Raw genomic sequence first — 85,998 nt, 5'->3', positions numbered from 1 at the left:
TTCATTCTACCAGAGTTCTGCAAACCATGTCTCTTTTTATCCTCTATTCAATTTGCGCAACTTATCTTACCTTATCTGGGTGCTTGGCACCCATATCGGTGGTTTATTCTATTTAGTCCGTTTAGATTTCTTGCCTTTCTTACCCTCCAGAGCTTGGTCCTGTACCTCCCTTTTCGCTTTCTGCGCTTTCAGCTCCGCCAGCTCGGCTTTCATCTCCATGATGAGCACCTTCAGTTTCTCCTCGCACTCCTCGCGGGTGTGGGCGTAGACATTACGGGAGAGCTTTTTGCCGTTGATCCACATGGGCGAGTAGCGCCCCTCGTAGAGGTGGTCGTTGATCTGGCTGATGCATCCGGTGCCGGATTTGCGCTTGCGACCCATGTAGGGCTTGAAATCGGTTATTTTCGGCTTTTCCGACTGGGCCGGGGCAGGTTCCTGCCCTGGCTCCGAACCATCTTCTGACGGCACTGCCTTGCCGATTCCGCGGTCGATATTGGCGGCGGCTGTGCGCTGCATATCGTCGGTGATGTGCGTGTAGATGTCCAGTGTGGTCGCCGCCGACACATGGCCCAACATAGCGGAGAGGGTCTTCACATCCATGCCGTTCTCCAGTGCCAGCGTGGCGAATGTATGCCGCAAATCGTGGAACCGCACATGCTTGCACCCGGCGTGTTCCAGTATCAGTTGGAGCCGCTTGCGAACCACGCCGGGACCCAGGGGCATGTCCTCCTTCACCGGGGATGGAAACATCCAGCGGGAGTGTACCATTTCCTTATACTCCCGCAGCACCTCTACGACTGCGGGAGGCAGGACAATTTTGCGGATGGACGCTTTGGTTTTCGGTTTGCTCACCAGCAGTTCGCCCTTCACATCATAGACCTGCTTGTTGACAGTCAAGACGCCGGTCTTGAAGTCCAAATCGTCCCATTGGAGCGCCATCAGCTCACCGCGGCGCAAGCCTGTTGCCAGTTCCAGCAGGAACAGCTCATAGTAGCCCTCCGCCTGAGCCTGAATAAGAAACCGCTGCAGCTCGTCCCGTGTCAGCACCTGCATCTCCCGCGCCTTTTTTGGCGGCAGCTTACAGCCGATGGCCGGGTTCACACGGATTAGCCCGTCCTGCACCGCCTTCTCCAGCGCGGATCGGCAGGTGGCATGGCACATACGCACCATCCGGTCGGACAGTCCCTCGCCGTATAGCTCGGTGTGGCTTTTCCGGCCGTTCTTTTTTACCCGCCCGTAGAACTGCTGGAGGTCGTTCTGCGTCAGCTTGTTCAGTGGGATGTGGCCGATTTCCGGGATGATGTGCAGGCGGATGCGGCTTTCATAGGTTGCCTGAGTGGTAGGGCGGATCTTGGGTTTGCAGTGGTTCTCGTACCAAAACTGCAGCCAATCTCCGAAAGCCATGTCGGGCCGCACCTTTTCCGGTTTCAGCCCGCCGTATTCTTCCTTGAGCTTTTGGAGCTTTTCTACGCATTCTTTCTTCGTCTTCGCAAGGACATTCTTTGTCTTGGGATAACCATTGTCATCATAGCCGATGACGACCCGACCCTCCCAGCGTCCATCCTTGCGCTGCCTTACGGTTCCCTCGCCGGGCTTTCGTTTTCTTGCCACGGTTTCAACTCCTTTCCGAAGAGGTCCTCCATGAAGCCGCCCACGATGCCCGAAGCCTGCTTCTGCATATCCGAGGTGACGTGCGTATAGGTATCCAGCGTGAAGGACGCATTGGTGTGGCCCAGGATGCCGGACAGCGTCTTGGCGTCCACGCCGCTGGTGAGGGCGTGGGTGGCGAATGTATGCCTGAGATCGTGGAAGCGGATGCTGGGCAGACCCGCACGCTTCAGCAGTGTCTTCATGTGGTGATAGGCGGAGCTGGGATCTACGGGGTCTTCCGGTTTGACCGGGTTCGGGAAGATCCATTGGCTGATGGATCCCGCCTTGCGCCGGCGCAGAACGTCCGCAGTGCTCTTTGGCAGAATGATGGTGCGCATCCCCTGTCCGGTTTTCGTTTCGCCGACGGTGTACTCGCCCTTCTTCCTGCTGTGGAGCGTACGGCTCACTTTCAGCGTGCCGCACGCCTCGTCGAAGTCTTCCCACATGAGACCGCAGATCTCGCCCCGGCGCAGTCCGGTGGTCAGCTCGGTGTAGAAGAAGTCCCGCCAGACGTCATCCTTCTGAATGGCTTCCATGAAAGCATCCAGTTCCTTGTTGGTCAGAATTTGCTTGGGCTTATAGTTTGCCTTGGGAGCGGTAGCACCCTCCGTTGGATTCTTCGGGATGATGTGCGCCTGCACCGCGTCCTTCATCGCCTCATGGAGCAAGGAGTGTATGTGGTGAACCATAGAGTCGGAGAGCTGGTGACCGTACTCCGGATGGTCATTGATGCGCCCTTCCTTTTTCAGGCGGCGGTACATTCTCTGGATGTCCTGCGTGGTGATAAGGGATATCTGCTTGTGTCCGAGCTGCGGCTTGATGTAGGAATCGATGTACCGGCGGTAGCCGCTGAGCGTACTCGCCCGTATCGTTCCGGCTTTGTACTCCTCCAGCCAGCGGTCCAGCCATTCGCCCAGGGTCATGCGGCTGTCCTCGGTCAGCTCCACATCACGGTAGCTCTCGATACTCTGGTGGAGCTTGTCCAGCAGGTCCTTTTGCGTCTTCGCGTAGACATGACGGAACAGTGGCTCGCCGTTTTCTTTGTGACCGACAACGATGCGGCCCTCCCAGCGGCCATCGTCCCGCTTGCGTACCATGCCGTCTCCGGACGGCCTTCGTTTTGCCATTTGGGTCACCTCCTTGGTGGAATCCGTTTTTGGCAACACATACAACTACCACACTTTGCGTGAAATAGCTATCTGTATTTTGAAATAAGTTCATCTTTTTTACATTATCATGTCAGGCCACTGTTCTTCGTGATCGTCTGCCTTGTGTCCCATGGCGATGCGCTTTTCCTGGAGTTTTTTCAGTCTTTTGCGGTCGATCTGGATACCGCCGGGGCGGGACTTTGGCACGGAGTTGTCCCGGAATATCCGGCTCATGTGGTGGAGCAGCCGTGTCACCGCCAGCATCGCGGAGGGCGGACGGTTTTCCTCCTGGTGATCCAGGAGGAACTGTGCGTACTCGTTGCCCTGTTCCGCGGACTGCGTCAGCCAGTAGACCGCCTTCTCCTCATCATGGGCCACTTCCTTTCCTGTGAGATACATCTTTCCTAACATGTACTGGGCGTATGGATTTCCGCGCTCCGCTGATTTTGTGAACCACTCCACCGCTTGCACCGGATCTCTGTCGATGAACTCGCCCTTGAGATATTCTTTGGCCAGACGGTACATAGCGTAGCGGTTGCCGCCCTCAGCGGCGATGTTCAGCCACTCCATTCCCAGCTTGGTGTTGCACACTTCGAGGTCATCCGAGAGGTACAGCTTGGCGAGAGAATACTGCGCCACCAGATGGCCCTGCCGTGCCGCCTGCTCAAACCAGTACCGGGCGTTCACCGAATCAGGGATCAGCAGAGGACCATCCCGCCAGAGTTTTCCCATCAGGTGCTGCGCATACATATCTCCACTCTCTGCCATTTGATTCATCTCTTTGACGGCGTCCATACGGTCTTCCATTGGAATGTCATCATCCCGGATGATATCCCGCAGAGTCCAGTAGTTATAGGAGACATTTTGAAACTCTTCCGGCTCATCGTGCTGACTGAAGTCTTTCTCCTCAAAGGTGACCTCACCCAGCCGCAGTCCTTCCGCTTCCCGGATGACCGCGTTCTTAATCTGTCGGAACTCTTTCTGCTGTGACAATGGAATACGCTCCCGCTGCTCATCGTGATAGTAGCTGTCCACCTTGCCCTGAAGCACCAACCACTGTTCATAGCAATCGCGCACAGCGGGGAGCCGCTCCATTTCATCCACGATCTCATCCACCAATGACTTCAGCGGTTTTGGAAGATAGCCGTATGATTTCTTGCCCCTGACCGTATCCAGCCGTGCCGCCAGTTCCATTATGAGCTGCTCGGCGTCCGGATGGTCGCATACTCCTTCCTGCATAGAGCGCACCAGCTTCAGCATCGCCAGCCGCGCTTCCCGCACCAGTTCATCCCGCGACTCGGACTTCTGCTCATAGAGGTGGAGCATCTCGTTACGGAAGATATCGTTGGTGAGCTTGGACTTGATCTGGCGGATGCCTTCCTTGGAGAGATATCCGTATTTCGGGTCAGCGGACCAGGCCATCATGTGAATGTGCGGGTGCTCACCCTCATCGTGGAAGGCGGCGTACCACCGGAAGTCATTTGGCGGTATCTTCATCGCCGCCGCGATGTCGTTACGGTGCGCACGGATGAGGTTGCGCCACGCTGCGGCGTTGTCGTATCCTAACCGGGCAGCATCCTCGCGCCTGAGCGAGATGATGTGTGTCCAGATGTTGCCGGTGTAGTTTTGTAATTCGTCCACGGCCGCATCCAGATCCACACTATCTTCATCACCGAACAGACCGTGGGAACGGGGGCGCTCCGCCATGTACTCCATGTAGCCGGGAGGCAGCAGTTCCACACCTTCGCGGCTACCGATGTATTTCAGATATCCGCCAGCGCTGCCGCCTTTGATGTACGGGCTCTTGACAATCAGTCTTGCCATTCTTCATCCCACTCCTGTTCCTGACGGGAGCGTGCGCGCTTTTCCAGAGAGATGAGCCCGTTAGTGGCTTTCACATTGCGGACGCTCTCTGCGCGTCTGCGCTTCAGGTCATCCAGATCGATCTCGAACGCGTCCGCGATGATACCGATGACCAGATCCAGTTCCACATCTCTGGTGAATTCCCGACGGGCGATGTGATCTTCCAGCACACCCAGTCTTCCTTCAATGACAGACTGGATCGCTTCGGGCAGTAATGAGTTATCTCTGGCGGCCAAGTAGTCCGCATAGAAATTCACTGCCCTCTCCACGAACTCATTTTGGCTTTTGCAGTTGTCCGCCTGGTACCACTGCTCGATTTTTTGCTTGGTTTCCGGCTGCATTCTCAGTGCCAGCCGATCTCTTGTTTCAGTGCTCATAATTCCTCCATTTCTTTGTAAGACATCTTTGAAAATCCTGTAATACGGGGCTTTTCGGGGGTAGCTGACGCCAGAGGCCGATTTTTCTCCCATCAAAGACGCCAGCTTCCGCACCCCCGAAACTGCCCGCACTGCGGGCAGATGTGACAGACCCGGCGGCGTGAGCGACGCCAGGTCTTTATCCTGCTTTGCGTCGTCGCAAGCTCCATATCCCTCATTTCCGCCCCATAGGGCGAAAATCGCTCATTACGCTACTCCTCCTTCTCCCACCGAACCCGCTTCGCTGGGCTTCGGCGGGAACCTTGTTGCCCTCGATCATGCACTCATTCCTTCTTTCTCTAAATTGATAGACTTCTGTTTGTTGAGCCGTGCCAGCCGTTTCTCCATGCGCCGTCTGGATGCTTCCTCATCAGCACGCATGAGCTGCCGCTCGTGGTAGTAGTCCAGCGCTTCCTGAATCGGACAAATGGTGTAGCGTAGGCTACCGTTCATTCCACGGCCATCCTTTGCGGTGATCATAGTCTGTTCCGTGCGGATGAGATGACGTTCCTCCAGACTGCACACATATTTGCGCACTGTATTCTCACACAGCTTGGTGGCCTTGCCAATCGTTTTGTAGCTGGGCCAGCACTGGTGCGTCTCGCGATTCTCACACCGGAGCAGGTAGGCGTAGATCGAGATCTCACTGGAGTTCAGGTCGAGAGCGAACAGCTCATTGGGGAGCGGAAAATAATTTTTGATGGGATCGCGTTTGGGCCAGTGCCGGTACATCAATTTTCACCTCCGGTCTGCTGCTCCACCCACTGGCGGAACTTTTCCTTGGGTACCACGAAGCGGCTGCCGATGCGCAGAGACGGAAAGCCGTCCTCGTGCATGAGCTCGTATGCGCTGGAGATTGAGACACCCAGCGTCCTGGCCACTTGTGTGGCATTCAGGAACAGCGGGAGTTGGTCGTAGCTGGTGAACTGAGATTCTTTCATTGAACAATTTCCTCCTTTGATTTTTGATGGTTGATGGGCGGATGGTGTTGTTGCTTTCGGACATCACTCCTTGTTGTGGATTTGAAATCAGGCAAAAAATAAGGACAGAGACCACGCGGCCACCGTGGCTCTTGTCCTTTCACTTGATTATTCTGTGAGTTTTGGTATAATGAGATTGTCGCAAGACAGCTCTGGAATAGATATAGGACAGGAGGGCAGAAAAATGCCGATAGGGAATCAGCAGAACAATAATTTTCTGAGGCTCACCCTTGATGTCTGGCAGGACAAGGTGTTCCACAACGAGAAGGAATATCCCGCAGGCTATTTCGCGGCCGCCATCCTCAATACGCCAATGGACGAGATTGGGGAAATGCTCCGCGCCGGAGATGTTATCCTGGGCAGGCTTCTTGAGGTTTCCATAGCCGATAAGAAAAAGCTGGGTGCCATGCTGCCGTTACTGAAAGAGCAGGTGCAGACATTGGCGGAGCTGCTGTTGAAGTATCCGCCCTTCTGCTTTCATGATAAGGAACAGGAGCGACATCTGATAGAGGTAATGTTCTCGCCGGAGACTCTGAACGATCTTGCCAGGCAGGGGTCTGCGACCAGAAACTTTTTCCTGCGCTACCTGAAATCTATCGTCCGGATCCCTCCGGCGATCTATCACTTTTATGCGGCCGGCAGATTCTTTGAGCTGGACTATCTGCGGCGGCTGAAGAAGCATGACGAGACCTTTTTTGCCATCGCCGCCCATGACTGTTTCACCAGCGAACTGTTTTGGGAGGAGATGCATTCCCTTCAGGCACAGGAGATGGAACCGTTCACCATCACGCCCGAGTTGAACTCCTCCTATGTGTTTGCCCGTCATCCGAAGGATGAAAAGAAAATGGTCTTCGTCAACCGTTACTTCTTTGAGCATTTCATCAGCTTCTATATCTTTGATCTGATGAACGGACTCCACCACGGCCACGCTCCCAGCCAGTGCCGGGGCTGCGGGAAATACTTCCTGACCACCAATGGTCACATGCCGAAATACTGTGACGGCATCGCGCCACAGGATCCTCGATTGACCTGCCGGCAGTACGGTGCCAAGATGCGGCAGAAGGAGCAGAACAAGCAGCATCCAGTCTACCGTCTGCACACCACACGCACCGGTACCATCCGCAAGCATTACGAGAGAGGAAAGATCCCCTATGAGCTGCGGCAAGAGGCAATCTATGTAGCTGATATGTATAGAGAACGAGCGCTGATGGATAAGGACTATGCCGCGAGTGGTTATGAACGGGATATGGAGTTGGAGCATATCTACGCGGAAGCTCAGAAACGATTGAAGTGAGAAAGGGGGGCTGTCCCATGGCTATAAACATGTATACCGTTGCCGGGGACTGCCCCAGCAACGAAGAGCTCGCCCTGCGGATACAGGCCGGAGACCGTCAGGCTGCGGAACTGCTCATCTCGCAGAACGAGGGATATATCACCGACTTGGCACTGGACTATGCGGATCACTGTGAGCTGGAGGATCTGAAACAGGAGGGCGCAATGGCCCTCCTGGAAGCGGCGAAAAGGTTTGATTCCGCGTATAGGACGAAGCTGCTGACTTATGCGACCCCAGCTATGGAATCAGCAATGGCGAACTACGGCGCTCAGGCTTCTCTTTCTCTGTCGATTCCATCCAGCCGGTACGATCAGCTCCGCAAGGTGGCTCACATCTGCATCGAAGCAGAGGACGAATCCGAGGATACGCTCATCAATGCAGTGTGCGAGAAGCTGGATGTGTCATCGAAGGTAGCGACGGAGCTGCTGCGGGAATACCGGACACTGTTCCAGACCAGGCAGTTGGGCGACGATGTGTTTTCCATCAGCCATGGCGGAGATCCCGCCAGAGCCTATGACCGCTATATGCGCAGGACACTTCTACTCCGGCTGATGGAGGAGGTTCTCAAACCCAGAGATTTGAATCTGGTGCGTTATTATCTGGGTATCGGTCAGCCGGACGGAGAAGGGGTGACTTTTCAAGAGCTGGCGATACGGCTCAACTACAACGGCCCCAGTGGTGCGGAGAAAGCATACAAGAGTGCGCTGCGAAAATTGAAAAAGAGCCTCTATTCCGGCGCCTACGGACAGTGGCTTTCCATTCAGAAAGCCATCCGCGAGGCGAGAGCGGAAGCGGAGGCCGACTCCGGTGGCTACATACCGCCGCAGACCACATGGGTTGATGAGAAAAAGCTGTCAGAACGGTTCATCTGTGAGGTGTCCTCGCTGATCCGTGCCCATGAGATATTCTGTGAGGCACTGGATGCTGAAAAAGATGAAAGAAGGAACTGAGACAATCATGCTCAGCTCCTTCTTCTTTGTTTATCGCGGCACACCTCCTGAGCTGCCGTGGAAATAAAAAAGACCGCCCTGGCTTTTGGGTGTCAGCCAGGACGGTCATCCATATTGATATATTTGGTTATTTGACGGCTATGGCAGAGGGTAGCGATAATTATCTTGTACTGAAGCGAATTTAGGAATTTCACAGACCTTCTTGCAATTGCGGTATTAATTCATGAATTATAAATTTCTGTGCATTGGCATCATATAAATTCGTAACATAATAATTCCCCGCAGAGTTTACCTTGTGTACAGAGCAAATCCCTAAGGATTTTCCGAGTTCTGTTGAGATCTTATATTCTCGACCATCTTCAGGAATGACCTTTTGCAGGTAATGCAGTTGTGTGAGCTTTTCTGTGAGCTGTTTGGCGTATAACTTGCGCATATCTGGATGGGATACCGTGCTATTAATAATAAACACGAATTTGCTTATTGGCTGAGGTTCATCAGATATTGGAATCGTGTCCATTTCTTCTGTTGTAAGCGAGAATGGAGTTTTATAGGGTCCCTTAGCTATGTCACAAATCAGGTCGGCCAATATATCCGAGGTGTCCGTAAAAGCTCTTTTCAAAATAACTGAATTGAGAACACTATCATTTGGAAACTCCAGACCACTGGTGGGGTCTCTACCCTCAGACAACTGTTTCATAATATTAAATAATACAGCAATCTTATCAGAATTGTATTTTCCCATATGTTAGTACTCCCATTCTATATCGTCCAACTCAGCGAGTAGCTTTTTCCCCAGTTCTGGCTCGACCATATGGATAAAATAAGCCTTTCCATACAAATGCTCACGGTAAAAAGCATAGTTTTCACCGGTTTTCTCTTGGTGGTCATATACACCATATTTTTTGCAGTAGTAAATTTCCTGCCGAAATTTTCGTTTGTACTCTTTGGGTATCTTCAAGGTTCCATCATTTATGATCAATCCAGTTACTTCCTGCCTCTGGTGTTTTAGTGCAGAACGAGTCTTTTTTGCATTTACAGAAAAGCCTTCTTCTTGAATGATTTTTTTTGCGACGGGTAATAGGGATAAGATTCCCTTTTTCCCAGAAAAGGTTATATCATCCGCATATCTTGTATATACAGCCCCATACTTTTTTGCTAACCCACCCAAACGCTTATCCATTTTCAAACAGAGGATATTTGTGATATATGGACTGGCGGGGGAACCCTGCGGTAAAAAACCATTGTGGGTACACAGCTTTGCTAAAATATATGAGAGCTCTTTTGTGTATCCGTAATATTTGAAAATGTAAAACACCTGTTCATAGGAGATGCTGGGGAAAAAATCTTTGATATCAAGATTTATCACACAGTCTGCACCAATATGGGCTACCGCATTAGTAACAATCGACCGGTCTGGAACAAATCCATTTGCATATTCGGAAACATGGACTTTTGACAATATATTGTCCAGTATCCATCGCTGGATATATTTTAAATCAACGGACGGCACAGAGAGCTTTCGCATCCCACCGGATTTTTTAGGAATCTCCATCTCATGATAGCCGAAATCATCAATAGAATAAAACAACTCTCCAAATTCAAACGGGTCTATCCCCAGCAACAACGCCAGGTGCCTAACATCAAATATGACTGGCAGTTCTTCACTTAACAAGGTTGAAGCATAGGAAAGACATACTGAGATATAGCGCTCGCTTTTTCCTGTGTCACGGAGCGCCATTTGTAATTTACTCAGATATCTTTCCTTATCCATAAGCCTTGCTCCTTTATTGATAAAGCCAAATGCACCCACTACCCATCCTGTTTCTGAAAAGCAGGGCGACAGGACACATCCTGTCGCCCTAATAAATTACTTCATTCCAAGTAATTTATCAGGACAACAATTCTGGGCGAATTGTTGTCCTGATAAAGAAAGCAACTTTGCTTCTTTGAGAGGCGACTCGCCACCCGCATTCTAATGGGTGCATTTGGCTATTATCCGTACTAAGGTTCTAATATTTAAAATTTAGAGGGACATAGATTTGGTCGATAGGAATAGCTGTATCGGGATCTATTTTACGGTACCGAAATCGGGGGTTTTCAGAAAAACTAATATTATCTGCTTTTTGGTTGAGTATCTTAAGACGCCCTTTTGCTGATAAAGACAATAAGTGCGATTCATCATATACAAGCATTTCTTCCCGGATCAAACAGTCGATTGTATCATCAATCCTCGAAATTGGTATTCCAAGCGATTCAGCTAACCTCATAAAAGAGTACTCGTTTTTGTGGTTTTTAAAATATGCTAAAATAATACCACTTAAGAAATCATCCATACAAGGACTCCCCTATCGATGCATTATAGTTTTGAATATTCCGCTGCTTCTTTTCCCCCCTCATAGATGAGGGTGACGGGCGCTTAACAGTCCCAGAATCGTCTCTTGACCGTGGAAAAAGTGAAAAATACTTTTCTGTATCATAGCAAAATATGCCTATTGTATTATTGGGTGTATCACCATAAAACGAAACGAGAGACTCAGTTTTAAATACTCCAAGGCGCCGATCCTTTGGAATTCCAACTGATTGAGAAAAGGATTTAATCAACTTTCGAGCCTCATCAGGGGTATCCGTGATTGTTACATCGTCGAAAGCCTTTGCTGCATGGTTGATATATAAAATATTTAATGTGATGTTGTATTCAGCTGCAGCGGTATGAAGGGTCGTAATCGCTTCATCCATAGCATATGTAACAAGATAATAAACGGTTTTTCCTCTCAGATATTCGCTATTTACTTCCAAAAAATATTTTAAAGAGCCACCGGAACCGCAAAAATCATCGATTACAACCACATTTTCAAATTCTTCTGTGTTCATTTTTTTAAGATCAATAGCTACTTTATATTTAGTAACGCCATGTATATTTTTGTAATCATATAGGTAGTCAATGGAACTGTTTTCAATCCCTTTTCGGGAAGGAATATGAGTATAGACGGCCGTGTCACCGTTAAATGTTTCGCAAGAATCCAACTTCCTTCCAAGTTCGTACAGAGAGCGATTCACACTTTTCTGTGAATAGTACTCGAATTTTTCCAATAGGCGCAAAACAATATCGTAGATATTGTCGGGTATCTGCAAAATCCATTCATCAAAGTGTTCTGAAAAATAAACAGTACGACTATCTTCAGCATCCCACCGTTTTATACAGGCAGATACTATCTCCTTGTTGTCAGCTTTCGGCATGGTACAGCAACTTCCTATCATATTGTGGATTACAATTTTTAAATGACAGTAAATAGATTATACCGCATTTCGACAATGATTTCAATGTAATAATCAAACAGATTGCCTATAAGGGTTTCGACATAAACTTTATTCTTTGCACCTGCAAGCACATCGTCAGCTATGAGTTGGGAAGTTCCGAGTACGGAGATGAAGCGATAGTGATGAGTAAAAGATTACTTTTTAGGAATAGTCGTCGTGAACTTGCGAAATCCACAGCGACTTAGATCTGCTGGGTAGATTTGAACTCATATAGCCTTAAAATTTGAATGGATATTCTGATCGTACGGGATGGATTTGAACTCTAACCCATGATGCCTATCTTATTGCCGTTTTCGTATATACTTTCGTCATGAATGACCTCGCCGGGACCCTGGCATTCCAGCCAGCCGAAGCCGGGGACATAGACCATATCGCCTGGCTTCGGGTCAGTGACCGTTTGCGATGAGGCGGGCATCGGGGCAAGTGTCGGAGCGGATACTGGCGCCGGAGTCGGCTGCACTTCGGTGGTCGCAGGTATTTCCTCTGGTACAGGCCCTGGTTCATGGATGACTTCACGAATAGGGTCAGCCTGTGGTTGTGGGATCTCAATTCTTTCTTCCTCTGGCAGTGGCGTGGTTTCTGCGTCTGCTGCGATGTCCTCAACAGCCGGCTCCGGGGCGCTCGCGGCAGTTACTTGGAGCGGGGCATGCGTTGTTTCCCTGGTTGCTTCGGTTTGTGGCCACACAGCGGCACACAGGGTCAGACAGGCGATGAATACAGTCCCTATGATGAGCTTTTTCATATTTCGTTTTCCTCCTCGCATATAAAATGAGCGACCAATTCCTTGCCTGCTCGACAAGAGACTGGGCGCTCATTTTCGTAGTGATTCAATTCTGTGAAGAGCTTCCACGCCAGCCGGAATCCAGAGATAAAGCTGTCGATGGAAGTATCTGCGATGATGTGGTCCTTGGCGTCAATAATCCGAAGAACCAGCCGACGCTCCGGTTTCTCCAGCGCTTTGATAAGCGCCTGGTGGCACTCTTCCACCTCCTGGTGCTCAGTTGAAAGCGCCGGTGGAGTGTAGAAGCAGTCGTACAAATCATTCAGCAGTTTGTTTTGCATATCCTCGCCTCCTTGCAGCACAAACATATACCACAAGTCCGAGGGAAAAGCTACTAAAACTTTTTTCTACACATATATCATTGGCACAGTAAGCTTGTTATCCTGGTTATACCCTTGACTCGCATGAATAACGGGGGTATAATTGGGTATAACAAATGGCGGAGGTGTTATTTTGGAGCAGTTTGAAATCATAGAGCGTATCCATGAACTGGAACGCGAAATTGCATTGTTACCTCCTGGCAGTATTGCCGCAAAAAAAGTCAAAGGAAAAGAATATTACTACCACCGGATCACGCAAAATCAGAAGCGTACCGAAACCTATGTGGATTTTGATCAGGTAGATGAGCTGCGTGTCCAGATCGAGAAAAGAAAAGAATTAGAGACAGAGTTGAAAAAGCTCAAAAGACTTGCCCCCTCATCGGAACCTGCGAAAGAGGGAAGGGACACGCATCAATTTTCCACATATGTGCGGATCGGTTCTCAGCTGAAAAACTTGGCGGCTCCTGTGAAAAAATACAAGCGACGTGAGTGCTACTCTGTCCTGCATGATTTCGTGTTTGGCGAGCAGCAGGATAAAGTTTTCATCCTCTACGGTCTGCGGCGGACGGGCAAAACCACACTGATCCGTCAGGCGATATTGGATATGACGCCCGAGCAGCTGAATACTGCGGCGTTTATTCAAATCAAGGCAAAGGACACTCTGTCGGGAATCAATACGGACCTGAAGTATCTGGAAGATCAGGGTTACAAGTATGTGTTCATCGATGAAGTCACTCTCATGGAGGACTTTATCGAAGGCGCCGCGCTGTTTTCCGATATCTATGCCAGCAGCGGCATGAAAATCGTGCTGTCTGGCACGGATTCGCTTGGCTTTATCTTTACCGAACATGAGCAGCTTTACGACCGCTGTATTTTGCTGCACACCACTATCATCCCATACCGGGAATTTGAAACCGTTCTGGGTATTGAGGGCATCGATGAATACATTCGATACGGTGGTACCATGAGCATGGGCGGCGTCAATTACAATGAAAAGTCTTCTTTTGCGACCAGCAAGAGCACCGGCGACTATATCGACAGCGCCATTGCAAGAAACATCCAACACTCACTCAAGTATTACCAGGAGGGCGGTCATTTTCGTCATCTATACGAACTGTACGAAAAGGGTGAGCTGACAAGTGCCATCAACCGTGTTGTTGAGGATATCAACCACCGCTTCACCCAAGAGGTCCTCACAAGGACTTTTGTGTCTCACGATTTGTCCGTTTCCGCCCGCAACCTTCTCCACGACCGTGAAGACCCTGTGGATATCACCCAAAACATCGATGAAGTTGCCGTGACCGAGCTTGTCAAAACGATGCTGGATATCCTCGACAAGGAAGAGCAAACGGTCGAGGTGGATGATACACACGCATATCAAATCAAGGAATATCTGACCCTTCTTGACTTGATCATGGAATTGGATCTGCTGCATTTCCCGGACGTCAACAATAGGGAGAAGATCACCGTGATCAGTCAACCGGGCCTGCGCTATGCGCAAGCAGACGCACTGATCAGCAGCCTATTGCTTGACGAAAAATTCAATGCCCTTTCGGCCATGCAGCGCAATCGCATCCTTGAACGCATTTTAAGCGAGATCAAAGGCAGAATGATGGAAGATATCGTTCTGCTGGAAACGAAGCTTGCCAACCCCAAAAAGCAGGTCTTCAAGCTGCAATTTGCGGTCGGAGAATTTGATATGGTCGTGCACGACCCCACTACACTTACTTGCGAAATTTATGAGATCAAGCACAGCAAGGAAGTTGTGGCCAATCAGTACAGGCATCTTATCAATGCCGAAAAGTGTGCCGAGACCGAACACCGCTTTGGAGAGATTACCGGCCGGTATGTCATCTATCGCGGCGAAAACACCGAGATCGACGGCGTTCAGTATTTGAATGTTGAGCAGTATCTGAAATCCCTGGTCTAATAAGGCACGGCAAATTCCGTTGAAAAGTAAAACTTTTTCTACACATCAAGATAAGGTACAATAAGTTGCGCAAATTGAAAAAGGGATAAAGAGAGACATGGTTTGCAGATCTCTGGTAGAATGAAGTTGCGACACACCATTCTGAAAGGAGACAGCAAACCATGTCCGAAAAAATTGTACAGCTAAACGAGGAAGTAATCAAGGGGCAGATTAAAGAATTAGTCCGGGGCAGCGTGGAGGAAACTCTGAACGAGCTGCTGGAAACTGAGGCGGAGAAATTGACCCAAGCTGCACGTTATGAGCGCAGCGAGGCCCGTCAGGGCTACCGCAGCGGCCACTATGACCGGAACCTCACTACCACCTCCGGTGACGTCACGCTGCACGTACCGCGCCTCAAGGGGGTATCCTTTGAGACCGCCATTATTGAGCGCTACCGCCGCCGGGAAAGCAGTGTGGAAGAAGCACTCATCGAGATGTATCTGGCCGGCGTGTCCGTCCGCCGTGTAGAGGACATTACAGAGGCTCTTTGGGGCAGCAAGGTATCTCCTGCCACGATCAGCGAATTGAACAAGAAAGCCTACGTTCACATCGAAGATTGGCGGAACCGCCCCTTGCAAGGCGGCAAGTATCCGTATGTCTATGTGGATGGCATCTACCTGCGGCGGAATTGGGGCGGAGAGTACGAAAATGTTGCGATCCTGGTTGCAATTGCAGTCAATGAGGACGGATACCGTGAGGTTTTGGGTGCTGCCGAGGGTATGAAAGAGGACAGGGCCAGTTGGGTCAGTTTCTTTCAGTGGCTCCGTGGTCGTGGGTTGGACGGTGTAAAGCTGGTTGTTGGAGATAAGTGTTTGGGTATGTTGGAGGCTGTGGGAGAAGTGTTTCCGGACGCCAAATACCAGCGCTGTACTGTTCATTTTTACCGCAACGTATTCTCTGTTGTTCCCCATTCCAGGGTGAAACTGGTGGCCAAGATGCTCAAGGCGATCCACGCCCAGGAGAGCAAGAGAGCCTCCCGCGAAAAGGCCAAGGCCGTGATTGCCGAGCTGAAGGCAATGAAGTTGAAGGAGGCTGCCAAGAAGGTAGAGGACAGTGTTGAGGAGACGCTGACTTACTGTGATTTCCCTTCCGAGCACTGGACACGAATTCGAACCAACAATGTGATTGAGCGGCTCAACCGCGAGATCCGCCGCCGCACACGTGTAGTGGGAACCTTCCCGGATGGCAATTCCGCCCTCATGCTGGTATGTGCACGGCTGCGCCACGTGGCTGGTACCCAGTGGGGCAACAAGAAGTACATGAACATGAAGCACTTAGAGGCTGTCTGCCAGGAAGCCTCTGTTGCCGGCTGACCTTGTTCAGCCAGAGTCTGCAAATGAATTTGCGCATAACTCTTGACAGTACCCACATCAAACGGTTTGATTAAACTATTATGTGGGTTCGAATTAGTTTTAAATCAAAAAGGGCGGCCGGAACACATCGTTTCAGCCGCCCTTTTAGGTTATAACCATTAGTGGAGTAGTCCGTTAGAATTGAAAATCTCCGAAATCTATTCCCTCAAAAAATCATTTATCTACTGCTTCGTCGAGAAGAATCTCGACATCTTCCATATCATTAATCTGCCGAATTGATTTTATATCCAACTTCATTGTCGAAATATCTTTTTCAGTTAAAGTGCTTCTATCCCAGTAATACAGGAAAATCCGTTCTGTTAGCTTCTGATTATTAACAATCATTGTGCCTTTATCATTGTTCCACAATATATTGCGCCAAAGCACATTATCAATAGATAGGAGCTCTTTTGGAAAACAATCGAAGATTTCCTTAAAGCTCTTTTGCTGCTGAATAGAAACTTTAACTGCAGCCTTGACAAAAGGCAGCAAGGCAACTGGACGGAATAGTAGATTGCCTCCTGATCTATTACGATATGGCTGGGTATTAGGGGATTCAGTCACATAATTATATACATCACTGAAGCTGTCAATCAAAGCATCCCAAAAAGAAACACATAGTTCTTCAAATTCGCCAATCATTTTATCATCAGGACGCCTGCGGACAAATTCTTTGACCTTGGCTTTCCCTCGGGCCTTTGTCCCTTCAGGATTTAAAACCTCCATATCTTTAAGCAATATCCATAATACTTCCAGATTGCACTCGTAGAATGTAATGATTGTAGTAAATGCTTTATCATTGCTTTCAGGGATAGCCTTCGTCTTTGAATCCAAAAGGCGTTCTTTACCGAACAATGGATGAGTATCGATCAACTCTCTTGAAGCTATTGCCACAATGTCGTCTTCGTCGAGTGCAATAATATCACGCATCGATACCGGTTTAGCATATCGGTTAAGCGTACTGAAAAGCCTTCTTGAACGCTGCATGCCTGCATCATCTGTCTTGTGTCCAATAAAAATGACCGGGATTTGCTCATTATCATATTTTGGGGATTCCCTGACAACTTTCTTGATTCCCTCGACTCTATGCTGCCCATCTACAGGGAAAATCTTTTCATTGCCACTTAATTCAAGAACGCCTAAATTATAAAACTCTGATCCGTCATCATATTCAAGACGCACTTCATGCCATGTAGGAACACCATCGTAAACCGCAAGAACGAGCGCATTGAAAAAGCGCTCCTCTTGAGTTTCTATATAATGCGCTATATTTTTGTAATTATTGGTTATGGTTCTTTGCAGCATCTGTTTTAGCAAATCAGATTTGTGGAGCTCATTATCCACTCTTTTTACATATTCGGAAACATCTTTAAAGCGCATGGTTGCGATATAATAAACCCAATTGCCTATATAGGCTCGTATGGCTGGTATTTTCATTGCTACCTCCCCAATATTAGAACGCGGCGCTCATCGCCTGGTTATATACCTCAGGATATTGATCATTGAATGGCGGCAATACTGTTTTGATTAGTTCTTTTTCAAGTTCATCAATACAATCATTATCTTTTCCTGGTAATGCCAAATACCGCACATAAAGGTATGGGCTCCATAGACGCTTCATATTTGCGATTTTAAGCCGTCCTTCTTCAGTGGCATATTCACGTACACGTTTCCTAAGGTTTTGATAGGTGGTTTTTCTTGCCCTACCTATGTATGCTAAATATAGGTGTGCATCTGGGATGATGTTAGGTTTTATCAGAAACGCATATATGCCACCGCAATTATTCGGGACGCTTGAAATTGCCGGGTTTACTTGACCGGTATCATCAAGAAAATACTTGAATTCTGTCCAAGGTTGTTCCACCAATGTTTTTAGGGGAGCTGGAAAGCTTTCCCACTCCCCAGAGGGATTTAGAACAAATGATACTTGATGCAACTTTACTGCATCGCACATATCTAATCTTTCCATAATCACTTCTCTTCCTTCGTTTTCTGGAAATGATTTCAAAAGTTGTAATCCACCAAAACAACTTGTTACCAAAAATCCTTCAATTTCTTAGACCTGCTTGGGTGACCCAATTTGCGAAATGCTTTTGCTTCGATTTGGCGTATGCGCTCTCGGGTAACCCCATATATTGCTCCCACTTCTTCCAAAGTAAGCGGGTGTCCGTCATCGAAACCCGTACGAAGTCGTACAACATCAGCTTCTTTAGTTTTCAGTGAAGTGAGCGCATCAGAAAGGGCTGTTCTTGCCATCGAAGCAGTCACACATTCAAATAGTGTGTCGTCTGCTTGGAGTAACTCTTCTGGTATTCCGGGCAACCTTCCATCATTGATTTCATCAAGATAGATATGTCGCTCAGCCTGCTGAATTGCCGCACTAAGATATTCTTCGGCTTGCGCTGCAGTAATATCCATCTGTTCCGAGATCTCTGATATCAATCTGTCGCATATGCGATTCGGCTCGCAATTTTCGCACGAGTGGGAAAGATATCGTTCATAGATAGGGAGCATTTTTTCTTTGTAGTGAGCTGGGAAATAATACTCCAGCCAAACGGGATTGCACTCCCTGTTAATATTTTGCTGAATCCACAACGACGCATAGGATTGAAACGCAGAAAAACCATCTGGATCAAATCGATCTACTGCAAAAATCAGCCCTATGAACCCAGCAGAAACAGCATCGACAATATTGTACTGATGTGTTTTAGCCATTGAAAGCGCAATCTTCAGTACAACACGCAAATGTATAAGAATCAACCGCTCTCGGGCGTAAGCATTTCCTTCTGCAATCTGCGCTGTAAGCGCAGAGATCTCTCCATATTGTGGGGGAGGTAATTTCTTAATCAGTTCAACGATATATTCCAACTCATCTGATAATGAAACAACTTCTTTAAAAACTGCATCGTAATCTATTCGGCTATAGTCTTCGAAGCGGTCAAGGTCTTTTTCTAAAGGGGCAGTTTCATAGATAATAATTCCGCGTAACTGTAGTGCTTCGCTGAGCTGATCAACATCAGATACTGATAATGAATAGGTGTCCGATATGTCCATAATGTCGTCGAATGTCAGGAACCCTTTTTTCGCAGCTTCATCAAAAAGTAGTTGCTGGCATTCTGCGACTTTAGACACACCGGACACCTTCTTTCTACACAAATCACATCTTATTCGGCGTTAGCGCGGCACAGATCCAGGATGTCTTTGCTGGTAATGCCGTCATTGAATCTTTCGTTGAATTCCTCAATAAAATCATACATACGGTTTATGTACTCAACAGGTTCAGTTGGGCCTTCAACGAGCTTTTCGTATAAAACTTCAACACCACCAAGCACATAAGCATCAAAAAGTTGTAGATCTGCCTCATCTGCACCAAAACGACGAAAGGCTTTGTCTAACCGTGCTTCCTCATTTGGTTCATACTGGGTATCCAAAATAAGTATAAGGCGGAAGATATACTTTAGCTGCTCAGAATTGTTAATAAGCTGCTCGGGGAAAATATTCTGATCTGCTATGCCTCCGTCTGTGTTTTTGATGCCCTTCCGTTTAAAGAGGAATCCAACCAACGGGGCATTCATGTAGACATCCAAATTGCGGTCAAAAAGCTTAGCCTTTGAGGTACCATCAAACACTGAGGTTAATGCACTTACTTTTTCGGCATGGCTTCCTGAAAAACGATACTGTTTATCAAACATGATTACACCTCCTATACCAAACGAGTATGGAACTCGTCAACTTTTTCAAAATAATGACGAGTCTTTACTTTTGTGCCAAGGTGCTCTTCGGCCAGTTCACCGTCCGTATCCTTAATGAAAATAATGACCTGTTCTGCCGTTTCTGGAATAGCGGAACAAATTGCTTTGATTCTGCGCTTATCAAAAGCGGACAGCGGAGCATCCATAACAAGCGGGTAAGGTTCGGAATATGCCTCATCGTCACTCTCAACTTGGTTCTCACGAGCCATCTTGATTATAGCAGAGATAAATGCAAAGATGACAGAAATGCTCTGGGCGGTAGAGGTCTCAACACCGCCTTCAAAATCGGTTACATAGACAGAGATATTGTAGTGCTCATCTATGGTGAGAGATAATCCTCCAGCATAAATTGATTTAAAGATTTCATTAATTGATGTCTCGAGCTGGCTTCTGATCTGGGCTTCTTTCTGCTTATACTCAGCATTCATTTCATCATAAATTCTCTGGGTATAAGCCTTGTACAGCTCAACCATTTGATTATTTTTGTCAAGGAGCGAGAGTTCAGAACGACTGTTCTCCTTTTGCTTCTTTTCCTCTTCACGGGCACCTTGCTTGCATAACAATTGCTTTTGCTCCGCTTTGCGGGCGGAAATCGTTTTTGCACATGCCTGGATTTGAGCGTTCAGCTTTTTTACTTGCTCTCGGACATCATCACCATCGAGCCTTTCTGTAATAACAGCCAATTGTTCTTCCAGATCAGCGATAGATTCTTCCTGCTGGCTGATCAAGCTTACTTGATCTGCGATGTCTTGGTACAAAGATACCTCTTTGCCATATTTCATCTGAGAGTCTTTTATAAATTGGCCGACGGTAACACCAATGGACTGGGGCGGTAAATAGTCCATCAATTCCCTGACCTTTGCATACGGAATTGTACCCGGGTCAAGATGAGTCCCACAAATACATGTACCACGCTTTAGCAGGAATTCAATGGTTTTGGAGTGCATTTCAGGGATATCTTTTCCACTAAAATCACTATGGGATAACACTTCCAACGCTCTTTGGACAAGAGAAAGCGAGAAGAACGATGTCATTCCGTCGTTAAACTTCCTGCAGCTATCTTTTATAAACTGAGCCTTATATTGATTAAGTTTTTGTAGCTGACCATTCAAACGGTCGCGTTCGTTTTGCAGCTTTTCGCCGTCTGCATACTGCTTAATGTCCTGCTCGAACTTAGCTTTTGCTGAAGTGGCAGCATCGATTTCATCATCAATCTCTACCAATCTCTTTGTTATTCTTTCGAGCTCACCCTGTAATTCATCAATGCGCTTGGAAAGCTGCTGGATTTGTCCGCTACTATCTCCCGCATAGTCTTCAGTAAACTTACCCATAACTGAAGTAGTTCTTGTAGGTGCCAAATGTCCCAGTGCGGCCAAAATCGCCTTCAAACCAGTCAAGCCTACCACGGCATTGGAAAACTCGCTGCTCTTTCTTCCGCTGGCAACTTCTTTGCTCATTTTCTCAATGCGCTCGCCATCAAAGAAGAAGTAGTTTGATAGTTCTTTGGGAAGGATCTTCTTGATTTCAGATTCACACTCGAGCTGCTTTAAATAGCGAGTATTACCATCAGCGGATTTTACAGCGATGTTCAACACCGTATTGGCACCGGTAACTTTGTTGCTATAGGATTTCTTATACTCCTGCGTCCGAATGATTTCATAAGCTGCACTTCCGTGAGTGAGTCTGAGCACAACCTTAACCGTTATTTTTTGATCAGGCGTCATCTGCTCAGCAAGGACTCTGTTGAGCATAACCTTGTCCGTGAAATCTGTCTCACCATACAAGCACCAGAAAAACGCCTGCGCAAAAGTGGTTTTACCGGTTCCGTTCTCGCCAATGATGAGAGTAACATTTCTCTCTGGATCAGTGGAGAAGTCTATCTTTTCATTGATAAACTGGCGAAAGTTCTGTAATTCTATTGATTGGAGCAGCATTGAACTTCCTCCTCTATCCATTTCTTTATATCCCGGATCATCTGCGCATCAGTTTTATTTTTTGTTCGCAAATTCGTGTTTTCGGCAATGACAATCTTTCGTTTCAAACGATCAATTGCCTTTTGGTCAAGGTCAAATTTCGATGTCTCCATATGGATCCTCCTTTTCATCATCGTTCAAATCGTAGGGTAATCTATAACAGTCGCAGATTTCCCAGATTAACTGAGAGGCTTCCATAGAGTTCATAGATAACCGACCGAACTCTAACACTCTCGCCAACTCGTTTTTTACAAGAGACAAATCTCTTTTCATTTGTTCTTCCGTTAAGCCAGGTACTTCGTCCAGCGGCCGGGGTAAAGTTACAAAGTCATAAATCTCTGCAAACTCCTTACCTGTTTCAGGGGATTTTCTCAAAACACGACCACGCCGCTGGATATACTCTTTAGGATTCGTTGTACTTGCCAAAATGAACGCCGTTCTAATGCCGGGGATATTCACGCCCTCGTCCAAGCATTTTATCGCCACGATTGCCTGTAGATCATCGCCGTCTTTGAAATGTTGCTTTATGGCGTTGCGCTCATCAATGTTTTCCTCAGCCGTAAATTTAGATACTTTCATATCAAATTCATTGCCGAGGATTCGGGTTACTGCTTCGATTTGTTTCATGTCCCCTTCGTCAACATCTGACTTATCAGCAGTGGGAGGCAGCACATTTGTGGCACCGCAGTATACCAGCAAAAAGTGATCATCCTTGTAGGGGCCTATCACTTCTTTCAGCCTAACCAGTTTTAGCGCAGCTGCGGCAACAATCCTCGACCGTTTGATTGCAAGTATCTCCCCATAACTATCCAGCTTTATCTTGTCGCCTCGGCCCTTGATTATATGCTTGGACATTTCATAGGACAGTTGCTCATAGGTTTCAAGTTCCTCATCATTTAGGTAGACAAGAACAGGATAGTATTTGTATGGAGTAAGTTTTTCTTCTGCGATAGCTCTCTCCAAGGTGTATTCGATACACTTTTTCCCGAAGAAGCTATACAGAGCGGCAGTACCTTCTTCGTCACGATGTCGCTCCAAGGTGGCTGATAGTGCAAGCCGATATGTAAAGCGGGCATCCAAAAGCTTTGCATAACTCTTAGCACCGAAATTATGGGCCTCATCTACGACCAAAAGAACAGGACTTTTTATTTTCCCAATTTGCTCCTGGACAAAACTATTTGTGAATGTAGCGTTGGTACAAACAAAACAGAAGAAACTCTTTTCTCTTCTGAGTTTTTGGTCGCGGACAGCCTTTGACAGGCGCTTTTTCCAATCTTTTTGCGAGGAACTACTGTAGCCAATTATTGGTTGAATATTAAACTTTACAATATCATCAACCCACTGCTCAACCAGATGTTGATAAGGGCAAACAATAATCACGGCGAGCTCATCGTTCAAATCTTCAGATATTTTCGAGATAGCGCCTAATCCTGTAAAGGTCTTTCCTGTGCCGGTTGCCATGTCGAAAATACCTCGATAGTTTTCGCCCACCCACACAGAGATGGCCTCTTTTTGATAATCATGCAACGATATGTTTTGCGGTATTCTGGCGCCAATCACACCGGGGACTGCAGGCGATGTTGTTCCACCCCTTGCGCTTTCTTTACGGGGTGGAAATTGCTCATAATCAATGCGGAAATTCGGAGCTTTCTTCCTATATTTTTCAATTAGTGCTTGAGAAATTTCAGGGAACTCCAAAACGCGAATGCTGGGCTCACAATCGCTCCAAATGGAATGAAATGCATTTTCTTTTAGTTTAACGCGTTCTGCCTCGTCCACGTTATACCAACTACGAAACACATCAATTGTTTCGTAGTTAAGCGACATGGCGGTGGATGATTCATTCATGGAGCCAGAGAATGCGACCTTGTTTCCGTCTGCATCCTCAATAATACCCATCTTCTCATGGTACATCCCGATTCCTTTTGAATCTTCGGTATAGGCAATTCTTATATCTAAAACGCCATTTGCGATTAGATTTGCCAGAAGATTGAGCCGTTCCATCGAATAGTAATCGGTATGCTCGTCCGACAGCTGCCCTAACAATGCAGCCTTAATTATCTCATCTCGATCAGCATATCCTTTTTGAATTGCCTCGATATCATCGTCTGAGAGATACGGAGATGCCACGATCTGAATTTTTCCTCCCTGGCTGGCCAACTCAGCAATTCCTTTAGAAATTTCAATCAGGGAGGATGATGAGAAGAATCCTACAGCACGCTTATACGACACGGCCTCTTTGAGCAAAGGAATATAGAACTTCTGCACCACATTATCGATCAGAGAGCGATATTCGGTTTTTATGGTGTGCTCTTGAAAACTCATATGTCCCTCTCCTCATAAGTTTTCTTCGATGTAATCGAGGGCTTCTCTTAGCTGCTCAAAATCATCTTCTGAAGTAAAGTATCCCACACTAAACCGAACCGTTCCAGCTGGATGTGTTCCCGCGAATTGATGAGCAAATGGTGCACACTGTAATCCTGTTCTAACAGCAATACCACACCGATCAAAGATTTCCCCCGCGCTATCGCTACTAATTCCCTCGATTAAGCATGAAACAATCCCAACATAGTTACAGTCCGGATAGTTGCCAACTACTCTAATAAACCAATACTCTTGCAGAAGTGAAAGCAATTTCCTTCGGTGTTCCTGTTCTTTCTGCCAAAATGCTTCAACACCCTGGGCTAACTTCCATTTAAGAGCAGCGTTTAAACCAGCTATGCCGGAAATGTTCATTGTCCCCATTTCGTATCGCTCAGGCAGATTTGTAGGCATATTCTGGTTGGCTGACTCAAACCCTGTTCCACCAAAAATCACAGGAGGCAAATCAATCAATGGGTTCATAACGAATCCAGAAATTCCTGTAGGTCCATATAAGGTCTTATGGCCGGCAAAAACAGCAAAATCGAATACATTAAGGCCAAGATCACAATCAACGAGCCCTGCAGTTTGTGCCATGTCAATCAAAGTAACTGCATCAAACTTCTTGGCCAAAGCACAAATCTCAGCTACAGGTGCAATTAATCCAAATACATTACTTGCATGACTGATAATGACGAAATCCGGGCGATTTGCCTCAAATTGATATCTTATCCGATCAAGGTCGTATTTCATATCTTTTGAAACGGATAACTGGTGAACAAAAATAGATCCTGATGCTTCAAAATGATGTAGCGTCCGGGTCACTGCGTTATGCTCAAATGGGCTAATATAAACGGTCTTTACTCCTTTTTGAATCATTCCTTGAATGATAATATTCAGAGAAATTGTAGCAGAGGGAGTAAAGATAACTTGCTTTGTCGGGCAGTGCAATAGTTCTTGTACTAACGCCCGGGTTTCGCCAATCAGGGCGTTAGCACTCTGCGCAAGGTTATAGCGGCCCCTTCCTGCGTTAGCACCATTCAGCCTATAGAACTGGTCCATACTGGTGTAGACCGTTTCCGGTTTGGGATATGTTGTTGCTGCATTGTCGAAGTAGGCCACGAAACTCCCTCCTAACACAATTCTTTTAGAATATCCATTATAATTTGTCTCTTTTCCTGTTCGGAAATAGACTGCCCCATGGAAGACAGCGCATCTGAAACTTGATTGTATAAGAGCTGTCCTCGCTTGCTATAGTCAATGCGAGAGAATCTCTTTGTTACCGAAACACCTTGCGTGTCAACAAAGGTAACTTGATAGGCGCTTGCTGGTGTCTCCTCTGCCGATGATTCAACACTGTGATATTCTTCAGCAGAGGCTTTGCATTTTTGAAGGTTAGTAACAAAACGATCATATGTGCTGTTGTCCCAGTCTTCAAGACGAAGATCCGTAACAGTTTTGGCGAGTCGCGCAATTAGAGTTTCCTCATCGTTTGTCGCTGTTTTAAATAATCCCAGGCACTTTTCTGTGCCATCAGCAAACAACTGCTCGAACACTCTTTCATCAAGACTTTCGCACCAATCTTTAATGACTGACGTTAGTGAGACAGACTTGAGATTAGATGTGTTTGGCGAAATGCTAAAGAGCTCTTTTACTGTTTGAATAAGGTCTTTCTTCAATTGCGCTATGCAGTTGTCGTAGTATTTTTTCGCAGCTGCAATATTTTCGGCCAAGCCAACGCTAAACTGACCCGTGTATTCAAACGCGGATGGAAGCTTTTCAAACAGCAATTCATGCCCGCCAGCACTTTGCTTTAGCAAACGGATCATCGCGGAGTGGCGTTTATCAACTTTCTGGCCTTTTACAGTCCATTTTAGTTCTTTGGTGTACTTTGGTAGTGCCATATACCAGCGTTTCATAGCAGAAACCACATAGTCATATGAGTTAGCCATTCTTTCGGCTTCGATGACATAATCAGAAAAAATTTCTGCCAGCTGCTGAATGAATTCTGCTTTTTCTGGATTCCAGTCCAGGTAAGCTAAAGAGAAACTATTAGGGTTAGCGTTTATCTGGAGCAATACATCGGCGGTTAATGGAACTTGTCCAAATCTGTCTTCCAGAATCAGTTCCTGCTTAAACTCATGAAACACCGCTGCTAAATAGATGGGGATAAGCCCCTTTCGGAGACCTATGTTGTTCTCCGGGGATATCAGACGACGATAGAGCTCGGCAAAGGAAAGCCTGCCCTGGGTTTTTGTGTCCTGAATGAAACCTATAATCGTGGCCAGCATGTTTTTAATCAATTCATCTTCAGGATACAGATTAATTCTGGTCAACGAGTTTTCTGTTACAAGGATCCCAGTGCGGAGAAGCGTGCTTCTCATAATGGAAACTTCCTGGCCAGATCCTGCTAATCCCAAATTATATTCCAGCTCATTTCTTAGTAAGCCGGCAATAATTCTGTTCCTGCTGTTATTCGCAATAGATGTGATCTCATTACGGTTGATTGCCTCGTTATTAATAACTGGTGTGCGAGAATATACCCTATCACAAATGTCCGACACCAGTCCGGTAAGAGCAGCTTTTCGTGTAATTATTCGTTCTTCACCCATATAGATATAAGCGGATTTATAACTTTCTGGGCGGGTATAGGTGCTTATGTAGTCAGAAATGACTTCCCGAAGATCCTCGTATACTACTTCATACTCATCGAACAATACTTTGTCCCCAGCTGCTTGCTCTCTCAATAACGCAAGGGCATTAAACTCTTGAATAAGATCAGCAATCTTCGTGTATTTTTTTGGAAGAATGAAAATGCAACGATGATGACCAGCACTGGATTGCATGATCGCATCGTACAGTCGGCTGATGGACTCGTCGCTTTCTGGAATGATTCCATACACTACGCCATCAGCGTCATATGCCTCACTCTTGATTGACCAATCAGTATCAAGCTGAACCTCGTTCTCCTCAATGAACTCGAAAGAGAAATAACGGGTCATCTCTTTTTGATCATTATATCTTGAGGGATAGATGTAGTTGTCAAAGTTCGATGCATTCAGCGTAGCCTTTGTGGAAACCTTGCCAGAGAGGGCGGCAACAGTGTCACGAATCTTTTGCCCAATATCGACGCCCGAGGTTTGCTTTAGGCGCAAGTAGTCATTGCTGCGCTTCAAGTAGACTACATATTCTTTTTCAATTAGAGTGGTAATTGCTGTTTCAATTTCGTCGACGGAATAGTTGACAGAGAAAATACCAACGATCTCATCTTTTGAAGGCTTGAGCTTTTCAAATTGTTCCAGAATATAGATAAGTGCCAGTGTCTTTACAATTCTACTTTCCAACGAATCTGGCTGCAATTTGGGCAATATAGCCGCAGTCAACAAGTAGGTTTGATGGATCTCTCCGGAATAAACCTCTTTTCTGAACAGAGGCTCAAAATAATCGTAAATATTGTCAGGCGTGATTACATCGAAGCTTTGATCATCATAATGTGCAAGGAACTCCGGCAATGTAGAAGTTCCATCTGCAGACAGGAAAGTAAAAAGTGTTCTTTCATTCTGAGCAACGCGCTCAGAGAGCCTGGGAAGCATAAAAGTTGAAATGGGATGGAGGGGATAGCAATTATAAATGACATGTTCTAAATCTTTTTTTGCGTCGTCTGCAAAAATTGCATGGTTAATGTAGCGATGCTTTACGCTATCGAATTCATCCTTATGCTGCTGGCTAAATGCTGTCCACATGGAAGCATCTTTCTGAATAACAGACGCAATGATTTCATAGGTCTGAGCAAAGTTGTTATTAAGATGAATGTGCTTAAAACGCTCGGATACCCCTCTCCAGCCGTCAACCTTTTGCTTCGGGAGCGTGTCAATGTAGTTAGCAATTTCTTTGTGCGAAATAAGCATTAGATGCATCTGATATTCGCCACTACGATTACACTTTTCTGCGAAGTCCTGAAGCATTTTTGTGTCACTCACAGATGCTTCAGAAATGTTTGCTTCTAAGAATTTGCTAAACTCATCATAGACAACATAAATGCCTGTATATCCTCTTGAACGCAATCCTCGGACAGCACTCTCGTATAGATCAACAACATTGAAACCCAGGAAGGGGCTGAACACACTACCGGCAGTTAATGTGGGATATATACGCTCAAACTTCTCATAAGCCGTAATGCTGTAATCTTCAAGATCCTCAACAAATTTTCCAATGGGTTCATCAATTGCCTTTTGCAGTTGCATATAAGTATCCGGGAATTCAGTTTTCCATCTCTGAATTACTGCAACTGCGGCTTTGTAGTTTGTCTCCGGCATGATATCCATCAGGTCGTTTTCAGCCAGTGTCCTTTGAAGTGCCAGGAGAAACGCTTGCGGAAGACTGGTATTGCTGCCATTAATAATCACTGGGAGAATCTTCTGGTCACTCTCATAATAATTTTGTACGCATTGACGAAGATGCTCGTTCTCGACAAGCTTAGGCAAGAGCTTCTCAAATAAAGACAGATCTCTCTTCATGAGCATGGAAAGGTTCATCAAAATGATGTGAGACTTTCCTTTTCCGTAGGCACCAATTAAGACCCGAGCTCTTTCTGTAGACGTGACTCGGGTACTCAGAAGAATGTCCTCCAGGAGATTGAGCGCAGACTGGGTCGGTATGAAGTTTTTCAGTTTATCATCGTTGTTCAGGTCATAACCAATATTGACTGAATATTGAAAACCGGAAGCAACAGAAATCATATTACTCATTTCTGATTTCTCCTAAAATTACTCTTCAATACTTTCATAATACTTGTCCACGCACTCTTGGAAGGTTCTCTGATTGTTTAGGTGGACAATATCCAGGCCAGCGGTTCGAATTATTTTTATTTCACCTATTTTTTCTACACGATGAAGAATATCAAGCATTGTGATAGCATCGAGATTAAAAATGCGACCAATGTTGCAAGGTGCTGTTAGCAGCTCGTTTAGTGCGATTTCTCCTCGGCCTTCTACCTGATCAAAAATTACAGCGAGGATCACCCAAGGATTAAAGCTCTTTGCTGCAGGGATCGACTTTTTATAGGTATGCTTTTCCTTGCTCAAAATATCGATGAAACCCAACTCTCCAAAAGGACAATCAATATTATTTTCGGGAGATACTTTACCGGGATTGGATTTATATCTCGGCAAATAGGTGTTTACAATGCATGCGAAATCATCATTGAGAGAACGAATGGCAACAGAGATGTTTTCCTCGCTCATTAACACGTAATTTTGTAAAGCTGAAACAAAGTCCTCTCTTGTGAATTCGGTCATCTTGAACTCATTAAAGAAATAATACCACGCTGTTGCGTCCTCTCTATTTGAGGCCAACTTGTAATGCAAAAGATGTAGGGTCCCGAGCTCTTCGATGAAGCGGTCGTGTTCATAAATCCGGATTCCCAGATCAGTAAAAGCTTGAACTCGCCTTCCGGTTGCTGGCTCCTGGGTTATGCCAACAGCTTGCAACCAATAACGCAGAGCCTTTACCATATTTGTACCGATACCGAGCACATCAGTTGGATTTTCGTCCCGATCAACAAAGACGTCTGGCTTGTTGTGGACATGCTTCATGCCCTTGCTCAGCCAACCCTTTCTTATAAAAAATGTATCATGGGCACGAAATTTCATAGCCATCGGTACATACCTCCAAATGCCTTACTTTGTTCTCAGGTATTTATCCATCATGCAGCCACCATCCAAATACTTGGCGGTAACACACATCTTGCAACGAACACATTTATCAGGATTAATGTAATAACTATCTCCAACAATAGAAATTGCCCCCGCTCTGCACAGTGATTCGCATTTCAAACATTTACGGCAAGCATTGAACTTGCGAATTTGATATCCTATCATCCTCTGCAACGATTCGTGATCAGCCACATTCATAGTTCTGACTTTAACCGCGTGCTTGAATCCATCCTGACCAAACGGCTGAATTGAAATTATGGGGACATTAGTTTTAATGTCCAGAACTAAAACCTCATGTAGCAGTTTCTGACCCAGCTCAGGGGCAACTCTGCCAAACGGAGTAAACATGCCAATCAGATCATCATCCAGAGGGCGAACTAAACTATAGATCTTAGCGTGATCTTCAGTTGTACAATTTGTGAAGCGGATTTTTACATCACCAGCTGCAGGCAAGCCGTTTCCTCCTTGGCGAGCTTTCCATTTTCCTGAATCTACATATACTTCTGCATCTGGTTTTCCAATTTTTTTTGCAAAGCTTATTAGAAAGTCTCTCCACTTTTTGGACTGCTCTGGCATATAGATTCTGGATAAAAACTGTGCGCGTTGATTGTTGTTGGGACAACACCAACAACCGACACGGTCATATCCCAATCTGTATGCATCGTTAAAGTCCACTTTTTCCGAAAGGAGATAAAGCCAAATATCAAAGTCTTTCCAGAAGAAAATAGGCGACGCAACAGTTTGCTGCTGAATTTTGACAGACTCTGCATCATCTTCAATTCGGTTATATTTACTACGACTTACAGATTCTGATTTCCTTATTCCATAAAAGGTTAGGATCTGTTCATTGCGATACAAGCTATTAATGACTCTGGTAATCGGTCCAGTCTTAAACATAGAACAGCACCAGCGCATCATTCTTGCAGGGGGGCCAATATCGTCACAGACATTATAAAAATCCTGTTCCTTGTTTTTTGCTGTCTGGAATATTGCGCGAGGATGTTTTTTTCGATATCTCGTTGCATACTCAATCGTAGATGGGAATTCCAATGTGGTATCGCCAAAAATATGTACTAAGCTTGGATTGCTGAGTGCTTTGATAACGAGATCTGCAGTCACTGTTGAGTCTTTGCCCCCGGAAAAAGATAGTACAATGTGTTCTTCATCAAATTTTTCTGCTGCCGTATTTATGAAGGCATAGGCTTCGTCCTTTAAGTAGTGCAAATGCAATTGATTAGCTTTGATGAATTGAGCAATATGCTCTTCAAAATAGGTATATGTATTCTGAGATTTGTATTTATCCAACTTCTGAGCTAATGTTTCAGCATCAGCTTCTTGAAATGTTTTGCTCGAGATTGAGATGGGTTTTCCGTTAATATAATACCTGCTATTTGCGGCCCAGACAGATTTCCCTACAAAGGCGCATGGTTCTTCTCCCAAAAGAAGCTCCAACAATAGTCGTTCCTCTGGGAATACCGGTCTCAAATCTGCGGACAAATACTTCATTTTCTTAGCACAGAGAGGGCAGTATCCTTTATCTGCCTGTGTAACTACTTGAATGACCGGGACCTCACAATGGGCACACCAATACACTTCAGTAGGCAAATCTTCAATTGTCGCGGAGCCACACACAGGGCAAAATGGCTCATTTGTTTCAATATTGCAGTTCTTACACCACATTTTTAGATTCTCCTACATATAATCATTGGAAACGGGTGTGTTATCTCCACATTAAGTCATAGGATAACATATCTGATGTCCATTAAACAGGACATCAAGGACTAATTCCCTTTGAGCACTTGTGCACACTTTTTCCGCGCATCCGCAGGCTTTTCAGCATCTTTAGGAATCGCCCAAGATTTCCCGAACTTTGTCAGCCCTGGTATCCTATTTTGTGAGCAAAGAGTCTGAACACGACGCCGAGTGATTCCCCATTTTTCTGCAGCTTCTGCAATCGAAATGTAATCCATAATTCACACTCCATCAAAAACAAAATAGACCTACCACAAGGTATGGCCATACTTTTGGGTACAGTTAATGCTACTACAAAAGGAACGAGGATCTGAGATCCGCGTCTATCCCATGGCAAGATTTCTTGATGTATCGAATATACCAAGTATATTATATACCATTTGGCGAATGATTGCAATCTGTCGAAGCATATATGAGGATATATTTTCTTGTAGATTTTGGCCTACTACGGACAGTGAACAGGGAGCCCCTATTTCTTTGTTTATTGCCCCTCAAACTTTGAGCTACGCTTCTCGCAGAAATCACTTGCATAACCCCTCGCTCAGAGTTACAATACGACCGACATAAAATGCGAAACGCTTCCTGCTTGGTACCGGTGAATGTTCACCGAAAACCGGGCGGGAAGCGTTTTTGACCACATAGATTACTACAGAGCGGGCCGGAACACCCGGAAACAGTCTGCTCGGAGATGCTTAAAAAGTAACTGAGACCGATAGAAAATGGCTAAAAACCACCAAAAACAAGCGGAAAAAGTTCTCTCACTAAGTTTGGGAGCAAGATGCCGGGAGTTCGAGTCTCCCCACTCGGACCAAAAACGACAAACTTCTTATCGAAGTTTGTCGTTTTTTGTATTTCTTCTTTGTCCTCTTGACGGAGTCGGTTCGACCTTCTGAGACCCCTTCTCCGTCCACACCAGGGCAGAAGTGTCGAACTGGTTTTCCGCCAGATAGGCCCCGCTGTTCTTCACTCGCTCCGCGTCCAAAAATCCGGACTCCTCCGCTTTCAACGGCCGATGGAAGAAAATAGTTGCGCGGAGGGATGCGGAATAGTATACTGATCCCAGCGCGAATCAATACTATGGAGGGATGGAACATGTACACAAGCGACGGCATCTACCTGGGACTGTCGGAGGACGGGGCGCGGATCCATTTACCACTGAATATGGCCAACCGCCATGGCCTGATTGCCGGGGCCAGCGGCACCGGCAAGACCATCACCATGAAGGTGATGGCGGAGTCCTTCTCCGACGCCGGGGTCCCGGTATTCCTGTGTGACGTGAAGGGGGATGTGTCCGGCATCTGCCAGGAGGGCGTGAAGAGCGACGGCATGGAGAAGCGGATCGACAAATTCGGCCTCCGGGATTCCTTCGCCTACAGGGGGTATCCCACTGTATTCTGGGACATCTACCAGGAGGCCGGCCACCCGGTCCGGGCCACCGTTTCCGACATGGGCCCCGACCTTCTGGCACGCATTTTGAATCTGACCGACGCCCAGCAGGGAGTGCTGAACATCGTCTTCCGCATCGCTGACGACAAGGGTCTGCTGCTGCTGGACTTAAAGGACCTGCGCGCCCTGCTGGGCTATGTGGGGGAACACCGGGAGGAGTACAGCACCACCTACGGCGCCATTGCCAGCCAGTCCCTGGGGGGCATCCTCCGCTCGCTGCTGCCTCTGGAGAGCCAGGGCGGCGGTCTGTTCTTCGGGGAGCCGGACCTGGACATTGCCGACTGGATGCGCCTCGCCCCGGACGGCCGGGGAATGGTGAACGTGCTCAATTGCGTGAAGCTGGTCCAGAACCCCACCCTGTACGCCAGCTTCATGCTGTGGATGATCTCGGAGCTGTTCGAACGCCTGCCCGAGGCAGGCGACCTGGACAAGCCCAAGCTAGTGTTTTTCTTCGACGAGGCCCACATGCTGTTTTCCGATGCGCCGAAGGCGCTGGTGCAGAAGATCGAGCAGGTGGTGAAGCTGATCCGCTCCAAGGGGGTGGGCATCTACTTCGTCACCCAGAGCCCCAGCGACATTCCCGACTCTGTCCTGGCTCAGCTCTCCCACCGGGTGCAGCACGCCCTCCGGGCCTACACCCCCGCCGAGCAGAAGGCCGTCAAGGCCGCGGCCCAGGCGTTCCGGGCCAATCCCTCATTTAAGACGGAGGACGTCATCATGGAGCTTGGGGTGGGCCACGCCCTGGTGTCGGTGCTGGACGCGGAGGGCGTGCCGGGAATGGTGCAGAACACCTCCATCGTCTGCCCCCAGAGCCTGATGGCCCCCGCCGGAGAGGCGAACAGGCAGGCCGTCCTTGCCGCTGACGGGATGGGCAAGTACGACCAGGCGGTGGACAGCGAGTCCGCCTACGAGATGCTTGCCGAGCAGAAGGAGGCGGAAGAGGAGGCCAAGAAGCTGGCCGCGGAGCGGGAGGCCTTCGAGAAGGAGAAGGCCGCCTACGAGGCCCAGAAGAAGAAAGAAGAGGAGGCCGCCCGAAAGAAGGCCGAGAAGGAGGCCGAGGCTGCCCGGAAAAAGGCGGAAAAAGAGGAGGAGGCCGCTCGGAAGCGGTACGAGAAGCAGCTGGAGCGGGAGGAGGCCGCCCGCCAGAAGGCGGCGGAGCGCCGTCGTGCCAAGATCGAAAGCCAGCTCATCAGCGCCAGCGGGCAGATTTTGAAGCGGGGCCTGATGGGCACGCTCTTCGGAGGCAAGAGGCGCAGATAAGAACCTGTATTTTAAGCAGGAAATGCCGAGTAGACAAGGGATTTTCCCGCCAAACAAGGTGTTTTTCCGCAGGAATACCTGATATATCTCAAGATCCAGCTTTTTGAGGATAAGCGTATCCGCACCGCGTAAGATGAGGGAAAAGGAGAGTGGTTCTTCTCTGCTGTAGATGTGCTTGCTGTTTTGAAAGATCAGCCGGATCAGCGGGGAGCCAGTCATTACTGGGCAGAACTGAAAACCTGCTTTTTGAATGAATCAAAAAGCAGGTTTTCTTCTTTTGTATCCACAAAATTTCGCCTCAAATATTCATATGGAATGCCTGCAACCACTAAGGACAAGAACGCTGGACACAGCTGGCACGCGGCAATTTGTTCCCCCGTCAAAGTGCATCGGCTCTTCAGCCGGCGGACTGTTAGGACTTCAGCCGATACGTTCTGTTTCGACTGCCGCCCTCTGCTGCAACGATGTCTTCTGAAATCAGCTCTTTGAGGTAATCCCGCGTGCGGGATGGCTTCAGGCCAATGTACTCTGCGATTGCCGATGCCTTCGCTTCCGGGTGATCGGTGAGATACGTAATGATGCTTTCATTTACCTTACCGCTCATTGCCGTTTTCTTTCTGGCGTTGGTTATCGCTGTTCCTTCATCGCCGACCGTTTTGAAGGCAAGGGTGAGTGTGGTTCGGTTTGGCTCAAAGGTTTCGGTAATCGTCGGCGTCACCCATCCTTGCTCTCGCCAGACGCGGTAGATATTGGGGATGCCGCTGCCGGCACATGCGCCGATATCGATCAGATTGAACATCTTCTGCATAGCGCCATTGCGGGGGTCGGAAATGCCGCCGCTCTTTGCCGTGTCGATCTCAATGCGGAAGCCACCTGGGTTGGATATGGTGATGGCGTCCCGCGTTTTGATGACGACCAGGCCCTGCCTGCCGTAATAGTCGGCGTTGATAAGGCAGTTTGCCAGTGCTTCCCGAAGGGCCTGATGCACCGGTGTATCATCCGCTCTGGTGTCGCCGTCCATCTTGAAGGGCACCTTGATATCCTGGGGCAGTTTGTTATACACGTGGAAATAGAAATCGTACACATTGCCGCTCCAGTCGCCGGAGGAAGAAATGATTCGGTTTGTCCAGCGGGTATCGGCATCGTACTGCTCCTGATAGTCCAGGAAGTAGGTATGATACTCCCTCACGATGTCGTACTCGTTGCCGAACATGAGCAGTCCCGCGGAAGTGGGGTGCTTCTTCCCATCGGAGCCGATCCCGACAGCCCCCAGCTTCAGGAGAAAATTCTCATCCTCCAGCGCCTCCCAGACATGGCCGGGACGGGAGAGCCGCATCCGCTGACGGTAACTGCGGATACTCTCCTTGTTGAACACGGTCAGATCCATCTCGTTCAGAACCAGCATATCCTGAGTTTTCACAGAGGCATCCCGGACCATGGCCTGGTATTCCTCTCTGGTGCAGCGGTAGTCGCCCTCGCCGTTGCGGCGATATGTACAGAGGGGATTGCCTTCCACATAGACCGGCTTGTAGCAGCGCTCGGCTCGGGGGACCTGGATCACCACGATGTGGTCGCCGTCCACTTCCTGCACAAAGACATCCTTGGAGGACATCAGGTTGACACTGGCCTTGTTGGGGTTATTGACAATATCCCAGAACTCTTTGATCAGCCGCTCCGGGTCAGGCAGATCAATGGTGTGCAGAGAGTGATCCTTGTGCTCCTCCACTCCCAGCAGGATGATGCCGCCCAGTGTGTTGGCAAAGGCGGAGTAGGTCTCCCAGATACTGTGAGGCAGGCCGCCCAGCGCTTTCTTGGCCTCGATGCGGTTGTTCTCACGATACTGTTCTATTTTAGAGAAGTCGATCATGGGCCGCCTCCTTTGCCGTCTCGATGATCTATCCGGAATGTATGGTTGTTTACATCTTACCATTACCTGGCCGCCCCGTCAAACAAATCCCTTCTTTGACTGTGGAACCTTGTCTCTCAGAAATAATTTGTATAACCGCTCCCTCAGAGTTACAATACCTCAAACCTGAACCCACGAAAAACGCTTCCTGACCGGGACCGGCGCACACCACTGCGCCCTGGTCAAGAAGCGTTTTTGACCACATGAACGACCACATCTTAAAATGGCGCCAAAGCCCTTTCGTGAGTTCTCACGCCGTGATAACTGAAAGCAGACTATAGTTGCTCTGCCGATTTTGATTCGCAAATGTAGCTTAAAAAGTCGCCTATGATAACGAAGCATCTGCCAACAAATGGGCCATGAAATATCTTAAGAGCAATGACTTGGAACCACACTGCATATCACAGTAAGAATACCGTATCTTGGTTGCCCCTGGAGTTTATGGACGAGTGTTCCGCATGGCAATGCAAGTTCACGAGATTTGCTCTTTTCGCAGGAACTTTCTATTCTTTGGCTATATCCTGCCAAATACTGATACGCCTATTTCTAAAAACCTGCCCTTTCAGTTGTGCGGAAATGCGCAGCTTATCGCTATGTGTAATCACATTTACCACCAGTATCCTTTGTGCTTAGGCTCCTTCCTCTCGCGGTCTGCCCCATGTTCTCGCTTTCCCAGAAGCTCATCTTCTTTCGCAATTGTAGGATCGTACCAATCTGCTTTTGCCCGCGCCCAGGATGCCCATTCAGAGAGATCCTGATCCGGGTGCGCTCTTTCCATAGCAGAAACATATCTCCGGATCCTACATGCGGTCTCATAGTCCTCTGCACTGCTTACAAGGGCTTGCGTCCGATCCACTTCCGCATTATATCGTTTGCGGAGCTCCTCTCGTTTTCGCTCCTGTTCCTGGCGCTGCCGCTCAGCTTCTTCTCGGTCCAAGCGAACTTGCTTAAGCCGCTCGGCCTCTTCATAGATGGCAAGCATCATATCCCCCAAACGGTCTTCCAGAACATAGGAGCGACAATCACGAAAGGTTCTCGCACCATTGATCGATACACTCAGGCGGCCATTATAAATGGCATCATATTTTCGGATCTGAGGCTTGCTGGCCCAGGAATGTTTTTTCCGCTCTTCTTCGTATTTCAACAGTTCGAGATTCTCCTCTTTCGTCGGAGTATGAGGGACCCGGTCTGTTGCTTCGGAAAATGTAAGGGTAACCGTCTCCTGGTCCATTGCAAACTGCAGCTCTCCGGTCAGTTGCCACCCCAGCGGTTTCATAGCTTTGGCAAGCGCATCAATCAATCGAAATACACGCGGCTGTTGCTCTTCTGAGATCCCTTCCGAAAATAACGGAGGGTTCTCCCTTCTTCCACGGTTCCAGTTTGCACCGAATTCCCGCTCCTGCTGCCGCTTCTGTTTGCTCCACTCTGTGATCTTCTTCCGATGGGCCACGATCTCCGGCAACATTCGGGCATGTTCCTGAGGCAGCAGGATCTGTGCAGCCACATTCAGCGCCACTTGTCTTTCTTCCTCAGTCAGAAAAGCCAGCTGGGACGCTTTTCCTCCAGTTCCTCCCAAATGATCGATCCCGGTATGTACCCCCAGCTTTCTCTTTTCGCCTCCAGGCGGAAGGGGGAGTTGTTTCACAGGTTTTCCTGCCCGCAATTTAGCCCAATATCCCTGGGGCGGGGTAGGAATATCCAGCGACTTGCAGACTTTATGGATCGCGGCATCAGAGACTTGGTATCGCTTGGCCACCTCTGTCACAGGCATGGCCCATACTTCCTGATAGAGTGTCTCACGGTCGTATACATGATACGTCTTTCCGAGTTGCTGAACCGTCTTTGGTGGTATGTCGGCCGGTTTAGAGACATCATTCCCCGATGGTTCCTGTATTGCTGGCTCCACAGGAGAAGAGGTATCTGAAGATGATCGTACTGTCCCTTCTTGAGAAGAGGCGGGCTGGGAAGGGGGCTCTGCTGTTGGTGTATGATATCGCTGAAACTCTTCCGCGGATAGCGTAACAACCTCATCTGCTGTCCCTTGAAAGGGTATCTGTTCTACTGGCTTCCCAAAACTGATCTTGGTCCAGTAGCCAGAGGGCGGAATGGGGATCTTAGCCGCCTTAATCTGCGCCATACACTTGGCATATGGGATGCCATACTTTTTCGCAACTCCTGCCACTGATATTTTCCATATCTCTTCATAGAGTTCTTTCCGTGTCAGTTCAACCGTAGTGGGCAGCATAGTTTCCCACACCTCCTCTCTGTCTGAATCAGGTGTCCATTTCTCAATGAACTGGATTCCCGAATTGACTTCTTTTTCATCTCTGGCTTGAACCGGCTGCGGCTTTGGTTGTTCAGAGTTTGCAATGATCGCTAAAAACTGTTTTATCCCTCCAATTCCTCGTTTTCTTTTAACAGAAAAACCAGGTCGTGTTTCAACTCTTCAAACTGACCGATGATGGTATTCAAATTCTTTTCGATGTTTTGCACTTGCACCTCATTGATCTTGCCGTGGTTATAGGCGATCAATCGCTCCGGGATGATGTTGTAGCTCCAGCTCTCACTGTACCGATCTTCCTTTTTGATGGCAAACCCAATTGGAAGCACATTGTTTCTCATTCCCAAGGTGACCATCATGGGGGATATGCCAAGATAATCTGCGGCAATCTTAGCGGTGATCTTTGGCATTGCCCTGATCTCATCGTCTGTATACTTTCCCATACACTCCACCTCCTCTCCACCGGGCATTAAAATATACGTGTTTCCATCCGTACTGTCATTATATCATAGAATTAAGAGTGTCAAAGAGTGATGCGAATGGAGCGGAAAGTGCTATAGAAGGGCAGATACCTTGAAAGAGAGACACGAACTCTTCACTATATTAAATACCCTCATGAAATTGGCACGGCCTTCTATTATCTTGAAAGATAAATGAGCCAAGTCAACAAATTTTGAATTGTCCGTTTTGCAGTTCACCGGGCACTATCAAAGATTTTACAGACTATATTTTGTTGGTTCAATCTGAGTATGAGAGAGTCAATTTACAGTTAAAAAATCTATCTGGGACAATTGTTTCTATTGATTCTGAGATTATATCATTAGAAAGACATTCAGAAGAAGCGATGCGTGATTACAAAAATACAAGAGGCCCTTATCGATCAAGGATTGAAACCATGCGCAGTGAAGCTCAAAGAACGGCTAAATGAATGCCGGGCTGCTATGAGAATCCGTGCGGAAGTTGATGTCCTAAATGACCAAGCAGGATCTATGTTTGGCATTCTTCAAATTTTTGAACGGTAAAGATTTATAGCGCATTTTTTGGGCCAAAGAAAGGCACGTCGCCGCAAACGGTATATCGCTTGCGGCGATTTTTTTCAAAAGTCACCGCGCTTTTCCAGCGATTCCTTTCCGAATTGAACCCAGGGCACAGATGTTGGCGGCTTTACCGCCTTACGGATGCGGCCTATCCCCGTAGGAGACTTTGTACTTTGTGGGGCTTCGATTTGGTTTTTGGTAAACCCTTTCGCTTAGAAACCTATTTTCTTGCCCTGATTCCCGCTTTCTTCAGGAAACCGGGAATTTTTATGTTTAGATGGCTGTTTTTCGCCTTTTTATGCAGCAAGTCCTTCCGATTCTGGAAGGACTTTATTTTTGGCGTTTTTCCCATGTTGTTTGATTTTGGGTACAATACACATACAGGATTAAGGAGGAATTATTATGACCTTAAGCAGGGAACAAATTAAGGGGTTCGTGAATTATCTTTGCCGGGAGGAGAAGAGTGCGGCTACACAGAAAAAGTATCTGCGGGATGTGCAAGCTTTTGGCGTGTATGCAAGCGGTACTGAGATCACCAAGGAACTGGTGGTCTCCTGGAAAAAGCACCTGGTGGAACAGGGATATGCTGTGCGGTCCATCAATTCCATGCTGGCCAGCGTGAACAGCCTGTTGGACTTTCTGGGGCTGTCCGATTGCAAGGCGAAGAATATCCGCATGCAGCAGCAGACCTATTGCGCGGAGGACAAGGAATTGACCAAGGCGGAGTATATGCGGCTGCTGGCGGCTTCAAAGAAGAATGAGCAGCTGAATCTGGTGATCCAGACCATCTGCAGCACCGGGATCCGGGTGTCGGAGCTGCAATATTTTACCGTGGAAGCGGTAAAGCGTGGGGAAGTGACGGTGGACTGCAAAAACAAGACCCGGACGATTTTCGTTCCGAGTAAGCTGAAGAATATTCTACTGAATTATGCCAAGTCGCGGCGGATCTTATCCGGGGCGATCTTTGTGACTCGCACGGGCAAACCCCTGAACCGCAGCAACATTTGGGCGGCGATGAAGAGGCTGTGCGCGGCGGCCGGCGTGAAGCCATCCAAGGTCTTTCCCCACAACCTGCGCAAGTTGTTTGCCCGCACTTTCTACTGCATCGAAAAGGATATCGCCAAGCTGGCGGATATCTTGGGCCACAGCAGCATCAATACCACCCGCATTTATATCATGACCACAGGCACGGAGCACCGCCGTAAGATCGAACGCCTGGGACTTGTGGTTTCGAAATAAAACTACAACATAATTTACATTATGTTTCGTAAGAAGTTACATAAAACTACGTAACAGATTGAAGCATAACAAATAATAAATTATTGAACTAAAAAAGTCAAGTAGACCTCGGCGGAAAAACGAGAAAAAATGCGATTTTACGCAGAGGTTGGAAGAAAATCGCAGCACAAATACACCCCCAAACCGATATCTTCAAGAAGGTGGAGTGGAGGTGTATCTCGTATGCCTGAAAAAGCGGCATATCGGAAAAATACGGTTTTGGCAGTCGGGAAACTACTACATAATGTAAATTATGTTTTTCCGGGAACAGGGAGACGATGATTAAAACCTGCTTTTCTGCAAAAGGGCATAACGTACCTGTTTCATGCAGGCAGCACAAACCTCCTATCTGTATGCTGATACAGAAAAGTACAGGTTTCACAAGAAATTCTATAGTTCTCGCCCAGTCATAGTTTTTCCATACTTTTCAATATATGTCCTTGCTGCATCCAGCCTTGGAGCAATTCCTGTAAATCGAAATCAATGTATATGAAGCTTCCGTTGGAGAATGCGTTTTTTGCGGCAAGCAAAACAATTGCAAATGCCTGCGTCTGTATTTACTAAAAATGGTATTTCAGAGAGCAGTAAGAAAGGAAAGAGAAAAGACGATGAGGAGTTTCAAAAGAAAGCGGCTATCTTCCATGTTGGCAGTTCTGATGGCATTTTGTATGTTTGTCGGCAACATACCGTTATCGGCTCATGCCCAGCAGGTTGATGAGATCGAACAGGCGGCGGATTCGGCCGATATGGAGACCGATGAGACCGAGCAAGCGGAAGATCCGGCTGACGCGGAGACGGACGAATCCGAACAGCCGGCGGACCAGGCCGGCGTGGAGGCTGAACAGCCGGACACGGAAGCCGAAGAACCCGCCAACGGCGCGGAAGGCGAACTGGCTGGGGAGGAAGAGATCGCGCTTATGTCGGTCAGCGCAGAGGATGCGGAGGAGACCGCAATCACTGTCGCGCCGGATCAGCTGATCCTTGATGGGAGCAGATCCTATGTAATATTTACCTCGTGCGTATGGGGCGGCCATACCTATGGTATCGGCGCCGACGCGGCCGCCACAGAAAGCCTGGGAATGGCCCGCGATGCTTGCGCTGCTCCCGGCAGCACCATCTATCTGGCGCAAAAGGGCCTGGGCTGGTCTCTGAACCAGACGGAAGAAGGGCTGATCATTCAAAATAACGGGAGCTATTTAACCGTCTCTGACGACGGGGAGAGTCTTGCCGTCAGCGAGACGGAGACGGCAAGCGGCCTGGAGATCAACGAAAACGGAATGCTGTCTCTTGCTGACAGCTCTACCAAAACGGTATATCTCCAGCGGTCGAATTCTGACCCGGAGCCGCAGCCGGGGCAGCTGTTTCGGATCACAGAGAGACTCAACGAGACCGTTTTTTACTTTGCCGAGATTCAGGAGGAGCCGGATGAACCGGAGCCTCCGGAGGGGACACTCTTTCCGTCTTTGCTTCCGCAAAGGGATTTCCGCGCAAGGATCGTTTCGCCGAATCAGGTCTACGGAGACGATCAATACGTGATCTTCACGGAGGCGGATGGAAATTACATCGCAATCACAGGCATGGCCCAATGCTCCGCTCCCCTGGAACTGGACGGGGAGGCCGCTGTTGGCGTAAGCCTGTCCTCGCCGGATCAGAATGTTCTCTGGACCGTGAACAACGACCGTGAAAGACCGGCAGAAAGCGGTTATTACAAGTATATCCGCAGCTGCGCTTCCAACGAGTATCTGGCGCCGACCGACACGCTGCTGGGCAATATGAACTGCGACTTTTTCCTTGCGGACAAGGATGGCAGCTCCGCCCTGCTTGCGACAGGAGACGGCCAGTATGTGGCGCTGGATGGAGACACGTTCTGTGTAACGACCGATCCAGCTTTGGCCGCCCGGTTCTATTTTGCCAAGCTCCTGCAAAAGGAGCAGCAGACAGCGGGCAGCACCACGGCGGTCCCTGAGGGAACGATGCTGCGCCTTGTGGACTGGAGCGACATCAGCGACGGCGAGACATACGCCATCATCAGCGCAACGGAGTTCAACCGCCTGCACTATGCTTTGAGCGGAAATGGACGCCTGGCCCGGTACGGCGCGGACAACCTGACGAACAACTCCCTCTGCCCGAATGAGAATATCGGTGTCAGCGGTGTGTACGGCGCCGCGCCCTGCGAGGCTTCCGTGGACGATATTTTCTACACCAATGGGCAGGACATTTTGTGGACCGCATCTGTCTCAAGCGAAAATCAAGCGGTTTTCCAGAACAACAACACGGGCCTCTATTTGAAGCCCAGCGAGGGCCGGGCCGCATCGCAGACGCCCAGCATCTCCAGCAAACCGGCTGAGATCACCATTGAGCCGGTCACAGATCAGGCTTATGCCTATCTCAGCAATGGCAGCGACACATATCTCGGCATCTGGCAGTACATTTGCGCCGGCGTTTCCGAAGACGCCCCGGAGCGCTGCGCCTATTATCTGGCCGAGGTACTGGACCCGGATACAGAGGATCTGCCTGCTGCCGCGCTTAAAAAGGATCTGGATCCGGACACCGTCAGCTTCGGCGGGCTCTACTCGGTCTATCAGGGCAGCCAGCACCTGCTGAACGACGGCACCGGCGTGGAAAACTTCATTCTGATGGATGACGGCACCGGAAGATTCAAGCCGTCCAGCCCGAAATACAACGGCAAGAACAACTACACAGTCAGCTACTGCGCCGATTACGAGAATGGCATGCCCACTTTCACCGAGCCCGGCCAGTACACGGCCGTCAGCCTGGAGGACTATGAGGGCTTCAGTGCCGAGCAGAAGGCCGCCCTTGGAGCCATCATCCCCAACTGCTACCCCTATGTGACGGAGAGGGAGTTCCTCTCCAACATGGAGCAGGCCGGTTATGAGGTCTCCGCCGGCTGCGGCGCGGACGAGATCATGGCGGGCATCCAGGCCGCCATCTACACCATCACCAATCCCCGGGATGACGGACCCTGGGGCTATGAATCCAGCGAGGGCTGGGCCCATACCTCCTATGAGGTCCACAAGTCCGACAGCTATGTATCGGACCCCGCACAGGCAGAAGAGGACGTCAACACCGTGCGCGACTACCTGTGGTCCTTTGCCGCCCCCGCGATGGCCGCGGAAGGCGAGAACGAGGGTACGGCCGATGACGGATTCACCACGGTGGAAGGCGATTATTTCGCGCTCACCACGGAGATCAACGGCCATACCTGGGCCCTTGGCATGACCTCCTTCTATAACAGTGTCTGTCTGCTGCCATATGATCCGGATGACATCCGGCAGATGTGGTATTTAGGCGAACATGATAGCCTTCAGTGGTTCCCCAGTGTCCTCTATCCCGAGGAAAGCCGCGAAATTTACATAGATTTTTGCTATGACACCGGTCGTAGCGAGGATAACGCGCTGAACAGCTATGGAAGCTATGAAGCGTCCGTAATCGAGTTATGGTGGGGTGGTTTGCGGTATTTGGGGAATATCCCGGTGACAGTGGATGACAACGGAAGCTTGCACGCCAACGATTACGAGAATAAGCTTATCCTGCCGCCGGGGCACACTTTGGATGCCTCAAAACCCCTGCATGTTGAGGCCGACGAGTATTACCTCAGGGATGAAGAATCGCGGTTTGAGAATGGAAATCCTTTGTATCTGGATGGATTCAACCTTTGCACGCAGCCGGATGCTGATAAGAACCTGACCTTCCAGAGGATCTCGGTCACGCCCAAATACCCCCATTTTGTCGCCTACGATCTGGATTCCGAAGACTGGGTCGTCACTGATAATGGTGACGGCACCTATAACGTCACCATAACCGGCAGTCTGAACTTCCCCATTAGGGAGAAGTATGATGACATCACTGCAACCCTGTATTTCAACAGAAAGAAGGTCGGAACTGTTAAGGTTGGACCGGGCAAGAAGGAGTTCACCGTTCAGGTGAATGACATACCGGATGAAGATGAAGCGCATTTCTGGGTCGTGATCGAGGAACGATATGTGGGCGTCAATGTTTTCATACCTGAAAACGCCGGCTGGCAGACCCAAATCGGCACAATCTATAGCGAATCCTATCGGGAGATCCACGAAAACACGACCTCCATCCCGGTCGAGAAGATCTGGGCTGACGCTGACAAGAAGGATCACAGCGGGGACGAGGTCGAGATCTGCCTGGTGGAAAACGGAGTGGACACCTCCTACAAGGTCACGCTGCGCGCGGACGACTGGAAGGACGAGTTCAAGCACGTTCCCTATGAGCGCTGGACCTATTCCGCCTATGGTTCGTACGCCGAGGCGACGGGTCAGCATATCAAGATCCCGCTGGAGTCCCACGAATATACTGTGCGGGAACTGAATGTGCCGGACGGCTATACCCCCACATACGGCCTGGCAGATCCGAAGCCGGAGGAGCCGGGAGAACCGGAGGAACCGGCAGAGCCGGAGAAGCCGGAGACACTGAGCCCCGGTACCTCCTATCCTGTTCAGGTGGTCTATACGCCTGATGGCGGCAGCGGCTCTATTGCTTTGACCTTTAGCAGCAACTCCAGCAGCGGGCCGTTTCAGCCCTATACGCCTGGAAATAAGGAGCAGCTGCTTTTCCTGAACGGTGAAGATACTCTGGTCGTAAAACAGGGAGAAGAGGAAGACTACCCATATTACGGTGCAATTAATTTTATGGAAGCCGGAGAAGCGGGAAAATACTACATTTACATGGTAGAATCCGGTTATACCATATATCTCAAGGTGCCTGATGATGAGAATCCTTATCCATACGCCGAGGACAGGAGTGAGGCGACGGCCTTTGAGTTCCTTAATTTTAATACCGGGGCTAAGCTGGATGAACTTCCGACAGACAGCTTCCGGCCTGTACATACAGCGCTCAAGGTCTGTGGGAATGATCAGGCAACGGATAACGTATTGGAATTTGCGAATTATCCTGAACTCAATCCGTATAACCCCGAAAATCCGAATCAGAAGTTTACCGTCTGCTGCTGTGACGGCGAGCTTGTCGCTTTCCCCGATGCCGATCCTTATGAATTTTTGATGCTGTTCCCCTGCGAAGGAACGGACGATGAGTACATGTTCGGTGTGACCGTATATGAGAACGGGGAAAAGCTTACTGTCTATTTGGGCTTTGATGAAAAAGGACATCTGACAGAGACCCTAGACCCGGCAGAGGCCCTGCATCTCAGTCTGATGGACGCTGTGTACAAAGACCAAGAGGAAGATGACAAAGGGGACGGCGACCAAGAGGGAAGCACCTTTGACAAGGTCTTTACCGTCACCAACACGCCTGACGATCCGGACAAGCCGGACAAGCCGGATAAGCCGGACAAGCCGGATAAGCCGGATAAGCCGGACAAGCCGGATAAGCCGGACGAGCCGGAGAAACCGGACGAGCCCAAGAAGCCGGACGAGCCCAAGAAGCCGGACGAGCCGAAGAAACCGGATCCAACCATGGAACTGGGTGACCCGGATGTTCCCAAGACCGGAGTGGATGCGCCGGAGATTCCCCAGACTGGTCAGCTCTGGTGGCCTGTGTGGCTCCTGACAGCGGCAGGCGCTTTGATGGTCGCCGCCGGTATTTGGGAGAAGAAGCGGTATCGCGGAAAGCATGAAGCATAAGCTTTTGATTTGCGGAGGGCTGCTGCTGATGGCAGCGGCCCTCTGCCTTGTCTCAAACAATGTCCGGGAGGCGCAGCAGGCGGATCAAGCCGCCCAAAGAGCCCTCCAGGATCTGGAGAGCAGCCTCGTATCCCAGGAAAATGCGCCTGATGCGGAGCAGTCAGAACCGGAACATGAGCCTGAGCAGCCCGTCCCGGCCTATCTGCTTGATCCCACCATGGAAATGCCCACGATTCCAATAGATGGCCACGACTACATCGGAACCATCGAGATCCCGGCACTGGAGCTGTCCCTGCCGGTGATGAGCGAGTGGAGTTACCCAAATTTAAAGCTGTCTCCCTGCCGCTTCGAGGGCTCTGCCTATCTGGGCGACCTCATCATCGCGGCCCACAACTACCGCAGCCATTTCGGCGGGTTAAAGGACCTGGTTGTTGGGGATGATGTGATCTTCACCGACGCGGATGGCAATGTGTTCCGCTACCAGGTGACGGAACTGGAGACCGTGGGCGGGAATGATTTGGAGACACTGGAGAGCGGCGACTGGGATCTGACCCTGTTCACCTGCACCCCTGCGAGAACGACCCGCGTGGTGGTGCGCTGTGAATCCGAACAGATATAAGCGGTATCTTCAACAGCCCCGTCGGGAAATAAAACCCGGCGGGGCCGTTTTTCTTTGTATAAAAAAAACCACCGGTACGGGGGGCTAGGATCCTTGTTTCTACGGTGTGTTTCTGCATCTTTTTATGCGGCAGGGCTTTTCCTGCGTTAAAAGTTCAGCTTTCAAACTGCGCCCGACCACATGCCGATTGCGCTCAAGCGGCGGTGACAATTAAAGCGGAGGCGCGCTGTGTAAATCGCCAGATCCCGAACTCACTGCTAATTGGTACAAGTCCAGCGTTTTCATTGCGGATGCGGATCTTTACTGGGACAAGAGTGTTGCATTGGGCCGAAAACCGTGGTACAATAACAAAAACTGAATAGCAAGCAACCGGTGCCATCCTTTTGTAAAAGAATGGATAATAGGGAAACAGGTGAAAGGCCTGTACGATCTCGTCACTGTATGTAACGAGCGCATGATCTATGTCAGCAGATGACAGTCACTGATGAACGTCGGGAAGACGGTCGTGCGTGATGACTTACGAGTCAGGAAACCTGCCGATTGCTGGTACGGGAATATGGTCTCCATATTCCGGATCACGAGGACTTGATTGTACCATCCATTTATGGCGTCTGGCAGTCGTGGTCATCTTTTGATGACCGCTTTTTTCTGCCGCATGTTCCTGTACCTGACTGTGCTGGTGTAAAAATTTATATACATCAGAGAAACGAAGCGTATGCTTCGCTTCACAACATGAAGGAGGAACCAAGATGAAAATGAAGAAACTGCTGGCACTGGTGATGGCGATCACCATGCTGGCGACTCTGCTGGCCGGATGCGGCAAAAGCCAGCCCGACGAACCTGAAGACGACGAAAACTATGAGACCGGCGACGCCTCTCTGGATAATCCCCGGAACCAGGACGAGATCGGCGAAAATGAGCTGCTGGTGGTCAGCTTCGGCACCAGCTTTAACGACAGCCGCCGCCTGACCGTGGGCGCCATTGAGGAGGCTATGGAGAAGGCCTTCCCGGATTACTCCGTGAGAAGAGGCTTCACCAGCCAGATCATCATCGACCACGTGAAGGAGCGTGATGGAGAGGTCATCGACAACGTGGGCGAAGCCTTGGACCGGGCCGTGGACAACGGCGTGAAGAACCTGGTGATCCAGCCCACCCACCTGATGGACGGTCTGGAGTACAATGACCTGGTGAACGAGGTTGCCCAGTACGCGGACGCGTTTGAATCCATCTCCATCGGCAAGCCCCTGCTGACCTCCGACGAGGACTTCCAGACCGTGGCCAAGGCGATGGTGGACGCCACCGCCTCCTATGACGACGGCAAGACCGCCATCTGCTTCATGGGCCACGGCACGGAAGCGGAATCCAACGCCGTGTACGCCAAAATGCAGCAGGTGCTGACGGACGGCGGCTATGCGAACTACTACGTGGGCACCGTGGAGGCCGCCCCGTCTCTGGACGATGTGCTGGCGCTGGTGCAGGCGGGTACCTATGAGCGCGTGGTGCTGCAGCCCATGATGATCGTGGCGGGCGACCACGCCAACAACGACATGGCCGGCGACGAGGAGGACTCCTGGAAGACCGCCTTTGAGGCCGCCGGCTATCAGGTGGAGTGCGTGGTGCGGGGCCTTGGCGAGTTCGAGGCCATCCAGAACCTGTTGGTGGAGCACGCCCAGGCCGCCATGGATGAGGACTACACGACCGGCGACGCCTCCCTGGATAATCCCCGGAACCAGGACGATATCGGTGAAAGTGAGCTGCTGGTGGTCAGCTTCGGCACCAGCTTTAACGACAGCCGCCGCCTGACCGTGGGCGCCATCGAGGAGGCTATGGAGAAGGCTTTCCCGGATTACTCCGTGAGAAGAGGCTTCACCAGTCAGATCATCATCGACCACGTGAAGGAGCGTGACGGCGAGGTCATCGACAACGTGGGCGAGGCTTTGGACCGGGCCGTGGACAACGGCGTGAAGAACCTGGTGATCCAGCCCACCCACCTGATGGACGGTCTGGAGTACAATGACCTGGTGAACGAGGTTGCCCAGTACGCGGACGCGTTTGAATCCATCTCCATCGGCAAGCCCCTGCTGACCTCCGACGAGGACTTCCAGACCGTGGCCAAGGCGATGGTGGACGCCACCGCCTCCTATGACGACGGCAAGACCGCCATCTGCTTCATGGGCCACGGCACGGAAGCGGAATCCAACGCCGTGTACGCCAAAATGCAGCAGGTGCTGACGGACGGCGGCTATGCGAACTACTACGTGGGCACCGTGGAGGCCGCCCCGTCTCTGGACGATGTGCTGGCGCTGGTGCAGGCGGGTACCTATGAGCGCGTGGTGCTGCAGCCCATGATGATCGTGGCGGGCGACCACGCCAACAACGACATGGCCGGCGACGAGGAGGACTCCTGGAAGACCGCCTTTGAGGCCGCCGGCTATCAGGTGGAGTGCGTGGTGCGGGGCCTTGGCGAGTTCGAGGCCATCCAGAACCTGTTGGTGGAGCACGCCCAGGCCGCGGCAGGCGAGCTGGGCTGAGGATCGTCCAATATCGCATAAACCATATCATTTTAAGCAGCAGGCCAAGAGGGTTCCTTTTGGCCTGCTGCGTATAGAAAGGTGCAGAGATCATGAAAAAATTGAAAACCACATTTTTGGTGCTTCTGGCGGCGGTGATGCTGCTGACTGCGGGCTGCGGTGCGGAGCAGGCAAAGCCGGACACCAGCGGGGAGCCGCCTGTTGAGGATGCGGCACCTGAACAGAAGGAAGAGAGCCAGGTCGCGTCCTCAGAGCAGATGGCACCTGTTGAGGATGTGGTGGACGAGGACATGGTCCCCATCTACGGCAGCGCCATCAAGGACGGGACCTATTCCATCCAGGTGGATTCCAGCTCCTCCATGTTCAGCATTACGGAATGTGAGCTGACGGTCCAGGGCGGAGAGATGACCGCCGTGATGCACATGGGCGGAAAGGGATACCTGAAGGTGTTCATGGGCACCGGCGAGGAGGCCGCGGCGGCGGACGAGGCGGCCTGCATCCCCTATGGGGAGACGGCGGAGGGGACCCATACCTTTACAGTCCCCGTCGAGGCTCTGGACAAGGGCATCAACTGCGCCGCGTTCAGCAAGAAAAAGGAGCTCTGGTATGACCGGACCCTGGTGTTCCGCGGGGATTCCCTGCCCCTGGAGGCATTCCAGGACGGGAGTTTCAAAACCGCGGATGGGATGGAGAACGGCAGCTACACGGTGGAAGTCCAGCTGGCGGGCGGCTCCGGCCGGGCCAGCGTGGAATCTCCCGCGGCGCTCCGCGTGGAGAACGGCAAGGCCTATGCGACGGTGGTCTGGGGCAGTTCCAACTACGACTATATGCGCATCGGCGAAGAGAAGTTCCTGCCCCTCGGCACGGAGGGCAATTCGACCTTTGAGATCCCCGTGGCGGCTTTTGACCGGAAACTCACCGTTTACGCGGATACCACGGCCATGAGCACGCCCCACGAGATCGAATACACCCTGTGCTTTGATTCCGCCACCATCGAAAAAGCGGAATGAAGGATATGAGGCGAAACGGATTTCTTCTGGTCCTCCTGCTCCTGCTGAGCCTGTGCGGATGCGGACAGGCAGAAAAGCCGGCGGAGACGGATGGAGCGGATATCGCGTGGGACGCCCTGGAGCGGACCCATAGCATGGACCTGCTCTACGCGGACCAGTTCTCTGTGGACTACTTGCAAAACGGCTGCAAAATCATCACCATCGGGGACGCGGACACCTATCTGGTGGTGCCGGAAGGCGCCCCCATCCCCTCCGGCGTACCGGAGGAGGTCACGGTGATCCAGCAGCCTGTGGACAGCGTCTACCTGGTGGCCACCTCCGCCATGGACCTGTTCCGGGAGCTGGACGCCATAGATGCCGTCACCCTCTCCGGCACCGACGCCGCCGGCTGGTATATCCAGGAAGCGAAGGCGGCCATGGAGGCGGGAGAGATGGTCTACGCCGGAAAGTACAGCGCCCCGGATTATGAGCTGATCCTGGAACAGGGATGCGGCCTTGCGGTGGAGTCTACCATGATCTACCACACGCCGGAGGTCATGGAACAGCTGGAGCGGTTTGGGATCCCCGTGCTGGTGGAGCGCTCCAGCTATGAGAGCCATCCCCTGGGCCGGATGGAGTGGATCAAACTGTACGCCGCGCTGCTTGGAAAAGAGGAGGCGGCGCAGGCTTATTTTGACCGGCAGATGGAAACGCTCGCCCCGATCCTGGAACAGGAGAACACCGGAAAAACAGTGGCCTTTTTCTATATCACATCCAATGGCGCGGTGAATGTGCGCAGACCGGAGGACTATATCGCAAAGGCCATTGATCTGGCCGGCGGCGTGTACATCTTCCAGGATCTTCCGGCGGAGGACAGCGCCAGGTCCACCATGAACATGCAGATGGAGGCGTTCTATGAGGGTGCCCGGGACGCGGACGTGCTGATCTACAACAGCGCCATTGATGGGGAGCTTCAGACCATGGAGGACCTGCTGGATAAGAGCGGCCTTTTGGCGGATTTCAAAGCCGTGCGGGAGGGCCGCGTCTGGTGCACTGGAAAAAATCTGTTCCAGGAGAGCCTGGGATTGGGGGCGCTGATCGCGGACCTCCACGCCATCGTGGACGCGGACGACCCGGACGGCCTGGACCTGACCTATCTGCACCAGCTCAGCTGATGGAGGCATAAGAGATGAGAAGAGACTACGCCCGGTATGGCGGGGCGTTTGCGCTGCTGGTGGTCCTGCTGGCCGTCCTGGTGGTCTGGAATGTAAACGCGGGCAGCGTCCATCTGTCCCTGGGAGAGGTCGTGCGGATCTTGACCGGCCCGGCGGACGGCAGCACGGAGTACGGCATCATATGGGGGATCCGTCTGCCCCGCATCTGCGCCGCCGTCATTCTGGGCGGCGCACTGTCCGTCTCCGGCTTTCTGCTCCAGACGTTTTTCGCAAATCCCATCGCGGGACCCTTTGTGCTGGGCATCTCATCGGGGGCCAAGCTGGTGGTGTCCCTTGTGATGATCTTCCTGCTGAGCCGCGGGCTGGTGTCCAGCTCCATGCTCCTGATCGCCGCGGCCTTTGTGGGGGCCATGCTCTCCATGGGCTTTATCCTGCTGATCTCCCGGCGGGTGCGGAAGATGTCCATGCTGGTGGTCTGCGGCGTGATGATCGGCTACATCTGCTCCGCTGTCACGGACTTCGTGGTGACTTTTGCGGAGGATTCCAACATCGTGAATCTGCACAACTGGTCCATGGGCAGCTTTTCCGGCATCTACTGGGACAGCGTGGCGGTCATGGCGGCGGTGGTGGGCGTGACCCTGCTTTTGACCTTCCTGCTTTCCAAGCCCATCGGTGCCTACCAGATGGGAGAGGTGTACGCCCAGAACATGGGCGTCAACATCCGGGCGTTCCGGGCGGCGCTGATCCTGCTGTCCAGCGTGCTGTCTGCCTGCGTGACGGCTTTCGCGGGACCGATCTCTTTTGTGGGCATCGCGGTGCCCCACCTGGTCAAGAGCCTGTTCCGCACCGCAAAGCCGATCCTCATGATCCCCGCCTGCTTTCTGGGGGGCGCTGTGTTCTGCCTGTTCTGCGACCTGATCGCCCGGACGGCGTTTGCCCCCACGGATATGAGCATCAGCTCTGTGACGGCCATTTTCGGCGCGCCCGTGGTGATCTATACCATGATCTCCCAGCGGGCAAAAACCATGGCGTAAGGAGGCGGAGCGGATGCGGGAGCACTATTTGTATACTGACCACATGGCGGTGGGCTACGGCGGCCGGCCGCTGATTGAGGATATCTGCCTCCGCCTCCGGCGGGGGGAGATCATGACGCTGATCGGACCCAACGGCTCCGGAAAGTCCACGATCCTCAAGACCATCATCCGGCAGCTCGGCGCCCTCCGGGGCACGGTCTATCTGGATGGCCGCCCCATGGACCGGATGGCCGCGCTGGAGGTGGCGAAGCGGCTCTCCGTCCTGATGACGGAGCGGACCCGCCCGGAGCTGATGACCTGCTGGGACGTGGTGAGCACCGGACGGTATCCCTATACCGGACGGCTGGGCATTTTGACGGCGGAGGACCGGGAGAAGGTGCGGGAGTCCCTGGAGCTGGTCCAGGGGATGGACCTGGCGGACCGGGATTTCACGGCCATCAGCGACGGCCAGCGCCAGCGGGTCCTGCTGGCCCGGGCCATCTGCCAGGAGCCGGAGATCATCGTGCTGGACGAGCCTACATCCTTTCTGGATATCCGCTACAAGCTGGAACTGCTGGGCATTTTAAAGGACATGGTGCGCCAGCGGCAGCTGGCGGTGGTCATGTCCCTCCACGAATTGGACCTGGCGCAGAAGATCTCCGACTATGTGGTCTGCGTTCACAACAACACCATCGAGCGATACGGTCCGCCGGAGGAGATCTTTACCTCGGCTTACATCATGGAGCTCTACGGCGCCGCAAGAGGCAGCTACAACGCGGACTTCGGCTGCCTGGAGCTGGAGCCGGTCCGGGGCGCGCCGGAGGTGTTCGTCATCGGAGGAGGCGGCAACGGCATTCCGGTATACCGCCGCCTTCAGCGGCAGGGCATCCCCTTTGCGGCAGGCGTCCTGCACGAAAATGACCTGGATCATCCGGTGGCGGAGGCCTTGGCGGCGGAGGTCATATCGGAGCGGAGCTTTGAACCCATCAGCGACGCGGCGTTTGCCAAAGCGGCGGAGCGGATGGCGGCCTGTAAGCAGGTCATCTGCTGTCTGGAGACATTTGGGCCGATGAATGAAAAAAACCGCCGGCTGTTTGAGCTGGCGCGGCAAAGCGGGAAACTGGCGGGGCACGCCGTTAAATAGAACAGCTCGTGCCGGGGATACATGCCCACGGCACAGGATGGGATCATATCGTTGATCTGGCAGGTCCGGGCAATTTCGTCCGGATCTGCCGTTTTTGCAAAAAAACTATAGGCTGTGCCCATGGTTCCAAAAAGGCTATGCCTATGAGCAATTCCGCCGCAGTGAAAGCCTCTCCTGGGTAAGGGAGGTGCCGCGGAGCGTAAGCTGCGGCGGAGGGGATGTGAAGAAAGAAAAAGACATCCTTCAGCCTCGCAGAAGCATCGCAGCTCCCATTTTTAAGGGAGCCTAAAAATCTGTACCCCACCGCCGATGAAATTGGCAGCAGGGCACAGACACAAAAGTAAGATGATTCGGGAGCCTTAGGGCCTCGCCGGTAAAGGCCCCTTATAGGGGCAGAGCATGTCGCCTGTTTTATGAAGGTGTAAGATAAAGGCAGACACATGGAAAACTACCATGTTGTCTGCCTCTTTTTTGTGGTATAATAACACAATACCATTCTGAATGGAGGAGAGAGCATGGCTGACATTATCCGCTTTGACCAGTGCGCACAGGAGCCTGACCTGGACGCCATGGACCGGGAGGGACTGCTGGACTGCCTGCAAACGGTCCGGGCGCAGATCGAGGCGCTGGACCAGCAGGAGCCAGAGGATATGGACAGCGAGGCGTATGAGGTCTGGGGCAGCCGCCACGAGGACCTGGAGGACCTGGCCGATGAGATCCGGGACCGCTTGGACGAATGGGAAGGTCCCCATGGCTGATTTCCAATACTGCAAGCTGGAGAGATATTCATTCCGGAGAGCCACTTCGCAGCTTTGCAAAGGGCGCTGCGGGAGGCGAACGCCGGACATATCGGAAATTACGGCTGCTGTCTCGCCTGCGGCCCAGCCCCGGCGGAGGAGCGGACCAAAGACTGCCTGCAATGAGGAGGCCAACGATGCGGATCATCATTTCACCGGCGAAAAAAATGAATGTGGATCTGGACAGCTTTGCCGTGGAGAGTCTGCCGCGGTTTATAGGAGAAGCAGAGCGGTTAAAAGCTGTTTTACAGGGCATGTCTCCCAAGGAGCTGCAGACGCTTTGGAGGTGCAGCGACGCCATTGCCGGGCTGAATGTGGAGCGCCTGCGGGAGATGGACCTGCGCCGCCGGCTGACGCCCGCGGTCATGGCTTATGAGGGGATTCAGTACCAATATATGGCGCCGGGAGTCCTTGAGACAGGGCACCTGGATTACATACGGGAGCATCTGCGCATCCTCTCCGGTTTTTACGGCCTGCTGTGTCCCTTTGACGGCGTTGCGCCCTACCGGCTGGAGATGCAGGCGCGGCTGTCCGTGGACGGCGGCAGGGACCTGTACGCCTTCTGGGGCGGAAAGCTGGCGGACCAGCTGGCGGCGGAGACAGGCCTGGTGCTGAACCTGGCCTCCAGGGAGTACAGCCGCGCGGTGGAGCCATACCTGCCGTCATCGGTCCGCTTCCTCACCTGTACCTTTGGGGAGTGGAAGGACGGAAAGCTGGTGGAAAAGGGGACCATGTGCAAAATGGCCCGGGGGCAGATGGTGCGCTGGCTGGCGGAGAACCACATCACGGATCCGGAGAAGCTCCGGGATTTTACGGACCTGGACTACCGCTTTTCCCCGGACCTTTCCCGGGAAAACAATGTCGTATTTATCAAAAGCGCAAGGGGACGAGGAGACGAATGATGCCGAATATCATAGAGCTGACCGATATTTCCGCGCCGGAGCTGGATGTCTTTGCCCGCTTGACGGAAGCGCAGCTGCGCTCCCGGCGGGAGCCGGAGAAGGGCATTTTCATCGCCGAGAGCCCCAAGGTGATCCAGCGGGCTTTGGACGCCGGGTACGAGCCGGTGTCCCTTCTCATGGAGCGCAGACAGATCGAGGGGCAGGCGCGGGAGATCGTGGCCCGCTGCGGGGAGGTCCCGGTCTACACCGCTGACCGCGCCCTGCTGGCGGAGCTGACCGGATACGAGCTGACAAGGGGCGTTCTGTGCGCCATGCGGCGGCCCGCTCTGCCCAGCGTGGAGATGCTGTGCGCCAATACCCGGCGGGTGGCTGTGTTGGAGGGGATCGTGGATTCCACCAACATCGGGGCCATTTTCCGGTCCGCCGCGGCGCTGAACATAGACGCCGTGCTGGTCACGCCCTCCTGCAGCGACCCGCTGTACCGGCGGGCGGTGCGGGTCAGCATGGGCACGGTCTTTCAGGTCCCCTGGACCCGCATCGGAGACGGACCCTCCCAGTGGCCCCATCCGGGCATCGACCGCCTGCGGCGGCTGGGATTCAAGACCGCTGCCATGGCTCTGCGCGATGATTCCGTCAGCATCGAGGACCCCGTTCTCTGCGGGGAGGAAAAGCTGGCCATTGTGCTGGGCACAGAGGGGGACGGACTGGCGGACGGGACCATTGCCGGCTGCGACTATACCGTGCGCATCCCCATGGCCCACCAGGTGGATTCCCTGAATGTGGCGGCTGCCAGTGCGGTGGCGTTCTGGCAGCTGCGGGCCAGATGACCGCACAGACCCCCAAAAACAGAGCGCCGCTTTATGCGGCGCTCTGCTGTTCTTTGATGGAGGTCAGGCTGGAAGGCGGCACACAGGCTCACTCCACCTCGTCGATCAAACGGTGTTCTTTGGCATACGCCACGATCTTATCAAAGGACTCCACGCTGATGTCGTGTTCGATCTTGCAGGCGTCGGCCACAGCGTTTTCCCGGCTGACGCCGAGATGCTCCAAAAACTGGGAGAGAAGGCGGTGGCGGGTATAGATGCGCTGGGCGATCTCGTCGCCCGGCGGCAGCAATGTGATATATCCCTCTGCGTCCATCTCAATATATCCGTTTTCCCGCAGCCGCTTCATGGCAACACTGACACTGGGCTTGGAATGCCCCAGATCCCGCACGATGTCGATGGAACGCACCAGTCCCAGACGCTCCTTGAGAATCAGGATGGACTCCAGATAATCTTCTGCGGATTCGTGAATGTTCATAAACGATTCTCCTTGCTGGCGGTAGTTTTGTATAAGGTTAACACAAACTAACCAAAAATGCAAGAAATTTTTGAAAATGTCTTGACATTTCTGGTTAGTGATGGTAAACTCTTAGACGATTTCAGGGGTTAGATGAAACTAACCCCTGCTTTTGAGGAGAAAGTTAGCGATAGCTAACTTTCGGGGGAGGCGAGTACAGATGATGCCCTTGACAATGGCAAGAACAGGTGAGACTGTCACCATCCGCAGGATCTCCGGAAAGGACGAGGTGCGCCAGCATCTGGCGGAGCTGGGGTTTGTGGTGGACAGCGATGTGACGGTGGTCAGCGAGATCGCCGGGAATCTGATCCTTCAGGTAAAGGAGAGCCGGATCGCCTTAGACAAAAGCATGGCGAACCGCATTATGATCTAGCAGCAAAAATCTGAGATTTCCATATTTTGAGGAGGAGAGAGCATGAAGACATTGAAAGATGTAAAGGTGGGCGAGACCGTCACTGTGACGAAGCTCCACGGGGAGGGTCCTGTGAAGCGCCGGATCATGGACATGGGCATCACCAAGGGCGTGGAGATCTATGTCCGCAAGGTGGCGCCCCTGGGCGACCCCATGGAACTGAATGTGCGGGGCTATGAGCTGTCCGTGCGGAAGGGCGACGCGGAGATGATCGAGGTTGGCTGAAGAGGGGACAGGTCCCCCCTCTGCCGCGGAGAGGCAAACGAAAGGGCGGTCCCGGCCGCCAAATTTTAAATACAAAAGTTAGCCATTGCTAACTTTGGAGAGGAGAAGCATCATGGATATCAAGATCGCGCTGGCAGGCAATCCGAACTGCGGGAAAACCACCCTGTTCAACAGCCTGACCGGTTCCAACCAGTATGTGGGCAACTGGCCCGGCGTCACTGTGGAGAAGAAGGAGGGCAAACTGAAGGGCCACAAGGATGTGGTCATCCAGGACCTGCCCGGCATCTACTCCCTGTCCCCCTACACCCTGGAGGAAGTGGTGGCCCGGAGCTACTTGGTGAACGAGAAGCCCGACGCCATTTTGAACATCGTGGACGGCACCAACATCGAGCGGAACCTGTATCTCACCACCCAGCTGATCGAGCTGGGACTGCCTGTTGTGGTGGCGGTGAACATGATCGACCTGGTCCGCAAGAACGGCGACAGGATTGATCTCCAGAAGCTGGGGGAGGCCTTGGGCTGTGAAGTCGTGGAGATGTCCGCGCTGAAGGGTGAGGGCGGCATGGCGGCGGCCGAGAAGGCCATGGCCATGGCGAAGAGCCGGAAGGCTGGGGAGCTGCCCCATGTGTTCACCGGCAGTGTGGAGCACGCCATTGCCCACATCGAGGAGTCCATCCAGGGCAGGGTGGATGACCAGTATCTCCGCTGGTTTGCCATCAAGATCTTTGAGCGGGATGAGAAGGTGCTGGAGGAGCTGAAGCTGTCCGGCGACCTGGCCGCCCATTTGGAAGAGCACATTGCCGACTGTGAAAAGGAGCTGGATGACGACGCGGAGAGCATCATCACCAACCAGCGCTATGCCTACATCAACGGCGTGGTCACCAGAGCGGTGCGGAAGAAGGCCGCCAAGGGCAGCCTGTCCGTCTCCGACAAGATCGACCAGATCGTCACCAACCGCATCCTGGCTCTGCCTATCTTTGCGGCGGTCATGTTCCTGATCTACGCCATCGCCATGGGCGGCTGGGCCATCTCCATCGGCACCATGGGCACTGACTGGGCCAACGACGTGCTCTTCGGCGAGTGGGTCCCCGGATTGTTCGACAGCATCCTGGGCGCGCTGGGCGTGGCCGAGGGCACCTGGCTGTATGGCCTGATCCAGGACGGCATCGTAGCCGGCGTGGGCGCCGTGTTGGGCTTCGTGCCTCAGATGCTGGTGCTGTTCCTGCTGCTGGCTGTTTTGGAGGACGTGGGCTACATGGCCCGTATCGCCTTCATCATGGACCGCATTTTCCGCCGCTTCGGACTCTCCGGCAAGAGCTTTATCCCCATGCTGGTGGCCACCGGCTGCGGCGTGCCCGGCATCATGGCCTCCCGGACCATTGAGCAGGACCGTGACCGGAAAATGACCATCATGACCACCGGCTTCATTCCCTGCGGCGCCAAGATGCCCATCATCGGCCTGTTCGCGGGCGCTCTGTTCGGCGAGTCCGCTCTGGTCGCCACCTCCGCATACTTCATTGGTGTGGCGGCAGTGATCGTCTCCGGCATTATGTTGAAAAAGTTCAAAGCCTTCGCCGGGGAACCCGCTCCCTTCGTCATGGAGCTGCCCACCTATCACGCACCCTCTGTGGGCAACGTTCTGCGGGCCACCTGGGAGCGGGGCTGGTCCTTCATCAAGCGGGCCGGTACCGTGATCCTGCTCTCCTCCATCGTGCTGTGGTTCCTTCAGGGCTACGGCTTTGTGGACGGTGTGTGGCAGGCGGTGGAGGACAACAACGACTCCCTGCTGGCCTCTATCAGCGGTGCTATCGCCTGGATCTTCTATCCCCTGGGCTGGATCGGCGACTGGGCCTGGAAGGCCGCCGGCGCGACCATTACCGGCCTCATTGCCAAGGAGGAAGTGGTCAACTTCTTCGGCGTGACCTATCACTATGCGGGCGCCGCCGACCTGCTGGAGGACAGCGCTGATCTGTGGCCGCTGATCGCCGCGGACTTCAACGCCATTTCCGCCTACTCCTTTATGATCTTCAACCTGCTGTGCGCCCCCTGCTTCGCCGCCATGGGCGCCATTAAGCGGGAGATGAACAACACCAAGTGGACCCTGGCCGCCATCGGCTACATGTGCGGCTTCGCCTATGTGATCGCCATGATCGTCTATCAGATCGGCGGTCTGATCGCAGGCGTGGCTCCCTTCAGCCTGTGGACCGCCGTTGCCATTGCCGCTTTGGCCGCCCTCATCTATCTGCTGGTCCGCAAGGGCTATCAGCCTGAAAACGACACCCATCACCTGACATCTGTGGCCGCTGCTGCCGCAAAGTAAGCAACGCTTGAAAGGAGGGCACGACGATGCCCGGTATGTTCGGATATGTGATCGTGACCGCGGTCCTGGCCATCGTGGTGGCCCTGGCCGTCCGGTCCCTGTGGAAGGACCACAAGTCCGGCGGACACTGTAACGGAGACTGCTCCAAGTGCGGAAGCTGTCATAAAAAATAAGATCTGACCGGAAGGGGGACGCGGGCTTTGGGAAGCGGCTTGCGTCCCTTTTTCCGGTGATATGAACTGAGGGAGAGACCATGGCAATACTGACTGAGACCCATCTGCGCTATCTGCTGGCGATCTATGACCTGGGCCGGGCCAAGCCGGATGTGGGGGCCGCGGGGATCGCCAAGGCCCTGGGGGTGTCCAGACCGTCCGTCACCCGGATGCTGGGGGTTCTGATGGACCGGGGCCTGCTGGTGCGGGAGCGGTACGGCAAGGTGTATCTGACGGACACGGGCTTTCTGCTGGCAAAGGATTTCAAACGGAAGGTGGAGCAGCTTCGGACACGGATTCCCCGAATGGGCATGGAGCTGGGGGAAGCGGAGCTGCTGGAGGCGGCCTATGCCCTGGCGGCGGCGCTGCCGGACCATGTTTTCGAGAAGGCGGAGGCGTGAGCGCGCATTTTGGGAGAACGGGCTCTGGAGCGCATGATTTTGTTGACTTGCCTATCAAAATATGGTATGATTCTCTCGACAATAAGGCGGCGTCCCCTTTGGCGGACCGCGGCCGGAAAACCAAAATCCAACAGAATGGAGCGATACATGATGAAGAGAATCAAGACCCTGGAGACCCGCAACCTGTGCGAGAGCGCCAAGAAGGGCGGCTGCGGCGAGTGCCAGACTTCCTGCCAGTCTGCTTGCAAGACCAGCTGCGGCGTTGCCAACCAGAAGTGCGAGAACGCCGATAAGTAAGCAAACCGCAATCAAAAAGCTGCCGCCTGTACAGGCGGCACTTTTTATGTGAGAGGAAAGGAATTCGTTTATTATGGTGCATCAGTATCAACTGAACGGCTACAATATCGTGCTGGACACCTGCTCCGGCGCCGTCCATGTGGTGGACGAGGTGGCCTATGACATCATCGCCATGTTCGAGAGCCACACGCAGGAGGAGATCGTCGCCGCGATGCTGGAAAAATATCAGGACCGGGACGATGTGACGGCGGAGGAGCTGCGGGCGTGCATCGGGGACGTGCAGGCCCTGAAGGACGCGGGACAGCTGTTCACGCCGGACACTTTCGCGGACATGGCGGGCACGTTCAAGGAGCGCTCCGGCGACGTGGTGAAGGCGCTGTGCCTCCACGTGGCCCACACCTGCAACCTCAACTGCTCCTACTGCTTTGCCAGTCAGGGCAAGTACCACGGCGACCGCGCCCTCATGAGCTTTGAGGTGGGCAAGCGGGCGCTGGATTTTCTGATCGAGCACTCCGGCACCCGGACGAACCTGGAGGTGGACTTCTTCGGCGGCGAGCCGCTGATGAACTGGGATGTGGTGAAGCAGCTGGTGGAATATGCCCGCACCCAGGAGGAGCCCCACCACAAGAAATTCCGGTTCACCCTGACCACCAACGGAATGCTGATCGACGACGATGTGATCGGCTTCGCCAACCGGGAGATGAGCAATGTGGTGCTGTCCCTGGACGGCCGGAAGGAGATCCACGACCGCCTGCGGGTGGACTACGCCGGGAACGGCAGCTATGACCGCATCGTGCCCAAGTTCCAGAAGCTGGTGGAGGCCCGGGGCGGCAGGAATTACTACATGCGGGGCACCTTCACCCACGCCAACCCCGATTTCACCAACGATGTGTTCCATATGGCGGACCTGGGCTTCACGGAATTGAGCATGGAGCCGGTGGTCTGCGCCCCCGACGACCCGGCGGCCCTGACGCCGGAGGACCTGGAGATTGTGAAGGAGCAGTATGAGATTTTGGCGAAGGACATGCTGCGCCGGGAGCGGGAGGGCAGGCCCATCACCTTCTACCACTACATGCTGGACCTCACCGGCGGCCCCTGCATCTACAAGCGCATCTCCGGCTGCGGCTCCGGCACGGAGTACATGGCGGTCACCCCCTGGGGCGACCTGTACCCCTGCCACCAGTTCGTGGGCGAGGAGGCGTACAAGCTGGGCGATATCTGGAACGGCGTCACCAACACCGCCCTGCGGGATGAGTTCCGCGCCTGCAACGCCTATGCCCGGCCCGAGTGCGCGGACTGCTGGGCCAAGCTGTACTGCTCCGGCGGCTGTGCCGCCAACGCCTACCACGCCACCGGCTCCATCCGGGGCGTCTATGAGGCGGGCTGTGAGCTGTTCCGCAAGCGCATCGAGTGCGCCATCATGATGAAGGCGGCGGAGGAAGCCGCCGAAGAGGAAGCCTGATGGACACGCCCATCGCGGATTTTGTGCGGAGCTATGCCGCGTCCGGCACCGCCAGGCTCCACATGCCGGGCCACAAGGGGAGACCCTTCCTGGGCTGCGAGCCGCTGGATATCACGGAGATCGCGGGGGCCGACGCCCTGTATGAGGCCTCCGGCATCATTGCGGAGAGCCAGCGGAACGCCGCGGCACTGTTCGGCTCCGGGCGGACGCTGTATTCCACGGAGGGCTCCAGCCAGTGCATCCGGGCCATGCTGTATCTGGCGCTGACAGACCGCCCAGCGGGAACTTCCAACGTAGTAGTAGCGGCGCGGAATGTCCATAAGGTGTTCGTATATGCCGCCGCATTACTGGATCTCGCCGTGGTCTGGCTGTGGCCGGAGGGAGGGAGCGCCTCTATCTGCGGCTGTCCCGTGTCCGCTGAAACATTGGAAAAGACACTGGAGACACTCTCTGCGCCGCCTGCCGCCGTATATGTCACCAGTCCGGACTATCTGGGCGGCATGACAGATCTGGCGGCGCTGGCGGATGTCTGCCGCCGTTACGGCACTGTGCTGGCTGTGGACAATGCCCACGGCGCCTATCTGCACTTCCGGAGACAGCCGCTCCACCCCCTGGATCTGGGAGCGGATATCTGCTGTGACTCTGCCCATAAGACCCTGCCCGTTCTCACAGGCGGCGCCTATCTGCAGATCGGGAAAAACGCCCCGGAGGGATTCCGGGAGCACGCAAAGGCCGCCATGGCCCTGTTTGGCTCCACCAGTCCCTCCTATCTGACGCTGGCGTCCCTGGACCTGTGCAACCGCTATCTGGCGGAGGGGTATCGGGAGCGGCTGTCCCGGATATCCGTGGAGCTGAACAGGCTCCGAAAACGGCTTTCCGACAGCGGCTGGAAGGTGCTGGCCACAGACCCCCTGCGGCTGACCATCGCCGCTTCGGCGGGATCGACTGGAATTGCGCTGGCAGAGCGCCTGCGGCGCGGCGGCGTGGAGTGCGAGTACGCGGACCGGGAATTCCTGGTGCTAATGGCGACGCCGGAAAACAGCCCGGAGGACCTGGAACGCATAGCCATGGTCCTTGGAGAAAATCACGAACGCCATGCACCGCTGGTCCCGCTGCCTCTTGCGGCTGGAGAGCAGGTCCTGTCCATCCGGCAGGCGTTGTTCGCCCCCCATGAGACGGTACCGGCGGAGGAGGCGCTGGGCCGCGTCTGCGGCGCGCCCACGGTGTCCTGCCCGCCGGCCGTCCCCATCGCGGTCTCCGGAGAGCGCATCGGACGGGAGGCGGTGGAGCTGTTCCGGCGCTATGGCGTGGAACAGGTGGATGTTGTGCGGGAATCGAGGCAGTGATGGAGATCGAACGAAAATTTACAGTGAAGCGCCTGCCGGAGGACTTGGAGCAGTTCCCCAAGAAGCGCTTGGAACAGGCATATCTGTGCACCGCACCGGTGGTGCGGGTGCGGCGCAGCAATGACACATATTGGCTGACATACAAGGGTGTGGGGCTGCTGGCACGGGAGGAGCATGAGTTCCCCTTGACGGAGGAGGCGTACAGGCACCTTCTGTCCAAGGCGGACGGCCTGGTCATCGTCAAGACGCGCTATTGCATCCCCTATGCCGGATATACCATAGAACTGGATGTCTTTGCGCCGCCTCTGGCGCCGCTGGTGGCGGCGGAGGTGGAATTTCCCACGGAGGCGGAGGCCGCCGCCTTCCAGCCGCCGGAATGGTTCGATCGGGAGGTCACCTATGATCCGGCGTACAGCAACTCCAATTTGAGCCGCCGCAGACCGGATTGAGGAGGAACGTCATGGAACATGAGAGCATCCGCCCGGGCCGTTATCGCCATTTTAAGGGCAGGGAGTATGAGGTCTTGTACACCGCTACCCATTCAGAGACCCTGGAGCCCATGGTGGTATACCGCGCGTTATATGGGGAGCGGGGCATCTGGGTGCGTCCGGCCTCCATGTGGAACGAGACCGTCACCCGGGACGGGGTGACATACCAGCGGTTCACGTATATCGGCGGGGACACGGAGTGATCCCACAGAGAGACCAGCGCGCACTGCATCCGCAGTGCGCGCTGGCTCTTTTCGCGCTTATGATGGTTCAGGGGCGTTCCGGACCGCAGGTATTCTCCAGCACCGTCCGCATTCGGGCGGCAAAGGTCTGGTGTCCTGCCTCTGAAAAGTGCACGCCGTCAAAGAGAAGTTCCACGTTCCAGGGGCCTGCGTCGGCAAACCGAATGCCCAGCCGCCGCGCCAGCGGCTCATAGGCTGTTCCCAGCTTGGCGGACTCCGTTAGGACCCGCTCCTCCATGACCCAGGCGCCGGGCCTCATGGGCGGCGGCGCGATCAGCAGGAGGGGATATTGCTCCGACAGGCGGCGCAGAAAGGACTCCATGCGTCCGGCAATGTCCGCGGCGGTGAGGCGCGGGTTTTGGAGCAGGTCGTTGTCTCCCAGCATGACCGCCAGCAGGTCCAGGGGCCCGGCACCTGCCAAAAGCCGCTCTGCCTGCGCCAGTTCCGAAGCCCGGCGGGGGATCTCCCGTCCATTCTGCCCGGCGTTCAGGACCTCCCACCCGGTGGACGCTGCCAGCACATCCGTCCAGCGGATGTCCGCCGGATAGCGGTCTCCCAGATAGGAGCAGGGATCATAGCCATAGGTGTTGGAGTCCCCAAAGCATAACAGCCGCATATAAAACGAGCCTCCTTAACGCTGATACGGATATTGTATCGTCCATGAACTTGAAAAAACGCACGTTTTTTTCAAGCGGGCAATATCCGCTGTGCGTAGAGCGCACAGCGGTTGACGATGAAATTCCAATCAAGGCCGCGGTCCGCGGCCTGTCACAGCGCATATGCGCTGTGACACTTGAAAAGTGAATTGATCACGTTTCAAGTGATTTGATTATAGCACATCCGGCGGAAAAACGCAGCGGAGAAGAGAGAAAAATCATTTGCACGGTTCTGGATGATCCCACAGAAAAGCGGGTGCTTTTGAGTGCGACAGAAACGGCGTTTCATTGGCAGGCGATTCGCCTCTTGGAAACTGGAGCATGGCGTGTCAATTGCAAGGCATCCGCCTCACGGATCTGCTGACTTCCGGTCGATCAGGCAGGTTCCTCCTGAGACACCCGATTTGTTTTCAGCAATTTTCCATTACCTCGGCGGACGGTAAAAAAATAAGCGCATATCAGGGCAAACGATGAAAGGGGCGTTGAATTTTGCCGGCGGATACGGTATCATAGAGTCAAAAACAGGAAAGGAAAATGACTATGATTGACCAGATGCTGGCCTATAACCGGGAGTTTGTCAAAAGCGGAGAATACAAAAAATTTGCTACCAGTAAATACCCCGATAAAAAAATCGCCATCCTGACCTGCATGGACACCCGCCTGGTGGAGCTGCTTCCCGCGGCGCTGGGCATCAAGAACGGCGATGTGAAGATGATCAAAAACGCGGGCGGCATGATCACCGGTCCCTTTGACAGCGCGGTGCGGAGCCTGCTGGTAGGCATCATCGAGCTGGGCGTGGAGGAGGTCATGGTCATCGGCCATACGGACTGCGGCGTATCCGGTATCAACGCGGACATGATGATCCGGCATTTGATCCAGCGGGGCGTCTCCCAGGACCACATTGATATGATGCGCTACTGCGGCATCGACTTTGAGGCGTGGCTCCGGGGCTTTGACAGTGTGGAGTCCTCCGTGGAGGAGACTGTGGACCTGCTGCGGAACCATCCGCTGATGCCCAGGGACGTGGTCATCAAGGGCTATGTCATCAACACAGAGACCGGCGAGCTGACGCCGCTGGATTGAGGACAGACAGGCTCTCCCGGAGGGGAGAGCCTGTTTTGTCATGCCAGGGGGGGAAGCAGAAACCCCACCAGGGACAGCACCGCAAAATGGAGCGGGTAGAAGGCGTACATGCCGTACTGAAAGGCTCTGCCGGTCTGTCCCTTCTCTCCGCTGTCCGCCAGCGTCACCAGCATCCCCAGATAATTGCCCAGGACCTTCAAAAGGCAGTTTCGCACCGCCCCGGCGGACTGTTCGGTGACAGCCCACCACACCAGGCCCCACCGGGAGAGCATCACTGCCGGGATGAACAGCAGGGCTTTTTGCCAGCAGGAGAGGTTTCGGGCGAAGTAGTAGACGAAGATCAGGAGGATGTACCCTTTCCCGCCCTCCATGGGGATGCTCCTGCCCAGCACAAGGGCCGCCGCGGCGGCGAGAAGGCCCAGCCAGAGCTTTTGGCGCTGGCGGCAGTGTTCCAATACCGCCAGCGCCGCCAGCCCCAGCGCCAGGGTGAAGAGAATGTTCAGCCCAGTGTCCCGCCAATCCCCGGCGATGCCATAGCACCGCCGCATTTCTGCCAGATCAAAAAGGGTGTAGGGAACCTGGGCGATGACTGCCGTCACCAGCAGGCGGCGGAGGTAGCGCTTGACATCGTGGGTGTAGAGAAAGCCCATGGCGATGCCGTAGACGAAAATGGGCGCCGCCAGACGGCCGATGAACATCAGTCCCAGAGTCAGGTCGTCGATGACCCAGTTCGCCGCTGTCTCCCTCCCAGCGGCCCACAGCGCGTCGGACAGGGGAGAGAACAGCCGGTAGAGCGGAAAAATACGGACAACATGGTCGAAGATCATGCAGGCTGCGGCGAAAAGCTTTAATTGCTTGCGGTCCATGAAAGCGCCTCCTTTTGAAGGAAGCCTATCAGAGGTTTCTTACGAAAAGGCGGACAAAATTCTTACGACTTTCTTACAAAACAGAAAAGCAGCGCCGGAGGCCTCCGGCGCTGCTTTTATTGTATAAATGAAAACCACGGGCTATGCCCGTGGTTCTAAAAAGGCTAAGCCTATGCGGAGAAAAATGAGAAGAAAAGAGACCAAAGAAAGCAACCAGGTTGAGTACAAGCACGAATATAGACATTGGAACTAAATGAAAAGAACCCAAGCAAGAAAAAGTCTCGGAGAGACGAAAAAGACTGCACCCCACCGCCGATAAAAATCGGCAGCAGGGCACAGATGCAGTAGAAATAAAATTCGAAAGCCTTTAGGCTTTGCCAGTAAAAGCCCCTTATAGGGGCGAGTGCAGGCCACCCGTTATACGGGTGGTCCTGACTATTGCAGGATGTCCAGCACGGACAGGTCAAAGCCCTGGTAATCCCGCTCCTTCAACAGAGCGATGACCTCCGCCAGCGTGGGCAGAGAGGGCATGGCCCCCATGCGGGATACCGTGATGGCGGCGGTGTGGCTGGCAAAGGCCAGCGACTCCTCCCGGGAGAGACCCACCGTCAGGCCGACGGACAGGGCGCCCACAAAGGAATCCCCCGCGGCGGTGGGGTCCGCCACATGATTCATATGAACACAGGGCACATAGTGGATGGAATCGCCCTCCACCACGGCGGAGCCATGACCGCCCAGTGTGATGATGACATTCTCCACGCCCTTGGCCCACAGGGCTGCGGCGATCTTTTGCAGGTCATCCCGGCACAGTCCGGTCTCGTCGGCCCGCAGCGGCAGGGCAGTCTCTGTGGAGGCCTCCTGCTCATTAGGGGTCAGATAGGTGACCAGGCTCAAAAGCTCGTCGTCCAGGTCGGTGGCGGGGGCAGGGTTCAGCATCACCGGGACACCGGCCTCCTTGGCCCACCGGGCCACGGTCCGGTTCACCTCCAGCGGGATTTCCAGCTGGAGCAGGACCATATCGTATGTATGGATCTCATCCTTGATCCAGGCGACCTCTTCTGCGGTCAGAGTCAGGTTGGCGCCGGGGATGACCACGATGCGGTTTTGAGCGGTGTGTTCCGTGACTTCCAGAGTCACATGGCCCACGCCGGAGGAGATGCCCCGCCGGACCAGCACATGACTGACATCCACACCGGCGTTCCGGGGCGTTTCCAGCAGCTTTTCTCCAAAAAGGTCGTCGCCCACACAGCCCATCATGGTCACTTCTGCGCCCAAACGGGCACATTGCAGCGCCTGATTAGCGCCTTTGCCGCCGGGGGCCATATGGAAGGACTTTCCATAAACGGTCTGTGCGGCTCTTGGAATGCGCTCCGTGGTGGCGATCACATCCATGACAAAGCTGCCGACAACTAAGATACGAGGCTTTTTATGCATGATTTGATAACTCCTGTTTACAAGTAAACGATTATACAACATGTCTATTATAGAGCTTTTGCCCCAAAATACAAGCCTTTTTGAAAAGTTAAATGATAAACAATTTCTGCCGGAAGCGTTAAAAGACCACAGGAGAGGCCAAGGCGGCACTAGACCGGACAGACTCCACCTGTCCGGTCTATCTTTACAGCAGAACGATGCCCCAAGGAGGTCAGATCGGCTTCTCTGATTACCGCCGTTGGTGGTATCCTTCAGAAGCACATCATGCGCGCCGCCGCACCCCACGGGACAGGTCCCGCGGGGGCCCGCATAGGACCTGACCGGGCAGGCAAAGCCCGCCCGGTTCAAGGTTTTGCCGATGCAAAACACTTGGACGTGCTGACGCACGATGTGGAAGGCGGCGGACTGAACGTACTTTTAGCTTCTCTGATTACCGCCGCTGGTGGTGTCCTTCAGCAATACATCGTGCGCGCCGCCGCACCCCACGGGACAGGTCCCGCGGGGGCCCAGCATAGGATCTGACCGGGCAGGCAAAGCCCGCCCGGTTCAAGGTTTTGCCGATGCAAAACACTTGGACGTGCTGACGCACGATGTGGAAGGCGGCGGACTGAACGTACTTTTAGCTTCTCTGATTACCGCTGTTGGTAGTATCCTTCAGAAGCACATCATGCGCGCCGCCTTCCACGATGGAGACGGAGGAGACCAGCGTCAGCTTGGCCTTCTCCCGCAGCTCGGGGATGGTGAGAGCGCCGCAGTTGCACATGGTGGAGCGGACCTTCGCCAGGGTGGTTGCCATGCCGTCGGACAGGGCGCCGGCATAGGGGACATAGGAATCCACGCCCTCCTCAAAGGAGAGTTTTGCCGCGCCGCCCAGGTCATAGCGCTGCCAGTTCCGGGCGCGGGCGCTGCCCTCGCCCCAGTACTCCTTCATATAGCTGCCGCCGATGAGGACCTTGGCGGAGGGGGATTCGTCGAACCGGGAGAAGTAGCGGCCCAGCATGCAGAAGTCCGCGCCCATGGCCAGGGCCAGGGTGATGTGGTAGTCCTGCACGATGCCGCCGTCAGCGCAGATGGGCACATATACGCCGGTCTCCTCAAAGTACTTGTCCCGCGCCGCCGCCACGTCGATGACGGAGGTGGCTTGGCCGCGGCCGATGCCCTTGGTCTCCCGGGTGATGCAGATGGAGCCGCCGCCGATGCCGATCTTCACGAAGTCGGCGCCCGCGTCCGCCAGGAAGCGAAAGCCCTCGCCGTCCACCACGTTGCCGGCACCCACCTTCACGGTGTCGCCGTAGTGCTGGCGGATCCACTCCAGGCAGCGCTTCTGCCACACGGAGTAGCCCTCGGAGGAGTCCATCACCAGCACGTCCGCTCCGGCTTCCACCAGGGCGGGGACACGCTCGGCGTAGTCCCGGGTGTTGATGCCCGCGCCGACGACATAGCGCTTTTGAGCGTCCAGCAGTTCCAGGGGGTTGCCCTTGTGGGAGTCATAGTCCTTGCGGAACACGAAGCTCACCAGATGGCCGTCTTTGGAGACGATGGGCAGGGCATTGAGCTTCCGGTCCCAGATGATGTCGTTGGCCTCCTTCAGGCTGGTGCCCTCGGGGGCGTAGATCAGCTTTTCGATGGGGGTCATGAACTCCGTCACAGGGGTGGCGGGGTCCATGCGGCTGACGCGGTAGTCCCGGCTGGTCACCAGGCCCAGCAGCTTGCCGGTGCCGGTGCCGTCCTCGGTGACGGCCATGGTGGAGTGGCCGGTGCGGTCCTTCAGCGCCAGCACATCCGCCAGCGTGTCGCCCAGGCGCAGGTTGGAGTCGCTGAACACGAAGCCGGCCTTGTAGTTTTTGACCTTGCGGACCATCTCGGCCTGCTGATCGATGGGCTGGGAGACATAGATGAAGGCGATGCCGCCCTCCTTGGCAAGGCCGATGCCCATTTTTTCGCCGGACACGGACTGCATCACGGCGGAGACCATGGGGACATTCATGGTCAGGGGGCACTCCTCACCTTTTTTGAACTTGACCACCGGGGTCTTGAGGGAGACATTTGCGGGGATACAGTTTTCATCGGAATAGCCGGGGACCAGCAGATATTCACTGAAAGTATGAGAGGGTTCACTGAAAAAATATGCCATGCGGCCACCTCATTTCAAAGTATTTTTCCTAGGATACCACAAATTTGCGGAAAAGCAATCTTAAATCGCAAAATAGTCCTTGGCGGATTCAAACAGGTGCAGATCGTAGCTGCCGGGGACGTTTTTGTACAGCGCGGGACCCACGCGCTCGGCGTGGCCCATCTTGCCGAAGACGCGGCCGTCGGGGGAGAGGATGCCCTCCACCGCCCAGGCGGAGCCGTTGGGGTTGAAGTCCACATCCATGGTGGGCGCGCCGTTCAGATCCACATACTGGGTGGCGATCTGCCCGTTTTCCGCCAGCCTTTGGAGCAGCTGGGGAGAGCAGAGGAACCGGCCCTCGCCGTGGGAGATGGGGACGTTCACAATGTCGCCCACCTGCACGCGGGACAGCCAGGGGGAGCGGTTGGAGGCGATGCGGGTGCGGACGATCTTGGACTGGTGGCGGCCGATGACGTTGTAGCTCAGGGTGGGGCAGGTCTCATCGGTGTCGATGATCTCACCATAGGGCACCAGGCCCAGCTTGATGAGGGCCTGGAAGCCGTTGCAGATGCCCAGCATCAGGCCGTCCCGGTTTTTCAGCAGGTCGTGGGTGGCGTCCTTCACCGCCGGATTGCGGAAGAAGGCGGTGATGAACTTGCCGGAGCCGTCCGGCTCGTCGCCGCCGGAGAAGCCGCCGGGGATGAAGATGATCTGGCTCTCGTGAGCGGCCTTGGCAAAGCGCTCCACGGAGTCGGCCACGCCCTGGGCGGACTGGTTGTTCAGCACCAGAATCTCCGGCTCCAGACCGGCCCGGATGGCGGAGCGGGCGCTGTCGTACTCGCAGTTGTTGCCGGGGAAAACGGGGATCAGCACCTTGGGCTTCGCCATGCCGGTCTTGGGGGCGGTGCGGCTCATGGCGGGGGCCTCCAGCACGGGGACGGCCTCCGGCACCGCGGCAGTGCGGTTGGGATAGATGTCCTCCAGCACGCCCTCGTTCAGAGCCAGCAGCTCTTCGATGGGGGCGCTGTCATCGCCGATGGTGACGACAGGCTCGGCGGTGGTGACGCCGATCTTGGCGCACAGGCCGCAGGGATGGACATTGCCGATGTCCTCCGCCAGCTCCGCCACGATGGCGCCCGGACGGGGCGTGTACCACACGTGGCTGCTCTTGCTCAGGGCCTGGAAGCCGACGCGGTTGCCGAAAGACATCTTCATGACCGCCTCGGCCAGCCCTGCCTCCACGGCCCAGGCGGCTTTCACCTTGCCCAGCTCATGGAAACGGGAGAGCTGCTCCCAGACGGCCTGCTGGTTTTCTGCCGTGCCGTCCGACTGGAAGAGATAGACCGGATGGCCTGCCTCCTTGAATTCGGGGGACAGCACGTCGCCCGCTTTGGCAGGGGCGATGGCAAAGGAGATCAGGGTGGGGGGCACGTCCAGATTCAGGAAGGAGCCGGACATGGAGTCCTTGCCGCCGATGGCGGCCACGCCCAGATCCAGCTGCGCATCCAGCGCGCCTAAGAGGGCGGAGAAGGGCTTGCCCCAGCGCTTGGGGTCGTCTCGGAGCTTTTCAAAATACTCCTGGAAGGTCAGGTAGGCCTGGTGGCAGTCGCATCCGGCGGCCGCCAGCTTGGCGAGGGAGACGGTGACGGCGTCGTATGCGCCTTGGTATGGATCGGCGCTCATGGCCTCCGGATCAAAGCCCCAGGCCATGACGGAGCAGTCCTCCGTCTCCTGGCCCGGCAGGACGGGCAGCAGCGCCGCCATCACCTGGGCGGGGGTCCGCTGATATTTGCCGCCGAAGGGCATCAGAACGCTGCCCGCGCCGATGGTGGCGTCGAACCGCTCTGCAAGACCCCGGCGGGAGGCGCATTGCAGGCTGGCGGCCATCTCCCGCAGGGAGGTAACGACCGTGGGAGCGGTCTTGGAGGGAGCCTCCACAGCCACGGGGGTGTGCTTGTCCGCGCCGTTGGTGTCCAGGAAGGCCCGGGAGAGGTCCACGATGGTGTTCCCGTTCCACTTCATGACCATCCGGGGACTCTCCGTGACCACGGCCACCTGATAGGCCTCCAGATTCTCCCTTTCCGCGGCGGCGATGAATGCGGCGGCGTTTTCGGGGGCCACCACCACGGCCATGCGCTCCTGGGATTCAGAGATGGCAAGCTCTGTGCCGTCCAGGCCCTCGTATTTCTTCCGCACGGCGTCCAGACTGATCTCCAGGCCGTCGGCCAGCTCGCCGATGGCGACGCTGACGCCGCCCGCGCCGAAGTCGTTGCAGCGCTTGATGAGCTTTGTCACATTGCCGTCCCGGAACAGCCGCTGGATCTTCCGCTCCTCGGGGGCATTGCCCTTCTGGACCTCGGAGGCCATGGTGGTCAGGGACTTGCGGTTGTGGCTCTTGGAGGAGCCGGTGGCGCCGCCGATGCCGTCCCGGCCGGTGCGGCCGCCCAGCAGGATCACCACGTCGCCGGGGGCGGGGCGTTCCCGCACCACGTTTTCAGCCGGAGCAGCGCCTACCACGGCACCCACCTCCAGGTGCTTGGCGATGTAGCCGGGGTGATAGATCTCAGAGACGATGCCGGTGGCAAGGCCGATCTGGTTGCCGTAGGAGGAGTAACCGGCCGCGGCGGTCTGGGCCAGCTTGCGCTGGGGCAGCTTGCCGGGGATGGTCTTGCTGACCGGCGTGCGGGGGTCGCCGCAGCCGGTGACCCGCATGGCCTGATACACGTAGGCCCGGCCGGACAGGGGGTCCCGGATGCAGCCGCCGATGCAGGTGGCCGCGCCGCCGAAGGGCTCGATCTCCGTGGGGTGGTTGTGGGTCTCGTTTTTGAACATCAGCAGCCAGTCCTGCTCCTCGCCGTCCACCGTGGCGGTGACATGGATGGAGCAGGCGTTGATCTCCTCGCTCTGATCGATATTTGTGAGCAGGCCCCGCTTTTTCAGCACCTTTGCGCCGATGGTGGCGATGTCCATCAGAGTCTGGGGGCGGACAGCGGCTTTTTCTCTGCCGTAGACCTCCTCCCGGGCGGCCAGATACCGCTCATAGGCGGCCTTTGTCTCCCCGTCCAAGATCTCCACGGAGTCGATATGGGTGGAGAAGGTGGTGTGGCGGCAGTGGTCGGACCAGTAGGTGTCCACCACCCGGATCTCCGTGATGGTGGGGTCCCGGTGCTCGTCGTCCCGGAAGTGGGCCTGGAGGAATTTCAGGTCGTCCAGGTCCATGGCAAGCCCCAGCCTGTCCAGCAGGGCGGAGAGGGCCGCCTCGTCCAAAGCGGTAAAGCCGGAGACAGTCTCCACAGTGGTGGGGATGTCGTACTCCATTTTCAGGGTGTCCACGGTCTCCAGTCCGGCCTCCCGGGCCTCCACGGGGTTGATGACGTAGTGCTTGATCCTGTCCACTTCAGCGGGGGTCAGCTCGCCGGAGAGGAGATAGACCTTGGCGGTGCGGACGGCGGGGCGGTCCCCCTGGGTCATCAGCTGGATGCACTGGCTGGCGGAATCCGCCCGCTGGTCGAACTGGCCGGGGAGGTATTCCACGGCAAAGGCGGTGTAGTCCCCGGCAGGAAGGGCGGCGGTGGCGTCGTCCACCTGGGGCTCGGAGAACACCGTCTGCACGGCCCGGTAGAAGGTGGCGTCGTCCAGGCCCTCCACATCGTAGCGGTTGATGAGCCGCAGGCCGGTGAGGGCGGAGATGCCCAGCAGGGAGCGCAGCTCGTTCAGAAGTCCCGCGGCCTCCTGCCGCAGGGCGGGCTTTTTCTCAACATAAATGCGTCTAACCATCACTGTTCCTCCATTGCGGCCAGCGCCCGCCGGCCGATGTCATGGCGCAGATATCTGCCCTCAAAATCCACGGTCCCGGCGGCGGCATAGGCGTCCGCCAAGGCCTCCTTCAGGGTGGGAGCCGTGGCGGTGACGCCCAGCACCCGGCCGCCGCTGGTGACCAGGCGGCCCTCACTGTCCAGCTTGTCGCCGGCATGATAGAGGGTGACGTTGGCGGGGGTGCTTGCCGGGAGGGTCATCACCTTGCCCTTTTCATAGTGGGTGGGGTAGCCGCCGGAGGCCAGGATGACACAGGCGGCGGCGCTGTCGGACCACTCGACCTCCAGGTCCGCCAGGGTCTCATGCTCCACGGCCTCCATGATGGTCAGCAGGTCGGTTTTCAGCAGGGGCAGAACCACCTGGGTCTCGGGGTCGCCGAAGCGGCAGTTGTACTCAATGACCTTGGGGCCGTCGGGGGTGATCATCAGGCCGAAGTACAGGCAGCCCTTGAAGGGGCAGCCCTCCACCCGCATGGCCGCCAGGGTGGGCAGGAAGATGGTGTCCATGCACGTCTGGGCAACCTCGGCGGTGTAATAGGGGTTGGGGGCCACGGTGCCCATGCCGCCGGTGTTCAGACCGGTGTCGCCGTCTCCGGCCCGCTTGTGGTCCATGGAGGACACCATGGGGCGGATGGCGGTGCCGTCGGTAAAGGCCAGCACGCTGACCTCCGGGCCGGTGAGGAATTCCTCAATGACGATCTCGTTGCCGGAGTCGCCGAAGGCCTTGTCCTCCATGATCGTTTTGACGGCGGCCTCCGCCTCGGCAAGATCCTGGGGGATCAGCACGCCCTTGCCCAGAGCCAGGCCGTCGGCCTTGATGACGATGGGGAAGGAGGCACTTTTCAGGTATTCCAGCGCCGCCTTGGGGTCGCTGAAGACCTCATAGCCGGCGGTGGGGATACCGTATTTTTTCATCAGGTTTTTGGAAAAGACCTTGCTGGCCTCGATGCGGGCGGCCTTGGCGTCCGGGCCGAAGCAGGGGATGCCCGCCTCGTGGAGCCGGTCCACGCAGCCCAGGGCCAGGGGATCGTCCGGCGCCACCACCGCAAAATCGATGGCGTGGGATTTGGCAAAGTCCACGATGGCGGGGATGTCCTTGGCGCCGATCTCCGGGACGCAAACGGCGTCCTGGGCGATGCCGCCGTTGCCCGGCAGGGCGTAGATGGTCTCCACCTCGGGATTTTCCTTGAGTTTCTTAATGATCGCGTGTTCGCGGCCGCCGCCGCCAACGACGAGTAGCTTCATAGCAAACCATCCTTTCTATCTTGCTGCAGCATGACAGTTCCTCCCATTCGATACATTCCGGCCTTTTTGGAACGCGGAAAAAGGACAGAGCGCGATCCATGGCCAACGCAGATGGAAGGATCTGGTGTCCAGCGGTCTCACTTTGCCCGCCGCTGACGAGGATGGCGGGACAGGGATATCCCCCCTCCTCCGGGGAGCAACAGGAACAGGAGCCGGTATTGCTGCTGATCTCCATAAGGCGTACTCCTTAGTGATGGAAAAGACGCATCCCCGTAAAGCACATGGTCATGCCGTATTTATTTGCCGTAGCGATGACATGGTCGTCCCGGATGCTTCCGCCCGGCTCCGCGATGTACTGCACGCCGCTCTTTCTGGCCCGCTCCACATTGTCGCCGAAGGGGAAGAAGGCGTCGGAGCCCACGGTGACGCCGGACTGGGTAGCGATCCAGGCCTTTTTCTCCTCGGCGGTCAGCACGTCCGGCTTGACCTTGAAGGTGTTCTGCCACACGCCGTCGGCCAGGATGTCCTCATATTCGTCGGAGGTGTAGATGTCGATGGCGTTGTCCCGGTCGGGGCGGCGGATGTTGTCCACAAATTGCAGGCCCAGGACCTTGGGATGCTGCCGCAGATACCAGTTGTCCGCCTTCTGGCCCGCCAGGCGGGTGCAGTGGATGCGGCTCTGCTGGCCCGCGCCCACGCCGATGGCCTGGCCGTCCTTCACATAGCAGACGGAGTTGGACTGGGTGTATTTCAGGGTGATGAGGGAGACGATCATATCGATCTTAGCCTGTTGGGGCAGGTCGTGGTTCTCGGTGACGATATTTTCCAGCAGCGCCTCGTTGATGGCAAAGTTGTTCCGGCCCTGCTGGAAGGTGATGCCGAACACGTCCTTGTACTCCTGGGGCGCGGGCACGTAATCGGGGTCGATCTGTACCACGTTGTAGTTGCCCTTCTTCTTGGTTTTCAGAATTTCCAGGGCCTCCTCGGTGTAGCCGGGGGCGATGACGCCGTCGGAGACTTCATATTTCAGGTAATTGGCGGTGGCGGCGTCGCACACGTCGGAGAGGGCCGCCCAGTCGCCGTAGGAGCACAGGCGGTCGGCCCCCCGTGCCCGGATGTAGGCGCAGGCGATGGGGGACAGCTCGGCAACCTCCTCCACAAAATAGATCTTCCGGTCAGTCTCGCTCAGGGGCAGGCCCACGGCGGCGCCGGCGGGGGAGACGTGCTTGAAAGAGGCGGCGGAGGGCAGGCCGGTGGCGGCTTTCAGCTCCCGGACCAGCTGCCAGGAGTTGAAGGCGTCCAGGAAGTTGATGTAGCCGGGCTTGCCGTTCAGCACCGCGATGGGCAGGTCGGAGCCGTCTCTCATAAAGATGCGGGAGGGCTTTTGGTTGGGGTTGCAGCCGTATTTCAATTCCAATTCGTTCATGAAAAAACTCCTCAGCTTTCTGTGATTTGTTTGCAGACCAGTTCCGTGGCTTGGGGCAGCAGGACCCATTCCGCCTGCTCCATCACCCGGCGCTGGAGGGTCTCCGCCGTGTCCTCCGGCAGGATGTCCACTGCCTTTTGCAGCAGGATGCGGCCGCCGTCGGGGATCTCGTTTACCAGATGGACGGTGGCGCCGGTGACCTTCACGCCCTTTTCCAAAGCGGCCTCATGGACCTTCAGGCCGTACATCCCCTTGCCGCAGAAGGAGGGGATCAGGGAGGGGTGGACGTTGAGGATGCGCTGGGGCCACTGCTTGACAAAGCGCTCGGAGAGAATGGACAGGAACCCGGCCAGGACGATGACGTCCACCTGGTATTCCGCCAGCTTCCGGGAGATGCCGGCCTCGAACGCCTCCTGGCTCATCTGTTTTCTGGGAACGGCCACGCCGGGGACGCCGTGGTTTTCCGCCCGCTTCAGGGCATAGGCGGTCTCATTGCTGGCGACCACCAGTACGATCTCCCCATGGGGGATGGCGCCGGACTCCTGGGCGTTCAGCAGCGCCTCCAGGTTGGTGCCGCCGCCGGAGACAAAAACGGCGATTCTGGCTTTTCTCAGCATAGCGTCACCCGCTCGCCGCTCTTCACGATCTCGCCGATGACATAGGCGCCGCAGCCCTCCGCCTTCAGCGCGGCCAGAGCCTTGTCCGCGTCCTCCTTCGCCACGATGACGGTCATGCCCACGCCCATGTTGTAGGTGTTGAACATGTCGTGCTCGGGGATGCGGCCCTGCCGCTGGAGCATGTGGAAGATGGGCGGTGTCTGGATGGCGGCCTTCTCGATTTTGGCGGTGAGGCCCTCCGCCAGGCAGCGGGGGATGTTCTCAAAGAAGCCGCCGCCGGTGATATGGCTGATCCCCTTGACGGCGGCAGCCTCGATGCAGGCGAGAACGGGCTTCACATAGATGACCGTGGGCTCCAGCAGCGCCTCGCCCAGGGTGCGGCCCAGCTCGTCGCAGTGGAGGTTCAGATTGGCGTGCTCCACATTGAAGACCTTCCGCACCAGGGAGAAGCCGTTGGAGTGGATGCCGGAGGAGGGCAGGGCCAGGATCACGTCCCCGGCCTTCATGGCGCTGTGGTCGATGACCTTGGGCTTGTCCACCAGACCCACGGAAAAGCCCGCCAGGTCATAGTCGTCGGCGGCCATGGTGCCGGGGTGCTCGGCGGTCTCGCCGCCGATGAGGGCGCAGCCCGCCTGGACGCAGCCCTCCGCCACGCCGGAGACCAGGGTGGCGACCTTTTCCGGCTCGTTTTTGCCCAGGGCGATGTAATCCAGGAAAAACAGGGGCTTCGCGCCGCAGCAGATGATGTCGTTGACGCACATGGCCACGCAGTCGATGCCCACGGTGTCATGCTTGTCCAGCAGCTGGGCGATGCGGATCTTGGTACCCACGCCGTCGGTGCCGGAGACCAGCACCGGATTGGTCATGCCCTTCATATCCGGGGCAAACAGGCCGCCGAAGCCGCCGATGTCGGACACCACGCCAGGGATCATGGTACGGGCGACGTGCTCCTTCATCAGGCGCACGCCCTCATAGCCGGCCTCGATATTGACGCCGGCCTCCCGATAGCTGTCAGAAAAACTACGCATGTTGCTCTCTCTTCCTTTCGCTGATCTTGCACTCAAAGCGGTCCTTGCCGCCGTCCTGGGGGATGGCGGTGGGATAGCCGCCGCCGAAGCAGGCGGTGCAGAAACCGCATTCTGTATTGTCCGCCAGCTTCACCACGTCGTTCAGGCTCAGGTAGCCCAGGGAGTCCACGCCGATGATCTCGGCGATCTCCTCCACGGTGTGGTGGGTGGCGATCAGTTTGCTGGGGTCGTCGATGTCGGTGCCGTAGTAGCAGGCCGCCACGAAGGGCGGCGCGCTGACCCGCATGTGGATCTCCCTGGCCCCCGCCCTGCGCAGCAGGTCGATGGTGCGGCGGCAGGTGGTGCCCCGGACGATGGAGTCATCGATCAGGACCACCCGCTTGCCCTCCACCACGGAGCGGATGGGGTTCAGCTTGATGTTGACCTCGTTCTCCCGCATGGCCTGGGTGGGGGAGATGAAGGTCCGGCCGATGTACTTGTTTTTGATAAAGCCCATGCCGTAGGGAATGCCGGACTGACGGGCATAGCCCATGGCGGCGTCCAGGCCGGAATCCGGCACGCCCACCACGATATCCGCCTGGACGGGGTGCTCCAGCGCCAGAAAGGCGCCGGCCCGCTGCCGGGCGGTGTGGACGCTGCTGCCGTCGATGACGGAGTCAGGCCGGGCAAAGTAGATGAACTCAAAGACACAGAGCTTTTTCGGCGCTCTGCCGCAGTGGCTGGTGTCGGACCTGACACCGTTTTTGTCCGCCACCACGATCTCGCCGGGCAGGATGTCCCGCTCAAACCTGGCGCCGATGGCGTCCAGGGCACAGGACTCGGAGGCGAACACCACGGAGCCGTCCTTCAGCCTGCCCATGCACAGGGGCCGGAAGCCGTTGGGGTCCCGGACGGCGATGAGCTTGCTGGGGGAGGAGATGACCAGGGAGTAGGCCCCCACGATGCGGTCCATGGCGGCGGATACGGCGGCCTCGATGGAGGGGGCCTTCAGCCGCTCCTGGACGATGATGTAGGCGATGACCTCGGAATCCGTGGTGGTGTGAAAGATGGAGCCCTGGCTTTCCAGCTCCGAGCGCAGGGCCAGGGAGTTGGTCAAATTGCCGTTGTGAGCCAGGGCTATCCGTCCCTTGTAGTGGTTCACCACAATGGGCTGGACGTTCCGCTTGTTGTCAGAGCCGGTAGTGCCGTAGCGCACATGGCCCACGGCGATATGCCCGGTGCCCAGGGCGGACAGCCGCTCCGGGGGGAACACCTCGCTGACCAGGCCCACGTCCCGGTAGGAGGAGAACATGCCGTCGTCGTTCACCACGATGCCCGCGCTCTCCTGCCCCCGGTGCTGCAGAGCGTAGAGGGCGTAGTAGGCCAGGGAGGCCACGTCGGCGGGGGACTCCGAATAAACGCCGAACACGCCGCATTCCTCGTGAATGTGGCGCTTTGGAATAGAAAGACCGGCCGGGACCGCCTCTCCGTTGAGACGGTCCGCCGGAGTCTTTTCTTTAGTCAGCATCGTGGTCCAGGAGGCGCTTCATGATCTCGGCATAGGCGTCCTCAACGCCGCCCATGTCCCGGCGGAAGCGGTCCTTGTCCAGCTTTTCATGGGTCTTGGAATCCCACAGGCGGCAGGTGTCGGGGCTGATCTCGTCGGCCAGCACGATGGTGCCGTCGCTCAGCTTACCGAATTCCAGCTTGAAGTCCACCAGGGTCACGCCGCACTCAGCCCAGAAGGCCTTCAGCACGTCGTTGACAGCGAAGGAGTACTTCTTGATGAGCTCGATCTCCTCGGAGGTGGCCAGCTTCAGGGCGATGGCGTGATAGGCGTTCAGCAGGGGGTCGTCCAGCTCGTCGCACTTGTAGGAGAACTCAATGGTGGGCTGGTCGAACACGATGCCCTCCTCCACGCCGTAGCGGGAGGCGAAGTGACCGGCGGAGATGTTGCGGACGATGACCTCCAGGGGGACGATGGAGACCTTCTTCACCAGGGTCTCCCGCTCGCTCAGCTCCTTGACGAAGTGGGTGGGGATGCCGGCCTTCTCCATCTTGACCATCAGGCGGTTTGTCATCTGGTTGTTGATGACGCCCTTGCCCACGATGGTGCCCTTCTTGGCGCCGTTGAAAGCGGTGGCGTCGTCCTTGTAGTCCACGATGAACAGCTCGGGGTCGTCGGTCTTAAAGACCTTCTTGGCCTTGCCCTCGTAGACCTGCTCTAACTTCTGCATGATGTTTGTCCTCCTATGTCGTAAATTTTACAGTTTTTGAAAATCAAAGATCCTGAGATCAGGGATCATTCCTTGCCGTTCCAGCAATAGGTGCAGATCTTGTCTTTGTCGATGCCGATGGCCTCCAGCAGGCCGTCCAGGGACTGGTAGCCCAGGGAGTCAAAGCCCAGCTGCTTGCAGATGGTGCTCAGCAGGCACTGGCCCCGCTGGGTCTTGGCGTCGGCGTATTCGTCCAGGTGCTGCTGCCCCTCGTCGCCCTCCAGGTCCTGGATGGTGCGGCGGGCCAGCAGCTCCATGTCGGAGTTGCTGCGGGAGAAGTTCAGATATTTGCAGCCGTACATGATGGGCGGGCAGGCGGAGCGCATATGGACCTCCGCGGCGCCGCTGTCGTACAGGAATTCCACCGTCTCCCGCAGCTGGGTGCCCCGGACGATGGAGTCGTCCACAAACAGCAGCTTCTTGCCCTCGATCAGCTCGGGAACGGGGATCTGCTTCATCTTGGCAACCTGATTCCGCACGTCCTGATTGGCGGGCATGAAGGACCGGGGCCAGGTGGGGGTGTATTTCACGAAGGGCCGGGCGAAGGGCTTGCCGCTGCGGTTGGCAAAGCCGATGGCGTGGGGCAGGCCGGAGTCTGGCACGCCGGCCACAAAGTCCACCTTGGGCAGGTGGCCCTGGGCCACCTCGTCCCGGGCCATGATCTCACCGTTGCGGTAGCGCATGACCTCCACGTTGACGTCCTCATAGTTGGAGTTGGGATAGCCGTAGTAGGTCCAGAGGAAGGCGCAGATGCGCATCTTCTCCCCCGGGGGAGAGAGGGATTCCACACCCTCCGCCGTGACCCGCACGATCTCCTGGGGGCCAAGCTCATAGGCGGTCTGGTAGCCCAGCTTCTGATAGGCGAAGGACTCGAAGGAGACGCAGTGTCCCTCCTCGTTTTTGCCCACCAGCACCGGCAGCCGCCCCAGCTTGTCCCGGGCGGCGATGATGCCCTCCGGCGTCAGCAGCAGAATGGTGGCGGAGCCGTCGATGACCTCCTGGGCGTGGCGGATGCCCTCCACCAGGGAGTCCTTCTGGTTGATGAGCGCCGCCGTCAGTTCTGTGGAGTTCACCTTGCCGCTGCTCATGGCCATGAACTGGTGCCCGTGGTCGGAGAAATAGGTCTCCACCAGCGTCTCGGCGTTGTTGATGATGCCGACGGTGGTGATGGCGTACAGTCCCAGATGGGACCGGACCAGCAGGGGCTGGGGGTCCGTGTCGCTGATGCAGCCGATGCCGCTGCATCCGTGGAAGTCCGCCAGGTCGCTCTCAAATTTGGTGCGGAACGGCGTGTTTTCGATGTTGTGGATCTGCCGCTGGAAGCCGGTGGCAGGGTCATAGACCGCCATGCCGCCCCGGCGGGTGCCCAGGTGGGAGTGGTAGTCCACTCCGAAAAAGATATCCAGTACGCAATCCCGCTTGGAGATCGCTCCAAAAAAACCACCCATGGTCAAATTCTCCTGATCGATTTCATCAAATTTCTGCTGGGGGATTTACTGGGCCAGCTCCGCCTGGAGCCTGGCCTCCTTTTCCGCGATCTGCTTTGCCATATCCGCCCGGGCCGCGTCCAGTTTGGCGGCGAGGTCCGCGTCGGAGACGGCCAGGATCTGGGCCGCCAGCACAGCGGCGTTCTTGGCGCCGTTGATGGCGACTGTCGCCACGGGAATGCCGCTGGGCATCTGCACGGTGGCCAGCAGGGCGTCCAGCCCGTCCATGGCGCCGCCCTTCATGGGGATGCCGATGACGGGCAGGGTGGAGTTTCCGGCGAAGGCGCCGGCCAGATGGGCCGCCATGCCGGCGGCGCAGATCAGCACGCCGAAGCCGTTGGCCCGGGCGTTCCTGGCGAATTCCGCCGCCTGGACGGGGGTGCGGTGGGCGCTGAGGATATGGGCCTCATAGGGAATGCCGAAAGCGTCCAGCTGGGTGCAGGCGCCCTTGACAACGGGCCAGTCGCTGTCGCTGCCCATGATGATGGCTACTTTTTTCATCGTGCAATCTCCTTTTTATAGCTTTTTGCGCATGACCGTGTGCCGGAAGATGCCGTCCACAAAATATTCTGTGGAGCAGAACACCGGCTTGCCGTCAATGTCGAAGTCCACTTCCTCCATATTCAACAGGGGAGAGCCGGCAGGGACCTGAAGGATCTCCGACAGCGCGTCGTCGGCCACCACGGGCCGCAGGTCTGTCAGGTCCAGATAGGGATACACGCCGCAGAACTGCTGGAGGAAGTAAAAAACAGGGAGCTTGAGGTCCTTGATGGTATAATTGCCTTTTGCCAAAGCCTTTTCCACCACGTCCTCGCAGTAGATGGCGGGCCTGCCGTCGGCGGTGCAGAGGCGGGCGATGCGGATAATGGGGGTATCCACCGGGATCTGGAGCTGCTTGGAGACTTTTTCATCGGCAGCGCCCTCGGACACCCGGACGGAAGCCACCGCCGCCTCGTGGCCGCTCTGGCGGATCATGTCCAGGAACTCCACCTCGATATCCATGCGGGTCTGGACATTCAGCACGTGCCGGTTGATGATCGTCCCCACGCCGTGCCGGCGGGTGATGAAGCCCTCCCGCTCCAGAGAGGCCAGGATATCCCGCAGCTGTGTGCGGCTGATCCCCAGCTTTTCCGCCAGAACGCTCTCACGGGGGAGCCGCTCGCAGGAGGCGTATGCTCCGTCCTTCATGGCGGACAGCAACTGGACGCGGATCGTTTTGGACTGGGTAGGATGACTGCTCATTCCATTCACCTCGTTATTTGTTCGGACAATAGGTAATACCCATTTTTAAAGGTCGTACCTATTGTATCGAATTTGCGGCGGGCACGCAATTGGCAAATCTGACAGTTTGCGCCAGCCTTTTTGAAAAAGCCTTGTCTAGCCTTGCCGAGTGGGGGAAAATGGAGGCCCACGCTGTATTTTCGTGTAATTTAACGGTGGACACTTGTCCACGGCATGCTATAATATCCCCAGGAAAACGGCGGAAGCCGTGAACAGATAGGAAGGAATGTATGAAGAATATTATTCTGATCGGGATGCCCGGCACCGGAAAGAGCACGGTGGGAAAGGCATTGGCGAAGCGTCTGGACTATACCTTTGTGGACGCGGACGATGTGATCGTGGAGACCACCGGCAAGACCCTGCCGGAGATTTTGCGGACAGAGGGCCTGGATGCCTTTTTGAAGATCGAGGCCCGGGTGGGGGAGACCATGGACTGTGAAAACACCGTCATCGCCACCGGCGGCAGCATGGTCCTGTCGGATACCGCCATGGTGCATTTAAGGGAAAACGGCATCGCCGTCTGGCTGGAGACGCCGCTCTCCCAGATCACGGAGCGGATGCCGGAGGATCTGACGGACCGGGGCATCGCGGCGCCCCAGGGGATGACCATCCGGGAGATCTATGAGCAGCGGGAGCCGCTGTATGCCAAATACGCGGACCTGATCGTGGTGAGCCGGGACGGCGAGCACGACACCGCCCAACAGGTGGAGCAGGTCATGCGGACCGTGGGGATGCAGCTGTAAATGGAAAACCGGCCAATGGCGTGGAACAGTGCCCCGCAGGCGAAAGCCTGCGGGGCATTATCACGGCGGCACTTTATTGCCCCTGGGACGCCCGTACCGCAAGCTCCGGCGGATTTTTCCATGTGCCCGGCCCTTGTGCGGGGATGCGGTCAGCTTTTCATTGCAATCTTCTTTGAGAGGACGTATAATAAACACATAGAGCGAGAGAATCCAGGAAAGAGAGGGATATTGCCCATGAAAAAACGACTTTTCCGCCTGCTGGCCCTGACATTGTGCGCCTGCCTTCTGCTGGGGGCGGCGGCCCACGCCGCCGGTACGGAACCGGCTGTCACCCGGGGCCAGTTCATCCAACAGCTGTACGACGCGCACCAGGCGCGAAACGGGAACCGGAGCACGACGGACCCGGTGGTGTGGGCGGCCTCCCTGGGTGTGGTCCAGGGCTATGCCGACGGCAGCGTCCGGGCGGATGAAGCCATCACCCGGACCCAAATGGCGGTGATGCTGTACCGCTACGCCAGCATGACCAGTCTGAAAACGCTGATCCCCCGGGTCCTGCCGCCGGATATTCTGGACGGATATACGGACGCGGCGTCCGTGCCCGCATGGGCGGAGCAGCAGGTGCGCTGGGCGGTTTTCAAGGGACTGTGGTTTTCCGGCAGCGCCACGCGGCTGGGCCTTGGGGACAAGGTGACCCGGGCGGAGTGTGAGACCGCCGTCATGGCGGTCTATTTCGGCGGTTCCGAACTGGAGACGGACTGGGACAACTACAATATGGCGGCTGACGCCAAGCTGACCGTGGATTCCTATTCTGCGGACAAGGTGGCAATCAGCCTCCAAAACAGCGGAGCGGAGTGGCTGAACTGCGAGGAGGACCTCCGCCTGTTCCGGAAGGTCAACGGCGGCTGGTATCTGCTCAACTTCCATGAGATCGACCAGACCACCGGATATATCGCCCGGCCCGGCACCAGCAAGACTTGGGAACGGACATTTTGGAGCGGTATACAGGTATCTCTGCCCGCAGGGGAGTACCGGGCTGCCCAGAGGACCCAGCGGGCCCTCACGCCATACAGCAGCAGCGTGTACCGTACGGAGTGCCGCCTGTCGGCGGATTTCACGATCACGGAATAACGCAAAGATCGTCCGGCACTGCCGGACGATTTTTTTAAAATACCCCTTGACTCTGACGCTGCGTCATAGATTACACTTCAAAATGAGGTGAGGCACATGAGACTGTCCATCAGCGAGATGGCAAAGCTGACCGGGGTGAGTATACGCACCCTGCACTACTACGACCAGATCGGGCTTCTCTGTCCGGAAACAGCGGCGGATTCCGGCTACCGCTGGTATGGGAGGGCCGATGTGGAGCGGATGCAGCAGATCTTGTTTTACCGGGAGCTGGATTTTCCGCTGAAGGACATTCAAATGATCTTGTCCGACCCTCACTACGACAGGCAAGAGGCCCTCCGGCGCCAGCGGCATCTGCTCCAATTGAAGCGGGAGCGTCTGGACCGCCTGCTGGAATTGCTGGAGGCCAATCTGAAAGGAGAACAGACCATGGAATTC

Annotated in this window: 72 protein-coding genes, 1 pseudogene and 1 riboswitch (1 of these 74 cut by a window edge); of the genes and pseudogenes, 31 read left to right on the top strand and 42 right to left on the bottom strand. The window is 54.3% G+C overall.

Features of this window, described 5'->3' with window-relative positions; all coding sequences use genetic code 11:
- Positions 1-108: 108 nt before the first annotated feature.
- The 6 genes from Q0Z71_RS02600 to Q0Z71_RS02575 form a co-directional block, all read right to left on the bottom strand.
- Entirely contained in the window at positions 109-1,611 is a 1,503-nt protein-coding gene (locus tag Q0Z71_RS02600; RefSeq protein WP_298017802.1) for a site-specific integrase, read from the bottom strand.
- Positions 1,575-2,777 carry a site-specific integrase gene (locus Q0Z71_RS02595; RefSeq protein ID WP_298017800.1) on the bottom strand — a complete coding sequence of 401 codons (1,203 nt, stop codon included), beginning with the start codon at positions 2,775-2,777 and terminating at the stop codon, positions 1,575-1,577. Before Q0Z71_RS02595 ends, Q0Z71_RS02600 begins: the two co-directional genes overlap by 37 nt.
- Before the next feature lie 99 nt (positions 2,778-2,876).
- Positions 2,877-4,622, bottom strand: a complete 1,746-nt coding sequence (gene mobP3 / locus Q0Z71_RS02590) for a MobP3 family relaxase (protein WP_298017797.1) — start codon at positions 4,620-4,622, stop codon at positions 2,877-2,879.
- Positions 4,610-5,038, bottom strand: coding sequence for a hypothetical protein (locus Q0Z71_RS02585; RefSeq protein WP_298017795.1), 429 nt, complete (start codon positions 5,036-5,038; stop codon positions 4,610-4,612). The genes mobP3 and Q0Z71_RS02585 overlap by 13 nt, the downstream gene beginning before the upstream one ends.
- A 315-nt stretch (positions 5,039-5,353) precedes the next feature.
- Positions 5,354-5,809 carry a helix-turn-helix domain-containing protein gene (locus Q0Z71_RS02580; protein WP_363316668.1) on the bottom strand — a complete coding sequence of 152 codons (456 nt, stop codon included), beginning with the start codon at positions 5,807-5,809 and terminating at the stop codon, positions 5,354-5,356.
- Positions 5,809-6,018 (bottom strand): helix-turn-helix domain-containing protein, encoded by a 210-nt coding sequence (locus Q0Z71_RS02575; RefSeq protein ID WP_298017790.1) that lies wholly within the window; start codon positions 6,016-6,018, stop codon positions 5,809-5,811. The genes Q0Z71_RS02580 and Q0Z71_RS02575 overlap by 1 nt, the downstream gene beginning before the upstream one ends.
- A 223-nt stretch (positions 6,019-6,241) precedes the next feature.
- On the opposite strand from Q0Z71_RS02575, the gene Q0Z71_RS02570 reads away from it, so the two are divergent.
- Positions 6,242-7,351 (top strand): DUF6076 domain-containing protein, encoded by a 1,110-nt coding sequence (locus Q0Z71_RS02570; protein ID WP_298017788.1) that lies wholly within the window; start codon positions 6,242-6,244, stop codon positions 7,349-7,351.
- A 17-nt stretch (positions 7,352-7,368) separates the two neighbouring features.
- Positions 7,369-8,340 (top strand): sigma factor, encoded by a 972-nt coding sequence (locus Q0Z71_RS02565; RefSeq protein ID WP_298017786.1) that lies wholly within the window; start codon positions 7,369-7,371, stop codon positions 8,338-8,340.
- Positions 8,341-8,530: 190 nt separating this feature from the next.
- Here the strand turns inward: Q0Z71_RS02565 and Q0Z71_RS02560 are convergent, their stop codons facing one another.
- The 6 genes from Q0Z71_RS02560 to Q0Z71_RS02535 all read right to left on the bottom strand — a co-directional run bounded on the left by Q0Z71_RS02560 (position 8,531) and on the right by Q0Z71_RS02535 (position 12,720).
- Positions 8,531-9,082, bottom strand: a complete 552-nt coding sequence (locus Q0Z71_RS02560; protein ID WP_298017783.1) for a hypothetical protein — start codon at positions 9,080-9,082, stop codon at positions 8,531-8,533.
- A gap of 3 nt (positions 9,083-9,085) precedes the next feature.
- Entirely contained in the window at positions 9,086-10,111 is a 1,026-nt protein-coding gene (locus Q0Z71_RS02555; protein WP_298017780.1) for a retron St85 family RNA-directed DNA polymerase, read from the bottom strand.
- Positions 10,112-10,349: 238 nt separating this feature from the next.
- Positions 10,350-10,673, bottom strand: coding sequence for a hypothetical protein (locus Q0Z71_RS02550; protein WP_298017777.1), 324 nt, complete (start codon positions 10,671-10,673; stop codon positions 10,350-10,352).
- On the bottom strand, positions 10,666-11,577 hold the full coding sequence (locus tag Q0Z71_RS02545; RefSeq protein WP_298017775.1) for a hypothetical protein: 912 nt from the start codon (positions 11,575-11,577) through the stop codon (positions 10,666-10,668). The genes Q0Z71_RS02550 and Q0Z71_RS02545 overlap by 8 nt, the downstream gene beginning before the upstream one ends.
- A gap of 343 nt (positions 11,578-11,920) precedes the next feature.
- Positions 11,921-12,400, bottom strand: a complete 480-nt coding sequence (locus Q0Z71_RS02540) for a DUF6550 family protein (protein ID WP_298017773.1) — start codon at positions 12,398-12,400, stop codon at positions 11,921-11,923.
- Positions 12,397-12,720: a DUF6809 family protein gene (locus Q0Z71_RS02535; RefSeq protein ID WP_298017771.1), complete on the bottom strand. Its 324-nt coding sequence runs from the start codon at positions 12,718-12,720 to the stop codon at positions 12,397-12,399. The genes Q0Z71_RS02540 and Q0Z71_RS02535 overlap by 4 nt, the downstream gene beginning before the upstream one ends.
- A 172-nt stretch (positions 12,721-12,892) precedes the next feature.
- Between Q0Z71_RS02535 and Q0Z71_RS02530 the strand changes: the two genes are divergently transcribed.
- Complete coding sequence (locus tag Q0Z71_RS02530; RefSeq protein WP_298017768.1) at positions 12,893-14,689, top strand: AAA family ATPase; 1,797 nt, start codon at positions 12,893-12,895, stop codon at positions 14,687-14,689.
- Between the two features lie 152 nt (positions 14,690-14,841).
- A pseudogene (locus Q0Z71_RS02525) lies at positions 14,842-16,041 on the top strand (IS256 family transposase); the annotation flags it as partial.
- A gap of 213 nt (positions 16,042-16,254) precedes the next feature.
- Here the strand turns inward: Q0Z71_RS02525 and Q0Z71_RS02520 are convergent.
- The 12 genes from Q0Z71_RS02520 to Q0Z71_RS02465 all read right to left on the bottom strand — a co-directional run bounded on the left by Q0Z71_RS02520 (position 16,255) and on the right by Q0Z71_RS02465 (position 31,850).
- A complete protein-coding gene (locus tag Q0Z71_RS02520) occupies positions 16,255-17,517 on the bottom strand; it encodes a DNA sulfur modification protein DndB (protein WP_298017766.1) in 1,263 nt (420 codons plus the stop codon).
- Between the two features lie 16 nt (positions 17,518-17,533).
- Positions 17,534-18,049 (bottom strand): hypothetical protein, encoded by a 516-nt coding sequence (locus Q0Z71_RS02515; RefSeq protein WP_298017764.1) that lies wholly within the window; start codon positions 18,047-18,049, stop codon positions 17,534-17,536.
- A gap of 65 nt (positions 18,050-18,114) precedes the next feature.
- Entirely contained in the window at positions 18,115-19,212 is a 1,098-nt protein-coding gene (locus Q0Z71_RS02510) for a sigma-70 family RNA polymerase sigma factor (RefSeq protein WP_298017761.1), read from the bottom strand.
- Positions 19,213-19,244: 32 nt separating this feature from the next.
- The gene (locus Q0Z71_RS02505; RefSeq protein ID WP_298017759.1) at positions 19,245-19,772 is read right to left on the bottom strand and encodes a hypothetical protein; all 528 of its coding nucleotides are present in this window, start codon (positions 19,770-19,772) and stop codon (positions 19,245-19,247) included.
- An 11-nt stretch (positions 19,773-19,783) separates the two neighbouring features.
- Complete coding sequence (locus Q0Z71_RS02500) at positions 19,784-21,766, bottom strand: AAA family ATPase (protein ID WP_298017756.1); 1,983 nt, start codon at positions 21,764-21,766, stop codon at positions 19,784-19,786.
- The gene (locus Q0Z71_RS02495; RefSeq protein WP_204210509.1) at positions 21,748-21,918 is read right to left on the bottom strand and encodes a hypothetical protein; all 171 of its coding nucleotides are present in this window, start codon (positions 21,916-21,918) and stop codon (positions 21,748-21,750) included. The genes Q0Z71_RS02500 and Q0Z71_RS02495 overlap by 19 nt, the downstream gene beginning before the upstream one ends.
- Positions 21,899-24,130 carry a DEAD/DEAH box helicase family protein gene (locus Q0Z71_RS02490; RefSeq protein ID WP_298017752.1) on the bottom strand — a complete coding sequence of 744 codons (2,232 nt, stop codon included), beginning with the start codon at positions 24,128-24,130 and terminating at the stop codon, positions 21,899-21,901. The genes Q0Z71_RS02495 and Q0Z71_RS02490 overlap by 20 nt, the downstream gene beginning before the upstream one ends.
- A 12-nt stretch (positions 24,131-24,142) precedes the next feature.
- Entirely contained in the window at positions 24,143-25,288 is a 1,146-nt protein-coding gene (locus Q0Z71_RS02485) for an aminotransferase class V-fold PLP-dependent enzyme (RefSeq protein ID WP_298017750.1), read from the bottom strand.
- Between the two features lie 11 nt (positions 25,289-25,299).
- Positions 25,300-28,914 (bottom strand): restriction endonuclease subunit S, encoded by a 3,615-nt coding sequence (locus Q0Z71_RS02480; RefSeq protein WP_298017748.1) that lies wholly within the window; start codon positions 28,912-28,914, stop codon positions 25,300-25,302.
- 18 nt (positions 28,915-28,932) lie between these two features.
- Complete coding sequence (locus Q0Z71_RS02475) at positions 28,933-29,823, bottom strand: DUF4007 family protein (protein ID WP_298017745.1); 891 nt, start codon at positions 29,821-29,823, stop codon at positions 28,933-28,935.
- A 21-nt stretch (positions 29,824-29,844) separates the two neighbouring features.
- The gene (locus Q0Z71_RS02470) at positions 29,845-31,560 is read right to left on the bottom strand and encodes a phosphoadenosine phosphosulfate reductase family protein (protein ID WP_298017743.1); all 1,716 of its coding nucleotides are present in this window, start codon (positions 31,558-31,560) and stop codon (positions 29,845-29,847) included.
- 101 nt (positions 31,561-31,661) lie between these two features.
- Positions 31,662-31,850, bottom strand: coding sequence for a helix-turn-helix domain-containing protein (locus Q0Z71_RS02465; protein WP_298017739.1), 189 nt, complete (start codon positions 31,848-31,850; stop codon positions 31,662-31,664).
- Positions 31,851-32,724: 874 nt separating this feature from the next.
- Here Q0Z71_RS02465 and Q0Z71_RS02460 point away from each other — a divergent pair.
- On the top strand, positions 32,725-34,338 hold the full coding sequence (locus Q0Z71_RS02460; protein ID WP_298017737.1) for a helicase HerA-like domain-containing protein: 1,614 nt from the start codon (positions 32,725-32,727) through the stop codon (positions 34,336-34,338).
- A 412-nt stretch (positions 34,339-34,750) separates the two neighbouring features.
- On the opposite strand, the gene Q0Z71_RS02455 is transcribed toward Q0Z71_RS02460, so the two are convergent.
- The 3 genes from Q0Z71_RS02455 to Q0Z71_RS02445 all read right to left on the bottom strand — a co-directional run bounded on the left by Q0Z71_RS02455 (position 34,751) and on the right by Q0Z71_RS02445 (position 38,968).
- Positions 34,751-36,205: an RNA-binding domain-containing protein gene (locus Q0Z71_RS02455; protein ID WP_298017736.1), complete on the bottom strand. Its 1,455-nt coding sequence runs from the start codon at positions 36,203-36,205 to the stop codon at positions 34,751-34,753.
- Positions 36,206-36,851: 646 nt separating this feature from the next.
- Complete coding sequence (locus tag Q0Z71_RS02450) at positions 36,852-38,489, bottom strand: hypothetical protein (protein WP_298017733.1); 1,638 nt, start codon at positions 38,487-38,489, stop codon at positions 36,852-36,854.
- Positions 38,490-38,632: 143 nt separating this feature from the next.
- Positions 38,633-38,968, bottom strand: coding sequence for a hypothetical protein (locus Q0Z71_RS02445; protein WP_298017731.1), 336 nt, complete (start codon positions 38,966-38,968; stop codon positions 38,633-38,635).
- Positions 38,969-39,964: 996 nt separating this feature from the next.
- Between Q0Z71_RS02445 and Q0Z71_RS02440 the strand changes: the two genes are divergently transcribed.
- From Q0Z71_RS02440 to Q0Z71_RS02380, 12 genes are all read left to right on the top strand, one after another.
- On the top strand, positions 39,965-40,801 hold the full coding sequence (locus Q0Z71_RS02440) for a tyrosine-type recombinase/integrase (protein ID WP_298017729.1): 837 nt from the start codon (positions 39,965-39,967) through the stop codon (positions 40,799-40,801).
- Between the two features lie 556 nt (positions 40,802-41,357).
- Positions 41,358-41,555, top strand: a complete 198-nt coding sequence (locus Q0Z71_RS02435; RefSeq protein ID WP_298017727.1) for a hypothetical protein — start codon at positions 41,358-41,360, stop codon at positions 41,553-41,555.
- A gap of 31 nt (positions 41,556-41,586) precedes the next feature.
- A complete protein-coding gene (locus tag Q0Z71_RS02430; protein ID WP_298017724.1) occupies positions 41,587-46,470 on the top strand; it encodes a Cna B-type domain-containing protein in 4,884 nt (1,627 codons plus the stop codon).
- The gene (locus tag Q0Z71_RS02425) at positions 46,460-47,089 is read left to right on the top strand and encodes a sortase (protein WP_298017722.1); all 630 of its coding nucleotides are present in this window, start codon (positions 46,460-46,462) and stop codon (positions 47,087-47,089) included. Before Q0Z71_RS02430 ends, Q0Z71_RS02425 begins: the two co-directional genes overlap by 11 nt.
- A 353-nt stretch (positions 47,090-47,442) precedes the next feature.
- Positions 47,443-47,645: riboswitch (cobalamin riboswitch) on the top strand.
- A 193-nt stretch (positions 47,646-47,838) separates the two neighbouring features.
- Entirely contained in the window at positions 47,839-49,620 is a 1,782-nt protein-coding gene (locus Q0Z71_RS02420; RefSeq protein WP_363316667.1) for a sirohydrochlorin cobaltochelatase, read from the top strand.
- Between the two features lie 92 nt (positions 49,621-49,712).
- A complete protein-coding gene (locus Q0Z71_RS02415; RefSeq protein ID WP_298017720.1) occupies positions 49,713-50,630 on the top strand; it encodes a hypothetical protein in 918 nt (305 codons plus the stop codon).
- Between the two features lie 5 nt (positions 50,631-50,635).
- Positions 50,636-51,784, top strand: coding sequence for an ABC transporter substrate-binding protein (locus Q0Z71_RS02410; protein WP_298017716.1), 1,149 nt, complete (start codon positions 50,636-50,638; stop codon positions 51,782-51,784).
- 14 nt (positions 51,785-51,798) lie between these two features.
- Positions 51,799-52,818: an iron ABC transporter permease gene (locus tag Q0Z71_RS02405; protein WP_298017714.1), complete on the top strand. Its 1,020-nt coding sequence runs from the start codon at positions 51,799-51,801 to the stop codon at positions 52,816-52,818.
- A gap of 13 nt (positions 52,819-52,831) precedes the next feature.
- Positions 52,832-53,941 carry an ABC transporter ATP-binding protein gene (locus Q0Z71_RS02400; RefSeq protein WP_298017711.1) on the top strand — a complete coding sequence of 370 codons (1,110 nt, stop codon included), beginning with the start codon at positions 52,832-52,834 and terminating at the stop codon, positions 53,939-53,941.
- A 515-nt stretch (positions 53,942-54,456) separates the two neighbouring features.
- Entirely contained in the window at positions 54,457-54,699 is a 243-nt protein-coding gene (locus Q0Z71_RS02395; protein ID WP_298017709.1) for a hypothetical protein, read from the top strand.
- A 176-nt stretch (positions 54,700-54,875) separates the two neighbouring features.
- Positions 54,876-55,640, top strand: a complete 765-nt coding sequence (yaaA, locus tag Q0Z71_RS02385) for a peroxide stress protein YaaA (RefSeq protein ID WP_298017706.1) — start codon at positions 54,876-54,878, stop codon at positions 55,638-55,640.
- Entirely contained in the window at positions 55,640-56,467 is an 828-nt protein-coding gene (locus Q0Z71_RS02380) for an RNA methyltransferase (RefSeq protein WP_298017703.1), read from the top strand. Before yaaA ends, Q0Z71_RS02380 begins: the two co-directional genes overlap by 1 nt.
- 88 nt (positions 56,468-56,555) lie before the next feature.
- On the opposite strand, the gene Q0Z71_RS02375 is transcribed toward Q0Z71_RS02380, so the two are convergent.
- Positions 56,556-56,942: a metal-dependent transcriptional regulator gene (locus Q0Z71_RS02375; RefSeq protein ID WP_298017700.1), complete on the bottom strand. Its 387-nt coding sequence runs from the start codon at positions 56,940-56,942 to the stop codon at positions 56,556-56,558.
- A gap of 199 nt (positions 56,943-57,141) precedes the next feature.
- Here Q0Z71_RS02375 and Q0Z71_RS02370 point away from each other — a divergent pair, with 199 nt between their 5' ends.
- The 10 genes from Q0Z71_RS02370 (at position 57,142) to Q0Z71_RS02325 (ending at position 64,347) form a co-directional block, all read left to right on the top strand.
- A complete protein-coding gene (locus Q0Z71_RS02370; RefSeq protein ID WP_298017696.1) occupies positions 57,142-57,354 on the top strand; it encodes a FeoA family protein in 213 nt (70 codons plus the stop codon).
- 42 nt (positions 57,355-57,396) lie between these two features.
- Positions 57,397-57,618, top strand: a complete 222-nt coding sequence (locus Q0Z71_RS02365) for a FeoA family protein (protein ID WP_298017694.1) — start codon at positions 57,397-57,399, stop codon at positions 57,616-57,618.
- Positions 57,619-57,730: 112 nt separating this feature from the next.
- Entirely contained in the window at positions 57,731-59,938 is a 2,208-nt protein-coding gene (gene feoB, locus Q0Z71_RS02360; protein ID WP_298017691.1) for a ferrous iron transport protein B, read from the top strand.
- 26 nt (positions 59,939-59,964) lie between these two features.
- Positions 59,965-60,111, top strand: a complete 147-nt coding sequence (locus Q0Z71_RS02355; RefSeq protein WP_363316666.1) for a FeoB-associated Cys-rich membrane protein — start codon at positions 59,965-59,967, stop codon at positions 60,109-60,111.
- Positions 60,112-60,191: 80 nt separating this feature from the next.
- On the top strand, positions 60,192-60,551 hold the full coding sequence (locus tag Q0Z71_RS02350; RefSeq protein ID WP_298017689.1) for a metal-dependent transcriptional regulator: 360 nt from the start codon (positions 60,192-60,194) through the stop codon (positions 60,549-60,551).
- A 150-nt stretch (positions 60,552-60,701) separates the two neighbouring features.
- Positions 60,702-60,848 (top strand): six-cysteine ranthipeptide SCIFF, encoded by a 147-nt coding sequence (gene scfA, locus Q0Z71_RS02345; protein WP_298017811.1) that lies wholly within the window; start codon positions 60,702-60,704, stop codon positions 60,846-60,848.
- A 73-nt stretch (positions 60,849-60,921) separates the two neighbouring features.
- Positions 60,922-62,310 (top strand): thioether cross-link-forming SCIFF peptide maturase, encoded by a 1,389-nt coding sequence (gene scfB / locus Q0Z71_RS02340; RefSeq protein WP_298017686.1) that lies wholly within the window; start codon positions 60,922-60,924, stop codon positions 62,308-62,310.
- Positions 62,310-63,656 (top strand): amino acid decarboxylase, encoded by a 1,347-nt coding sequence (locus Q0Z71_RS02335; RefSeq protein ID WP_298017684.1) that lies wholly within the window; start codon positions 62,310-62,312, stop codon positions 63,654-63,656. The genes scfB and Q0Z71_RS02335 overlap by 1 nt, the downstream gene beginning before the upstream one ends.
- Positions 63,656-64,105: a CYTH domain-containing protein gene (locus Q0Z71_RS02330; protein ID WP_298017682.1), complete on the top strand. Its 450-nt coding sequence runs from the start codon at positions 63,656-63,658 to the stop codon at positions 64,103-64,105. The genes Q0Z71_RS02335 and Q0Z71_RS02330 overlap by 1 nt, the downstream gene beginning before the upstream one ends.
- A gap of 11 nt (positions 64,106-64,116) precedes the next feature.
- The gene (locus Q0Z71_RS02325; RefSeq protein WP_298017679.1) at positions 64,117-64,347 is read left to right on the top strand and encodes a DUF1653 domain-containing protein; all 231 of its coding nucleotides are present in this window, start codon (positions 64,117-64,119) and stop codon (positions 64,345-64,347) included.
- A gap of 67 nt (positions 64,348-64,414) precedes the next feature.
- Here Q0Z71_RS02325 and Q0Z71_RS02320 read toward each other — a convergent pair whose 3' ends face one another.
- Entirely contained in the window at positions 64,415-65,002 is a 588-nt protein-coding gene (locus tag Q0Z71_RS02320; RefSeq protein ID WP_298017677.1) for a GDSL-type esterase/lipase family protein, read from the bottom strand.
- Positions 65,003-65,582: 580 nt separating this feature from the next.
- On the opposite strand from Q0Z71_RS02320, the gene Q0Z71_RS02315 reads away from it, so the two are divergent.
- Positions 65,583-66,125, top strand: coding sequence for a carbonic anhydrase (locus tag Q0Z71_RS02315; protein WP_298017674.1), 543 nt, complete (start codon positions 65,583-65,585; stop codon positions 66,123-66,125).
- Positions 66,126-66,163: 38 nt separating this feature from the next.
- Here Q0Z71_RS02315 and Q0Z71_RS02310 read toward each other — a convergent pair whose 3' ends face one another.
- From Q0Z71_RS02310 to Q0Z71_RS02250, 13 genes are all read right to left on the bottom strand, one after another.
- Positions 66,164-66,991: a TraX family protein gene (locus Q0Z71_RS02310; protein WP_298017671.1), complete on the bottom strand. Its 828-nt coding sequence runs from the start codon at positions 66,989-66,991 to the stop codon at positions 66,164-66,166.
- Between the two features lie 435 nt (positions 66,992-67,426).
- Positions 67,427-68,425 (bottom strand): ribokinase, encoded by a 999-nt coding sequence (gene rbsK / locus Q0Z71_RS02305; RefSeq protein WP_298017669.1) that lies wholly within the window; start codon positions 68,423-68,425, stop codon positions 67,427-67,429.
- Between the two features lie 619 nt (positions 68,426-69,044).
- Positions 69,045-70,559 carry an IMP dehydrogenase gene (locus Q0Z71_RS02300; RefSeq protein WP_298017666.1) on the bottom strand — a complete coding sequence of 505 codons (1,515 nt, stop codon included), beginning with the start codon at positions 70,557-70,559 and terminating at the stop codon, positions 69,045-69,047.
- 60 nt (positions 70,560-70,619) lie between these two features.
- Positions 70,620-74,315: a phosphoribosylformylglycinamidine synthase gene (locus Q0Z71_RS02295; protein WP_298017664.1), complete on the bottom strand. Its 3,696-nt coding sequence runs from the start codon at positions 74,313-74,315 to the stop codon at positions 70,620-70,622.
- Entirely contained in the window at positions 74,315-75,598 is a 1,284-nt protein-coding gene (purD, locus tag Q0Z71_RS02290; protein ID WP_298017662.1) for a phosphoribosylamine--glycine ligase, read from the bottom strand. Before purD ends, Q0Z71_RS02295 begins: the two co-directional genes overlap by 1 nt.
- Before the next feature lie 247 nt (positions 75,599-75,845).
- The gene (locus Q0Z71_RS02285) at positions 75,846-77,024 is read right to left on the bottom strand and encodes a phosphoribosylaminoimidazolecarboxamide formyltransferase (protein WP_298017659.1); all 1,179 of its coding nucleotides are present in this window, start codon (positions 77,022-77,024) and stop codon (positions 75,846-75,848) included.
- Between the two features lie 11 nt (positions 77,025-77,035).
- Positions 77,036-77,641, bottom strand: coding sequence for a phosphoribosylglycinamide formyltransferase (gene purN, locus Q0Z71_RS02280; protein ID WP_298017656.1), 606 nt, complete (start codon positions 77,639-77,641; stop codon positions 77,036-77,038).
- Complete coding sequence (purM, locus tag Q0Z71_RS02275) at positions 77,635-78,669, bottom strand: phosphoribosylformylglycinamidine cyclo-ligase (RefSeq protein ID WP_298017654.1); 1,035 nt, start codon at positions 78,667-78,669, stop codon at positions 77,635-77,637. The genes purN and purM overlap by 7 nt, the downstream gene beginning before the upstream one ends.
- On the bottom strand, positions 78,662-80,176 hold the full coding sequence (gene purF, locus Q0Z71_RS02270) for an amidophosphoribosyltransferase (RefSeq protein ID WP_298017651.1): 1,515 nt from the start codon (positions 80,174-80,176) through the stop codon (positions 78,662-78,664). Before purF ends, purM begins: the two co-directional genes overlap by 8 nt.
- Positions 80,166-80,885, bottom strand: coding sequence for a phosphoribosylaminoimidazolesuccinocarboxamide synthase (gene purC / locus Q0Z71_RS02265; protein ID WP_298017648.1), 720 nt, complete (start codon positions 80,883-80,885; stop codon positions 80,166-80,168). Before purC ends, purF begins: the two co-directional genes overlap by 11 nt.
- Before the next feature lie 65 nt (positions 80,886-80,950).
- Positions 80,951-82,372, bottom strand: coding sequence for an amidophosphoribosyltransferase (locus Q0Z71_RS02260; protein ID WP_298017646.1), 1,422 nt, complete (start codon positions 82,370-82,372; stop codon positions 80,951-80,953).
- A 45-nt stretch (positions 82,373-82,417) separates the two neighbouring features.
- A complete protein-coding gene (purE, locus tag Q0Z71_RS02255; protein WP_298017641.1) occupies positions 82,418-82,912 on the bottom strand; it encodes a 5-(carboxyamino)imidazole ribonucleotide mutase in 495 nt (164 codons plus the stop codon).
- A gap of 15 nt (positions 82,913-82,927) precedes the next feature.
- Positions 82,928-83,653: a GntR family transcriptional regulator gene (locus Q0Z71_RS02250; RefSeq protein ID WP_298017637.1), complete on the bottom strand. Its 726-nt coding sequence runs from the start codon at positions 83,651-83,653 to the stop codon at positions 82,928-82,930.
- 269 nt (positions 83,654-83,922) lie between these two features.
- Here Q0Z71_RS02250 and Q0Z71_RS02245 point away from each other — a divergent pair, with 269 nt between their 5' ends.
- The 3 genes from Q0Z71_RS02245 to Q0Z71_RS02235 all read left to right on the top strand — a co-directional run.
- Positions 83,923-84,435 carry a shikimate kinase gene (locus tag Q0Z71_RS02245; RefSeq protein ID WP_298017635.1) on the top strand — a complete coding sequence of 171 codons (513 nt, stop codon included), beginning with the start codon at positions 83,923-83,925 and terminating at the stop codon, positions 84,433-84,435.
- A gap of 234 nt (positions 84,436-84,669) precedes the next feature.
- Entirely contained in the window at positions 84,670-85,563 is an 894-nt protein-coding gene (locus tag Q0Z71_RS02240; protein WP_298017631.1) for an S-layer homology domain-containing protein, read from the top strand.
- A gap of 96 nt (positions 85,564-85,659) precedes the next feature.
- Positions 85,660-85,998, top strand: the 5' portion of a protein-coding gene (locus Q0Z71_RS02235) for a MerR family transcriptional regulator (RefSeq protein ID WP_298017629.1). The gene runs 396 nt beyond the window's last position; the window shows 339 of its 735 coding nt (coding positions 1-339); its start codon is at positions 85,660-85,662; its stop codon lies beyond the right edge, outside the window.

The sequence above is a fragment of the uncultured Dysosmobacter sp. genome (assembly GCF_947631635.1).
Classification (GTDB): Bacteria; Bacillota; Clostridia; order Oscillospirales; family Oscillospiraceae; genus Oscillibacter.
Note: the sequence above shows the minus strand (reverse complement) of the source record. Positions and strands in the feature narration are given on the sequence as shown.

What these genes read in the sequence shown, in the direction of transcription:
- Q0Z71_RS02440 (WP_298017729.1), top strand. Translation starts at nt 39,965, where the DNA reads ATGACCTTAAGCAGGGAACAAATTAAGGGGTTCGTGAATTATCTTTGC.
- Q0Z71_RS02455 (WP_298017736.1), bottom strand. Translation starts at nt 36,205, where the DNA reads ATGATCGACTTCTCTAAAATAGAACAGTATCGTGAGAACAACCGCATC.
- Q0Z71_RS02260 (WP_298017646.1), bottom strand. Translation starts at nt 82,372, where the DNA reads ATGGGTGGTTTTTTTGGAGCGATCTCCAAGCGGGATTGCGTACTGGAT.
- Q0Z71_RS02565 (WP_298017786.1), top strand. Translation starts at nt 7,369, where the DNA reads ATGGCTATAAACATGTATACCGTTGCCGGGGACTGCCCCAGCAACGAA.
- Q0Z71_RS02595 (WP_298017800.1), bottom strand. Translation starts at nt 2,777, where the DNA reads ATGGCAAAACGAAGGCCGTCCGGAGACGGCATGGTACGCAAGCGGGAC.
- Q0Z71_RS02245 (WP_298017635.1), top strand. Translation starts at nt 83,923, where the DNA reads ATGAAGAATATTATTCTGATCGGGATGCCCGGCACCGGAAAGAGCACG.
- Q0Z71_RS02450 (WP_298017733.1), bottom strand. Translation starts at nt 38,489, where the DNA reads ATGCTGCCCACTACGGTTGAACTGACACGGAAAGAACTCTATGAAGAG.
- Q0Z71_RS02335 (WP_298017684.1), top strand. Translation starts at nt 62,310, where the DNA reads ATGGACACGCCCATCGCGGATTTTGTGCGGAGCTATGCCGCGTCCGGC.
- purN (WP_298017656.1), bottom strand. Translation starts at nt 77,641, where the DNA reads ATGCTGAGAAAAGCCAGAATCGCCGTTTTTGTCTCCGGCGGCGGCACC.
- scfA (WP_298017811.1), top strand. Translation starts at nt 60,702, where the DNA reads ATGAAGAGAATCAAGACCCTGGAGACCCGCAACCTGTGCGAGAGCGCC.
- purF (WP_298017651.1), bottom strand. Translation starts at nt 80,176, where the DNA reads ATGCTGACTAAAGAAAAGACTCCGGCGGACCGTCTCAACGGAGAGGCG.
- Q0Z71_RS02520 (WP_298017766.1), bottom strand. Translation starts at nt 17,517, where the DNA reads ATGAAAATACCAGCCATACGAGCCTATATAGGCAATTGGGTTTATTAT.
- Q0Z71_RS02540 (WP_298017773.1), bottom strand. Translation starts at nt 12,400, where the DNA reads ATGAAAAAGCTCATCATAGGGACTGTATTCATCGCCTGTCTGACCCTG.
- Q0Z71_RS02535 (WP_298017771.1), bottom strand. Translation starts at nt 12,720, where the DNA reads ATGCAAAACAAACTGCTGAATGATTTGTACGACTGCTTCTACACTCCA.
- Q0Z71_RS02555 (WP_298017780.1), bottom strand. Translation starts at nt 10,111, where the DNA reads ATGGATAAGGAAAGATATCTGAGTAAATTACAAATGGCGCTCCGTGAC.
- Q0Z71_RS02375 (WP_298017700.1), bottom strand. Translation starts at nt 56,942, where the DNA reads ATGAACATTCACGAATCCGCAGAAGATTATCTGGAGTCCATCCTGATT.
- Q0Z71_RS02570 (WP_298017788.1), top strand. Translation starts at nt 6,242, where the DNA reads ATGCCGATAGGGAATCAGCAGAACAATAATTTTCTGAGGCTCACCCTT.
- Q0Z71_RS02515 (WP_298017764.1), bottom strand. Translation starts at nt 18,049, where the DNA reads ATGGAAAGATTAGATATGTGCGATGCAGTAAAGTTGCATCAAGTATCA.
- purE (WP_298017641.1), bottom strand. Translation starts at nt 82,912, where the DNA reads ATGAAAAAAGTAGCCATCATCATGGGCAGCGACAGCGACTGGCCCGTT.
- Q0Z71_RS02325 (WP_298017679.1), top strand. Translation starts at nt 64,117, where the DNA reads ATGGAACATGAGAGCATCCGCCCGGGCCGTTATCGCCATTTTAAGGGC.
- mobP3 (WP_298017797.1), bottom strand. Translation starts at nt 4,622, where the DNA reads ATGGCAAGACTGATTGTCAAGAGCCCGTACATCAAAGGCGGCAGCGCT.
- Q0Z71_RS02585 (WP_298017795.1), bottom strand. Translation starts at nt 5,038, where the DNA reads ATGAGCACTGAAACAAGAGATCGGCTGGCACTGAGAATGCAGCCGGAA.
- Q0Z71_RS02575 (WP_298017790.1), bottom strand. Translation starts at nt 6,018, where the DNA reads ATGAAAGAATCTCAGTTCACCAGCTACGACCAACTCCCGCTGTTCCTG.
- Q0Z71_RS02330 (WP_298017682.1), top strand. Translation starts at nt 63,656, where the DNA reads ATGGAGATCGAACGAAAATTTACAGTGAAGCGCCTGCCGGAGGACTTG.
- Q0Z71_RS02505 (WP_298017759.1), bottom strand. Translation starts at nt 19,772, where the DNA reads ATGTTTGATAAACAGTATCGTTTTTCAGGAAGCCATGCCGAAAAAGTA.
- Q0Z71_RS02475 (WP_298017745.1), bottom strand. Translation starts at nt 29,823, where the DNA reads ATGGCTATGAAATTTCGTGCCCATGATACATTTTTTATAAGAAAGGGT.
- Q0Z71_RS02370 (WP_298017696.1), top strand. Translation starts at nt 57,142, where the DNA reads ATGATGCCCTTGACAATGGCAAGAACAGGTGAGACTGTCACCATCCGC.
- Q0Z71_RS02405 (WP_298017714.1), top strand. Translation starts at nt 51,799, where the DNA reads ATGAGAAGAGACTACGCCCGGTATGGCGGGGCGTTTGCGCTGCTGGTG.
- Q0Z71_RS02380 (WP_298017703.1), top strand. Translation starts at nt 55,640, where the DNA reads ATGCCGAATATCATAGAGCTGACCGATATTTCCGCGCCGGAGCTGGAT.
- yaaA (WP_298017706.1), top strand. Translation starts at nt 54,876, where the DNA reads ATGCGGATCATCATTTCACCGGCGAAAAAAATGAATGTGGATCTGGAC.
- purD (WP_298017662.1), bottom strand. Translation starts at nt 75,598, where the DNA reads ATGAAGCTACTCGTCGTTGGCGGCGGCGGCCGCGAACACGCGATCATT.
- purC (WP_298017648.1), bottom strand. Translation starts at nt 80,885, where the DNA reads ATGCAGAAGTTAGAGCAGGTCTACGAGGGCAAGGCCAAGAAGGTCTTT.
- rbsK (WP_298017669.1), bottom strand. Translation starts at nt 68,425, where the DNA reads ATGCATAAAAAGCCTCGTATCTTAGTTGTCGGCAGCTTTGTCATGGAT.
- Q0Z71_RS02300 (WP_298017666.1), bottom strand. Translation starts at nt 70,559, where the DNA reads ATGGCATATTTTTTCAGTGAACCCTCTCATACTTTCAGTGAATATCTG.
- Q0Z71_RS02430 (WP_298017724.1), top strand. Translation starts at nt 41,587, where the DNA reads ATGGAGACCGATGAGACCGAGCAAGCGGAAGATCCGGCTGACGCGGAG.
- Q0Z71_RS02500 (WP_298017756.1), bottom strand. Translation starts at nt 21,766, where the DNA reads ATGCTGCTCCAATCAATAGAATTACAGAACTTTCGCCAGTTTATCAAT.
- Q0Z71_RS02550 (WP_298017777.1), bottom strand. Translation starts at nt 10,673, where the DNA reads ATGGATGATTTCTTAAGTGGTATTATTTTAGCATATTTTAAAAACCAC.
- Q0Z71_RS02560 (WP_298017783.1), bottom strand. Translation starts at nt 9,082, where the DNA reads ATGGGAAAATACAATTCTGATAAGATTGCTGTATTATTTAATATTATG.
- Q0Z71_RS02320 (WP_298017677.1), bottom strand. Translation starts at nt 65,002, where the DNA reads ATGCGGCTGTTATGCTTTGGGGACTCCAACACCTATGGCTATGATCCC.
- Q0Z71_RS02480 (WP_298017748.1), bottom strand. Translation starts at nt 28,914, where the DNA reads ATGAGTAATATGATTTCTGTTGCTTCCGGTTTTCAATATTCAGTCAAT.
- feoB (WP_298017691.1), top strand. Translation starts at nt 57,731, where the DNA reads ATGGATATCAAGATCGCGCTGGCAGGCAATCCGAACTGCGGGAAAACC.
- Q0Z71_RS02365 (WP_298017694.1), top strand. Translation starts at nt 57,397, where the DNA reads ATGAAGACATTGAAAGATGTAAAGGTGGGCGAGACCGTCACTGTGACG.
- Q0Z71_RS02490 (WP_298017752.1), bottom strand. Translation starts at nt 24,130, where the DNA reads ATGAGTTTTCAAGAGCACACCATAAAAACCGAATATCGCTCTCTGATC.
- Q0Z71_RS02400 (WP_298017711.1), top strand. Translation starts at nt 52,832, where the DNA reads ATGCGGGAGCACTATTTGTATACTGACCACATGGCGGTGGGCTACGGC.
- Q0Z71_RS02470 (WP_298017743.1), bottom strand. Translation starts at nt 31,560, where the DNA reads ATGTGGTGTAAGAACTGCAATATTGAAACAAATGAGCCATTTTGCCCT.
- Q0Z71_RS02395 (WP_298017709.1), top strand. Translation starts at nt 54,457, where the DNA reads ATGGCTGACATTATCCGCTTTGACCAGTGCGCACAGGAGCCTGACCTG.
- Q0Z71_RS02295 (WP_298017664.1), bottom strand. Translation starts at nt 74,315, where the DNA reads ATGGTTAGACGCATTTATGTTGAGAAAAAGCCCGCCCTGCGGCAGGAG.
- Q0Z71_RS02425 (WP_298017722.1), top strand. Translation starts at nt 46,460, where the DNA reads ATGAAGCATAAGCTTTTGATTTGCGGAGGGCTGCTGCTGATGGCAGCG.
- Q0Z71_RS02310 (WP_298017671.1), bottom strand. Translation starts at nt 66,991, where the DNA reads ATGGACCGCAAGCAATTAAAGCTTTTCGCCGCAGCCTGCATGATCTTC.
- purM (WP_298017654.1), bottom strand. Translation starts at nt 78,669, where the DNA reads ATGCGTAGTTTTTCTGACAGCTATCGGGAGGCCGGCGTCAATATCGAG.
- Q0Z71_RS02495 (WP_204210509.1), bottom strand. Translation starts at nt 21,918, where the DNA reads ATGGAGACATCGAAATTTGACCTTGACCAAAAGGCAATTGATCGTTTG.
- Q0Z71_RS02410 (WP_298017716.1), top strand. Translation starts at nt 50,636, where the DNA reads ATGAGGCGAAACGGATTTCTTCTGGTCCTCCTGCTCCTGCTGAGCCTG.
- Q0Z71_RS02580 (WP_363316668.1), bottom strand. Translation starts at nt 5,809, where the DNA reads ATGTACCGGCACTGGCCCAAACGCGATCCCATCAAAAATTATTTTCCG.
- Q0Z71_RS02420 (WP_363316667.1), top strand. Translation starts at nt 47,839, where the DNA reads ATGAAAATGAAGAAACTGCTGGCACTGGTGATGGCGATCACCATGCTG.
- Q0Z71_RS02285 (WP_298017659.1), bottom strand. Translation starts at nt 77,024, where the DNA reads ATGAACGAATTGGAATTGAAATACGGCTGCAACCCCAACCAAAAGCCC.
- Q0Z71_RS02315 (WP_298017674.1), top strand. Translation starts at nt 65,583, where the DNA reads ATGATTGACCAGATGCTGGCCTATAACCGGGAGTTTGTCAAAAGCGGA.
- Q0Z71_RS02355 (WP_363316666.1), top strand. Translation starts at nt 59,965, where the DNA reads ATGCCCGGTATGTTCGGATATGTGATCGTGACCGCGGTCCTGGCCATC.
- Q0Z71_RS02240 (WP_298017631.1), top strand. Translation starts at nt 84,670, where the DNA reads ATGAAAAAACGACTTTTCCGCCTGCTGGCCCTGACATTGTGCGCCTGC.
- Q0Z71_RS02350 (WP_298017689.1), top strand. Translation starts at nt 60,192, where the DNA reads ATGGCAATACTGACTGAGACCCATCTGCGCTATCTGCTGGCGATCTAT.
- Q0Z71_RS02465 (WP_298017739.1), bottom strand. Translation starts at nt 31,850, where the DNA reads ATGGATTACATTTCGATTGCAGAAGCTGCAGAAAAATGGGGAATCACT.
- Q0Z71_RS02415 (WP_298017720.1), top strand. Translation starts at nt 49,713, where the DNA reads ATGAAAAAATTGAAAACCACATTTTTGGTGCTTCTGGCGGCGGTGATG.
- Q0Z71_RS02445 (WP_298017731.1), bottom strand. Translation starts at nt 38,968, where the DNA reads ATGGGAAAGTATACAGACGATGAGATCAGGGCAATGCCAAAGATCACC.
- Q0Z71_RS02250 (WP_298017637.1), bottom strand. Translation starts at nt 83,653, where the DNA reads ATGAGCAGTCATCCTACCCAGTCCAAAACGATCCGCGTCCAGTTGCTG.
- Q0Z71_RS02545 (WP_298017775.1), bottom strand. Translation starts at nt 11,577, where the DNA reads ATGCCGAAAGCTGACAACAAGGAGATAGTATCTGCCTGTATAAAACGG.
- scfB (WP_298017686.1), top strand. Translation starts at nt 60,922, where the DNA reads ATGGTGCATCAGTATCAACTGAACGGCTACAATATCGTGCTGGACACC.
- Q0Z71_RS02460 (WP_298017737.1), top strand. Translation starts at nt 32,725, where the DNA reads ATGTACACAAGCGACGGCATCTACCTGGGACTGTCGGAGGACGGGGCG.